Source organism: Marinobacter sediminum (assembly GCF_016820575.1).
Classification (GTDB): domain Bacteria; phylum Pseudomonadota; class Gammaproteobacteria; order Pseudomonadales; family Oleiphilaceae; genus Marinobacter; species Marinobacter sediminum.
This window is the reverse complement of sequence record NZ_JAEMQH010000002.1, coordinates 965,005-1,080,347: the sequence shown is the minus strand read 5'-3', so window position 1 is coordinate 1,080,347 and position 115,343 is coordinate 965,005. Positions and strand designations below refer to the sequence as shown.

95 protein-coding genes, 1 tRNA gene and 1 riboswitch (2 of these 97 only partly in view) are annotated in these 115,343 nt (G+C 55.4%); of the genes, 54 read left to right on the top strand and 42 right to left on the bottom strand.

Features of this window, described 5'->3' with window-relative positions:
* The 5 genes in view from gspK to gorA are tightly spaced (at most 29 nt apart) and all read left to right on the top strand, a layout consistent with a single transcriptional unit that may run on beyond the window.
* A protein-coding gene (gene gspK / locus FGO67_RS11715; protein WP_203300854.1) for a type II secretion system minor pseudopilin GspK crosses the window boundary here: on the top strand, positions 1 to 39 show its 3' end. It extends 972 nt beyond the left edge of the window; only the last 39 of its 1,011 coding nucleotides appear in the window; its start codon lies beyond the left edge, outside the window; the stop codon is at positions 37 to 39.
* Between the two features lie 2 nt (positions 40 to 41).
* On the top strand, positions 42 to 1,346 hold the full coding sequence (gspL, locus tag FGO67_RS11710) for a type II secretion system protein GspL (protein ID WP_203300853.1): 1,305 nt from the start codon (positions 42 to 44) through the stop codon (positions 1,344 to 1,346).
* Between the two features lie 4 nt (positions 1,347 to 1,350).
* Positions 1,351 to 1,878, top strand: coding sequence for a type II secretion system protein GspM (gene gspM, locus FGO67_RS11705; RefSeq protein WP_203300852.1), 528 nt, complete (start codon positions 1,351 to 1,353; stop codon positions 1,876 to 1,878).
* A 29-nt stretch (positions 1,879 to 1,907) separates the two neighbouring features.
* On the top strand, positions 1,908 to 2,591 hold the full coding sequence (locus tag FGO67_RS11700; RefSeq protein ID WP_203300851.1) for a GNAT family N-acetyltransferase: 684 nt from the start codon (positions 1,908 to 1,910) through the stop codon (positions 2,589 to 2,591).
* Between the two features lie 25 nt (positions 2,592 to 2,616).
* The gene (gorA, locus tag FGO67_RS11695) at positions 2,617 to 3,978 is read left to right on the top strand and encodes a glutathione-disulfide reductase (RefSeq protein ID WP_203300850.1); all 1,362 of its coding nucleotides are present in this window, start codon (positions 2,617 to 2,619) and stop codon (positions 3,976 to 3,978) included.
* Between the two features lie 53 nt (positions 3,979 to 4,031).
* Here gorA and FGO67_RS11690 read toward each other — a convergent pair whose 3' ends face one another.
* The 3 genes from FGO67_RS11690 to FGO67_RS11680 all read right to left on the bottom strand — a co-directional run bounded on the left by FGO67_RS11690 (position 4,032) and on the right by FGO67_RS11680 (position 9,026).
* Complete coding sequence (locus FGO67_RS11690; RefSeq protein ID WP_203300849.1) at positions 4,032 to 5,975, bottom strand: response regulator; 1,944 nt, start codon at positions 5,973 to 5,975, stop codon at positions 4,032 to 4,034.
* Positions 5,968 to 6,900, bottom strand: a complete 933-nt coding sequence (locus tag FGO67_RS11685; protein ID WP_238942436.1) for an ABC transporter substrate-binding protein — start codon at positions 6,898 to 6,900, stop codon at positions 5,968 to 5,970. The genes FGO67_RS11690 and FGO67_RS11685 overlap by 8 nt, the downstream gene beginning before the upstream one ends.
* Positions 6,901 to 6,977: 77 nt before the next feature.
* Complete coding sequence (locus tag FGO67_RS11680; protein WP_238942345.1) at positions 6,978 to 9,026, bottom strand: TonB-dependent receptor plug domain-containing protein; 2,049 nt, start codon at positions 9,024 to 9,026, stop codon at positions 6,978 to 6,980.
* Between the two features lie 224 nt (positions 9,027 to 9,250).
* Between FGO67_RS11680 and FGO67_RS11675 the strand changes: the two genes are divergently transcribed.
* Complete coding sequence (locus FGO67_RS11675) at positions 9,251 to 9,877, top strand: J domain-containing protein (RefSeq protein ID WP_203300847.1); 627 nt, start codon at positions 9,251 to 9,253, stop codon at positions 9,875 to 9,877.
* Here the strand turns inward: FGO67_RS11675 and FGO67_RS11670 are convergent.
* The 4 genes from FGO67_RS11670 to FGO67_RS11655 form a co-directional block, all read right to left on the bottom strand.
* Positions 9,874 to 10,869 carry a bile acid:sodium symporter family protein gene (locus FGO67_RS11670; RefSeq protein ID WP_203300846.1) on the bottom strand — a complete coding sequence of 332 codons (996 nt, stop codon included), beginning with the start codon at positions 10,867 to 10,869 and terminating at the stop codon, positions 9,874 to 9,876. The genes FGO67_RS11675 and FGO67_RS11670 overlap by 4 nt on opposite strands.
* Before the next feature lie 3 nt (positions 10,870 to 10,872).
* A complete protein-coding gene (locus FGO67_RS11665; protein ID WP_203300845.1) occupies positions 10,873 to 11,550 on the bottom strand; it encodes a FadR/GntR family transcriptional regulator in 678 nt (225 codons plus the stop codon).
* 103 nt (positions 11,551 to 11,653) lie between these two features.
* Positions 11,654 to 13,141, bottom strand: coding sequence for a flavin-containing monooxygenase (locus FGO67_RS11660; RefSeq protein WP_203300844.1), 1,488 nt, complete (start codon positions 13,139 to 13,141; stop codon positions 11,654 to 11,656).
* A 97-nt stretch (positions 13,142 to 13,238) separates the two neighbouring features.
* Positions 13,239 to 14,147, bottom strand: coding sequence for a LysR family transcriptional regulator (locus tag FGO67_RS11655; RefSeq protein WP_203300843.1), 909 nt, complete (start codon positions 14,145 to 14,147; stop codon positions 13,239 to 13,241).
* Between FGO67_RS11655 and FGO67_RS11650 the strand changes: the two genes are divergently transcribed.
* The gene (locus FGO67_RS11650; protein WP_238942435.1) at positions 14,146 to 15,861 is read left to right on the top strand and encodes an NADH-quinone oxidoreductase subunit L; all 1,716 of its coding nucleotides are present in this window, start codon (positions 14,146 to 14,148) and stop codon (positions 15,859 to 15,861) included. The genes FGO67_RS11655 and FGO67_RS11650 overlap by 2 nt on opposite strands.
* Positions 15,855 to 18,308: a DUF2309 domain-containing protein gene (locus FGO67_RS11645; protein WP_203300842.1), complete on the top strand. Its 2,454-nt coding sequence runs from the start codon at positions 15,855 to 15,857 to the stop codon at positions 18,306 to 18,308. The genes FGO67_RS11650 and FGO67_RS11645 overlap by 7 nt, the downstream gene beginning before the upstream one ends.
* Positions 18,309 to 18,343: 35 nt before the next feature.
* Here the strand turns inward: FGO67_RS11645 and FGO67_RS11640 are convergent, their stop codons facing one another.
* Entirely contained in the window at positions 18,344 to 18,619 is a 276-nt protein-coding gene (locus FGO67_RS11640; protein ID WP_203300841.1) for a YebG family protein, read from the bottom strand.
* A gap of 228 nt (positions 18,620 to 18,847) precedes the next feature.
* Between FGO67_RS11640 and FGO67_RS11635 the strand changes: the two genes are divergently transcribed.
* The gene (locus FGO67_RS11635) at positions 18,848 to 20,386 is read left to right on the top strand and encodes a CHASE domain-containing protein (protein WP_203300840.1); all 1,539 of its coding nucleotides are present in this window, start codon (positions 18,848 to 18,850) and stop codon (positions 20,384 to 20,386) included.
* Position 20,387: 1 nt separating this feature from the next.
* On the opposite strand, the gene FGO67_RS11630 is transcribed toward FGO67_RS11635, so the two are convergent.
* Positions 20,388 to 21,356: a beta-ketoacyl-ACP synthase III gene (locus tag FGO67_RS11630; RefSeq protein ID WP_203300839.1), complete on the bottom strand. Its 969-nt coding sequence runs from the start codon at positions 21,354 to 21,356 to the stop codon at positions 20,388 to 20,390.
* 162 nt (positions 21,357 to 21,518) lie between these two features.
* Here FGO67_RS11630 and FGO67_RS11625 point away from each other — a divergent pair, with 162 nt between their 5' ends.
* Together FGO67_RS11625 and FGO67_RS11620 are read left to right on the top strand one after the other, a co-directional pair.
* The gene (locus FGO67_RS11625) at positions 21,519 to 21,770 is read left to right on the top strand and encodes an HP1242/YdcH family protein (RefSeq protein WP_203300838.1); all 252 of its coding nucleotides are present in this window, start codon (positions 21,519 to 21,521) and stop codon (positions 21,768 to 21,770) included.
* Positions 21,771 to 21,969: 199 nt separating this feature from the next.
* Entirely contained in the window at positions 21,970 to 22,122 is a 153-nt protein-coding gene (locus FGO67_RS11620; RefSeq protein ID WP_169745954.1) for a hypothetical protein, read from the top strand.
* Positions 22,123 to 22,260: 138 nt separating this feature from the next.
* On the opposite strand, the gene FGO67_RS11615 is transcribed toward FGO67_RS11620, so the two are convergent.
* Positions 22,261 to 24,258: a methyl-accepting chemotaxis protein gene (locus FGO67_RS11615; protein WP_203300837.1), complete on the bottom strand. Its 1,998-nt coding sequence runs from the start codon at positions 24,256 to 24,258 to the stop codon at positions 22,261 to 22,263.
* A 128-nt stretch (positions 24,259 to 24,386) separates the two neighbouring features.
* Positions 24,387 to 25,313, bottom strand: coding sequence for a peptidoglycan-binding domain-containing protein (locus FGO67_RS11610; RefSeq protein ID WP_203300836.1), 927 nt, complete (start codon positions 25,311 to 25,313; stop codon positions 24,387 to 24,389).
* A gap of 246 nt (positions 25,314 to 25,559) precedes the next feature.
* On the opposite strand from FGO67_RS11610, the gene FGO67_RS11605 reads away from it, so the two are divergent.
* Positions 25,560 to 26,435 carry a bifunctional transcriptional activator/DNA repair enzyme AdaA gene (locus FGO67_RS11605; RefSeq protein WP_338039563.1) on the top strand — a complete coding sequence of 292 codons (876 nt, stop codon included), beginning with the start codon at positions 25,560 to 25,562 and terminating at the stop codon, positions 26,433 to 26,435.
* A 54-nt stretch (positions 26,436 to 26,489) separates the two neighbouring features.
* On the opposite strand, the gene FGO67_RS11600 is transcribed toward FGO67_RS11605, so the two are convergent.
* From FGO67_RS11600 to FGO67_RS11575, 6 genes are all read right to left on the bottom strand, one after another.
* Positions 26,490 to 27,455, bottom strand: coding sequence for an ABC transporter substrate-binding protein (locus tag FGO67_RS11600; RefSeq protein WP_203300834.1), 966 nt, complete (start codon positions 27,453 to 27,455; stop codon positions 26,490 to 26,492).
* Positions 27,456 to 27,688: 233 nt separating this feature from the next.
* Positions 27,689 to 29,533 (bottom strand): protein kinase domain-containing protein, encoded by a 1,845-nt coding sequence (locus FGO67_RS11595; RefSeq protein WP_203300833.1) that lies wholly within the window; start codon positions 29,531 to 29,533, stop codon positions 27,689 to 27,691.
* Between the two features lie 9 nt (positions 29,534 to 29,542).
* Positions 29,543 to 31,156 carry a dihydrolipoyllysine-residue acetyltransferase gene (locus FGO67_RS11590; RefSeq protein WP_203300832.1) on the bottom strand — a complete coding sequence of 538 codons (1,614 nt, stop codon included), beginning with the start codon at positions 31,154 to 31,156 and terminating at the stop codon, positions 29,543 to 29,545.
* Between the two features lie 26 nt (positions 31,157 to 31,182).
* Entirely contained in the window at positions 31,183 to 32,160 is a 978-nt protein-coding gene (locus tag FGO67_RS11585) for an alpha-ketoacid dehydrogenase subunit beta (RefSeq protein ID WP_203300831.1), read from the bottom strand.
* Between the two features lies 1 nt (position 32,161).
* A complete protein-coding gene (locus tag FGO67_RS11580; RefSeq protein WP_203300830.1) occupies positions 32,162 to 33,346 on the bottom strand; it encodes a thiamine pyrophosphate-dependent dehydrogenase E1 component subunit alpha in 1,185 nt (394 codons plus the stop codon).
* 175 nt (positions 33,347 to 33,521) lie between these two features.
* Positions 33,522 to 34,430, bottom strand: a complete 909-nt coding sequence (locus tag FGO67_RS11575; RefSeq protein WP_203301199.1) for a histone deacetylase family protein — start codon at positions 34,428 to 34,430, stop codon at positions 33,522 to 33,524.
* 195 nt (positions 34,431 to 34,625) lie between these two features.
* Between FGO67_RS11575 and FGO67_RS11570 the strand changes: the two genes are divergently transcribed.
* Together FGO67_RS11570 and FGO67_RS11565 are read left to right on the top strand one after the other, a co-directional pair.
* Positions 34,626 to 36,089: a malate:quinone oxidoreductase gene (locus FGO67_RS11570; RefSeq protein ID WP_203300829.1), complete on the top strand. Its 1,464-nt coding sequence runs from the start codon at positions 34,626 to 34,628 to the stop codon at positions 36,087 to 36,089.
* A gap of 153 nt (positions 36,090 to 36,242) precedes the next feature.
* Positions 36,243 to 36,641 carry a hypothetical protein gene (locus FGO67_RS11565; RefSeq protein WP_203300828.1) on the top strand — a complete coding sequence of 133 codons (399 nt, stop codon included), beginning with the start codon at positions 36,243 to 36,245 and terminating at the stop codon, positions 36,639 to 36,641.
* 4 nt (positions 36,642 to 36,645) lie between these two features.
* Here FGO67_RS11565 and FGO67_RS11560 read toward each other — a convergent pair whose 3' ends face one another.
* Positions 36,646 to 37,185, bottom strand: coding sequence for a hypothetical protein (locus FGO67_RS11560; protein ID WP_203300827.1), 540 nt, complete (start codon positions 37,183 to 37,185; stop codon positions 36,646 to 36,648).
* 194 nt (positions 37,186 to 37,379) lie between these two features.
* On the opposite strand from FGO67_RS11560, the gene FGO67_RS11555 reads away from it, so the two are divergent.
* The gene (locus FGO67_RS11555) at positions 37,380 to 38,579 is read left to right on the top strand and encodes a YbfB/YjiJ family MFS transporter (RefSeq protein WP_203300826.1); all 1,200 of its coding nucleotides are present in this window, start codon (positions 37,380 to 37,382) and stop codon (positions 38,577 to 38,579) included.
* Positions 38,580 to 38,756: 177 nt separating this feature from the next.
* Here the strand turns inward: FGO67_RS11555 and FGO67_RS11550 are convergent, their stop codons facing one another.
* On the bottom strand, positions 38,757 to 39,623 hold the full coding sequence (locus FGO67_RS11550) for a LysR family transcriptional regulator (RefSeq protein ID WP_203300825.1): 867 nt from the start codon (positions 39,621 to 39,623) through the stop codon (positions 38,757 to 38,759).
* Between the two features lie 173 nt (positions 39,624 to 39,796).
* Between FGO67_RS11550 and FGO67_RS11545 the strand changes: the two genes are divergently transcribed.
* Positions 39,797 to 40,897, top strand: a complete 1,101-nt coding sequence (locus FGO67_RS11545; RefSeq protein WP_203300824.1) for an alcohol dehydrogenase family protein — start codon at positions 39,797 to 39,799, stop codon at positions 40,895 to 40,897.
* Positions 40,898 to 41,004: 107 nt separating this feature from the next.
* Here FGO67_RS11545 and FGO67_RS11540 read toward each other — a convergent pair whose 3' ends face one another.
* Positions 41,005 to 42,327: a ferredoxin reductase family protein gene (locus FGO67_RS11540; RefSeq protein WP_203300823.1), complete on the bottom strand. Its 1,323-nt coding sequence runs from the start codon at positions 42,325 to 42,327 to the stop codon at positions 41,005 to 41,007.
* Positions 42,328 to 42,384: 57 nt separating this feature from the next.
* Here FGO67_RS11540 and FGO67_RS17295 point away from each other — a divergent pair, with 57 nt between their 5' ends.
* Positions 42,385 to 42,663, top strand: a complete 279-nt coding sequence (locus tag FGO67_RS17295) for a LysR substrate-binding domain-containing protein (protein ID WP_203300822.1) — start codon at positions 42,385 to 42,387, stop codon at positions 42,661 to 42,663.
* 52 nt (positions 42,664 to 42,715) lie between these two features.
* On the opposite strand, the gene FGO67_RS11530 is transcribed toward FGO67_RS17295, so the two are convergent.
* On the bottom strand, positions 42,716 to 42,967 hold the full coding sequence (locus FGO67_RS11530) for a hypothetical protein (RefSeq protein WP_203300821.1): 252 nt from the start codon (positions 42,965 to 42,967) through the stop codon (positions 42,716 to 42,718).
* Positions 42,968 to 43,383: 416 nt separating this feature from the next.
* Here FGO67_RS11530 and FGO67_RS11525 point away from each other — a divergent pair, with 416 nt between their 5' ends.
* From FGO67_RS11525 to FGO67_RS11460, 14 genes are all read left to right on the top strand, one after another.
* Entirely contained in the window at positions 43,384 to 43,749 is a 366-nt protein-coding gene (locus tag FGO67_RS11525; protein ID WP_203300820.1) for a lipid A-modifier LpxR family protein, read from the top strand.
* A gap of 231 nt (positions 43,750 to 43,980) precedes the next feature.
* Positions 43,981 to 44,304, top strand: coding sequence for a thioredoxin (trxA, locus tag FGO67_RS11520; protein ID WP_203300819.1), 324 nt, complete (start codon positions 43,981 to 43,983; stop codon positions 44,302 to 44,304).
* A gap of 121 nt (positions 44,305 to 44,425) precedes the next feature.
* Positions 44,426 to 45,373 carry a LysR family transcriptional regulator gene (locus FGO67_RS11515; protein WP_203300818.1) on the top strand — a complete coding sequence of 316 codons (948 nt, stop codon included), beginning with the start codon at positions 44,426 to 44,428 and terminating at the stop codon, positions 45,371 to 45,373.
* A gap of 14 nt (positions 45,374 to 45,387) precedes the next feature.
* Entirely contained in the window at positions 45,388 to 46,119 is a 732-nt protein-coding gene (locus FGO67_RS11510; RefSeq protein WP_203300817.1) for an AraC family transcriptional regulator, read from the top strand.
* 91 nt (positions 46,120 to 46,210) lie between these two features.
* Positions 46,211 to 47,158 (top strand): aromatic amino acid exporter YddG, encoded by a 948-nt coding sequence (gene yddG, locus FGO67_RS11505; RefSeq protein ID WP_238942344.1) that lies wholly within the window; start codon positions 46,211 to 46,213, stop codon positions 47,156 to 47,158.
* Between the two features lie 162 nt (positions 47,159 to 47,320).
* A complete protein-coding gene (locus FGO67_RS11500; protein WP_203300816.1) occupies positions 47,321 to 48,217 on the top strand; it encodes an AraC family transcriptional regulator in 897 nt (298 codons plus the stop codon).
* 356 nt (positions 48,218 to 48,573) lie between these two features.
* On the top strand, positions 48,574 to 49,896 hold the full coding sequence (locus FGO67_RS11495; RefSeq protein WP_203300815.1) for an ABC transporter substrate-binding protein: 1,323 nt from the start codon (positions 48,574 to 48,576) through the stop codon (positions 49,894 to 49,896).
* Positions 49,897 to 49,978: 82 nt separating this feature from the next.
* Positions 49,979 to 50,926 (top strand): carbohydrate ABC transporter permease, encoded by a 948-nt coding sequence (locus tag FGO67_RS11490; protein ID WP_238942343.1) that lies wholly within the window; start codon positions 49,979 to 49,981, stop codon positions 50,924 to 50,926.
* A gap of 17 nt (positions 50,927 to 50,943) precedes the next feature.
* Positions 50,944 to 51,777: a carbohydrate ABC transporter permease gene (locus FGO67_RS11485; protein WP_138441288.1), complete on the top strand. Its 834-nt coding sequence runs from the start codon at positions 50,944 to 50,946 to the stop codon at positions 51,775 to 51,777.
* Between the two features lie 12 nt (positions 51,778 to 51,789).
* The gene (locus FGO67_RS11480; RefSeq protein WP_203300814.1) at positions 51,790 to 52,893 is read left to right on the top strand and encodes an ABC transporter ATP-binding protein; all 1,104 of its coding nucleotides are present in this window, start codon (positions 51,790 to 51,792) and stop codon (positions 52,891 to 52,893) included.
* Positions 52,894 to 52,899: 6 nt separating this feature from the next.
* Positions 52,900 to 54,375, top strand: coding sequence for a mannitol dehydrogenase family protein (locus FGO67_RS11475; RefSeq protein ID WP_203300813.1), 1,476 nt, complete (start codon positions 52,900 to 52,902; stop codon positions 54,373 to 54,375).
* A 19-nt stretch (positions 54,376 to 54,394) separates the two neighbouring features.
* A complete protein-coding gene (gene pgi / locus FGO67_RS11470; RefSeq protein ID WP_203300812.1) occupies positions 54,395 to 56,044 on the top strand; it encodes a glucose-6-phosphate isomerase in 1,650 nt (549 codons plus the stop codon).
* Positions 56,041 to 57,033: a carbohydrate kinase family protein gene (locus FGO67_RS11465; RefSeq protein ID WP_238942342.1), complete on the top strand. Its 993-nt coding sequence runs from the start codon at positions 56,041 to 56,043 to the stop codon at positions 57,031 to 57,033. Before pgi ends, FGO67_RS11465 begins: the two co-directional genes overlap by 4 nt.
* Before the next feature lie 73 nt (positions 57,034 to 57,106).
* The gene (locus FGO67_RS11460; protein ID WP_238942341.1) at positions 57,107 to 58,408 is read left to right on the top strand and encodes an MFS transporter; all 1,302 of its coding nucleotides are present in this window, start codon (positions 57,107 to 57,109) and stop codon (positions 58,406 to 58,408) included.
* Positions 58,409 to 58,429: 21 nt separating this feature from the next.
* Here the strand turns inward: FGO67_RS11460 and FGO67_RS17290 are convergent, their stop codons facing one another.
* The 6 genes from FGO67_RS17290 to FGO67_RS11430 form a co-directional block, all read right to left on the bottom strand.
* Positions 58,430 to 58,696 (bottom strand): CsbD family protein, encoded by a 267-nt coding sequence (locus FGO67_RS17290; RefSeq protein WP_203300811.1) that lies wholly within the window; start codon positions 58,694 to 58,696, stop codon positions 58,430 to 58,432.
* 308 nt (positions 58,697 to 59,004) lie between these two features.
* Positions 59,005 to 67,503, bottom strand: a complete 8,499-nt coding sequence (locus FGO67_RS11450; RefSeq protein WP_203300810.1) for a glycoside hydrolase family 94 protein — start codon at positions 67,501 to 67,503, stop codon at positions 59,005 to 59,007.
* Positions 67,503 to 68,468 (bottom strand): universal stress protein, encoded by a 966-nt coding sequence (locus tag FGO67_RS11445; protein ID WP_203300809.1) that lies wholly within the window; start codon positions 68,466 to 68,468, stop codon positions 67,503 to 67,505. The genes FGO67_RS11450 and FGO67_RS11445 overlap by 1 nt, the downstream gene beginning before the upstream one ends.
* 328 nt (positions 68,469 to 68,796) lie before the next feature.
* Positions 68,797 to 69,630, bottom strand: coding sequence for a LysR family transcriptional regulator (locus FGO67_RS11440; protein WP_203300808.1), 834 nt, complete (start codon positions 69,628 to 69,630; stop codon positions 68,797 to 68,799).
* Between the two features lie 524 nt (positions 69,631 to 70,154).
* A complete protein-coding gene (locus tag FGO67_RS11435; protein WP_238942340.1) occupies positions 70,155 to 71,381 on the bottom strand; it encodes a tyrosine-type recombinase/integrase in 1,227 nt (408 codons plus the stop codon).
* A gap of 921 nt (positions 71,382 to 72,302) precedes the next feature.
* Positions 72,303 to 74,228: a methyl-accepting chemotaxis protein gene (locus FGO67_RS11430; RefSeq protein WP_203300806.1), complete on the bottom strand. Its 1,926-nt coding sequence runs from the start codon at positions 74,226 to 74,228 to the stop codon at positions 72,303 to 72,305.
* Positions 74,229 to 74,477: 249 nt separating this feature from the next.
* On the opposite strand from FGO67_RS11430, the gene FGO67_RS11425 reads away from it, so the two are divergent.
* The 4 genes from FGO67_RS11425 (at position 74,478) to FGO67_RS11410 (ending at position 80,197) form a co-directional block, all read left to right on the top strand.
* Positions 74,478 to 74,702, top strand: a complete 225-nt coding sequence (locus FGO67_RS11425; RefSeq protein ID WP_041338465.1) for a hypothetical protein — start codon at positions 74,478 to 74,480, stop codon at positions 74,700 to 74,702.
* Positions 74,703 to 75,045: 343 nt separating this feature from the next.
* Positions 75,046 to 77,694, top strand: a complete 2,649-nt coding sequence (locus tag FGO67_RS11420) for a mechanosensitive ion channel domain-containing protein (protein ID WP_238942339.1) — start codon at positions 75,046 to 75,048, stop codon at positions 77,692 to 77,694.
* Between the two features lie 84 nt (positions 77,695 to 77,778).
* A complete protein-coding gene (locus FGO67_RS11415; protein ID WP_338039561.1) occupies positions 77,779 to 78,525 on the top strand; it encodes a CLCA_X family protein in 747 nt (248 codons plus the stop codon).
* A gap of 112 nt (positions 78,526 to 78,637) precedes the next feature.
* Complete coding sequence (locus FGO67_RS11410) at positions 78,638 to 80,197, top strand: patatin-like phospholipase family protein (protein ID WP_203300804.1); 1,560 nt, start codon at positions 78,638 to 78,640, stop codon at positions 80,195 to 80,197.
* On the opposite strand, the gene FGO67_RS11405 is transcribed toward FGO67_RS11410, so the two are convergent.
* Genes FGO67_RS11405 through FGO67_RS11395 form a run of 3 tightly spaced genes read right to left on the bottom strand, consistent with a single transcriptional unit; the run spans position 80,194 to position 81,922 of the window.
* Positions 80,194 to 80,784: an ATP-dependent zinc protease family protein gene (locus FGO67_RS11405; RefSeq protein WP_203300803.1), complete on the bottom strand. Its 591-nt coding sequence runs from the start codon at positions 80,782 to 80,784 to the stop codon at positions 80,194 to 80,196. The genes FGO67_RS11410 and FGO67_RS11405 overlap by 4 nt on opposite strands.
* On the bottom strand, positions 80,781 to 81,356 hold the full coding sequence (locus FGO67_RS11400) for an acyl carrier protein phosphodiesterase (RefSeq protein WP_203300802.1): 576 nt from the start codon (positions 81,354 to 81,356) through the stop codon (positions 80,781 to 80,783). Before FGO67_RS11400 ends, FGO67_RS11405 begins: the two co-directional genes overlap by 4 nt.
* Positions 81,357 to 81,379: 23 nt before the next feature.
* Complete coding sequence (locus FGO67_RS11395) at positions 81,380 to 81,922, bottom strand: porin family protein (RefSeq protein ID WP_203300801.1); 543 nt, start codon at positions 81,920 to 81,922, stop codon at positions 81,380 to 81,382.
* 249 nt (positions 81,923 to 82,171) lie between these two features.
* On the opposite strand from FGO67_RS11395, the gene FGO67_RS11390 reads away from it, so the two are divergent.
* Both FGO67_RS11390 and glgA read left to right on the top strand, forming a co-directional pair.
* Positions 82,172 to 83,584: a TrkH family potassium uptake protein gene (locus FGO67_RS11390; RefSeq protein WP_203301194.1), complete on the top strand. Its 1,413-nt coding sequence runs from the start codon at positions 82,172 to 82,174 to the stop codon at positions 83,582 to 83,584.
* 102 nt (positions 83,585 to 83,686) lie between these two features.
* Positions 83,687 to 85,177, top strand: coding sequence for a glycogen synthase GlgA (gene glgA, locus FGO67_RS11385; protein WP_203300800.1), 1,491 nt, complete (start codon positions 83,687 to 83,689; stop codon positions 85,175 to 85,177).
* Positions 85,178 to 85,193: 16 nt separating this feature from the next.
* Here the strand turns inward: glgA and FGO67_RS11380 are convergent, their stop codons facing one another.
* The gene (locus FGO67_RS11380) at positions 85,194 to 85,853 is read right to left on the bottom strand and encodes an alpha/beta hydrolase (RefSeq protein ID WP_203300799.1); all 660 of its coding nucleotides are present in this window, start codon (positions 85,851 to 85,853) and stop codon (positions 85,194 to 85,196) included.
* Positions 85,854 to 85,891: 38 nt separating this feature from the next.
* Positions 85,892 to 87,085 (bottom strand): lysophospholipid acyltransferase family protein, encoded by a 1,194-nt coding sequence (locus tag FGO67_RS11375; protein ID WP_203301193.1) that lies wholly within the window; start codon positions 87,083 to 87,085, stop codon positions 85,892 to 85,894.
* 218 nt (positions 87,086 to 87,303) lie between these two features.
* On the opposite strand from FGO67_RS11375, the gene recQ reads away from it, so the two are divergent.
* Positions 87,304 to 89,172 carry a DNA helicase RecQ gene (recQ, locus tag FGO67_RS11370; protein WP_203300798.1) on the top strand — a complete coding sequence of 623 codons (1,869 nt, stop codon included), beginning with the start codon at positions 87,304 to 87,306 and terminating at the stop codon, positions 89,170 to 89,172.
* A 40-nt stretch (positions 89,173 to 89,212) separates the two neighbouring features.
* Here recQ and FGO67_RS11365 read toward each other — a convergent pair whose 3' ends face one another.
* Positions 89,213 to 89,770 carry a YiiD C-terminal domain-containing protein gene (locus FGO67_RS11365; protein WP_203300797.1) on the bottom strand — a complete coding sequence of 186 codons (558 nt, stop codon included), beginning with the start codon at positions 89,768 to 89,770 and terminating at the stop codon, positions 89,213 to 89,215.
* A 59-nt stretch (positions 89,771 to 89,829) separates the two neighbouring features.
* Positions 89,830 to 91,623 (bottom strand): methyl-accepting chemotaxis protein, encoded by a 1,794-nt coding sequence (locus tag FGO67_RS11360; protein ID WP_238942338.1) that lies wholly within the window; start codon positions 91,621 to 91,623, stop codon positions 89,830 to 89,832.
* 287 nt (positions 91,624 to 91,910) lie between these two features.
* Between FGO67_RS11360 and FGO67_RS11355 the strand changes: the two genes are divergently transcribed.
* The 4 genes from FGO67_RS11355 (at position 91,911) to selD (ending at position 96,991) form a co-directional block, all read left to right on the top strand.
* Positions 91,911 to 93,431 (top strand): GNAT family N-acetyltransferase, encoded by a 1,521-nt coding sequence (locus FGO67_RS11355; RefSeq protein ID WP_203300795.1) that lies wholly within the window; start codon positions 91,911 to 91,913, stop codon positions 93,429 to 93,431.
* A 168-nt stretch (positions 93,432 to 93,599) separates the two neighbouring features.
* Complete coding sequence (locus tag FGO67_RS11350) at positions 93,600 to 93,998, top strand: hypothetical protein (protein WP_203300794.1); 399 nt, start codon at positions 93,600 to 93,602, stop codon at positions 93,996 to 93,998.
* Positions 93,999 to 94,040: 42 nt separating this feature from the next.
* A complete protein-coding gene (locus FGO67_RS11345) occupies positions 94,041 to 94,715 on the top strand; it encodes a helix-hairpin-helix domain-containing protein (RefSeq protein ID WP_203300793.1) in 675 nt (224 codons plus the stop codon).
* Positions 94,715 to 96,991, top strand: coding sequence for a selenide, water dikinase SelD (gene selD / locus FGO67_RS11340; protein WP_203300792.1), 2,277 nt, complete (start codon positions 94,715 to 94,717; stop codon positions 96,989 to 96,991). Before FGO67_RS11345 ends, selD begins: the two co-directional genes overlap by 1 nt.
* Before the next feature lie 24 nt (positions 96,992 to 97,015).
* On the opposite strand, the gene senB is transcribed toward selD, so the two are convergent.
* A complete protein-coding gene (senB, locus tag FGO67_RS11335) occupies positions 97,016 to 97,999 on the bottom strand; it encodes a selenoneine biosynthesis selenosugar synthase SenB (RefSeq protein WP_203300791.1) in 984 nt (327 codons plus the stop codon).
* A 184-nt stretch (positions 98,000 to 98,183) separates the two neighbouring features.
* On the opposite strand from senB, the gene FGO67_RS11330 reads away from it, so the two are divergent.
* From FGO67_RS11330 to FGO67_RS11320, 3 genes are read left to right on the top strand one after another with little or no spacing between them, the layout of a single operon-like run.
* Complete coding sequence (locus tag FGO67_RS11330) at positions 98,184 to 99,053, top strand: putative selenate ABC transporter substrate-binding protein (RefSeq protein ID WP_238942337.1); 870 nt, start codon at positions 98,184 to 98,186, stop codon at positions 99,051 to 99,053.
* Positions 99,053 to 99,703 (top strand): ATP-binding cassette domain-containing protein, encoded by a 651-nt coding sequence (locus FGO67_RS11325; protein ID WP_203300790.1) that lies wholly within the window; start codon positions 99,053 to 99,055, stop codon positions 99,701 to 99,703. The genes FGO67_RS11330 and FGO67_RS11325 overlap by 1 nt, the downstream gene beginning before the upstream one ends.
* An 8-nt stretch (positions 99,704 to 99,711) precedes the next feature.
* The gene (locus tag FGO67_RS11320; RefSeq protein ID WP_203300789.1) at positions 99,712 to 101,178 is read left to right on the top strand and encodes a PhnE/PtxC family ABC transporter permease; all 1,467 of its coding nucleotides are present in this window, start codon (positions 99,712 to 99,714) and stop codon (positions 101,176 to 101,178) included.
* A gap of 86 nt (positions 101,179 to 101,264) precedes the next feature.
* Here the strand turns inward: FGO67_RS11320 and FGO67_RS11315 are convergent, their stop codons facing one another.
* Positions 101,265 to 101,921 carry a PEP-CTERM sorting domain-containing protein gene (locus tag FGO67_RS11315; RefSeq protein WP_203300788.1) on the bottom strand — a complete coding sequence of 219 codons (657 nt, stop codon included), beginning with the start codon at positions 101,919 to 101,921 and terminating at the stop codon, positions 101,265 to 101,267.
* Positions 101,922 to 101,951: 30 nt separating this feature from the next.
* Positions 101,952 to 102,026, bottom strand: a riboswitch (cyclic di-GMP riboswitch).
* Between the two features lie 348 nt (positions 102,027 to 102,374).
* Here FGO67_RS11315 and FGO67_RS11310 point away from each other — a divergent pair.
* A complete protein-coding gene (locus FGO67_RS11310) occupies positions 102,375 to 102,944 on the top strand; it encodes a hypothetical protein (protein ID WP_203300787.1) in 570 nt (189 codons plus the stop codon).
* Here the strand turns inward: FGO67_RS11310 and FGO67_RS11305 are convergent.
* Together FGO67_RS11305 and FGO67_RS11300 are read right to left on the bottom strand one after the other, a co-directional pair.
* Complete coding sequence (locus FGO67_RS11305) at positions 102,937 to 103,317, bottom strand: hypothetical protein (RefSeq protein WP_338039560.1); 381 nt, start codon at positions 103,315 to 103,317, stop codon at positions 102,937 to 102,939. The two genes, FGO67_RS11310 and FGO67_RS11305, sit on opposite strands and share 8 nt — an antisense overlap.
* A 25-nt stretch (positions 103,318 to 103,342) precedes the next feature.
* Positions 103,343 to 103,798: a hypothetical protein gene (locus FGO67_RS11300; protein WP_203300786.1), complete on the bottom strand. Its 456-nt coding sequence runs from the start codon at positions 103,796 to 103,798 to the stop codon at positions 103,343 to 103,345.
* Positions 103,799 to 103,929: 131 nt separating this feature from the next.
* Here FGO67_RS11300 and FGO67_RS11295 point away from each other — a divergent pair, with 131 nt between their 5' ends.
* The 3 genes from FGO67_RS11295 to FGO67_RS11285 are packed head-to-tail and all read left to right on the top strand — an operon-like array spanning position 103,930 to position 106,141.
* Complete coding sequence (locus FGO67_RS11295) at positions 103,930 to 104,850, top strand: ATP-binding cassette domain-containing protein (protein WP_203300785.1); 921 nt, start codon at positions 103,930 to 103,932, stop codon at positions 104,848 to 104,850.
* A 26-nt stretch (positions 104,851 to 104,876) separates the two neighbouring features.
* Positions 104,877 to 105,638 (top strand): ABC transporter permease, encoded by a 762-nt coding sequence (locus tag FGO67_RS11290; protein WP_203300784.1) that lies wholly within the window; start codon positions 104,877 to 104,879, stop codon positions 105,636 to 105,638.
* Positions 105,639 to 105,646: 8 nt separating this feature from the next.
* Positions 105,647 to 106,141, top strand: a complete 495-nt coding sequence (locus FGO67_RS11285; protein ID WP_203300783.1) for a DUF192 domain-containing protein — start codon at positions 105,647 to 105,649, stop codon at positions 106,139 to 106,141.
* 28 nt (positions 106,142 to 106,169) lie between these two features.
* On the opposite strand, the gene FGO67_RS11280 is transcribed toward FGO67_RS11285, so the two are convergent.
* A complete protein-coding gene (locus FGO67_RS11280; protein WP_203300782.1) occupies positions 106,170 to 106,961 on the bottom strand; it encodes an enoyl-CoA hydratase in 792 nt (263 codons plus the stop codon).
* A gap of 176 nt (positions 106,962 to 107,137) precedes the next feature.
* Between FGO67_RS11280 and FGO67_RS11275 the strand changes: the two genes are divergently transcribed.
* Complete coding sequence (locus FGO67_RS11275; protein WP_203300781.1) at positions 107,138 to 107,281, top strand: hypothetical protein; 144 nt, start codon at positions 107,138 to 107,140, stop codon at positions 107,279 to 107,281.
* Positions 107,282 to 107,323: 42 nt separating this feature from the next.
* Positions 107,324 to 108,196 (top strand): DMT family transporter, encoded by an 873-nt coding sequence (locus FGO67_RS11270; RefSeq protein ID WP_203300780.1) that lies wholly within the window; start codon positions 107,324 to 107,326, stop codon positions 108,194 to 108,196.
* A gap of 3 nt (positions 108,197 to 108,199) precedes the next feature.
* Here the strand turns inward: FGO67_RS11270 and FGO67_RS11265 are convergent, their stop codons facing one another.
* The 3 genes from FGO67_RS11265 to FGO67_RS11255 all read right to left on the bottom strand — a co-directional run bounded on the left by FGO67_RS11265 (position 108,200) and on the right by FGO67_RS11255 (position 111,148).
* Positions 108,200 to 110,170, bottom strand: a complete 1,971-nt coding sequence (locus FGO67_RS11265; RefSeq protein ID WP_203300779.1) for a bifunctional diguanylate cyclase/phosphodiesterase — start codon at positions 110,168 to 110,170, stop codon at positions 108,200 to 108,202.
* Between the two features lie 182 nt (positions 110,171 to 110,352).
* A tRNA-Leu gene (locus FGO67_RS11260) sits at positions 110,353 to 110,439 on the bottom strand.
* Between the two features lie 79 nt (positions 110,440 to 110,518).
* Positions 110,519 to 111,148 carry a class I SAM-dependent methyltransferase gene (locus FGO67_RS11255; protein ID WP_203301190.1) on the bottom strand — a complete coding sequence of 210 codons (630 nt, stop codon included), beginning with the start codon at positions 111,146 to 111,148 and terminating at the stop codon, positions 110,519 to 110,521.
* 180 nt (positions 111,149 to 111,328) lie between these two features.
* On the opposite strand from FGO67_RS11255, the gene FGO67_RS11250 reads away from it, so the two are divergent.
* The 3 genes in view from FGO67_RS11250 to cydD are tightly spaced (at most 2 nt apart) and all read left to right on the top strand, a layout consistent with a single transcriptional unit that may run on beyond the window.
* Positions 111,329 to 112,762, top strand: a complete 1,434-nt coding sequence (locus FGO67_RS11250) for a cytochrome ubiquinol oxidase subunit I (RefSeq protein WP_203300778.1) — start codon at positions 111,329 to 111,331, stop codon at positions 112,760 to 112,762.
* A gap of 2 nt (positions 112,763 to 112,764) precedes the next feature.
* Positions 112,765 to 113,766 carry a cytochrome d ubiquinol oxidase subunit II gene (gene cydB, locus FGO67_RS11245; protein WP_203301189.1) on the top strand — a complete coding sequence of 334 codons (1,002 nt, stop codon included), beginning with the start codon at positions 112,765 to 112,767 and terminating at the stop codon, positions 113,764 to 113,766.
* A protein-coding gene (gene cydD, locus FGO67_RS11240; protein WP_338039559.1) for a thiol reductant ABC exporter subunit CydD crosses the window boundary here: on the top strand, positions 113,767 to 115,343 show its 5' portion. Its footprint extends 151 nt past the window's final position; the window shows 1,577 of its 1,728 coding nt (coding positions 1-1,577); the start codon lies at positions 113,767 to 113,769; its stop codon lies off the right edge, out of view.

Here is a 115,343-nt window from a genome sequence, read left to right as displayed (position 1 = left end):
CGAATTACCAAAGAGCCGTTCACCATTTCAGAAGGATAGCCATGTCTTATCGCCTATACGTGCGGCCAGTGCCACCACTGGCCGACCCCGCGCAGAACCCTGAGGCGTTCTCGTATAACTGGGTGCTGCATGATGCAAGCGGCGATACCCAGGCGCGTGGCACCGGGGATACCCAGCGGGAAATTGAGCAAACACTGGGTCAAAATGCCCTCGACAACGTCTTGCTGATCGGGCTGATTCCCGGCGATGAGGCCTTGTTTTGCCTGGCGGACATTCCGGCCAAGCAAAGCCGGTACATTCAGCAGGCGTTGCCCTACGCCGTGGAAGAGCAGATTGCCCAGGACATTGATTCGGTGCACCTGGCCCTCGGCCGGCATACCGACGATGGCTATCGCGTTGCTGCCATTGATGACGAGCGGATGCGGCATTGGGTCGGCCTGTTCAGCGATTGGGAGCACGTTCGCCTGGACGCAATCTACCCGGACGCGGCCTTGCTGCCGGTCACGGAAGGCGGCTGGTCTGTTTGTCTGGATGGCGAAATCGCGCTCATGGTCAGTGATCGTGGTGAGTGGCTGAGCATGCACTCCGCCAATCTGGGCATGTTCGCTCACACGCTTGCCGTCCCGCCGTCTGAGGAAGTCGTCGCAGAAATGCCGGTTACTCTTTATGCCACCGAGCAGGAGTTCGATACCCACCAGACCATTGTGAGCGAGCTCAAGGCGCCAGGGCGGTTGCAGGTGCGTCGCGAAACTCTTGAGCTGATGCCGCTGGAATTACTGGCTCATGCTCATCACCACCACCTGTCACACCCGATAAATCTCTGCCAGAGCCGGTTTTCCAACCGGTCGGACACCGCTAGCCCCTTCAAGCCCTGGAAGCCCCTGATTGCCGTCGCGGCGGTCTGGTTCGGCGTTCAGATTGCGCTGGAAGTAGGTATGGGGATGTATCACGAGCGCAAAGCCAGTGATTTGCAGGAACGGGCAATGGCGATCTACCAGGAAGCGTTTCCTGGTGATCGGCGCACCCATGCGGGCAATGTTCGCCGGGTTATTGAAGGCCAGCTGCGAGTCGCGGGCTCCGATGGCCCGGATCTGGATTTTATCACGCTGATGAAATACACCGGTCAGGAGTACGCGGAGCTTCCGGGAGGACAGTCGGTCACCTTTAATTCGGTGAATTTCAGCCAGTCTCGGGGCGAACTGGTGGTGGATGTCCGGGCGGACAGTTACGACCGCCTGAGTGCGCTACGCAATGGGTTAGCCAATCAGGGGCTTGAAGCCCAAATCGGTTCGGTGGTTAATGAGTCCAGTGGCGCCCGTGGCCGACTGACGGTTTCAGGAGGTTAAGGCAATGTTTGAGAAACTTAAGGATCAACCCTCGGTTGGCAAACTGATTGCCCAGTACGACCAGCTGGCAAAGCGTGATCAGCAGGCATTGCTGGTGTTGATAGTGGCAGTCTTGGTTGGCCTGCTGTATTTCGCGATTTGGCGCCCGGCAACCACCTTCCATGATTCCGCGGTTGCTGACCGGGAAAACGCCGCTGAGCTTCTTGCCTGGATGCAGGCCAACGAAGCCACCATCAAACGCTTGGGCAGCGCTAATGGCGATGCTCCCCAGGGAGCCTCAGATCTGCCGGATGGCCGTGCACTCATGGCACTGGTAACCCGCTCTGCACGGGAATCCGGGTTGGCGCTTCAGCGCTTTGAACCGAGCGGTGAAAACGCAATCCGGGTCTGGCTTGAGGACGCTCCGTTTGCCGAGGTTGCGGCCTGGTTGGAGCAGCTGAAATCCGGCAATGGCGTAATCATTGATCAGGCGGCCATGGACCGGGCCGATGAACCAGGCCGGGTTTCTGTTCGTTTAACACTGACCATCTGATTGGGTAGTTCCGGCAGGAGAGTTTGAGAATGGCTAACGGTAGTGGTAATGGCAGTGGCAACAGCAGTCAATCAGAACCCGTGATTGTGCGCCTCGATGGCACCGCAACCAACGAGGCGCGCTCCATTCTGTATCATGCTTACCGGCAGGAACCCACGTTTCAATACCTGTTCGACCACCGGCGCCCAGGTTACGATCAGCGAGTTCGGGCCACCATTCGAGAACTGATTGATCTGTACTTCAATCTGGATCAGGAAGCCATAGGCGTGATGGTCGACGATACCCTGGTTGCGGTCGCGTTTATCGGCGATCCGGAATTGCGGATGAATCTGGCAGATCAATTCAGTTGGCGTATTCGTATGGTTCTGACAACCGGGTTTGCATCGACACGGCGATACCTCGATTACCACGAGAAAATCCGGAACATGCTGCCTCAGCCATTGGCGCATCAGTTGCCGCTGATGGGGGTGAACCCCAAATACCAGAACCGTGGCTATGGCCGCCTGCTTCTGAAAACCGTTGAAAAACTCTGCGCGGAAAATCCCCGCGGTAGTGGCTTGGTGCTTGATACCGGGAACAGCCGGTACTTGCCGTTTTACGAGTCCGAGGGGTTTCGCAGTCTTGGCAAAATTAGGCTCGGTGACTTCGAGGATCATGTTCTGTTCCGCGAGGTGCACCCTGAAAGCAAAGCAGCCTCTGAAGGCCGCCACTGAATTCGAATGACCTACAGGAGACACTGTGTCTGACAACCATGATTTTGATCTGATTGTAATTGGCGCCGGCTCAGGCGGGGTTCGCCTGGCAAGGATGTCGGCCCAGCGGGGTGCCCGCGTTGCTGTGATTGAATCACGGTATCTGGGCGGCACTTGCGTGAATGTGGGTTGTGTCCCGAAAAAACTGTTCGTGTATGGCGCCCATGTCCACGACGAGCTGGAAGACGCCGCCGGTTACGGTTGGAACGTGCCAACCTCAGACGTAACGTTTGACTGGCCAACACTGGTGGCCAACAAGAACACAGAAATCGAGCGGCTGAACGGTATTTATGGCCGCATGCTGCAGAACGCAGGCGTGACCATCATTGAGGGCACGGCGTCGTTCTCTGATGCCAATACAGTCGTGGTTGGCGATACCTCCTACACCGCAAAGCATGTGACGGTTGCGACAGGGAGCTGGCCTGTGGTGCCAGACATTCCCGGTAAGGAATGTGTGGTTACCTCTAATGAAATGTTCTACCTGCCGCAGTTGCCCAAGCGCGCCGTGATCTGGGGCGGTGGTTACATAGCCGTTGAGTTTGCGGGCATTCTGGCCGGTCTTGGCGTTGAGACAACCTTGCTGTATCGGGGAGACCTGTTCCTGCGGGGCTTTGATACCGACATTCGCAAATTCACCGAACAGGAGATGCGTAAAAAGGGCATTGATCTCCGGTTTGAGGTCAATATCGATTCGGTGGAGTCGGAAGGCAATCAATACCGGGTGCATCTGAACAATGGCGAGACCCTGCAGACCGGACTGGTGATGGCGGCAACCGGCCGGAAAGCGCTGGTGGAAGGGCTCGGATTAACCGAGCTGGGTGTGGAGCTGAGCGAATCCGGGCATGTGGTGGTCGATGATCATTTTCAGACCGCAGTACCCTCCATTACTGCATTGGGTGACGTGATTGGCACACCGCAGCTGACGCCGGTGGCGTTGGCCCAGGGGATGGTGCTGTCGCGCCGGTTGTTCGGTGATGGCCAGGGCGATATGGACTATTCGGCTATTCCGACGGCGGTGTTCTGCCAGCCAAACATCGGTACCGTCGGCTGGACGGAAGATGAAGCCCGTTCAGCGGGTCATACGCTGCGTATCTATCGTTCGGAATTCCGGCCGATGAAATATACCTTGAGTGGTCGCGACGAGCGTAGCTTGATGAAGCTCGTGGTTGATGACGAAACGGACAAAGTGTTGGGGGCTCACATGGTGGGACCGGATGCTGGCGAAATTACCCAGGGCCTGGCAGTGGCTATCAAGGCCGGTGCTACCAAGGCTCAGTTCGACTCAACCCTGGGCATTCATCCGACGTCTGCAGAGGAATTTGTGACCATGAGAGAAGCTGTGGTCTGAAAGCTGCAAGCGCCCAGGGAAGGGCGCTCATCCTCTACGTTTTTACATCGCCTTCAGTCCTTGACCCAGCGACCCAGTACCTTTCGTAGATTTTCCTTCCGTACCGGTTTGGCTACGTAGTCGTTCATGCCGCTCTCCAGGCAACTTTTGTCAGTGCCCGGCAATACGTCTGCGGTGAGCGCAATAATGGGAATACCCGACCGCCCACTGCTCCGTTCCCACTCGCGAATGCGACGGGTAGTTTCGTAGCCGTCCATCTCCGGCATATGGCAGTCCATCATGATGACGTCGTAGCCCCTATGATTATTGCGGATCAGGTTGAGGGCATCTTTTCCGTTGTCGGCCGAATCGGCCTGGTAACCCAGCTTGGTTAACATGGCTTTTGCTACGCGCTGGTTAACGGGGTTGTCTTCAACAACCAGTGCGTGTGCTAAACCAGATCGCCGTTCTCTGGTTGGCTGACTGTCGTGGGGTGGGGCGTCGGCAGTGGCTGCCAGCTCGAACGGCAGCTCAAACCGGAAAGATGAACCCCTGCCAAGATCTGTATCAACCTTGATGTGGCCGCCCATCAGCTCCACCAGCCGCTGGATCAGGGCCAGCCCGAGGCCGGTTCCGCCATGGCTCCGGTCGTCGCCGTGCTGCAGCTGTTCAAAGGAGTTGAAAATATCCGGCAGCCGGTCAATAGGAATGCCAGAGCCCGAGTCACTCACTGCGAAGTTGAGGATGATGCAGTTATCCTCAAGCCCAAAACAGCCTGCCTGTATGAAGATGGCTCCGTCGTTGGTGAACTTGATAGCGTTATCGATCAAACCGGCAATGATTTGGCGCAGTCTGGGTCCATCGCCGTTCACCAGGGGTTTTTTGGGCCAATCACCATAGAAGTTGGTGCTGAGGGACAATCCCCGCTCCTCCGCGACCTGGCGGTAGGTAGCTGTGCAGTTTCGGATCAGATCCTGAAGATCGAACTCTTGATGGGAAAGCTTTAGCGTGCCGCTTTCCATGCGGGAGAAGTCAAGGATGTCACTGATAACCGTCAGGAGATCCTCGGTGGATTGACGCGCGGTGGTCAGGTAATCCCGCTGACGGGGTGTCAGGGAATCCTCCTGCACCAGATCGATCATACCCAGTACGCCATTGAGCGGCGTGCGGAGTTCATGGCTCATGGTTGCCAGGAATTCCGACTTCGCTTGATTGGCTAATTCCGCTTTCTGGCGCGCGCTCTCTGAGGCAGCCAGGGTTTGCTCCCGGGAAGTCTCGAGGTTTGCCAAGTGGGTTGCCAGTTCATTTAGTTGTCGCTCAATGTCAACAACTTCCTGTGCGCTACTCCTATTGCCGGTAGGGCCTTTGGTGTAGTCCCGGTTGCTCAAGCGTGAAATCCGGCCAGATAGCTGTCGAACCGGATAGAGTATGGTGTTCAGATGGTGCTGAATGATCAGCATCGTAAACAGTAAGAGCGAGGCGCCCACCGCCAGCGAGGTCCAGACAATGTCTCTTTGCCGGTCCGCTAACAAATCCCGGTTGACCCCAACGTGAACCGTGCCAACTCGTAACGCACTTGCCCTGAGCCCGGATTCCGGCGTGAACCATTCGGTCGTTCGCCCGGAATCCAGGTCCAACGGTTGTTGCAAAATTTCCGTGTCAAAAACGTCGTAACTGCCAGGATTAATCGGGATGCTGGTTGAATCGGTTGCGACAAACCCGATCGGGTCACCCGAGACATTGGTCACCTCAATCCAGTCTGCCTTGCTCCGTTTCAGTGCCTGGGATAAAACCTGCTCCAGGGCCTGACTATTGCCCGAAACCACAGCGTACTCCAGAACCGGGCCCAAACTGTCCGCAAACATCTGACTGCTGTCGGACAACTGCTGTCGGGCATCCTGCAATCGAGCCGAGGTGAAAAACGCGATCAACACTATAAACATGACGATCGCAGGAAGGGCGCCGAGTAGCAGGAGCTTGCGATATAGGGTCGGCCGGGTCATCTCTGGACTATTCATCCTGTGGCCCCCTATTTCCGGTGAGTTCCTGTTCTATGGTCTGGCTCAAGAATGCTCGCTCAGGAAGCGGGATATTCATTGAGCGAGCAACCTGATCGTTAACCTCAACGCGATAGATTTGCGGGTACGATGGGGCGGGCAATTCGCCTGCAGCAAAATATTGTTCAATCATATTGGCGCCCAGAGCCGCCATTTCCGCAAAGGGCGCGTAGCTTGAGGCCAACGAACCCGCCTTTACATACGCCTGACTTGGGCCAATAACGATCTTGTTACGTCGATAGGCGGTCAGCAGGATGTGTTTGATGGTGCGGGGGTTATAGATGGCTTCGTCAGGCGCTGCAAGCAGGAAGTCACCGTAGCGAAGTGCTCTTACCAATGATGGGATCAGTTCGTCTTCATTGTCGACGATGAAAACCCGTGCTCGCATCCCGTGGGCGGGAAGTTCGTCAATCAAGGGTTCGTAAAGTTCTACCGTCGCGGTAGTGGCCAGGATTGCCACAGTGTTGGCCTGCGGCAATATCGCCTTTCCGGTCAGGGCTTGGCGAAGCAGTGGAACGTCGTAGAGGACGCTGGAAATTTGCCCCGGGTTTCTGACTGCAAAAACATCGATGAACGAATGGTTCACCAGCATGGCCAAAATGGGTATCGAACGGTTGGCCTGGCGCACCCGGGAAAACGCGGCAGGGCCGATGGAGATAACGGGGGTGTTCTTGATCATTGGGAACTGATCGTCTGAGATCGGGGTAAGGGTGATATCACTCCTTAATTGGTCGACGAGTAACGACCGAATATGCTGATCAAGAGCGGTACTTCCAGATCCGGCTAGATATACGAGGCGGCCGGGCGGTTCCTGGCCGTGTGCCGAAACCACCAGAATAAGGCCTAAAAAGGTACACACGGCCCGCCTGTATGTATAGCGGGTCATGTGCAGCAAGCTTCGCCATCTGAATCTGCTGTGTGGTGTCATACCATCCTGGTTTACATACTTTCCTTGGTCAATGTTCAGAAGCGAATCCCGGCCTCAACGAAATACTGATTGGGTTCATCAATGATGTTGTCAGGGCTCATCCACGGTTCCATATTGATGTAGTGCTGCATAGTGAATGCTAGTTCATAGCTGAAATCAGGCTGGTCTATCCGGCGGGCGAGTCGGAAGTCTGCGCGCTTAAACCGGGTTCCTCGCACCTCGTGTGCAAGATAAAAGGCTGCGGACGACGTCAGAGACCACGGCAGCTCCTGGATCCACGCCACGCTCCCTGAATGACGAGCGGAAAGTCGTCCCATAAGGGCTACGGCTCTTGATTGGGTGCTGGGTGGCAGCTTGTCGGGATCGCCTGTATAGCGACTGTCCTGGTCGAGATAGGCGTAGGTGGCGCGCAGCAGGGTGCCTGAGAACTCCAGTGAACCTTCGAGCTCGACACCTTCCTGATCCACTGCGACGTTGTTGTCGATGTACCAGTCCTCTTCGTTGATCACTCCGCTGATCATATCTCGAAGATAGTCATTGAAATACCTTACTTCAACGCTCATCAGGGCCGAGTCCAGATGGTACTGCCCGAAATAACTGATCTCGCGAGAGGTAATGGTTTCCTCTTCCAATTCTTCGCCAAACGTAGAGGTAGTTTGGTCTACCAGGTCTTTTACCTCGAAACGGGTGCCCTCCAAGGCCTCGAAGGGGGGCTGCACATTGCGTGGTCGGTAGGACCAATCCGGATCTTGCTCAAAGGCATCCGGTGTTCTCACGGCGCGGGAGAACACAAAGCGAATGGCGTGGTTGTCATTGATGATGAAATTGGTGGCCACCCTCGGCGAAAAATAACCTTCATCGGTTGTGGTGGTTGTCTCCCAGTTGCCGCCGGCGTTAAACGTGACCCAATCGAAGGGCGAGTACTCGGCGTTGGCGAATACCCGGCTCTGATAGTTGTTGCCGCGGCCGTTGAAGTAAGTCTCTGAGTCATAAGCGTCTTTGCGATAGCCAAGTCCAGACACCAGTTTGAATTCGGGGTTGAAAATGATGGTGTTCTGTAACTCGAATTCCAGGCGAGACTCTTCCGCATCCTCATTGAAGTCGGCCACAAAGGGGCCTTGATCGGTCGGGAACGGCGCTCCCGGGGGCAGCAGCTGGATAAACTCGTCGGCAGGCACTGAGACCGACCATCGCTGACGTCGACGCTGATTCTGGTACGTGGCTTGGAGGTGGTAGAAGTGGTTGTCAGAAATGGCGCCATTGAAACGGGTTTGCAGATAGTAGGTGTCGAGAATGATGTCTGGATTGGTGGTTGCTTCCAGTTTCCCCGATTTTTCACTGTCTTCTTCGTTTACACCGTCGACCACGCCAGCCCGAAAATCGACTGAGTGGATGTTGTCGATGGCCAGCACGCTGTCGAAGTTGACGTTGTTGATGTCGAAGCCGTCGTGGAATTCCTCTTTTTCGTCATCCTTCTGCCGGTCGAATCCGTCAGATTTTCGTTTCTCATAGGATAGGCGCCAGCTGCCACCTTCAGTGCTGTCACCGACTGAGGTAAAGGTGCGCAGGTGGCCCCGAGAGCCTATCGAGGTGTATGCCTCAGCGCCCGCGGTGTCGTATGGGGAGCGCGTTATAATGTTTATGCTGCCGAGAAAGGCATTGATGCCATAGGCAGCAGCATTCGGGCCACGGCTAACCTCGATTCGCTCAATGTTTTCCAGTGCAACTGGCATTGCAATCCAGTCAACGTCAGATAGGCTTGCGCGGTAGGCCGTTCGGCCGTCAATCTGAACCTGAAGCCGTCGTTGTTCGTACTGAGAGGTGCCGTGGTAGCTGGTTACCTGATTGTTGCTACCGTACTCGCCGACCACCATGCCGGGTACAAGTCGGAACACTTCCACCAGATTCATGATGCCAAGGTCACGAATCATGTCGCCGGTAATAATGGTGGTGGTGCCCGGTACTTTGAGCTTCGATTGGCGCAGGCGAGTCGTTGTCAGCACCTCCGGGATCTGCGATTGCTCACCTTCCTCGGTCAGGAATTGCGGGTACACCTCGGGTTCTTCAGTCTGTCCCCAGGCCAAGGCAGGTAGGCTTAAAGACAGAAAAAGCGTGCAATGAGCGGCGCTTACAGCCAAGAATAACTTTTTTGGTGACGTTGTTGTCGAACTGGTCATGGGTGAGGATCTATACTCTGCCAAGCCAAAGAGCGGGCACACCGCGATCATGTTTTGATCTATCGTAAGGGACTACACACGGTTTGTCTCTCAAAAATGTAATGAATCTGAGAGCTGGGAGCTGCAGCTTTATGAATTGCTGGGAAGTACTGGGAATTGAGCCGACGGAAGACCGCCAACGAATACAGCTGGCCTACGAGCAGCAGCTGAAATTTGCCTCAGGCGAGGAAGCTGAAAAACTGAACCGTGCGTTTCGGGAAGCCACCGGAGGCGCGCCGAAGCCTGAGGCGCCGCAAGCCTCGGTAAGCGATCAGGCACCGGATTCCGAGCGCGCTCTCGATGCCAACGAGGGCCAGATTGTTCGCGAGGTTGTGATACAGATCAACGCCCTGCTGAATGATTCAGGACGAAGTCGGGATGCGGGGATCTGGAAGGCCATTCTCTGTGAACCACCCGCAGACCGGGCGCCAGTGCGCCGCGAAATTGCTCGTCAACTTGAGCCGCAGGTTCGCCCTATGGCTGAAAATGGCAGCTTACCGGCACCGGTGGCTCAGTTTCTGGGTGACTGGTTTGAATGGGCCAGTCTGCAGGACATTGTCGCGCAAGCGGAAGAGCCGAAAGCCGGAAGTGCAGAGAGGGAAGCCGAGGAAGCAGATCAGCCCCCTCAACTGGTTAACTTCTGGCCGGCGGTCATCGGCTGGATTGTTGGTCTGGCGATTCTTGCCAGTCTGTTTGGTGGCATGGGTGGAGGAGGTTAATCCTCTACGGTACCCGTCAGCGAATCCATTTTGGCCCGGTATCGCTGGGCCAGAATAGCCCCAAGTATCACCTGAATCTGGTTGTAGCACATGATCGGAAGAACGATCATTCCAAAGCCCGGATGGCCTGAGAAAAGCACTTTCGCCATCGGCAAACCAGAAGCCAGACTCTTCTTAGACCCGCAAAACACAACCGCCGCCTCATCCTGCAGACTGAAACCGAAATAGCGGACCAGCAACCGCGCAATAATCATGAACAGAGTCAGCAGCGCGACGCACAGAACAATGGTCAGGATGATCGCTTTCGCCGGCAGGTTCTGCCAAAGACCACTTTCCACGGAATGTGAAAACGCCGAATAGACAATCAGCCAGATCACGCATTTGTCGTAACGCGCCATCAACCCCTCATTGCGACCCAGAAAGCCACCCAGCCAGGGTCGCAGGGCATGGCCTACTGCGAAGGGTAGAAGCAGTTGCAGCATGATGTCCTTGAGTGCTTCAGCAATGGAGAAATCACTGGCGCCCGAGGTGCTCACCAATAGCAACAGCAGGAATGGCGTTAGCATCATCCCGAATACATTGGAGGCCGCGGCACTGCAGATGGCAGCAGGCACATTGCCCCGGGCCAGTGCGGTATAGGCAATAGAAGACGACACCGCCGAGGGCAGTACGCCCAGGTAAAGGAAGCCCAGCCCCAAATCTTTCGGCATCCAGGACGGTGCCAGGTCACTCAGGCCGTTGATCGGCAGAACCACAAGCGGGAAAAACACAAAGGTCATCGCGGTAATGAGAATGTGTAACCGCCAGTGTGTGGCGCCCGCAATGATTTGCTCACGTGACAGCGCGGCACCGTGGAAGAAGAAGAGTAGGGCAACCGCGATGGTTCCGGCCGTTGCCAGCGCCTCACCGATGTCACCCGTAGCAGGCAGCACCGAGGCAAGAACGATGGCGCCAAGCAACAGCAGGGTAAAGGTGTCGATCTTGAATTTCATGAATCAGGATTCCCGGTCTTGCAGAGCCTGAAGGCTGGGTTGAAGTAGGGCTCTGGCCAGTTGTTCCGCTTTTACTGAGTCCCGGCGACGAACGGCGGCCAGCAACAGTTCGTGGTCTTCCTGGGAGGGCTCAGGCAAATCGGCTTCGGTTTCCGTGCGCTCGATGGTTTCCCGGATGCCATGGGAAAAGTAATCGTAGAGCTCAGAAAGGGCGGAGTTATGGGATGCCGCCACCAGGCCATGGTGAAACGCTTGATCGTGTCGAACCCTGTCCGCCACCGATGCGCCCGCTTTGGCGCGGGCATCCAGTGCTTCTTCCATCACGCGCAAGTCTCGATCGGTCCGTCGCGTAGCTGCGAGTTTGGCGGCTTCGGTCTCGAGCATCAGGCGCACCTCCAACTGGTCGGCGAGGTGGGTCCTGCTGATTTTTCTCAGGGTTTCGCCTGCGTCGCGGGTAGAGCGAACGTAGGTGCCATCACCCTGGCGTGTCTCCAGTATTCCCACATGAACCAGAACCCGCACCGCTTCACGCACGGTGTTTCTGCTTACGCCCAGCGCTTCGGAGAGTTCGGACTCCACGGGCAGCTTGCTGCCAAGGGGCCAGTGTTCGGATTCGATGGCTTGCCTGAGGCTTTCGATGGCGGTATCAACCAGGGAGCCTTTGCGTATCTTTTCGAGCATGTGTCAATCATCCTATAACCAATAAACCAATCATCCTATGAATTATAGTCGGCTGCAAGCCGCCGTCAGTGCTGAATCAGGAGACTGAGATCAGTAGGTGCGCTCAGGCGTTCCGGGGCGGGTCAATAAACTGATAATCGGCGGTGTCCACGCGGCGGGTGGCCAGCCGGTAGGTGAAGGTGAACCCAGGCCAGTTCACCGTATTCTTACCGTTGGCATCCAGATACCAGGATGAGCAGCCAGAGCTCCAGACGCTGTGCTCCAAGCCTTCCTGAACGACTGACGAAAATCGTTCTTGCCGATCCTCGCGCACATCCATGGCCGAACCGGGGTATTTTTTCAGGGCCTCGAGGGCGTCCAGCACGTAGCGAATCTGGGATTCCAGCATGAACACGATGGAGTTGTGGGCAAGGTTGGTATTCGGGCCATAGAGCATGAACAGGTTAGGAAAGCCGCTCACGGTAATGCCTTTGAAGGCCGACGCGCCGGCTTCCCAGGCCTTGTTGAGGCTCATGCCGGCGCGACCGGAGATTTCCATCGGGGCCAGAAAATCCGAAGCCTTGAATCCGGTGCCGCAAACAATCGCATCGACCGGGTAGTGCTGACCGTCGCGGGTGACGACACCGTCAGTATCAATGTGATCGATAGCGTCGGTCACCAGTCTGACATTGGCCTGGTTGATGGCTGGATACCAATCATTGGAAATCAGGATACGCTTGCAGCCGATCTGGTAATCCGGAATCACGTGTTTCAGTTTTTCCTGATTGGTCACATGGTTTCTGGCCTCACGACGGGCCTGGCGGGCGAAGATTCCCAGCAAACCCTTGAACTTGGTAACGGCCAGGGCCCGGCTTTCGTTCTTCCAATAGATCAGATAACGGTAGAGGCGATCCCAGGCCGGTACGGCACGGAACAGTGATTGCTCCCACGGTCGGAACGGCCGGTCCGGTTTGGGAAGCACCCAGGGGGCCGAACGTTGAAACAGATTCAGGGATTTCACTGTTTTCGCCAGTTCCGGGACAAACTGGATGGCACTGGCGCCGGTGCCAATCACCGCGACGCGTTTGTTGGCAAAGTCGTAACTGTGGTCCCAGCGGGCGGAATGAAACAGCTTTCCTGTAAACCGCTCCATGCCTGCAATTTGGGGCCAGGCGGGCTGATTCAGTTGACCGGTGGCGGTGATCATCACATTGGCCGTCAGTTCCTCGCCATTGGCTAACGTAACCTTCCATTGATTGCGGGCATCATCGAAACGGGCCTTGCTGACCGGGCAGCTGAAACGGATGTGGTTCGACAATGCGTATTTTTCAACGCAATGCTCCATGTACCCAAGGATTTCATGCTGGAGTCCGAATTTGCGGGTCCAGTCGTGTTTAGGCTCAAACGAGTAGGAGTAGAAGTGGGACTGAACATCGCAGGCGGCGCCCGGATAGGTATTATCTCGCCAGGTGCCTCCTACACTTGAGCCTTTTTCAAGCACCGTGAAAGAATCGATCCCCGCTTTTTTGAGCTTAATGGCCATTCCCAGCCCGCCAAAACCGGCACCAATGATAATAATGGACGGGTACGACGCGGTATTGGATCTGGTCATGCAAGGGGCTCGATACGTTTATTGTTTGAGGTGTTTGACCTCGAGTATACGGGGCTGCCCAGGTCGATTGGATGACATCTTTCACCACATTCGCTAGTCAGAATGACCAATTTGCCGAGCTGGTCAGCAACTCTTCTGCGGGCTGAGACAGAAGACGGGTCAGAAGCGGTGGCTCAAACTGTCGTCGAATACTGACCGCATAGAACTCCTCGAACACACCGGGCAATGCGCCATAGTCGTGAAGGGCGCCGGACTTCAATTCATCCCTGACCACGACAGGTGGCAAGACGGCAATGTGGTGAGTGTCTCTCGCCAGAAGCCGCATCATCGCCATGTCGTCTACCTCCGCAACAATGCGAGGGCTAAGCTTGTGATAATCACAGAGCTGGTCAAAGGCATGGCGAATGTTATTCTCCCGGCCCGGCACGATCAGGCTCCGGTTGGCCAGCAGGTCTGAAAAAGATCCTCTGCTGGCTTTATCAGGGCGACCAATCAGGCTTACTGGCTGTCGGGCGATGCGTCGCGAGCGCCAGGGGTTTTCTTCATCCCCTTGTACGGGTTGATTCGACAACAGCAAATCCAGGCGGTGTGCGGACAGCCTGCGAAGCAGGTCCTCGAGAGTGCCGCTCTGAAGGATGAGCTCCAGGTCTTCCCGACCCAGTAAGGGTCGGAGAAACCCCTCCTGAAAATTTCGCGACAGGGTGGCTACAGCGCCTATTTTAAGGCTTTCCCGATTCGTTTGTGCGCCCGAGCGGAACAGCTCGGTCAACTCCTCGCCTTGCCTGAAGATCTCTTCTGCATACTCAAATGCCACGCGCCCGGCTTCAGAAAGCTTCAGCCTTCGTCTCTCCCGAATAAACAGGTCGTAACCGAGACTGTCTTCCAACTTCCGAATTTGACCAGAGAGAGCGGACTGAGACACGTGTAAGGATTCGGCTGCGCGAGTGAGGTGGCCCGTTTTCGCGACCGTCCAGAAGTAGAAAAGGTGGTGGTAATTGAGTCGCATGCAAGGGGCCTCAAAGGTGTTCTTCATAAGAGAACGATTCAATCGTTATAAACCATTTTTTATATCAATTCATCCCCGGCAAAGTACATCGCATACTTGTGGGGAGGCGTTTATGCAGGAATATCTTACTTTTTTGTCCATACCGGCCTTGCTGGTTTGGCTGATTTTGCCGGTTGCTTTATTGCTATTAGCGGCGTTCAGCGGCTGGACGAGCAGTTCGTCAAAACAGGACCATTGCTGGCGGATAGCATCCCGCCTTTTTGAAGCGTCGATGGTGTCGACTGTAATGGTAGGCATGCTGTTGTTGTTGGGCGCAGGAATGCCTGAGCTGGGTCGCCAGTTTGGTCTGTATCCGGATGGGCTCGCGGTCTGGATGGCGCTGCTGGTTGCCTTCATTGGATGGGTCATCCTGAGATACGCCGATAATTACCTTCGGGGCGATCCAGTGCGGACTCGGTTCTTGCCATGGTTTCTGACTACACTGGCCAGCGTGCTGTTATTGCTCTTCACCGATAACCTTCTGGTCCTGGCGGGTGCCTGGGTGGGCGTCAGCCTGGCTTTGCACCATTTGCTGACACTCTATGGGCATCGTCCGGAGGCGCGGCTGGCGGCTCTCCAGAAATGTATCATCAGCCGGGTGGGGGACTTTTGCGTAATCAGTGCGGTGCTGTTGCTGTACCGGCACTACGGTACCTTCCATCTTCCGGAAATGCTTCAGATGGCGGGTAATGGGGCTTACGGCACCTTCGCATTGGATGCGGCCAGTGTTCTGTTTGCGGTTGCCGCCATTCTAAAGTGCGCGCAAATTCCCTTTCACGGCTGGCTGTTGCGGGTTATGGAAGCGCCTACTCCGGTTTCAGCATTGCTGCACGCGGGGGTCATCAACCTGGGAGGGTTCCTCTGGCTTCGGCTTTTCCCGGTGTTTGAGGGTTTTACCGCCGGGCATCTCCTGTTGCTGACTATCGGTGGGCTTACGGCCGTTGTTGCGGTTCTGGCGATGATGAGCCAGTCCTCTGTGAAGCACGCGCTGGCATGGTCAACTTCGGCTCAAATGGGCTTTATGCTTTTTGAAATTGGTATGGGCGCTTATACCCTCGCATTTCTGCACCTGCTGGCACACTCCCTTTATAAAGCTCATTCGTTTTTGGCATCGGGTCGCACGGTGGCTGCCTCGAGTGTCATGCCAATCCGGAATGCCAGTACACCGCTGCGCCTGAGTTGGGCGTTAACTGCAGGAAGTGTGGCGGCTGTGGTTTTATGGGGTATTCCAAGTCTTGCTGGCAATAACCCTGTTCTGGGCGGTGTTCTGGTTCTGGCGATCAGCGGTGCGGTAGCTGGAATTCCTTCCGGAACCCCAATCGGCAACAGGCTCCTGCTCAGTTCTCTGGCCCTGGCGTTGTTGCCCATCTACGCCGCACTGCATTGGCTGGTGGATCCAGTCCTTCTCCAACCAATGCAGTTCCAATTGCCGTTCAGCGCCCTGGTAATCGGCACGCTGGTGTTACTCACCCTTTTGCTGCTCTCCTCAGTGATTGCGTTCAGTCCTGAAGGCCGTGTCACCACGTTGCTCAGAATCCATGTCAGCCATGGATTCTATCTTATGCTGCCGTTTGATCGCCTGACGGCTCGGCTCTCCCGCCGCATCCGGGACCAACATACCGATACTTTGCCATCAAAAAGCGGTTTGGCTTCACTGGGAGAAAAGTCATGTTGAACACAGCCTTGTCCGGTAAGAGAGCAGAGTTTGCTGGGTGGCCTCGCCCCCCCGAGGCACTCCCGTCTTGCTCAGTGGTTCCGCCCAGTTGGCCGTTGAATCGTTGGATTGCGGTAAACCTATGGTGGGGTGTCAGGCACCTTCCGGCGGAGCAGGCCAGCCAAATACCCGGCGTTCTCTCAAAGACCTCATTGCTCATGCCCCTGGCTTTCTATCGGAATGCCTGGCGAGGTGGGCGTATCAAAGAGGAGGATCTTAGTGCGGCTATCGAAGAGCTGGGAAGTTATTTGCAGGTTGAACAGCTGTTCCTGGCATTGGATAAAGACGAGGCAGGCGTAAGTCAGGCTACTCCGTTAATGCTAAGCCAGATCTCCTCGGCTGGTGGCGTGCCAGCCATCCAAACGATTCGAGAGCAGGTGGCGCGGGCATGCGGATTGTTTTTTGACCAGCGACAGTCACAGGGTTTTTTACGAGACACGCCGCATTCGTTGTTTCAGAGCTGGCTGGAGCAGTCCATCCACGACCTAACTCTTGATCACAAAGTCGGCATTAAACGTGCTCGAAAAAAATTAAAGTCGATTCCTAAGAACCACCTGCAAGCATATGCCTGGGCGCATAAAACTCTTGCTCTTTCAGGCTCGGACGTTGATCAACTCGCGTCCAGATTGGTGTTCGAATTGGTGGGCTGGGCATCCTGGTGCCGAGGTGTGGACTGGAGAGAAGGTCTTGAAGGACGAGAAAGCAGCATGGCTGGCGAGCTCTTAGCCGTACTTCTGGTTTGGGAGGCCATCGCAGTGGAGGGCGCAAGCACAGACCAGCGCTACAAATGGCAGCGGGCGTGGAGCCGGTTCCGTAGCCATGCTCCTGTTACCGGCTCAGGGGAGTCGCTCCACGATGCGGCATGGGTTTGGCACCGGGCGTTTGAGTACGGCTACAAGCGCCAGCTGGTTGAATCTCTGTTTCACAGTGCCCGGGGCGCCGAGCCTGCAGCGCGTCATTCCAAACCTGCTGCGATTCAGGCGGTGTTCTGTATCGATGTCCGCTCAGAATTGATGCGACGTCGTCTTGAGGAGTGTTCTGCGAATATTGAAACCATAGGCTTTGCCGGGTTCTTTGGCATGCCCATTATGCACCAGACGCTCGCGCCTAGAGACAGTGAAGTCAGACTGCCTGGCTTGTTGGCTCCGGCCTACCGACTGTTGGATTCCACCGGCAGTCCGGAGCAGGATCTGAGACTCCGCAGAGCCGCAGATTCCCGCGAAACTATCCGGCAGTCGGTTCGAAGAGCCAAGTACAGCAGTTTCTCGAGTTTCACTTTGGTGGAGAGTACCGGGCTGGCCTGGGCATGGAAGCTCCTCCGCGACAGCCTGAACCAAACCGAAAAAAAGGAGCCGAGTTATACGCCGACCAATCGTCGCCTATACCACCGCCATGATGGCGATCCGGTTTCTGATAGCGAGCGGGTCAGCCTGGCTGAAAAAATGCTCCGGGGGATGTCGAAGACTAAGGACTTCCCGTCGTTATTGGTGTTCGTGGGCCACGGCAGCGAAAGTGACAACAATCCGCATCAGTCGAGCCTGGCTTGTGGTGCATGCGGAGGGCAGAACGGTGGGTTGAACGCCAGTGTGGCCGCTGAGTTGATTAACGATCCGGTCATTCGTGCTGGCCTGGTTGGAAGAGGGATTCGTATTCCGGATTTCACCATTGCCGTTGCCGCTGAGCATTGTACGGTAACTGACCGGGTCACAATCCTGCAGAGGGATTGGATCCCGAATGCCTATCTGGATGCTGTGGTTCGGTTGGAGCAGAGCTTTGAAGAAGCGGGCCGTCGCACCCGCCGAGAACGTGCAACCGCGCTTGGGCTCAATGGCCTTAATGACGAAACTTTGCTGGATGCGATGGTGAAAAAAACATCAAGCTGGTCTGAAATCCGGCCTGAATGGGGGCTCGCCAACAATGCGGCAATCATTTTCGCAAAGCGGTCTTGCACTCGAGGTATTGATCTCCAGGGCAGGGTTTTCCTGCACGACTACGATCCGGTTTTGGATGACGATGGCACGGTACTCGAGGCATTGATGACAGCACCGATGATTGTTGCCAACTGGATTAACCTGCAGTATCTGGGATCAGTCTCGGCTCCAGATACCTTCGGAGCAGGTAACAAGTTGCTGCATTCAGTGGTCGGCGGAAACCTGGGAGTCGTCGAGGGTAATAACCCTGACTTGCGCCTGGGCTTGTCATTTCAATCGGTCCATGACGGCAAAAAGTGGCGGCACGAGCCTATCCGGCTTCATGTGGTCATTGATGCCCCGGCGGAACGAATAGAGCGGGTTTTGAAACAGCAGACTGAGGTCAGGCAATTGGTCGAGAATCGATGGCTTTGGCTGTTTCGGTGGGGAGATGGAGGGTTGGAGCACTACCGGAATGGTAACTGGAACGTCAGTTGAATAGGGCAGCCAGGCTGCCCATCTGACATTCGATCTTACGCCTGAAATTCTGCGTTCAGCAGCTCCGGCTTTTTCAGGGCCTTTTGGAACAAATCCCGCTCTTCAGCGATGGCCATGGCACATTGCTCTGCCTGGTCGTCGCTTAAACCTTCAACCTTTCGGCTTAGAAATACCTGTATTTCTTCCGCCAGCTCCAGAATTTTATCCCGAGCATCGGCATCGGCTTTAGACGTAAAGAGCATGGTGTCAGGATGTTTAAGCGCCATATCAAGGCCGTCCCTCTCGGAAAAATAGACTGCTTGTACCGCCATGGTCACTCCTCGCAGTGAATGCGTTATACTGTATAAAAAGACAGTATAACGGAAGTGGGCCGGTCGCGACAATAAAGTTTCCGGCTGCACCTGCTATTTATCAGTTACAAAAATTCACATCCCGTTCTAGAGTTAAAACGTAGAGTGCACCGTTAGATTTCTGGTTGGGCGGGGGCCCCGGAGACTTATGATTTTGGCGCGTGTTGTGTTCAATAAAGTGAAGCTGCGATGACCAAATCGAGCAAGTTGTGGTGGGCTGTAGTTGCTCTTATTGCGGGGGTCGGCCTCAGCCTTGTATTGGGTCGCACTTTGTATACGGAAGAAACCCGCGCTATTAACAAAGAGTTCGAGGCCGACATCGCCCAGTTGTCGGCGGTGTTTGAGCGCGAAGTCCTCCTCAATCTTGAGATACTCAATGCACTCAAGGATGCAGTAGCCGTCCTTCCGGAGATGACGTCCCAGCGCTTTTCAGTGCTCACGCGAAGAATACTTGAGCGCTCGCCTACGATTCAGGCCTTTGCCTGGGCGCCACTGGTTCTGCACGACGATGTGCCCGCATTTACGCTTCGCCAGCGCGATGAATTTGTGAACTTTGTGATCATGGAAGCCTCTGAAACCGGCCTTCGGCAGGCACAGGAGCGGCCCTGGTACGTTCCGGTCCAGTACATTGAACCCTTGTCCGAAAATCGTTCCGCCCTGGGTTTTGACCTTGCCAGTGAAACCTTACGTTTGGCGGCGCTGCTAGCGGCCAAGGATTCGGGCAAGATTGCTGCCACTGCAGGTATTCGCCTGGTACAGGAACCGGATAATCAGAAAGGTTTCCTGGTGTTTGCACCGCTTTACCGGGCACCAGCCGACATTCGCGCGCTTAATGACGGCGTGCAGCACTATGGATTTATTAACGGTGTCTTCCGGGTTGGCGAGCTGGTTGACCAGGCGATCGGTGAGGAACTGCATGAGGACATCCTGTTTGAAGTCTATGATCGTTCGGGCTCAGATAGTGTGTTGCTTTTCAGTAGTGGAAATTCCTCGGACCAAAACTGGCATTCTGAGGGTCGGTACGAATCACCGGTGTTTGATATCGCCGGTCGCCAGTGGGTAGTAGAGGCCGTGCCGTCCATCAACTTTTACCAAAGTAGGCGAGGTGCCTTTCCATTTTTCGTCAGCTCGGTGGGTATCGTGCTATCGGGGCTGGTCTTCGGGTATGTCCTGCTGAGCGATCGCAAGAACACTGAACTTCGCGAGGCCAAGGCGAAGCTGGAGAGAATTTCCCTTACCGATTCTTTGACCGGGCTTGCTAACCGTCGCCATTTTGATGCTTATCTGGAGCGGGAATATCGCCGAGCCGTAAGGCAGGGAACGGCGCTGACGCTGGTGATGCTGGATATCGACCAGTTCAAGGAATACAACGATCACTACGGACACCCGGCCGGTGATGCCTGTTTGAAACAGGTGGCGGATGCGTTAGGTGAGGTGGTGCATCGGCCGGCGGATCTGGCGGCGCGTTACGGTGGGGAAGAGTTTGCCCTTGTGCTACCAGATACCGCTGACGGTACCGAGGTTGCCGAATCTTGCCGCCAGGTAATTGAAGCTCTCAGCATTCCACACGAGGCGTCGACAGTTGCGGATGTGGTGACCATCAGCGTGGGCATCGCTGTGTTAACCCCCGAGACGTGGCACCAGAACCTGACCGACCTGCTGCATCGCGCCGATGAGGCGCTGTACGAGGCCAAGGAGTCAGGTCGAAACCAGGTGTGCCGGGCGTAACTCAGTAGCGCAGCAGTGCAGAACCCCAGGTAAAGCCGCCGCCAAAGGCTTCCAGAAGCAGGACCTCATTGCGCTGGATGCGACCATCCCGAACCGCAACGTCGAGTGCCAGCGGAATGGAGGCGGCCGAGGTGTTGCCGTGTTCGTTCACGGTAACCACCACTCGATCCATTGGCATATTCAGTTTCTTGGCCGTTGCCGAGATGATCCTGAGATTGGCCTGATGGGGCACCAGCCAGTCTACGTCAGATTTCTGCATCTGATTGGCGTTAAGGGTTTCGTCGACGATCTTCCCGAGGGTATTGACGGCTACCTTGAAGACTTCGTTGCCTTTCATTTCCACAAAGGCCTTACCGGCTTTGACCTGGTCGTAACCGTCGGCAATGCCGCAGGGCACATGGAGCAGGTCTTCGTAATGACCGTCGGCGTGGATATGGGTGGAGAGAATGCCGGTTTCCTCATTGGCCTCCAGAACCACCGCACCAGCGCCATCGCCGAACAGCACGCAGGTTCCCCGGTCTTCCCAGTTGATAATGCGGGAAAACACTTCCGCGCCAATCACCAGGGCTTTTTTACTGCTTCCGCTCTTGATGAACTTTTCCGCGGTAGCCAACGCATAGACAAAACCACTGCATACCGCCTGGATGTCAAAGGCAGGGCAGCCACGGATGCCGAGGCGAGCCTGCAGGATGCAAGCGCAGCTGGGAAAAATTTTGTCGGGCGTTGAGGTCGCAAATACGATCAGATCAATATCGCCAGGTTCAATGCCGGCGGCTTCAATTGCGCGACGGGCGGCAGGCTCGGCCAGATCAACGGTGGTCTGGCCCTCCACGGCAATGTGTCGACGTTCAATGCCAGTGCGCTCCCGAATCCATTGGTCGGTGGTATCGACCATCTTTTCGAGGTCCTGATTAGTAACGATATTCTCAGGCAGGTAAGAACCAGTGCCGGCAATTCGTGCAAACGTCATTCGTGCGTGTCCCGAGCTATGCTGTGTTTCGTAAACCCATGCTATACCCACCAAGCACAGAGCGTTATTAGCGATTTGTCAAAGGCCCCCCGAAAATGGCAGCCTCAGCTATTATAAAGAAGCCACCGAACCAAACTCAGAGTCGGAGAGGAGAGCACCGTTATGGGAATTTCCAGTCACGAGCTTCACGAAGAGTTTCCTCAGTACAGCGATCTGATCGATCAGTTGAAAACCAACGACCCCAAGTTCGGGGACAAGTTCAAGCAGTACTCAGAGCTGGACCAGGAAATAGAGGGGCTGGAAAGGCGTGATGCGCCAATTGGAGATGACAAACTTCATCGTTTAAAGCAAAAACGGGCACACCTTAAAGACCAGATTTATCAGACTCTGGTTCAGAATGGACACGCCTCCTGAGGAACACTCACGAACACTGCAAGGCCGGGCCATTACAGGCCCGGTTTTTATTTCGTCAAATACGTTAAACCGGCCGTAAAACGGCTCTGATAGGTGTTTCCAAGTATTCAGGCTGTAATGTCAAGTCATTAGAATAGGTGCTTATTCAAATAGGGTTTTGAACGCCGAAACTCATGACTACTGAAACTGGAGATACGATATGAAAAGAGCTGCATCTTTCTACAAAGGCTGGCGTATGAAGCGCAACTTCGTGCACCTGGTGATGACCACTGATCGTCGCCTGCTGAATGACGTTGGTTTCTCACCTGACGTGGTTCACCAAAAGCTGAACACACCTTTCTGGAAGTTTTAATCGCTGGCAGTCGCGCCCGGGGTTTAGGTGGGCTTGGGGCAGAGGCCTCAGTCAGCCCCGGGCGCTGTTAAGATCGTCAGATGAGACCTTCGTCAGTCGATTTTACTTTCTTTACTTCAACCGAAATACCTTTCCTCATCAGACCTTGAATCGACGAACCAAGTCGGTCAGATCTTCAGCCATATCTGCCAGTGATTTGCTGGACTCATTTACTTGCCCAATGTCATCTGCAAGCTTATCAATTGCACCACTACTAGCCTCAACGTTCTGCGTCATTTCCGCTGCTGTTGCGCGCTGTTGCTCGGTAGCACTGGCAATTTGTGTTGTCATTTCCACGATGCGCTGAACAGCTGACAGGATGTCCGATAGCGCTTTACCAGATTGGCCGGCCTCGTCTGTCGCTTCACCCGCCATTTGCTTAGCTCTACTCATGTCCACGACAGCCCCTGCCGCGCCTTGCTGAATATTGGACACAATTCGCTCGATATCAACGGTGGAGTCTTGGACCCGTTTGGCGAGCCCCCGGACTTCATCGGCTACAACCGCAAAGCCGCGGCCCGCTTCTCCAGCACGAGCAGCTTCAATAGCGGCGTTCAGTGCCAGCAGATTGGTTTGTTCTGCAATGTTTTGAATCACTTCCAGAACGCTTCCGATTTCTCCCGATTCATCTTCCAGCTTTTGAATGCGCTTGGAAGCCTCTTCCACCTGGCTCGCCAGATTAGATACGGCGTTGATGGCAGTAGTAACGGTTTCTTGTCCCGTTTCAGCCAATGAAGCCGCCTCGCGTGCAGACTCATCCGTGTCGCTCGTATTTGATGCAATTTCTTCGGAGGTAGACACCATTTCCTGCATGGCGGCTGATACCTGAGTGATTTGGTCCCTTTGTTGTTCAGAGTTGGCTGTCGTTCTTTCGGTGATGCCCGATAGAGATTCGGACTCGGTCGTTAGCTGACGCGAAGATTTAACGATCTTGGAAATAGTGTCTTCAAGTGTTTCAAGGAACGAGTTTACAGCGTTGATGAAATCTCCAACCTCGTCCGGACGACCTCTGCTTAGGCGGGTGGAAAGGTCACCCTTGTTATTGCCGATGTCTGTCAGGTATCCGAGGATTTCCTGGCGTGCGCGCTTCACACTTGAGCCCATCAAACGGCTCATCAATACTGCGACGATCAGCCCAAGCACGACCGACACTGAAAATGCGGAGACAGTGAACTGCAGAGCCTTATCCGTCTCAGCATCAGCATCGTCTGCTACCATTTCCAGCGAACCAAAAACACTGTGCTCAAGGTCCCGTGCCATTGCGGCGATTTCTGGTCCGAGTGTATCCAGCTGCTGGGTCTTGACCTGAATCACTGTTGCCTGTTGGACCAATAATCTCTCAACAGAAGACTGATACTCCTCCAGTTCAGATACGGCGGTGTCGAAATAACCCCTAACGAAATCTGGAACATCGGAGGCGTCGATCAAACCTAATGCATCCTGGAGATCCTCGATAGCATAGCCCAGTGCTTTTCGCGAAGACTCGTCACCGTCTGCAAAGTAACGCTGCGCAGCCATGCGCATTAACAATGCGTCGCCCAAGAGCTGTTCAAGCACGGCCCTTAGGCGGCTCTCCGGGTCTCGGTTGGCCACGCCATCAAGTGCTCGTCGTAACGCACTCGAGGCGTTTGGACCATGAACATCCAGCTCATCCTTGATAATTGAAAGCACCTGCTTTTTCGCTGGAACCAGCTCATTTTTAAAGGCTGAGGCGTACTGCTTCATGGCAGCATCAATGTCATCAACAAGCTGTGCACGCTCCGGGTTCTGAATATCTTCCTGAGCTGCCGCCATCCGCGCGTCAAATTCAGTTTCGAGTTCCGCAAAAGACGAGAGGAGGGCCTCGTTGCCAGTAGAGTAGTAGTCGAACACTCGCAGTCTCATGCGGTAAAGATTAATCAATGCCTCCGTCGCTGTAGCGGTATCGGGTGCAAGGTCCCTCGCTACAGTGTTCATGCGCTCATCAAGTATTTGAAATTCCCGAACGCAATAAAACGTGACGAAGGCAAACAACAGCAGAATGAACACAGGGGCAATAAGGAGTTTTCCAGGTACACCCAGTTTTCGCTCAACAGTTTCCAGGGTAGAGGCAGCCATCTTTTTACCTTCTAGTTGTTCTAGTGATTGCTAACTTAACGGCCGATTAGAACCAAACTGAAGAAGATAGGCCAGATAAATCTTTGGCCTTTAGTGCTGCCTTCTTGGGCAAAGCCACCCGAGGCGCGTTAAACCATCCAACCGAACAGAAAATGGAACAGGCTGCCGAAGATATTCCGGTCATTATCTGGCTTAGCGGGTTGTTCTTTCTGCGTGGCCTCAGCGGTTGCCGTTTCCGGCGCCTCGGCCTTCGGAGCTTGTGCAATCGGTTCGTCTACTTTCGTGTCTTCCGGTTTTTTGGAAACAGTGGCCTCGTTCGGCAATTGCTTCATCCAAGCGACGGTCTCAGCGCTGGTCGGCTCCGCAGTTTCGGGAGCAGGGGACTTCACCTTTGCGAGATCGGTGCTGGGCGCAGGCTTTTCGACGGTCTGAGGCGCCGGTTGTGCCTTGGGTACTGGGGAGGACTCTGTGACTAGTTTGGCTGGCGGGGTGACGCTGGTTTGAGAGGCAACTTGGGGAGTCGCTTCCGGAGTAGCGGGATCTATCTGTTTGGTAGGCCGGCTCTGGGGTTGAACCTGTGGCTTCGGCTGCTGGTCGGCAACGGGCGTTGGGGCTGGCTCCGGCTCCGGCACTATGTCCTTCACCGAGAACGCAGGCTTGGGTTGGAGACGGTGCCGAGGTTTAGCCTCGGGCTTTGTCTGGGTTTCAGAGATACCCAGGGCGGCCAGGGCGGCGGTTTTGCTGGCGACAAGATTGCCTGACACTGCCCGACCTGAGCTGTTCGAAACCCCAAGTGCGGAAAGAGTCTCTGCGTCCAGAATTCCGGAGGCTTTCAGTGCGCCATTGCGAGCCTGGTAATCGCGAACGCCCTGTTGCAGGGCTTTGTCCATCCAGCCATCGGCCCGGCCAATGTCGTAGCCGGCGCCGTAAAGAGCGTTCTCGGCCGCAAAAATGACATTAACGCTGTCGACCTGGGCCTGGGCGTGGGAAGAGACGGCGAGGGCAGCGGACAAAAACAGGCCCTTGCTGACGGTGCTGAGTTTGGCGGAATCCATACGGGTACCCTCCCTGGTTGTGATGGGGTTGTGCGAATTGGTTGAGTATCAAACAGATTTGCTCTGTATTCCGTGCACCACCACACAGTGTGCCAACAACGGCGACGGGTTCGTCCTTTGGGCTTCGGTAAAGTTGGGCAAGAATCGGATGGAATCGGATTATGAAACCGGTTGTTATGGTTGTATCGTTTTGGGAATGAGGATGGGGGCAAGCCAATGCCAAACGAAACAACAATGCGGAAGACAGTGTCTGAACCCGACACCGATAAACGGCGTCTCCAGATGTTCGACTTGGCGCGATCCATCGAAGAGCGAGCCGATGAACCGCTGACGCTGGCAAGCCTGGCTCAAGAAGTGGGGCTGTCTCCGTCGCGCCTGCAAAAGGTGTTTAAGGACGTTCTCGGAGTGTCGCCCAAGGCTTATCAAAACGCCGCCCGAATGCGCCATTTCAAGCAATCGCTCAGGCAGGGCAGCGGCGTAACGGATGCGATTTTTGAATCTGGCTATGGCTCTGTAAGCCGGGTGTATGGCGAGGGCAAACGCAGCATGGGCATGACGCCAACTGCGTACCGGGCAGGTGCCGAGGGCGAGCGCATCAGCTATGCCTATCGGAACACCTCACTGGGCCTGGTGATGATGGCGGCCACCAACGAGGGCGTGTGCTTTGTCCAGTTTGACGATACCGCTGAGTCACTGCTCGAAGCGCTCCAACGAGAATTTCCAAGAGCAAATCTGAGTGTTTCCTCGGCCCAAGACGCCCCGGAGCTGGATCAGTGGATTGAAGCGCTAGATTGCCACATTGATAACGCGGCGCCGAAACCTGACATCCCGCTCGATATTCGTGGTACCGCGTTTCAGATCAAGGTCTGGAACTTCCTGCAGTCCATTCCTGAGGGCTCGGTGCTTAGCTACAGCGATGTTGCAAAGGGCATTGGAAAACCCAAGGCTACCCGCGCCGTGGGAACGGCTTGCGGCAAGAATCGGATTGGCTTGCTGATTCCGTGTCATCGGGTGCTTAGGGGCGATGGTCAGCTCGGGGGCTACCGCTGGGGGCTTGAGCGTAAACAGGCGTTACTGGCAATGGAGAGCCAACGAACTCCCCAGCCGGCTGATCAGACTTGATAAAAGCCACTCTGTGATGAGTGGCTACCAATCTATAGGAGCAGGGTGGTTAGCCTAATCCACAAAATTGGACTGGCTGGAAATTAGCGAGGAAAGCTCTAGGTTCCAGTGTGCCATTCCGCTGCGGCTGTAAACGTAATGACCGCTCAGGGATTTCATTTGCGGAATGCGGTCTGGCTTCATCCCATTCAGGATCATCGACGCCAGGCGCGCTGCGGTTAGCCCCTCCTGATGAGCAGATACGGTGAAGCCGCCTATGCCTGCCTGCTCACCCACAAAGATGTCCCAGAATGAGAAGATCGGCACCTGGGCGCGGTTGTAGGCCTCGGTCATGATGTCTTTCGGCGGCGCGTAGTTATCGTTTCCGTCGCGGATGGTGTGATGGGTGCCGACCACAATCGCGTCATACTGGTAATGGGCGTTAAACACTGATTCCAGCCAGGTTTGTTTGTCATTGGTCAAGACAATATCGAGCCGCGACCCGTAGAGGGTAGGCTGGCGTTCATCCCCGAAATACTCGTTCACCGCATTTCGCATGGTTGGTGAATCGTCCATCAATACCAGAAAACGTTCGTTCTTCTGCAGTACCTTGCGAAGGTGTCGAATGCTCTCGGCGAAAAACGGCCGTTCCAGAATACCTGTGACCAGCGGGTGGTTGAGCGCGGGGTGTTGGTCCGGGCCGCCGTTGACGCCCAGGAACACAACAGGAATCTGCTGGCCCACCAAATGCTCAGCCATCAGTGAGAAGGCGTTGTCGTCGCCGAGAATGGCAACATCAGGCCGAATGCTGGCAACGGCCTGCTGAATCTCAGCCGCTTTCTGAGGCCATTCCGATTTTTTCAGCCGCTTGGTGTCCAATTCCAGGACGTGAATGTCGTGCTTTGTTCCTAATACCGATTTAACAGCGGCAACGTAGTCGGCATCCCATTTGTAGCCGCCGTGATAGCTTTCTATCACGACCACGGTTTTGCCAAAACACATCGGGCTGAACAGCAAAAAGGCCAGGAGGAGTAGTCGCATGCAATGTTCCTTGTTGTTATTAAAACGTGCCTGGAATTATTAAAATTCCAATAGTTGCGACTAAAACCTATTCAAAAACTGCACCATATCTTTACGTGTATGATTTATAAGTGATTGTCAGTGTACGGGGGCAAACTTGTCCTGAAATCTGGATACAGATGTCCGGCTTTACGTACAGGTTTTGTCCGTCATTCAGGACAGTTGTAGGGCTGGCCGGTCATTCAGGCAATCGGTTAAGAAGTAACGCTGGTGGATCTGGGATTCCGGGGGTAATAACTCTCCGGTAAGCGCTCAATGTGAGGGAAAAACCGGGTGTCTTTGTAGGGCATTTTCATGAAGCCAGACACGCCCAGCCCGGAAATCTCCTCCACCGCTGAGAGGATCTCATTCAGCAGCCGGCTGAACTCCGGCTCCTGCTCTGGGTCGAGCAGCCGGTAATGGCTGTGAATCTTCAGGTGCTTGGGAAGAGCCTCAAAGATGATCATCCCGGTGTGGTGAATTCTGTTCAGCGCTTCCAACGCCCGGATGATGGTCTCTGGCAGCACTAGAAACTCTTCAGGATCGGGACCGTCCTCGAAGTAGGAGTGAACGCGGGTTTCGTCTTCCACCTCCGGTGCCGCACTGACCTCGTAATGCAGGTTCATACCGGGAGTTACCAGAAACGGCTGGTCCGGTTCGGCGCGATCAATGTGGAGGGTGTTCCGGGCGTTAAACAGGCAACTCTTGAAGATACCTTTGCGATAGATCGCCTGGGCCAGATAGACCATGTTGTTGACCGCACGGACAAAGGCAGCCTTCAAGCTCGGATCGTGCAGATTCAGCGAGGTATCGATGTATACACCATCAGTTTCCCAGCGCACCGCGAGGCCACCTTCGACCGGGTATCGGCCCAACCTGCTGACTGAAGCGAGAAAGGCCTTTTCAGTTTCGCCCATGCCCTGCATGAAGTTCTTGTAGTAGCGATCCAGCTGCACGTCGTTAACGTCGTTCAGAGTTTCGGGCGCGCCTTCCTCACGCAAGAAGGATTTCCGGGAGCTGTAGACAACGGTGTCGATTTCCTGCTCAGAAGCTCGTACCCACACCGGAACCAGCGGCGCGACCGGCTTGGCTGGCAGGTCGATCATTACCGTACGTGCCATTCTCGGCATTTCATTCAGGTAGTAATCACCGGCCTTGCGGCGGGTTTCCGGATCCGGTGACAGCATGCCGTCCAACATGCGGGCAAATTCCATCGGCAGCCCCAGCGACGATGCCGGAATAGCCTGGTGGCCGAAACGGCAGGACTGGCCCGAGGCCAGGGCGTACAGAGTGCCGGCTGCGCCTTGTTCATCAAAGCGCGGTGACGAGAGCCCTCCGCTCAATTGTTCCGAACCGATGAAATAGACATCGCCCAGCCGGGCGTTGGTTTGTTGAAGGTTATCGGACATCAGCTCCATTACATTGGCGGTGATGAACTGCTGGTTGGCATCCAGTTGGGCGAACACCGACGACCCCCAGTCGATCAGGGCAATGTTCTCGGTGCTGGCGTCGAAGACCAGGTTCGAAGGTTTAATGTCACCGTGCACGATGGGGCGTCCGGCAGGGCCGGACTCACGCCGCAGGTTGCGCAGTATGTCCGCAAGCTGGTCGGCAATTCGTACAATGAGCCGAGGTTTCAGTCGGCCCTCACGCAGGGAGACTTCTTCAAGATTGAGGCCGGCGGCCCGTTCCATTACCAGAATGGGCTGATTGTGGGCGCGTTGGAAGGAGATCAACCTTGGCACCCGCGGGTGCCGAACTTGCTCGAGGATGTAGGCTTCATCTTCCAGCCGATCCTGCAGGTGCTGGGGCAGGTTGATGCGGGTGAACTTGAAGACGTGCTCCAGGTCGCTTGCGCCTTTCAGGCTCAGGCGGCCTGCGAACACGAAGCCATAGGCACCTTTGCCGATCATCTCGATGTCGTGGTACCCAAGCTGGCGGAGCTGGGCGGCGCATAGCGCCACCCAGTCCTTGAGCTTTTTGGCGTCGTCATGACTGAGCAGGTAAACAGATTGCTCTTCGGGTATGTAGAACTGCTGGATCTGTTTTGCCTGCGTCATGATTGCCCGTTAGCCCATATGCAGCAGCATCGACTGCGGCGATTCCAGGTAGCTTTTCCATCGATTGCAGAAGCGGGCAATGGTGCCGCCATCAATAATGCGATGGTCGCCTGCCCAGCTTACCGTCAAGATAGCCCGTTCCACGACCTGGCCGTTGGCGTCGAAGCGTGGCAGCTTCTGGGTACGGCCAAGGGCAACGATGGCCACTTCCGGCGCATTTATAATAGGCGAGGCATAGGTGCCGCCCAGCGCGCCAATGTTGGAAATGCTGATTGTGCCTCCTTTGAGATCTTCCTGGCTGACACGGCCAGAGCGGGCGGCCTCGGTCAGGCGTGCCACTTCGTCAGCAACGCCGAGCAGGGTCAGGCTTTCAACGCTTTTGACGTTGGGCACTATCAGTCCAGACTTACCGTCTACCGCCATGCCGATGTTGCACTGAGACAGGTAGTGAATCTCGGTACAGTCGTCGTTGACTCGGCTATTGAGCACCGGGAAGTCCTGCACCGCCAGAGCCATGGACTTCATGAAAAATGGCATAAGGGTCAGGCGAGAGCCCCTGGCTTCGGCCTCCACTTTCAGTTTCTCACGCAGCGCCAGCAGGTCGGTGACGTCGATGTCCTCACTGTAGATGAAATGAGGGATCGTGCTCGCCGAAGTAACCATCTTGCGAGCCATGGCCGCTTTCATGCCTTTGATCGGCTCAACACGGACTTCCTGCTCGCCCGCCGCACGTCGGCGTCCATCACTGGCTTGCGTCGGCTTGGCTTCAGCAGAGGTTGCCTGGCTTGAAGGCTGCGCAGCCGGTTTTTCAAGATGAGCCAGCACATCGGCCTTCAGCACGCGGCCGTCTTTGCCGGAACCATTGATGTCGGCCAGATTCAGGCTGTGTTCCCGGACCAGTCGACGAACCGCCGGGCTGGCCGGAATTCGTTGTCGATTCTTTGCCGCCGCCGGTTGCGCAGCGGCTGGCGCTGCATCCTGGGCAGGAGCCTGGCTGGGCTTGGCTTTCGATTCGACCGGCTCGTCACGTTCGCGCGGGATAAAGGCGAACAGAGGCGAGTGCACCTGCGCCATTTCCTGCTGCTGATGGTAAAGCTTAGTGACCCGGCCGGCCTTGGGTGCGGTGATTTCAACCATCGCCTTGTCGGTCATTACGTCGACCACGGGCTGGTCTTCTTCGATTTCGTCACCCTCGGCAACGCGCCATTCAACCACTTCACACTCAACAATGCCTTCGCCAATATCCGGTAGAATAAAGTCTTCGGTGGCATCGTCGCCCTGATCGGGGGCTGAAACGGTTTTCGGGGCTGGCGTAGGCGGCTGCTCGCCAGACGGTTGCGGTTCTTTAGCGTCCGAAGTGGCCTGCGCGGTGCTATCGCCGGAATCATCTTCGCCAACCAGCTCGAACAGCGGCGCATGAACCTTCGCGATGTCGCCTTCCCTATGATAGAGGCGAGTTACGCGGCCCTTATAGGGCGCGGGGATTTCCACCAGGGCCTTGTCGGTCATGACCTCGGCCACCGGCTGATCTTCTTCGATCAGATCGCCTTCACTGACCAGCCATTTGACCAGTTCACATTCCACGATACCTTCGCCGATATCGGGCAGTATAAAATCACTCATGGTTACTCTCCTGTCCTGATATCAGCCTAGAAATCGACGCTCGCCCTGATGGCCTCATAGACCTTCAGGTGATTGGGCAGGTGCTCTTTTTCCAGCACCAGCGGGAACGGTGTGTCGATCCCGGTAACCCGTGCAATCGGAGACTCCAGATACAGGAAGCAACGGTCCTGAATGGTGGCGGCGATTTCACCGGCGAAACCGCCGGTCAGGGGAGCTTCGTGAGTAACTACCAGGCGTCCGGTTTTGAATACCGAGTTGGCAACGGTTTCCACGTCCCAGGGCAGGATGGTTCTCAGGTCGATAACCTCGCAGGAAATGCCTTCTTTCTCGGCCATTTCCACGGCTTTTTCGATCACTTCCATCTGGGCGCCCCAGCCCAGCAGGGTAATGTCCGAGCCTTCCTTGATGACTTCGGCTTCACCCAGTGGGAGCCGGTAGTCCTCGTCGGGCACTTCGCCAACGGACGCGCGATAGAGGCGCTTGGGCTCGAAGAATAGGGTGGGGTTAGGATCATGAATCGCGCCCAGCAACAGGCCCTTGGCCTGATGAGGGTTGCGCGGCACCACAATCTTCAGACCGGGTGTGTGAGCGAAATAGGCTTCCGGTGACTGCGAGTGGTAAAGGCCACCGGCGATACCGCCGCCATAGGGTGCTCGAATGGTCAGGCCACCTACATTAAACAAGTTGCCAGAGCGGTAACGAAACTTGGCGGATTCGTTAACGATCTGGTCGAACGCCGGAAAGATGTAGTCCGCAAACTGAATCTCCGCCACCGGGACCGAACCTTGCGCGGCCAGGCCGTTGGCAAAGCCGATGATCCCCTGTTCCACCAGTGGGGTGTTGAAGCACCGTGCCTTGCCGTATTTCTGTTGCAGGTTGCTGGTGGCTCGGAATACCCCACCAAAAACACCGACGTCTTCACCGAAGCACAATACCTTTTCGTTTTCGGCCATGGCCGTGTCCAGGGCACTGTTAATGGCCTGGAGCATATTCATCTTAGACATCTCAGGCCCCTCCCTTCGCATGCTCAGCACTCTTTGGATACTCATCCGGATACTTGCAGATGTGCGCTTTTACCTTTTCGAACTGTTCTGCCAGGTGCGGCGGAACTTCGTCGTAAACATCGGTAACCAGCGTATCGAGTGCGGGAGGTGGCCGCTTCTGGGCGCGCTTCATGGTTTCAAGCACTTCGCGGCGCATGTTTTCCTGGAGTTGCTTTTCGTCGTCTTCGCTCCACCATTTGAGGCTTTCCAGCCACAAACGCATGCGCAGGATCGGATCTTTTTCGCGCCAGACGGCTTCTTCGTCTTTGCTGCGATAGCCCGAGGGATCGTCGGAGGAGGAGTGGGCCGCCAGGCGATAGCTCATGGCTTCGATCAGCACGGGGCGATTGTGCTCCACCGCCAGTTTTCGTGCTTCCTGGGTGGCCTGGTACATGGCCAGAATGTCGTTACCGTCCACCCGGATCACGTCCATCTTGTAGCCGTAGGCCCGGGGCGCAACACCATCGGCCGCGAACTGTTCAGCGGCGGGCGTTGAAATGGCGTAGCCGTTGTTGCGGCACAGGAAGATCACGGGCACGCGGTGAACCGCGGCCATGTTCAGGGCGGCGTGAAAGTCACCTTCGGAGGCAGCGCCTTCGCCGAAGTAGGTGATGGTGCAATGACCTTCGCCCGCCATTTTCTGGCCGTACGCGTAGCCTGTGGCCTGAGGAATCTGAGTGGCCAGGGGCGATGAAATAGTCATGTAGTTGAGTTTTTCGGAACCGTAATGGACAGGCATCTGGCGGCCCTTGCCATAGTCCAGCTCGTTGCCGAACAACTGGTTCATAAACTCGTCGATGGAGAAGCCGCGATAGGCGAGGGCGCCCTGTTCCCGGTATTGCGCCATGATCATGTCACCATCATCTAGCGCAGCGGTGCTGCCGATAACAGCGGCTTCTTCACCGGTGCACTGCATGTAAAAGCTCAAACGCCCCTGGCGCTGAGCGGCAAGCATGCGCTCGTCGAGAATCCGCGTGGTGACCATGGCCCGGTAGATACGCAGGGCCTTCTCTTTATCTAGATCAGGAGCCTTGGCACTCTTGTAGAGTGAACCGTCCTGTTTCAGAAGCTTGAAGGTGGGAATCCGGAATTCCGCACCATCGGTAAATACTGGGGAATATACAACTTTGGATTTTGTTGTTGTCATAATCCTCTTCCTGGGGTGATGGCCTGAGGAACAAAACACTCCTTGTGGGAGTGTAGTTAAAGTCTCGAAAGACAGCCTGACGGGATCCGGTGAGATCTGTGTCAGGATCGGAACACCTTTACCTTAACGTAAACTTCCGAATTGGGGTAGACCTGTGACGGGATTTTAAGAACTTCTAGCGGCCGAAAACTCGTTGGGCTTCTTCAATTACAATGGCATGGCGGCGGGCCAGGGTGTCCCGGTCATCGTCGTAGCCACCGCCAATCACTGTCGCGACGGGAATTTGTGCTTTTTTGAGCTCACTCAGCACCAGGTTGTCCCGTCGCCGTATGCCGGATTCGGTGATGCGCAGCTGGCCGAGCGGATCACCGTCGAACACGTCGACACCGGCGTCATAGAGCACGATGTTGGGTTGGACTTGTTCAATAGCCGTCAGCAGTGTTGATCGAACGGTATCGAGATAGGCTTCATCTTGCGTACCTGCAGGCAGCTCTACGTCCCAGTCACTCTGTTGCTTGGTGAATGGGAAATTCTGTTTGCAGTGAATCGAGCATGTGAAGGCTCGGGGTTCATTCCGCAAAAGTGCGGCGGTGCCATCGCCCTGGTGGACGTCGCAGTCAAACACCAGAACTTGCAGACCTCCGTTCTGGCGTGCCAGCACGTTTGCGGCAATGGCCAGGTCATTCAGAATGCAAAAGCCGGAGGCGTAGTCGTGATGGGCGTGGTGGGTACCACCGGCCAGATGGCAGGCAATGCCATGCTGCAGGGCAAGCTGTGCGGTGAGCACGGTACCGGAGGGTGCCAGAAAGGTCCGCTTTACCAGCCCCTCGCTCCAGGGTAGGTTCATTTGCCGACGCTCTTTGTCGGACTGAGTGTTGCGATAAAAGCGCTGGAGGTACTCGGAGCAGTGGGTTTGTGTCAGCCATTGCTGGCGGCAGGGGCCTGGGCGATAGCAATTGCCCGGTGTCAGGATATTCTGGCCACGCAGGTAGGCAGCCAATCGCGCAAACTTCTCCATGGGGAAGCGATGGCGGGACGGAAACGGGAAACTGTAGTCTGGGTGGTACACCAAAGGGATGGTCATGGTGGTCAATTTTTTCTCACTTCGATCACTACAGTTCTACGCCCGGTTCTCGAAGTGGTTTGGTTGCTGTCGAGGTATCAGCCATATCAGGTTCCCTGAGAATGGCCGAAGCATGGTACCTTCGGGTATTAGCACTTTCTAGCACGGCTCCTTCGTGGAGCAAACTTAAAAAAATCAGGCGGATGGATAAAGTTTATGAACGTGATCATCATCGGCGCGGGGATTATGGGCACCACTCTCGCCACGCTGGCGAAAGAGCTGGCTCCCGAGCTGGACGTGACCATTCTGGAGCGATTGGATCGTGCCGGGGCGGGTAACTCTTGGGTATTCAACAACGCCGGTACCGGGCACGAAGCCAACTGCGAGCTTAACTACACCCCCGTAGACGAAGAGGTCATTTCCGTTGAGAAGGCTTTAAAAATCCACGCGCAGTTCAATATAGCCAAGCAGTTCTGGGCGCATTTGGTTGAAAAGGGCGCCATCAAAGATCCCAAGAGCTTCATCAACCGCACCAAGCACTGCACCATTGTGTCTGAGTCGTCCATTGAAGAGCTGAGGCTGCGGTTCAAGGAAATGTCAGCTCACCATTTCTTCGAGAACATGCAGTTCTCCGAAGATTTCGACGAGATCAAGAGCTGGATCCCGTACCTGATGGAGGAGCGTCCTCGCCACGAGAAGATGGCGGCCACGGTGATTGAAACCGGTACCGACGTGAATTTCGGCGCCCTGACTGAGCAGATGGCCGCCCACGCGGTGCAGGAGCTTGGCGTAAAAATTGAGTACGGCACCCATGTGAAACGCGTGCACCGCAGCCCCACTGGGCGCTGGCTGATCGAAGCTGAACAGAACGGAACGGAAATTCAGCATCGCGCCGACGTACTGTTTGTCGGCGCAGGCGGTGGCGCCTTCCCGCTGTTGAAGAAAAGCCACCTGCCTTTCCGGAGCCGTTTTACCGGTTTTCCGGTCGGCGGGCGGTTCCTGCAGGCGCCAATCAGCGCAGAGCAGGCCGAACAATACCGGGCTAAAACCTATGGCAAAGCCGCGGTTGGCGCGCCACCGATGTCAGTGCCCCATTTGGATTTACGGGTAGCGGATGGCCAGCATTACCTACTGTTTGGGCCTTTTGCCTCTTTCAAACCTGTGTTGGAAAAGGGGCGCGGGTTCTTTGATTACCTCAAGTCCATGCGGCTGCATGACATCCCCGGCCTGTTAAACGTTGCCTTGGAACACTTCCCGCTGGTTAAGTATCTGGTCTCAGAGACCTTCAAAGGCGAGAAGAGCATGTTCGAGGAGCTGGAGCGCTTCGCTCCTGGCATGAGCAAGAAGTTTAACTGGAAAGCCATAGAGGCCGGCCAGCGTGTGCAGATCATCAAAGACGGTGATCTGCAGATGGGCACGGAGATCCTGGTATCCAGTGACAAAACCTACGGCACGTTGCTGGGCGCTTCGCCTGGTGCATCGGTTTCCCCTGAGGTAATGTTGCGCTGTCTGGAGCAGCTCTTGCCTTCGATTTTTACCAAGGACGAAGCCCAGGAAAAGAGGAAAGAAATTTTTCCCGAGGATGACCTGGACACGCTGATTAATAACCCGGAGCGCTACCGGGCCATTCGTGATTCGGCAAATAGCAAGTTGGGGATAGGCCAGCCTGCCACTCCGTAAGATCGTTCCCAAGGGCGGCTAACCGGTCGCCCTTGTTTTGTTCCTTTTTGCCGCTGAGCTCTGAAACAGATCCGCATCTGGGGAGGCCGGTTGTTCGGATCAAGCGTATATTTAACCCTGGCCCTTAGGTCGCTACCAGAGAGTCACAACACCATGATCGTATGGGAAGGGAATAGCTTAGTCGTCACTCTTTTCAAAACCTGGGCAACGACCAGCGTCAGCGATTATTTCCTCGCCTATAGATCCATGGTGAACCACCATCCGGCCGGTGATTGGGTCAAAATCATCGACTTTACTGACTATGCAAAAACCTCCGACCTTCTGGGGCTGCTGTACGCCGAAGACTTGAAGCAGATCCGAAAGGACATCGCCGAGTGGTCGGTGAAGCGGGGAATGATTCGGCAGGTGATTATCCTGGCCCCAGACATTCCCGATGACGTGATCGACCAGTTGATTGAGATCTACGATAACAAGGGAGCCCCTGCCGAGACGGTTACCTCCCGGCAGGGGGCCGATGCGAGGGCTGAAGAGGTATTGAAGGGGCATGACTGAATAATCAGAAGAGCGATAGATGCCCAATGATCACGCGGGCTACGTCATCAGGGGATCGCTCGGAATTATCGATCTGAAGAGCGTTCATGTGCTCAATGGGCAAGAACTGCCACTCCGACAACAACTCAGAAAGCTGGCCCTGGCAGGAGATCTTATGGCTTTGCAGGCGCTCTACCGACACTGCGCGGCTGAAAAGCACGTCATGCCTCGGGAGTAACTGAACCGGGTATACCTCAATGCCCTCAGACTGAAAGAAATCCAGGTATCGAGCAATTTCCTCCTCATCTTCCTCCGCACAGGTCATGAATGTCATCACCATGCGCGCGACCCCAAGTTCATTGGCCTTGGAGAGCGCCTGGCGTCTGATGGAGTTGGTGAAGTCGTGGAAGTCCTTTTCACCGAAGCCATCATAAATCGCCATGCTCAGATCAACCGCAAGGTGGTTATGAAAGAGCTTGAAGCCGTGATTGCTCTGCAAGGCTTTAGCAACGGTCAATTTACCTGCGGCTGGTGGCCCATGAAGCCAGACTAATTTCATGGTCATTGATACTCCTCTAAATGCAGGCCAAGACTTGGCTGAGCCTGAGCGACGCTGGGAATTTCTCAAGTCCTAGAGCGAGATTCTTCACTTCTGATTGCAGCATTAGACTTTAGTTAGCATCCAAATAATCCAGTTCCTATATGTTATTCCTTAGGATAGGCTTTGAACAGTTTCCATCTTTTCGTCCTGAGGTGCCCATGAATGACTCAGCCCAACGTTACAAGGTTCTGACCGCAGGAGTAATGAACCTGATTCTGGTGATGGGCATTTCGCGGTTTGCCTACACGCCGTTGTTGCCGGCCATGTTGGAGAACACAGAGCTGGGAGCGGCTGAAGGCGGCTGGTTGGCCGCGATTAACTATCTGGGTTACCTGTGTGGCGCATTAATCGCCTCGATGATCAGTGACCTGGCATTGAAGGATCGGCTATATCGGATAGGCCTGTTCTTTGCCGTGGTTACCACAGCGGGTATGGGGCTCACTGAAAACTTCTGGCTTTTGTCGTTCCTGCGCTTTCTGGCCGGTTTAAGCTGTGCCGCCGGTATGCTTATCGGCTCCGGGTTGGTGCTGAATTGGCTGATGCGGAATAACCACCGTAGTGAGTTGGGCATTCAGTTCAGTGGCGTTGGCCTGGGCATGGTTTTGTGTGCCGCTGCCGTTGAGTTGATGAACACAGTTTTTGATTGGCGCGAGCAATGGCTGGTGTTGACCGCGATTGGTGCCATTCTTTTGATTCCTGCTTTGGGTTGGTTGCCGCGACCGGTGCCGGTGCCCGTCGGGTTGAATCAGAAATCCATGGAGGACTCGCCACCCAGCGCCGCCTTTATGAGACTGTTCGCCGTTGCCTATTTCTGTGCCGGCGTTGGTTACGTGGTCAGCGCGACCTTCATTGTTGCGCTGGTTGATGAACTGCCCGGGCTGGAAGGTAAGGGCGTCTGGGCCTTTCTTGTGATGGGGCTGGCTGCAGCGCCAAGCGCCATACTCTGGGATCTTATCGCGCGCCGGGTAGGCAATCTGAATGCGATGATTGTCGCGAGTTTACTGCAAGCTGTAGGCATTCTGTTGCCTATCATTGAACCCAATCTTGTCTTAACGGTGTTGGGCGCCATCTTGTTCGGCGGCACCTTTGTGGGCATTGTTTGCCTCGTGCTCACCATGGCAGGCCGCTTCTATCCCTCCAGACCCGCCAAATTCATGGGGAAGATGACCATCTTTTATGGGATTGCCCAGATTATTGCTCCGGCGATCACCGGGCTTCTGCGTGAGTACAACGGAGATTACTCGGCGGGGCTCTATACAGCCGCTGGAGCAATGGTGCTTGGGGCTCTGCTACTGATCATGGCGAAGAGCCGGGAAACTGCCACTGAACAGCAGCGCTTGAAAATTTGTGAACATTAAGGTGAGTGATCACTCAAAACTATCTAAAGTGTCTTGTCCAGCGCAAAATTAAGCCATTCGAGTTCTCTGGCGGGGGCGTATCAATGGGCTCCAAAGGTCACGACGGTGGTGGCGTGCGCGTGTTCGATTCCAATGCGATCATTTGGTCAGAAGGCCAAGCCCTAGCCATTGATGGTGTTAAGGCTGGCGTAAGACTTTCGCCGCCTCGAGGATGCAGTCCTCCAATGGACCCAGAAACGTCTTGCACAATGTTCCCGCCTCGATCAGATTCATAGTGAGTAGGCGCTGGTTCGGCAGGCTGTCCATGCGCAAGGGCCGTACCCGCTCTGAGGAAATTGAAGACTCTGGCAGCAGAGCCACCGCTAGGCCGCTCTCTACCGTTGCATACAGATTGGCCATGTCTGGGCTTGTAACCACCGGATGGTAATCCAGGCCAGAGTGTTTCAGATCCAACTGGGCCAGATCCCGCAGGGCACAATCGCTTTGCAGCAACGCCACGGGCAGGGAGCCCTGTTGCTCAAGGGGCATTCCTGTTGGCGCGAACCAGCATAGCCTTTCTGACCACAGGCTCTTTTCACCTGGAAATTGGGCTTCGCCGGTCACAATCGCAAGGTCCAGATCGCCGGTGTTCACCAGCTCCCGAAGTTTGCGGCTGCGGCCGCAGGTGATGCGTGGAACCAGCTCTGGGAAGGAATCCCGCATGCGCGGCAGGAAATGATCCAAAAAGGTCTGAGCGTAATCGGTCGGAATTCCGAAGTGCACCGGGCCACGTAAGGGCTCTGCGCTGAGAGCGCTGAGGGTCTCGTTGTTCAATCGCAGCAGCCGATTGATGTAGGCCAGGAGCGTTTTCCCTGAATCGGTTAGTTCGATGCCCTGATTGCTTCGCTCTAGCAGCCGTTGCCCCAGCTGTTCTTCGAGGCGCTTGATCTGCATGCTCACAGCTGCCTGCGAACGGTAGAGCCGGGTAGCAGCTTCTTTGAAGCCGCCCATTTCAACGACAACCGAGAAGGTGTTCAGCAACTCGAGGTTTAGCAAGGGCTTCATGGCGGGTTCCAGAGTAAGGGGGCAGGTAAGCTAATGCACTAGCTCATGATTCAAATATTCTGAATCACGGTATCACATTAATTCGTTTGAATGAATTATTGGGCGTTCTTATGATGTCAGCCTGACATTCCGCACCAGCGGGCTTTTGCAAACCGACGAGTGAGGGCAGCAGCATGAAACAGAACGATCTTCCTGAGGTTATGGCGGGCATGGTGCTCACAGGTCATGGCGGTCTGGACAAACTCGAGTACCGGGACAATCTTGCGGTGCCAAAGGCCGGTGCAGACGAGGTGTTGATCGAAGTGGGTGCCAGTGCAATCAATAATACCGACATAAACACCCGCACTGGCTGGTACTCTAAAGGCGTGACGACGGGAACGGATCAGGGTGCCGCAGCCGGCTTTGTGTCCGCTAACGAGGAAGACGGCGGTTGGTCTGGACAGCCCCTGGAGTTTCCGCGTATTCAGGGTGCCGATGTTTGTGGGCGCATTGTAGCGGTAGGTGAGGGCGTGGATTCGGGCCGGATTGGTGAGCGGGTACTGGTGCGCCCCATGCAACAGGCGCCCGATAATCCCTCTTCCTACAATCTCATTACCTTCGGTTCCGAGTGTAATGGCGGCTACGCCGAATACGCCGTCGCGCGCTCAAGCGAAGTGTTTTCAGTAAACAGTGATCTGACTGACGCTGAACTGGCTTCGTTCCCCTGTGCCTATTCCACGGCGGAGGGCATGCTGGACAGAGGCGGTTTGAAAGCAGGTGAACGGATTCTGATTACCGGTGCTTCCGGCGGTGTCGGATCGGCTGCGGTGCAATTGGCCAAGCGCCGTGGCGCTGAGGTCATCGCAGTGTGCGGGGAAGCCAAGTTTGATGAGGTTCGTGAGCTGGGGGCGGATAAGGTGATCCCCAGAGGTCAATCTCTGCTTGAAACGCTTGAGAAGGACAGCATTGACGTGGTGGCGGATTTGGTTGCTGGCCCGCAGTGGCCGGAGCTGCTGGAGGTGCTGAGCCGAGGCGGGCGTTACGTGGTATCCGGTGCGATCGCCGGTCCCATCGTGGAGCTGGACGTGCGCACTTTGTACCTGAAGGACCTGAGCTTTTTTGGGTCTACCTGGCAGCCGAAGCATGTATTCGAGAACCTGATCGGCTACATCGAGCGGAATGAAATTCGCCCGGTGGTAGCAAAAACCTACGCGTTGCGTGATGTGGTTCAGGCTCAGGAGGACTTCATGGCCAAGCGCTTTTCGGGAAAGCTGGCTATTAAGGTGAAGACTTAGGTTCTCGCTAGCGCAATACGAAAACCAGAAGCATTAAGCAAAGTGCGATGTTGAGGGCCCATATCATCCATAAACCCCGTCGCCGCGTGCTCAGGCGCTTGATTGGATTAGTCATAGCTGAACCGCTCCGACAGGATACGATGAGAGGGCGTGCCCCTCTCAGTCAGGTGATCTTCAACGATATCCATCATGATTGCCGGCCCGCACATCACAAAGACCCATTCGCTGAACTCTTTCTCCGTAAATACGCGGTCTATTAGCGCCGCATCTACGAAGCCTGTTTCTCCGTGCCAGGTTTCTGGCGGTTCCTGAAGAACGTAGAAGACGTCCTCCGTATCCAACTCCTCACGATAGGCAATCTGATCGATTATCCGATTTCCATAGATCACCTTTACCTCGCGTGAATCGCCGGTCAGGCGCATTTGCCTGAGTATGCCCAGCAGCGGGGCGAGGCCAACGCCCCCTGCGATGAGCGCGACCCCAGGTTCAGTGCGACCTTCGAGAGAAAGATTGCCATAGGGGCCATCAAGATAGGCGACGGTTCCAGTTTTTATCTGGCGGATTGTTCGTGTGAAGTCGCCAAGTTCTTTGATCATGAACGACAGTTCCGGTCCGGCCGCCGGCGCTGAGCAAATGGAGAACGGGTTTTCTTTCAGCGAGAATGGGCTGTTTCCCACGTTGAGCCAGACGAACTGCCCGGCTTTATAATCCAACCCACTATGACCGTTTGGTTTTACGGTCACTTCCCACTGCTTGGGTGTCAATCGGGCTACCGAGGTCACCCGCCAGGGGCGGGCCTTTTGAAGTAAGGGAACCAGGATGTAAACACAAAGCAGTGACCCAACAGCCAGTCCAGTCATTGCCAGCCACACCCAGCTCATCACGGGCTGCGATCCGTATCGCCCTGCATTCACGGTGTGGTGCAACAGAAGAACCGCGATCAAGAGCGCGCCGATCCCATGCAAAAGGCGCCACGTCTCGTATCTAAAGTTTAATTGAGCGCGCCCGATTGCCAGCAGCACAAGGCTTGGAAGGAGCAGGTAGGCGGCAATGCCTGTCGACAGAGCGGAAAAATCAGTCGTAATCGTCAATACATGCGTGGGGTCCCATGGGCGTGGACCACCTGAGGGCGTGCCCTGGTAAAGAAACGGGTGCAGCAGAGCAAAGACCAGAGCCGTGCGGGCCATGATCTGGTGAAGCCGCATGGTTACATCCAGGCCTACGCCATTTGAAATGGCTTTAAAACGGCCGGACAAGATGAATTCCATGAGGACCATCGAGAAGGCAAGAATGCCCATGCCGGATGCCAGTTCCTGTTGGAATTGGCGCGGAGGCCCACCAACCCACCAGGACAAGGCCAAAGGCAATGTGACAACGACAAGGTAACCGACGATCAAAAAGAGCGGTTTCATCCGTTCAGTCTGTTTCACTTCTTACGATCGTGCAATTCAGTTTTTCGGAGCAATAAGCTCTTTATCGATGACGGTTTGAGCTACAAGATAGCGACCATGGAGGGCGCAGGGATTGCCATACATGCTCTGTGGAGCGTTCATAGGGAACTCGCCGAAGGCACCCTGATTCAGGTTCTGCCAGATTACCAGATGGATGCAGAGCCAGCGCTCTGGCTGGTGTATCCCAAGTCCAATGTGTTGACGGCGAAGGTTCGGGTATTCATTGATTTTCTGCTGGAACGAATTGGCAGCAGACCGCCATGGATGGAGGTCAGAATGGAAAGCAGGGCGGTTAAGCCGGGTAAAGCGGAGTAATCGGAAAAACGCACCGTCCCTGGTGCCAAGACGCACATGAACTATTCAAAACTTAGCCGTGGCTTTCGGACTTAACTTCACCACGAATAACAATCTGACCGCTGTAGGGTGCTGGCTCTGCGTCGTCCTTTTTGGCATTCTCAGAGCGAACTTCGCCGCGAATGACCACTTGGCCACTGTAAGGCGCGGGCTGAGCAGTTTCTGCGCTCGGTTCGTCAGATTTGCGGTCTGCCAGAGTTGCATGGGCAGGAAGGGCCGCTACGGCGATTAGTGAGGCGAGGGTTACCAGAGCAAATTTACGCATAACATCTTCTCCTGAGTTCAAGTTGGTTAATGCTTCAATCGATACCGACCAGGTGGTCGCTATCTGATGGAGTGAAGTATGCGGACTGCGGTGGGCCATGAATAATTCGGAATCAGTATGGGTGATATCACGCCAGGTTATGATTTTGGGTGCCTGATCCTCGTCTGGATCATTTTTGAACTGCTGATTTTCCCAAGGGAGAATGTTAAAACATCATTAAAACAGTTGTGTATAGGAGACTCCTAGAAATTTTCTCATAAGTGACAAAAACCGATCATACTCTGAAGAACTTTTAAACTACGTATGCATCACGAATAGTGATACTCCAAATACGAACTTCTTATTAGTCCTCACCGCCTTGCCTCCCAAGAATAGCCGCCAACTCGATCAACGATCTCGAAGTACTGGAGTTGGCCATGCGTTACCTTTCACTCGCCTTTGCACTCGGTTTTACCGCCGTCTCAACCACCGGCCTTTCAGCCGGTCCGGACTCTGTGAACGCTTTGTCTACGGACAACGATCTGTTTGCTCCAACTCAAACAGACCGGGACTACACCGCCGGCGTGGCGATTACCTATGCTTCGAACTCTCCAGAGTTTGGCAACAATGTGTATTCGCGCCTGGCCGGAACTATCGATCATGGTTTGCTGGGCCGCTTTACTGCATTTCCCGACATAGCTGTGAGTACGTCCCAGGAGTTTGGCGTTTATGGCTTTACGCCCGAGGAAATTTCCGCCTGGCGGATTGATTATGGTGACCGTCCATACCCACACGCTCTCTAACGGTGTGGAGCTGAGCTATGTGCTTCGGGTTCAGAGCTCGGAGACCAAAAGTGGTACGGGAGATCGCACCTTGGCTTGGGGGGGGGCTGGTGCTCAGTAAACGACTGAGCAATCGTTAATGCGGCGGCGGTCATCATCTGAGGAAATGCCATGTATACGTCTGAACAATTGGTTTTAATCCGGACCAGACTTCATGGTTAGGGCAAGTCGCAAATTGAAAGGAGTAACAACATGACAAACATTATTGATGTAAACGACAGCAATTTTGAGACGGCTGTTAGCCAAAACGGCAAGCCGGTGTTGGTGGATTTCTGGGCACCCTGGTGTGGCCCGTGCAAAACCGTGGGGCCGATCGTTGAGGAGATCGCCGATGAGTTTGGCGAGGAATTGGTTGTAGCCAAGGTGAACGTGGACGACAGTCCCGAAACGGCTGCCCGCATGGGGATCCGAAGCATCCCGACGCTGGCATTGTTCCGAGACGGTGGTGTTATCGCCCGGCAAACTGGCGCTGGCAGCCTGGGGCAATTGCGAACCTTCGTTAAAGGCAATATCTGACAAACCAAGCCGCTTGAACGCCCTGTCACTTCGACAGGGCGTTTTTGCGATTCAGTTGCGCCCTAGGTAATTGCTGGGCAGACTTATTGGCGACAGCCGTCCTCATCCAGGAAGCCACCCGATGAAAACGCAGGAGCTGCAACTCCTCTATATTTTTGATGCCATTATGACTGAGCGCTCGGTTACCCGAGCGGCAGAGCGGCTTGCCATGACACAGCCGGCGGTGTCGAACGCGATTTCTCGGATGCGCCAGATCTGGAACGACCCCTTGTTCGTCCGAAAAGGGCGCAATATTGAGCCCACCTCTTACGCGCTGAGCCTTTGGGACCAGGTTGGCAACCCGATGTACGCTCTAACCAACGCGGTGAGTGCTACCCAGTTCGATCCGGCCAGTTCCAAAAGGAAGTTCAGGATTGCTGCGACCGATGTCATTGTGGAAATGATCTGGCGGCCGCTCATAGAGTTACTTGAGCGAGAAGCGCCGGGCGTTGACCTGCACGCGGTTCCGTACACCCCAGATGGCAGCTATGACGATCTGAGAGAGGCGCATGTTGATCTGGCGGTTGGTGTGTTGAACCAGCATGACCATAGCCTGCGCAGTACCTGGTTGTTCGAGGGTGGGTACGTTCTAGCCATGCGCGAAGACCATCCGCTGGCGGGCAGGCCCATCACCATGGAAGAGTTCCTGTCCGCGCGCCATTTACTGGTGTCCATGTCAGGCGATGCTCATGGCTTCGTAGACAGTTACCTGGATCAAAAGGGGCAGAGTCGCCGAATTGCTACCACGGTTAACCATTTTTCCATTGTGCCGCAGATATTGAGAGACACGAATCTAATCGCGGCGGTACCGGAGCTGATCAGTCAGGATTGTGGTTTTGTAAATGGGCTTTGGATGGGTGAGTTGCCGTTCGAGATTGATCCCACCAGTCTTTACCTGATCTGGCACGCCCGTCATGATCGCGACCCCGGCATTATCTGGATGCGTGAACTTCTGGAGCGACTTCTTCGGGATCGTTGGCATGACATCATGGCGAATTCGCCCTGTGGTCGGCACCTGAAAGCGGTCTAACTCGGACGTAAAAAATGTCGAATGTCCGAACGAACCTCCAACTAAAAAGTTATGGTGATCAGGGCCAGAAACATGCCCATGATCACCATCAACTGGTGTTGCCGTTAGTGGGTACCCTGTCGCTGTCGGTCGACAGTAAAGCGGGGGAAGTGAGCGGTGGCAAAGCCGCGATCATCGCCGCTGGGCACGATCACGATTTCGCAGCAACGAATGCCAATCGGTTCGTGGTCGCTGACATTCCCTCAGCGCTGGCGCCGATGCTGGACAAGCTGCCTTGTTTTGTCCAGTTGGACGCCGGACTCGAACACTACGTGCAATTCCTGCATTCGCAGTTGGAGCAGGGCGATGAGTCCTCCCAAACGCAGCACCAGATGCTGCTGCTGTTGATTCAGTTACTACAGGAACGGTTTGGCGACACACTGAGACTGGACCGCCGGGTGGAAACCGCCAAGCGGTTCATCGACGAGAACTACCACCAGAAAATTACGGTTAGTCAGCTAGCCTCCATTTCACACCTGAGCCCGCGGCAGCTTAACGAGCTGTTCAAGCATCAGGTCGGACTGACTCCGCATCATTACCTCACCGAGCTCCGCATGCAGGCATCCTGGCAATTGCTGGAACGTGGTGACCTGTCGATCCAGAGCATCGCTGATGCCGTCGGCTACAGTTCGTTGTCGGCCTTCAGCGATCGCTTTGCCCAGCATTTTGGGCACTCCCCGAGTTACTTCCGCAGACTTTCGAAATAACCCTTCCGAATTCCGAAAGCCCACTACAGGCAGCAAACCCTAAGCTCTCTTGCTTCGAGTTCTACCAATGGTATCCAAGGGAGAGACAATAATGACGACAGCAACAGCCACCTGGATTGGCTCAATATCGGTGCTTCTGTGGGGCACTTTGGCCTTACTGACCAAGCTGACTGGCGGCCATATTCCGGAATTCCAGCTCATGGCAATGACTTTCAGCATCGCGTTTTTCTTGATGGCGGTGCGGTGGTTGCGGGCAGGGCACATGGGTATTCGATTCGCTCGCCAGTCGGTATTTGCGTGGTGCATTGGTGTGGTTGGTCTTTTCGGGTATCACTTCGCCTATTTCAAGGCAATGACCCTTGCTCCAGCTGTCGAGGTGAGCCTATTGGCCTATCTCTGGCCCCTGTTCATCGTGCTGTTTTCAGCCTTCCTGCCGGGCGAATCCTTACGCGCCCAGCACATCGCAGGAGCGGTAATGGCGTTAGTCGGGTGCTGGTTATTGATCGGCCGCAACAGCAGCGGATTCAGCGTCGAGAATGTGGATGGCTATCTGGTCGCATTTGCCTGCGCACTAATCTGGTCCTCCTATTCGGTGCTGAGTCGCCTGGTTAAATCCGTACCCACAGATGCCGTCGGCTGGTTTTGTGGGGTAACAGCCGTGTTGGCGTGGGTCTGTCATCTGCTGTGGGAGCAGACAGTCTGGCCAGATAGCTGGAGCCAGTGGGTTGGGGTGATTGGTCTGGGGCTTGGCCCGGTGGGTATCGCGTTCTTTACCTGGGACTACGGTGTAAAGCACGGCAATATTCAGCTACTCGGTACTTTGGCCTACAGTGCACCACTGATTTCCGTCGTGCTGTTGGTTTTGGCCGGCTTTGGTGAAGCCACCAACGCCGTAATCGCTGCGAGCGTGTTGATAGTTGTTGGTTCATTGGTCGCGGGAAGAGCTGGTCGAGGGGGCGAGGTGCCAAACCATGACTCTCTGGATCAGCAGAGCAAAGTCACGGCTAGTGATAAAATTAATAAGTGCCCGGGCTCATAGATCCCTGTTTCAGTATGGGAGAGCTGCGTGCGCGGTGCTTTCTTCGGGCACAAAAAAGGCGGTCACCAGGACCGCCTTTTCTTTCAAGCAATGAGCTCCAGATTTATAACCCAGGCGAATACGGTACACTGCAGAAAGCGGAAATATCGGAAGGAAGGTTGAATGGGCGCGGAGAAGCAACGCATCAAACCCGAATTTGAATGGGTTGATCAGCGCGGGGATGAGTCGATCCGCTACCTGGATCACGGCTACCCGCACCCGTTGGTGCGCTGGCACTACCACGAAGAATACGAACTCCACCTGATCACCGAAACGTCCGGCAAGGTCTTTGTCGGGGATTACATTGGTAACTTCTCACCCAACAGCCTGATTCTGGTTGGACCAAACCTTCCTCATAATTGGATCAGTCACATTGAGAAAGGGGAGAGGGTGGCACTGCGTGACCGGGTGATCAATTTCTCCCATGACCTGATTAATGCCTGCGATGCGGTGTTCCCTGAAACCCGTGCCTTGGGGCCATTTTGGGAACGGGCGGCTTATGGCATTGAGTTTTTGGACGCCGCTCAGATACCGAAAGCCGTGTCGTTGTTTGAAGAGGTGGCTGAATCCACCGGGTTCAGACGTTTGACCCGCTTCTGGTCGCTGATTGAACTCCTGGCGGCCATGAGTGACTACCGCGTATTGTCCTCCTCAACCTATCTGCCCATTACCGACGAAAAAATCCTCAACCGTCTGAATCAGGCCCTGGATCTCATTTTCGAGCACTACCACACCGGTATTTCCCTTGAGGAAGTCGCGGCCCATGTGAACGTGAGCCCCACTTACTTCTCGAAGTTCTTCAAGAAGGCCACGGGGCATCGATTCATTGAGTTCATCAACAGCCTTCGCATCAACAAAGCCTGCGAGCACCTTGCTCACAGCGATGAACCCATCACCGAAATCTGTTTTCTGGTGGGCTTCAATAACATCGCCAATTTCAACCGCCGCTTTTACGACGTGAAGAAGATGACGCCATCGGAATATCGAAAAACCTCCCTGGACGCCCTGTACCAGAGCTGAGCTCTGGTTCTCTCCTGCCTGTTTATTGGTCAGTTGGCCCTTCCTGAATAATACTTTCTGGTGATAGTTGTTTCGCTAATTTTCGGGGCGTATCTCCCTGAAAACCCCCAGTGGGGCGCGGCTTGGGCCCTAAAAAGGTGCGGCACTAAGAGTGAACAGGGTCACTGGACAGCAAAAAAGTATAGAAAAATGACAAGGTACGTATTTGTTCGGTTTTCACATAGAGCGTGTAATTGACCCATGCGATTGGCCGTGCCCAAACGTGGTGCGCGCGGCGGGTCTACAGTAAAAAAAACAGCTCCACGAAGTCAGAGCATTTTGATCGACCTACTCCAAAAACAAACAGAGGTTCGAGCATGAACAACAATCGATATCTTTCCGCGGTTATGGCGGTTGGCATGACCGCTGTTGCGTCCTCCGCAATGGCTGCTACCAAAGTCACCATTGGCACGGTGAACAATGGCGACATGGTTCGCATGCAGGGCCTCTCTGAGGAATTCGAAAAGCTTTATCCGCACATCGACCTGGACTGGGTAGTGCTTGAGGAAAATGTCCTGCGGCAGCGTCTGACTACCGATATCGCAACAGACGGCGGCCAATTCGATGTCATGACCATCGGCATGTACGAAGCCCCGATTTGGGGTGAAAAGGGTTGGCTGACGCCGATGAAGGATTTGCCGGCCGACTATGATATGGCGGATATTTTCCCATCAGTCCTTGGGGGCCTGTCCCACAATGACACGCTTTATGCGCTGCCGTTCTACGCCGAAAGCTCAATGACCTTCTACCGCAAGGATCTGTTTGAGGCCAACGGCCTGAGCATGCCTGACCAGCCCTCCTGGGATCAGATGAAGTCCTTTGCCGAGCAACTCCATAAGCCGGAAGAAGACCAGTACGGTATCTGCCTGCGCGGTAAGGCAGGGTGGGGCGAAAACATGGCTCTGATCACCACCATGGCTAATGCGTTTGGTGCTCGCTGGTTTGACGAAAACTGGAAGCCTGAATTCACCGGGCCTGAGTGGCAGAACGCCATCAGCTTCTACGTTGATCTGCTCGGTAACTACGGCCCTCCCGGAGCCAGCTCCAACGGTTTCAACGAAAACCTGGCGCTGTTCAACAGTGGCAAATGTGCCATGTGGGTGGACGCTACGGTGGCCGGTGCTTTCCTGACCGACGAGACGCAAAGTAGGGTGGCTGACCAGATCGGCTTTGCCCTGGCGCCCCAGCAGGTAACCTCTAAAGGTTCAGGTTGGTTGTGGTCCTGGGCCCTGGCAGTTCCGGTGAGTTCGGATGCCAAAGAAGCGGCAAAGACCTTTATCACCTGGGCAACCTCGCGGGCATACAGCCAGCTGGTTGAAGAAACCTATGGCATTGCCAATGTGCCGCCCGGCACACGGACCTCTACCTACAACAACGCTGAATACCTGGAAGCTGCCCCATTTGCGACCCGCACACTGGAAGCAATCGGAAACGCTGACCCCAACGATTCTACGTTGAATCCTTCCCCCTATGTGGGCGTTCAGTTTGCGGCTATCCCTGAGTTCCAGTCGATCGCAACCCAGGTCGGCAAGCTGATCTCGGGTGCCTTGGCAGGGTCGATGTCGGTCGATCACGCCCTGAAGGCAGCGCAATCGATCACCCTTCGTGAGATGACTCGCGCCCGCTATTACTCCAACTGAATACCCGGCCAAGACGAAACAACAATGACCTGCTGCAGGGTCCGCTTCGGCGGAGCCTGCTTGGGGTCACCGGAGAACCGATATGAAGACAACCGCTCTGAATGCAGGTCCCGTGAGCTCCGCCGCGGAACCCGAAAAGGACAGCCGCAAGGGAGAGAGTAAAAAGACCTCCCGCATCAATCGTTTTATGGTGTCGCCGTCGGTGCTCGTCCTGGCGCTGTGGATGGTGATCCCGCTGTCGATGACCATCTACTTTTCCCTGATTCGCTATAACCTGCTGTACCCCGGCGATAACGAATTTGTGGGGCTGGAAAACTTCCAATTCTTTGTCACCGATTTCGGTTTTATGGCCGGGATGAGTAACACACTGCTACTTGTTGGCGCCGTGCTGCTGATCACGGTGGTTCTGGGTGTGCTCATTTCGCTGCTGATTAACCAGGCGTTCTGGGGGCAGGGCATCGTCCGGATACTCCTGATATCACCGTTCTTTATCATGCCGACAGTGAACGCGCTGATCTGGAAAAACCTGCTGCTGCACCCGGTTTCAGGGGTCTTTGCCGCCATCTGGAAGTTCTTCGGCGCTACGCCAATCGACTGGTTTTCCGAGTTTCCGCTGTTCTCGATCATCATGATCGTGTCCTGGCAGTGGCTGCCGTTTGCCATCCTGCTGCTGATGACCGCATTGCAGTCACTGGATCAGGAACAACAAGAAGCGGCACGCCTGGACGGCGCCGGTCCGTGGGCGCTGTTCTTCCATCTCACCTTGCCGCACCTTGCTCGTCCGATCGCGGTTGTGGTGATGATTGAAACCATCTTCCTGCTGTCGATCTTTGCCGAGATCTTCACCACCACGGGCGGTGGCCCAGGTTATGAGACCACCAACCTTGCATACCTCATCTACAGCCAGGCGTTGCTGCAGTTCGATGTCGGACTGGCCTCAGCCGGTGGCCTGATCGCCGTTGTGCTGGCCAACATCGCCGCCTTCTTCCTGGTGCGGCTGATCGGCAAAAGCCTGACAGAAAAACAATGATTCCCGGAGGTTACAAAATGCTTAGCCTGAAACAACGACGTAGCCTTAACACTCTGCTTATGGGGGTGTTGGCGTGGGGTGTGGCCTTGGCCATTTTCTTCCCGATTTTCTGGATGCTGCTGACCAGCTTTAAAACAGAGATCGATGCCTTCGCCACACCGCCGCAATTGTTCTTCTCGCCGACCCTCGAGAATTACACGCTGGTTAACGAACGCAGTGACTATCTGCACTTTGCCTGGAATTCGGTGGTGGTGTCTTTCGGATCCACGATCATCGGAATGATGCTCGCCGTACCCGCTGCCTATTCCATGGCCTTTTTTGAGACCAAGCGTACCAAAGGGACACTGCTGTGGATGCTGTCCACCAAAATGCTGCCGCCGGTTGGCGTGCTGGTGCCGATTTACCTGCTGTTCAAGGACACCGGGTTGCTCGATACCAAAACCGGACTGGTCATCATCTACACGTTGATCAACCTGCCGATCATGATCTGGATGGCCTACACCTATTTCAAAGAGATACCCAAAGAAGTACTTGAGGCTGCTCGAATGGATGGCTCCACGCTGTTCCAGGAGATCTGGCGAGTACTGCTGCCCATGAGCAAAGGCGGTCTGGCCGCGACGGTGCTGCTGTCACTGATTCTCAGTTGGAACGAGGCGTTCTGGTCACTCAACCTCACGGCCTCGGAAGCGGCGCCGTTGACGGCCCTGATCGCATCTTATTCAAGCCCTGAAGGCTTGTTCTGGGCCAAGTTGTCAGCCGTATCGACCCTGGCCTGTGCCCCCATTCTTATCTTTGGCTGGATCAGCCAGAAACAGCTGGTTCGCGGCTTGTCCTTTGGCGCCGTCAAATAACGGAGATTTCCCATGGCTAACTTAACAATAAAGAACCTCAAGAAATCCTTCGGGGATATCGAAATTCTCAAGGGCATCGACCTTGAGATCAAAGACAACGAATTCGTCGTGTTTGTCGGGCCGTCAGGCTGTGGCAAGTCCACACTGCTGCGGTCCATTGCCGGGCTGGAGGACGTCACCAGCGGCCACATTATGCTGGACCACAAAGAAATCACCGATCTGGCCCCGGCCAAACGGGATCTGGCCATGGTGTTCCAGAGCTACGCCTTGTACCCCCATATGTCCGTGCGCAAAAACATGTCGTTTGCACTGGAGCTGGCGAAAGAAAACAAGGAGGTGATCAGCACCAAGGTATCCGAGGCTGCCCGAATTCTGGAACTGGAGCCTCTGCTGGAGCGCAAGCCGAAAGAACTGTCCGGTGGTCAGCGCCAGCGGGTGGCCATTGGCCGCGCCATCGTGCGCCAGCCCAAGGTTTTCCTGTTCGATGAGCCGCTGTCCAACCTGGATGCGGCCCTGCGGGTGCAGATGCGTCTGGAGCTGGCGCGCCTTCACCACGACCTGAACGCCACCATGATTTACGTTACCCACGATCAGGTTGAAGCCATGACTCTGGCTGACAAGGTTGTGGTACTGAACCAGGGCCGGATAGAGCAGGTGGGTACGCCCCTGGAGCTGTATCGCAACCCCGCAAACCGCTTTGTTGCAGGCTTCCTCGGCATGCCCAAGATGAGCTTTCTGCCGGGCAACGTAACCGCAATCGACGCCTCCAGCGTGACGGTTGAGCTGACTTCAGGTGCCTCTGTGACTTTGCCCGCGGCCAGTGAACACCTGCGTAAGGGCAGTGCTGTCACCGTTGGCGTTCGTCCGGAGAATATTGATGTGGTCGAACCGAGCGAAAGTTCACTGACTGGATACATGGACATTGCCGAGAGCTTGGGCAGCGATACCTATTGCTATGTGAAGACTGATGGCCAGGAGACGTTGACGGTCCGTATGCCGGGCAATTTTGCCTGTAACTACGGTGATCGCATCGGTTTACGCCTGCACGTGGATGAGTGCCATTTGTTCGATGAACAGGGCAACGCCGTTCAGAAACCCAGCCGAATGGCAGCGTGACCTCCTATGAAATTGAATAACTCCACATTGGACCAATTGAGTTCAGAGGTGTCCGTGCCTGCCTATGACCGGAGCAACCTCCGGCACGGCATCGTTCACATCGGCGTAGGCGGATTCCACCGTGCCCATGAAGCGGTCTACACCCACCAGCTGTTGCAGGCCGGTGGCAGTTCGGACTGGTCGATCTGTGGTGTGGGACTGCGTGAAGGCGATCGAGCCATGCAACAGGTGTTATCCAAGCAGGACCATCTCTACACCCTGATCGAACTGGGCGCCGACAACACCAACGCACTGAGCGTGATTGGCTCCATCACGGATTTCCTGTTTGCGCCTGAGGAGCAGGACGCCGTGATCGAAAAACTCGCGAGCCCGCAGGTGAAAATTGTCTCACTGACCATCACTGAGGGTGGTTACAACGTTGATGACAATACCGGTCGCTTTAACGCAAGCCATCCGGACATCCTGCACGACCTGGAACATCCCCAGCAGCCACGAACCGTGTTCGGTTACCTGGCCGAAGCGCTGGACCGGCGCCGGGCGCGCAATCTGCCACCGTTCACGGTGATGTCCTGCGACAATCTGCCCGAGAATGGCCACGTTGCGCGCTCAGCCTTGCTGGCTTTTGCCAACCTCAGGAATGCTGAGCTGGCAAGCTGGATTGATGCCAAGGTGAGCTTTCCAAGCAGCATGGTTGACCGCATTACCCCGGGAACCAGCGACAAACATCGTCAGTGGCTGACCGAGCATTATGACCTTGAAGACGGTTGGCCAGTGATCTGCGAGCCCTTTTACCAATGGGTGCTCGAGGACGATTTCTGCAACGGTCGCCCGGAGTGGGAAAAGGTGGGCGTGCAGTTCACGGATAACGTAGCACCGTACGAACGCATGAAAATCCGCCTGCTGAATGCCAGCCACTCTGCTATGGCGTATCTCGGGTATCTGGCCGGTTACCGCTACACCCACGAGGTGATGGCCGATGAGCGGTTCAGTCACTTTATCCGAAGCTTTATGGATAACGACGTAACGCCGATCCTAGGCGACATCTCCGGTATCGATATTCCCGCCTATAAGCAGACCCTGATCGAGCGCTTCTCCAATCCTCAAATGGGCGACCAGTTGGCTCGCCTTTGTATGGACGGCTCCAGCAAGATCCCCAAGTTCCTGGTGCCGACGGTGCAGACGTTGGTGAACGAAGGCCGACCGCTGTCACGCGTGGCTATGATCATCGCCAGCTGGGCGCTTTATCTCCGAGGTCAGGATGAGCAGGGCCAGCACCACGAGATTAACGATCCGATGGCCGCGCGGCTGAAATCCGTGGTTGAAGACCGGGCCAACCTGACCCCGGAATTCCTGGGAATGGCGGATATTTTCGGGACCACGCTCGCCAGCTCCAGTGACTTTGAAGAAGCCTTTGATGCGGCACTCGACAAGCTGGAAACCAACGGTGTGTTTGCGGGCCTTCAGTCACTTCAAGACGCCTGAAGTATTAGGGAGCACAGATATGAACGCACTGGACACATCCATGTGCTGGAGCAAGCTTGAACAACTCGCTAGTGAGACCGGGAACGATCGGATCGCGGATTATTTCAAAGCCGATCCGGATCGTTTCGATAAGATGAGTCTGCGTGTGGGCGAGCTGTTTCTGGACTACTCCAAGAACAAAATTTCGCCGAAGGTGATGGACGCTCTACAAGAAATGGCCAAACACTCGCCGCTGCAGCGGCGCCGGGAACAGATGTTTTCCGGGGAGGCCATCAACGTCACCGAGCAGCGTCCGGTTCTGCACATCGCCTTGCGAAACCTTGGTGACAAGCCGATTATCGTCAACGGCCGCGACGTAATGCCGGATGTCCGGGCCAGCCTGGAAAAGCTCAAATCCTTCACCGACCAGGTCAGGAACGGGCAATGGCTGGGTTACACCGGCAAGCGCATCCGCGACGTCGTGAATATCGGCATCGGCGGCTCGGACCTTGGGCCCAGCATGGTGTGCCGGGCGCTGCTTGATTATCAGCACCCGGACCTCAGCGTTCACTTCATTTCCAACGTCGACGGCCGGCACCTGAAGAAGGTGCTGAAACGGCTGGACCCGGAAACCACGCTGTTTGTTGTGTCGACCAAGACCTTCTCTACCCAGGAAACCCTATTGAACGCCAACAGCGCCAAGCGCTGGTTCCAGGAGCAGACCAATAGCACCTCAGCCGACATGGGCCAGCACTTTGTGGCGGTTTCGACCAACATCCAGGCGGCAACGGAATTTGGCATCCGCGAGGACAGCATCTTCGAATTTTGGGACTGGGTGGGTGGCCGCTATTCACTCTGGTCCAGCATTGGCTTGCCCATTGCGCTGAGCATCGGGTACGACGCCTTTGTCGAGCTCCTCGACGGCGCCTTCACCATGGACCAGCACTTCCTGAATGCGCCATTGGAGGCCAACATGCCGGTCCTTCTGGCCCTTATCGGCATCTGGAATATTAATTTCCTGGGTGCCGAAACCCAGGCGATCATCCCTTACGACCAGGCCTTGCACCAGCTGCCGGCATTCCTTCAGCAGCTGGATATGGAGAGCAATGGCAAGTCCGTGGACATTGATGGCAACCCGGTCAGCCACGCTACCGGCCCCATCGTGTGGGGGCAAACCGGATCCAACGGCCAGCATGCCTTTTTCCAGCTGCTGCACCAGGGCACCCGGTTCGTTCCCATCGACTTCATTGCGTCACTGAAAGCCGATGAAGAAACCAAAGAACATCACTTTGCCTTACTGACCAATATGCTGGCCCAGGCCAATGCGTTCATGAATGGCGACACCCAAGACAACCAGTACGCCAGTTGTCCCGGCAATCGCCCAAGCAATGTGCTGTTGCTGGACGAACTGAGCCCCCGGAATCTGGGCGCCTTGATCGCACTCTATGAACATAAGGTTTTCGTGCAGGGTGCCGTCTGGAACATCAACTCATTCGACCAGTGGGGCGTGCAGCTCGGCAAGCGGCTAGCCAATGACATCAGCCGTGATATTGACGGCAAGAGCAATGAGTACGATCCATCAACCCAGGGTCTGATGGCGATCGTTAATCAGCATCTCGCTGCGAGCACAGCATCGCCAAACTCCGCGACCAATGCGGGCTTAATGGCTGAGGAGAGTGGCACCCAATGATTAAAGTCATTTCGTTTGGTGAACTTTTGGTAGACATGTTGTCGAGCCGGGTAAACGATGCCCAGGACGGGCAGGGTGATGGATCGGAGAACGAGCGCTTCACCAAATACCCGGGAGGTGCGCCAGCCAATGTGGCCGCAGCAATTGGGAAACTCGGTGGGAACAGTTATTTTGCCGGTAAAGTCGGCGCCGACATGTTTGGTGATTTTCTGGCTCAATCGCTTGAGGCCATGAAGGTACGCACGGACTATCTGCTGCAAACCAAAGAGGCGAAAACCGCCCTGGCGTTTGTATCGCTGGATAAAGACGGCGAACGAAGCTTTGAGTTCTATCGCGGGCCTTCCGCGGACTTGCTGTTCGGCCCCCACGAGTTTCAGCAGGAATGGTTTGAGGAACGTGGCATTTTCCATTTCTGCTCCAACACGCTGACTGAGCCAGGCATCCTCGAAGCTACTCTGGCCGGTCTGGAAACTGCGCGAGCGGCCGGCTGGCTTGTCAGCTTCGACATGAACCTTAGGCACAATCTCTGGCCGGAAGGCGCCGACCCGTTTGAATCGGTGTGGGCGTGTGTCGAACAAGCGGACCTGGTGAAGTTATCCGCCGAAGAGCTCGCCTTCCTGTGCCGGCACACCGACGAAGCCCAGGTGTTAAAGCAGATATTAAACGCCGGTGCTTCGCTGGTGCTGATCACCGATGGCGGAAAACCACTGCGTTACCACACCGCTTATCACAGCGGTTCGATCCAGCCACCCAATGTCCAGATGGTCGATAGCACTGCCGCCGGGGACGCGTTCGTTGGTGGTTTGCTGTATCGCCTATCTGAGCTGGATATGTCGGTAGCAGGCCTGGAAGGGCTGGGTACCGATCAGCAGCGGCTGGAAAGCATTCTGACCTTTGCCAGTGCCTGCGGCGCCCACGCCGTAACCCACGCCGGGGCGTTTACCTCGTTGCCTGGCATTGAAGATGTGGAGGCCTTTCTTAGTTATTGAGCTGCTTTATAAGGCAAAATCAGCTAGAAAGTGACAAGATCACCTAGCACGATGGATAAGCAAAGGCAGCTAAATGAATGTCGTTAAAAGTGGCGAAGGCAAAGCGCTGGATGGATCCTCCCCGGGCACATACGACCGATTGATCAACCCGGTCCTCATTGCTGGCTGCATCATCATTCTGGTGAGTTTCGCAGTGCGCGCTTCCTTTGGCTTGTTCCAGCTGCCGATTGCACTGGAGTTCGCCTGGCCCAGGGAATCGTTTTCTCTCGCTATCGCCATTCAGAACCTGTTCTGGGGAATCGGTCAGCCGATTTTCGGCGCGTTCGCCGAGCGCTATGGTGATCGCAAAGCCATTCTCACCGGCGGTGTGGTGTACGTGGTGGGCCTGGTGTTGTCGGCCTTTGCCATCACGCCGGGCCAGCATCAGTTGCTGGAAATATTGGTTGGTTTCGGGATCGCGGGTACCGGCTTTGGCGTTATTCTGGCCGTGGTCGGACGTGCGGCCTCCGACAAAAACCGGTCTATGGCACTGGGCATTGCCACTGCCGCCGGTTCTGCGGGTCAAATCGTCGGGCCGCCGGTGGCGCAAGCGCTGTTGAGCCAGATGCCCTGGCAATCGGTGTTTATCATCTTTGCTGGGTTTGTTCTGGTGTCCATGTTGGCTCTGATGCTGATGCGCGCTCCGAAACCGACCCAGTCGACCGTGGCAGAAGAGCCCATGGGCGTGGTACTCAAGCGCGCGCTTAAGGATCCCACTTTTTGGTTCATCTTCATCGGCTTCTTCTCCTGTGGCTACCAACTGGCCTTCATCACCGCGCACTTCCCAGCCTTTATCACCGAAATGTGTGGCCCTATTGGGACCGACAGTCTGCTCTATGTACTGGGCGTGACATCCGCATCGGGACTTGGCGCCATTTCCATAGCACTCATAGGTTTATTCAACATCGGTGGAACGCTGCTTGCGGGGTGGCTGGGGCACAAATACTCGAGAAAGTATCTGCTGGCGACAATCTACTTATTGCGAACTCTGGTATCCGCGGCCTTCATCATGGCGCCGATCACCCCGGAAACAGTTGTCCTGTTCTCGGTTTCGATGGGATCACTCTGGCTGGCAACCGTGCCACTGACTTCCGGATTGGTAGCTCATATCTACGGCCTGAAATACATGGGAACACTTTACGGCGTGGTGTTTTTCTCGCACCAGCTGGGTGGCTTCCTGGGCGTATGGCTGGGCGGTGCCTTGTACGATCTCTACAACGATTACACGCTGGTCTGGTGGGTCGGTGTGGGAGTCGGGGCGTTGTCGGCGTTGATACATCTACCCATTAAGGAGCTCACTTGGTCGCAAAGAACCAAGCTGGCGGTGTCTGCCTGAGGAAGGGGCCTGGCGTTAAAATCAAGCGAGAGCAAAAGGGATGGTGGCCGATGGCACGGAAGGTACCATCGGCCTGGCATCAAGATGGAATGACGGTTGTTTAGTGAGTTTGTCCCACTCTTTCTCCGCTTCGTCTTTCTCGACGTCGTACTTTTCCTGAAGCTTTCCAACAAAATGGTCTTTCTTTCCTGCGATTTGATCGACTTCGTCGTCCGTCAATTTACCCCAGCTTTCGCGCACTTTACCTTTAAGCTGTCTCCATTTGCCTTCCATAATATCGTTGTTCATAGCCTTCCTCCTTGTTGCCATGAAGATCGCTCCGTTGATTCAGGATCCAGATCTTAGGCTTTTCGTAGATTGGAACTGACTTTTCGAAGTAATGCCTAGGTGCTCTGTTAAAGCGATATTACTTCGTTAATTACGGTCACATACCTACCTGGTGGCGACAAGGTAGCCGGCAGTTACAATTAGTTCATGGGATTGATGGAGAATCTGGCCTAAGAGTAGGGCGATAAAGTGGCTCAGATCAGTCCAGCTGAGCATGACCTCCTCGAGGAACAGCTAAGGCTGATGAACGTGCCGATCGGAGCAAGCCATTAAATTTCTATAGTAATGTCATGGGTTTTACCGTCATCAGTGAGCGCTAAGTAGCTTGGCTCCTTTGCAACTGATGAGGCCTCTGATTCTCTCTTAACGGTTATCCGATAGATCGTTTGACCATAGCGGTACCGCAAGGTGTAGCCCGGCCAATGGGGTGGTAGGCAGGGTTTAATTTGAAGCTGGTTGCCAACCCGGCGGATACCGAGAACGCCCTCGAGGATAAACCGGTACAACCAGCCGGCAGATCCCGTATACCAGGTCCAGCCGCCGCGCCCGATGTGAGGTGGTTCGCCATATATGTCCGCCGCCAACACATAGGGCTCTACCTGGTACTGGGCAATGCGCTTTTCGGAATTCCCGTGTTTCACTGGATTCAGGCAATCCAGAACGGCGCTCGCTCTTGTTGCATCTCCCATGGCCGCAAACGCCATACCTGTCCAACAGGCGGCATGGGTGTATTGCCCCCCGTTTTCCCTGACTCCAGGCGGATAGGCCGCGATGTATCCGGGGTCGGGCTGGCCCTCGCCTCGGCCTCTGAAGGCCGGTGTAAACAGCAACACCTGACCGGGGTCGGGGCGCACCAGTTTCTTCCAGACAGCGTTCATTGCCTTTATTGTGCGGTCAGTATCCGCTGCCCCCGAGAGAACGGCCCAGGACTGGGGTATGGAGTCAATCTCGCAGGCTGGCTGGCCTGCAGAGCCCATCGGTGTGCCATCGTCATAATAGGCGCGGCGGTACCAGCTGCCATCCCAGGCACTCTGATGAAGCTTGTCAGCAAGATTGTCCGCGCGAGTCGCGAGTTTTTCGGCCGTTGCCTGATCGCCTCGTGCCGTTGCAACGTGACTGAACCGTTGCAGTGTCATAATCAGGAACCACCCCATCCATACGCTTTCCCCCTGACCACCGAGACCAACCCGGTTCATCCCATCGTTCCAGTCACCACCGCCAATGAGCGGTATGCCGTGGGGCCCCAAACGATTGGCGCGTTCAAGAACACGGAGGCAGTGGTCGTAAACCGACGCCTTGTCGTCGGACACATCAAAATGGGCGTATCGTTCCGCTTCACCGTCGGCAAGCGGTTCCCCGGATAGCCAGGGAACCTTCTCATCCAGAACCTGAACGTCTCCGGTCAGCTCCAGATACTCACTGACAACCAGTGGTAACCAGACAAGGTCATCGGAGATTCGAGTTCTGACGCCGCGGGCATGGGGCGGGTGCCACCAGTGCAACACGTCGCCTTCGGGGAATTGACGGGCCGCTGCAGCGAGAATCTGGTTACGACAGACCTCCGGCCGGGTATGCAGCAGGGCCATGGAATCCTGTAACTGATCTCGGAAGCCAAAGGCACCACTGGACTGATAAAGACCACTGCGGCCGAACAGCCGACAGGCAAGTGTCTGGTAGACAAGCCACTGGTTAAAAATGAAGTCGACGCTCTCATCCGGGCTATCCAGGGTCACCGCGTCAAGGGTTTCCCGCCAATAGCTTTGGCTTGCCTGCCAGGCGGTGTCGAACATTGCGGGTTGTTGATAGCGGTTGATCAGATCAACGGCAGTTTCAAAATTCTGTCCGGCGCCGAGGAAGAACACGGCGGTGTGTTCGCCGTTGGCGGGCAGCTCAACGTGTATCTGGAGCGCAGCGCAGGGATCTCGCCCTGGTTCAACGCGGTTGTTCAGGCCCACCCGTTTCAAGGCCGCCGGATTAGCCAGGCTGCCGGGGCGACCAATGAACTCAGTCCGATCGGTGGTGTAGCCGTGAACTGCGTGGTCTGTTGCCAGAAAGGCAATCTGATCTGGCCAGTCAGGGTTGTACGGGTTGGCTGTGATCAGGGCGCGCTGTTCTGGCAAAAATGCCGGCTGCAAATAAGCACTGGTATCCTCGCGGCGTGTTCCCAGAATCCATTCGGCGTAATACGTCAGCGTGACTCGCCGAATCCTGTTTGAGCGATTACGAAGAACCAGACGCACCACTTTTACCGGATCTTCGGGGGGCACGAAAACGGTCATTTCCGATTGAACGCCGTGTCGGACATGTTCGAAGCAAGAGTAACCAGCACCGTGTCTCGTCCGGTACTCAGATTCATGGGGCACCGGTTTAGCCGTGGCAGACCAGAGCGCACCCGTTTCTTCGTCGCGCAGGTAGAGACACTCGGATGGCTCATCGAGCACCGGGTCGTTACGCCAGCTTGTCAGGCGATTTTCTCCGCTGTTCTGGAACCAACTGTAGCCGCCCCCGGCCTCCGAGACGATGGTGCCGAAGATCGGGTTGGCGATCACATTGATCCAGGGTGCCGGGGTGGGGCAGCTGTGGCTAACATTGATCACATACTCCCGGCCATCTGCGGAGAAGCCACCGTGCCCGTTGAAGCAGCGCAGGTCCTCGATGGGCGCAAGCTTTTGTTCCTCAAACGGCATCGTACTGGAGGGTCTGACATGCAATTTGGGCAGAGGGGATTCACGCTGCTCGAGCAGCTGCAGCGCGTGTGCAAGGGATGACCCAGAAGCATCCAGGACCAGCTTCGCCGCGGTTTCCAGCAGCACCACCTCTTCCGTGCCAAGCGAATCAGCCGTCAAGGGGAAAATGGCACCACGACCACCAACAAAGGGCTCAACGTTGTGTTTCGCCAATAGCCTTCGAATGGTGTCCTGTGTCGTGCCCTCATAACCGCTGTCGCCAATGTTGAGCAGCACCAGGTCCACTTTGAAATTGCGTCTACGCCAGAAGGTATGTGCTTTTAGTAAAAGGTGTGCTGTATCGACATCGGCCTCACGTCCCACCTTAACCAGAATTATCGGGAAATCCCCTGAGATTCCGACGCCCCAGAGGTTGGCCTGTTGCAAACGATTTGCCGAAAGCACGGCCACAGGTGCCCTGAGTTTTGGTGGCGAACAGATCAGCGCAGAGGTGAGGGCAATGACCTTGCGGAATTCGTCGTTGCTCAATTGGTTTCGCCACAGATCCTGACAGGCCTGACCTTCGCCTTCTTCGAAGGTTCGTTGAACGCGTGGCCAGAAAGCAAAGCGTGCGGCTGAGGCCAGAACATCCTCACGCGAATCGCCAACGAATCTCAGAAATGCCAGTTGGACTGAAGCCCCCGGTTCCAGAATCACATCCGTTTGCAGCGCCGCCACCGGATCGAGCGTGTAGCCCAGTGAACCTGAGAGCCCCTCGCTGGACTCCAGTGCTGCGGGATGCGCATAGGAGCCACCGCGGCCGATGAATTTAGCGCGGTCGGTTTCAATGGCAGTGGGTGTGATGACGCCTGAAATACCGATCAGGCATTCGCCCACGACGGGCGCCTTAGCCCCGGGATCACGGGTGCGACGCTCGAAAATCAGCAGAGATTGGTCGGCCAGGAATTCGGAATGTACGAACAGGTTGCCAAAGGCCGGGTGCTGACTATCTGCCCTCGGATCTGCGAGAACCATTTCGGCGTAGCTGGTCAGTCTGAGATTGCGGGATTTATCGCCATGGTTGGTCAATGAAATGCGACGTAACTCGACGTCATGCCAGGGCGAGACAGTGACCTCAAGGGTCTGGACCAGATTCTGGTCCTGCCGTTTGTATTCAACGCAGTGACTGAAGAAACGAACGTATTCGCGCACGCCTCTTCTGCTCATAGGAGCCCGTGAAATGGACCAAAGATCCCTGCTATCGCGATCCTGCAAATATATCCAATTGCCCCAGCGCTGCTCGGTGGCATCGGGCCGCCAGCGGGTGATGGCATCGGACTTCCAGCTGGTTCCCCCAGCACCCCAGCTGGATGCGAGGACGCTCAGGCGGCCGTTGGACAATAAATGCACCCGTGGGGTTGGGCTGTCCAGGGGAACGTCCCATGGAGTGATCGGCGCTGCCTGTAGACCGCCGGACGGCGGTGCCTGTTCTTCGCTGTAGGTGGGGTATTCCACCTCCACGTCCAGCGAAATTCGTTCCTGTAAGAAAAGCTCGCTGGCTTGCACTCTGGGATCACTGGAGAACCGCGAAACTGCGTTCTTGGTATCCAAGGCAATCCCCAAACTGATCAGGGACATGCCATGATGGTGTGCCATGTAACTCCGCACAATGCTGTAAGTGGAGCCGACCTCCATGCGACGCTCGGTGAAGTCCAACGCTTCGAAAAAGCCATATCGACCCAGCATGCCCATTTTTTCGAGCCGCTTGAGGTTATCGAAGGCGGCCTGTGGCCGCCAGTGCAGGGCGAGGAATGTCGCGTAAGGCGTGATTACCCAATCTTCCGCACCCTTGTTGCTCCGGAGTGACAATTCGGGCGCGCCAAACGCGTGGTAGGCATAGTTCTGTGCACCGTCCAGAAGACTGTAGCCGGACTCTGAGATGCCCCAGGGCCGGTCGTGGTTGCTGGCGTAACGGATTTGATGGTCAATGGCGATCCGGCCACTTTGGCCAAGCAGGGTCGTTGCCGGTTCGCGCATCATCAACTGGGGCATCAAATACTCGAACATAGTGCCGCTCCAGGAGAGCAGGAGGGCTTGTCCGTTCTCCAGAGTCAGAGGGCGGCCCAGATGAATCCAGTGATCTGCTGCCACCTCACCCTTGGCAATAGCAAGGAAACTCGCCAGTCGTGCCTCCGACGCCAGCAGGTCGTAGGCATTCTCATCCAGCTTCCCCTGATCCACGTCGTAACCAATTCTGAAGACCTTTTTTTCCTTGTCGTACAAAAAAGTCATGTCGGTGCTTTCAAACCATAGCTCGCAGGTTTCTGCCAGTTCCGTAGCGGATTTGATAAGTGCCTCGGCTGCTTTCGCTGCCGCTCGAATTTGAGCGGTTACGGTTGTAAGCCACTGTCGCGCAACTTCGGGAAGGTCATTCTTCCCGTTAGCCGGCATCAATTCGGCCAACTCTGGTTCCATCTGTTTGGGCATTGAGGCAAGTTCAGCAAAAGACATGGGCTGAACCAGCGAGTTAATCAGTGAGTCCCAGCATTGTTTTTTGGCTGAAGACAGTTCACTGGTTGCGAATTTCGGTCGGGTTTCAAGCCTCGACCACCAGGGCAAGAACTGCTCCCGGCTCTGCTTCATTCGCTTCATGTGGTGATGTGAACGTTCAAGCCAGAGCCGCATATCGGCAAGGGTTTCCGGAGGCAGGGATTTTGGCTCCCTCTGCAGTCTCTGGACGGCCGGGTCCACCTGCCGGTTCAGGTGACGTTCCAGTTTTTCAATCAGGTCTGGCCATTGTTCCGGACGTCGGGCTGCGCCCATGACAAGCTGCCGGAGGTCGACCAGCTCCTTTGCCAGCCGCTTGCGAGGCTCGGTTGAGGGATATTCCTCCAGGGAATCTTCGAGGACTCCAATGGTGTCGAGCAGTCCCTCGAAGTGACCGAAACGCCAAACTTTATCTTTGGCAATACCCAGGAGCCCTTGCTTAAGGGTCAGAAACGACCCAAGGAGGTTGCCGCTGTCGACAGTAGAAACGTAAGCCGGTGGAAGTGTGGTTAGGTGCTGGGTGTCACACCAGTTATGGATGTGGCCGCGAAAACGGGGCATTTTACCTAGTGTCCGCAAGGTGTTCCGTGAACGTATGGTCAGTTCCTGCGCATCGATATACCCCATGTCATAGGCCGTCAGATTACTGACCAGCAGTAACCCAATGTTGGTCGGAGACGTGCGGTGGGCAATGACGCCTTTGGGGTCCTCCTGAAAATGGTCTGGTGGTAGCCAGTGATCTTCCGGCCCAACGAAACGTTCGAAAAAGTACCAGGTGCGGCGTGCCAAGCGTCTGAGATGTGTTCTGTCCTCTGACCGTATCTTTTCAACGGGGGGCGTGCGATCTTGTTTGGCCAGATAGGCCAGTTGCGGCGACACCAACCATAAGAGCAGTACCGGAGCAGCGAAGAGAAGTAGGGAGGTCGTTGAAAAGGCAAGCGCTGCCGCAGTTACAATCGCAGCGAGCGGGCCTACCCCCATCGCTCGCCAATAATGGTGCGGTAAAGAACAGTTGGCGCGCCCGGCTTCAAGTGCGGCCGGCGACCATTCCAGCAAGTGCCGGTGACTCACATTCGTGCGGTACAACGACCGAACTATCGCATCTGTTGTTATTGCCGCCTCCTGCGGCAGAAAGGCAACCGCCAGAACCCAGCGCTTCAAATCTCCTTTCAGGTTACGTACGTGCTCGGATGAGCGTCTTCTGCGGATGGTGGCATGAGCCAGTCCCACAACACCGGTCAGAGTCGGAACCAGAAGCGTAATTAACGCCAACGTAGTCCAGTGGAGCGGCGATCCGGGCAAGGCAAACCAGCCAAGAAAGAGAAGCAGTAGCAACCAGGGCGCCAGGAGGCTGCGCAAAAGGTTGTGGGCGAGTTGCCAACGATGAAGGCCATTGAGCCGGTTGGGTTGTTTCTCGCCACTTTCGGAGGGAACCTTGGGCAACAACCACGGCACGAGTTGCCAATCCCCTCGAATCCACCGATGCAGCCTTCGACTAAAAGAGAGGTACTCGGGGGGATATTCCTCATACATCACAATGTCGCTAACCAGCGCCGTACGGCCATGAATCCCCTCAAAGAGATCGTGACTGAGTACTGCCTCTTCCGGTACGGCATTGCGGAGGCTGGCGACGAAAGCCTCTACGTGATAGAGGCCTTTGCCGGTAAAAATACCCTCGCCAAACAGATCCTGATAGGCCTCAGAGACGGCCAGCGTATAGAGATCCAGACCGCGGTCGCCGGAAAAGATCCGTGTGAATATATTGCGAGTAGCGGTGATTGGGTTGATCTCAACCCGTGGCTGCAGAATGCTGAAGCCAGACAGGACTTCGCCGGTTTGTTCGTCCCAGACTGGCTGATTGAGGGGGTGGGCGATGGTACCTACCAGCCGCTGAGCGCCTCCGACCGGCAGCAAGGTGTCTGCGTCCAGCGTGATCACATAACGGGCCTGTCGCAACCACTCAATGTCACCCGCTGTGTGTGTGAAAGATCCCAGTTCGCCGGTGAGCAGATAATGATTGAATTCCTTGAGTTTGCCCCGCTTTCGTTCCCACTCCATCCAGACTGCCTCGTGCGGGTTAAAACACCGAGCTCGATGCATCCAGAAAAAAGGTGCGTGTCCGTCGTGGTCATACCGTCTGTTCAGTTCAACGATACCTGCATCGAGGCAGGTCAAAAGATGTTGGTCCTTCAGTGTGGTCGCTTCGGTGGCATCAAAAAGTCCAGTCAGCAACCCAAAACGAAGCTGTTGGTCGGGGTTTGCCAGATAGTGTTTCTCGAGATGGGCCAGGGAAGTCTTGATGTCACGTTCTTGCCCAATGAGCAGTGCCATGCAAACAGCGGTTTTGTGGTCTTGTTGAATGCCCCGTCTAAAATCCATTTTGGGCAGGACTCTTGGTGGAATCCATAATGTTATCAGCCAGTTTAGTAGCACTGATGCCAAAACCAGAGCAGGCACTATGACCACCAGCATAACCGTAATGGAGTGCAGCAGATTTCCGGTATACAAAGAGTAGAGCGTCGGGAGCGCAAACAGGACAGTTGCGAATATTCCCAAGACGGAGAAGTAGAGTGCCAGACGGTGACGCACAGCCCACCGCCGCAACCTCGTCCAAATCAACGGACGGACGGACACCTTTTCCTCAAGAATCCGATACCCTTCACCAATCAAGAAATACCCCACATGGCTCGCCGCGGGCGCGTTGCCATTCGGTTTTTTTCTGGCGTCATTGGCAAGCTCCAGCGCACAACGCGCCACTCCCAGTTCATCCAGCTGGCTGCGTCTCGCCAGCTGCTCCACGCGACTTCGATATCGGTCTCGGGTGGTAAAATCCATCTGCCGGTACGCACCGGCGGGATCCTGTCTCAGCAAGAGTTCAACTTGAGAGGTGCGCTCGAAGAAATTCTGCCAACTGGTACGTTGCAGGCGGTGCAAACTCTGGACACAGTCAGCGACCACATCACGACTGTCGATATCGACCATGCCGTCAAGCTCATGTCTGGACCTCAGCTCGACAATCCGCCGGTGAACCGTTTCCTGAATAAGTTTGATTGCCTGATAACGAAGAAATAGAGGGAAGGCCCAGAGCTCTGCGGTGTTTAGAGGGGCAGAGTCTCTCTGCTCCAGGACAAGCACTTCAAGAACGTTCTGGTCGAATTTCAGCTCGGAAAGGTCCAACACGACCCTTGCCATGTCCTGGACGCGCGGAAGACCCGTCGCCGGGCCCGATATCAATCGAGGCAAGTGGGCAACGAAGGCGGCCGACAAATCTCTGCGCAGCATGCGCAAAATTCGTCGAATCAGGTATTCATTATCGAGGTACCAGTCGATCCAGGGGCCAGCCGCAGACGGATTACTGCGCAGAGCCAGCAACTCTTTATGGGTTCGATCGAGCTGTTTGTCGAAACCACTTAAAGTGCTGGAAAGATCGTGGTGTGGCGCACGAGAGCCGGGACCAATCGCAGACCACTGGCTTTGCAGATCTCGCTTGCATGAGGCATCTGCGCCGGTGGCTTCCGAGTCCATCTGGCCTATCTGATCGGTCTCCGTTGTCATTAATGCCCCCAGGCTTCTGCGGCGGCTTTCTCGGCAAAGGTAGGTTCTATTTCTTCTGGCTCCAGATCCTGGAGTACCAACAAAGGAGTCTCGCCATAGACAAGGGCATTAAGGGGTAGCGCGCCCAGTGGCCAGTGATTGACGCAGTTCCGGCCGTGGGCGGCCATGATGACCAGGTCTGACTGGGCTTTTCGGGTCACTTCCCAAATTGTCGAAATCGGTGAGTCCGCAATCTTTACCTGGGTCTGGACGTGCAGGCTCTCGTTCTTGAGCCGGTCCCCGATACGGTCCAGGTAAGCTACGAGTCTTTCTTTGAATTCGGTCTGCAGCTCCAGCACCTTGCCGAGCCGGCTGTCATTTTTATCAATCTGATAGTGATGTCCCAGCGAGGGCACAACGGAGATAAGATCAACGGTGCTTTCATTGTGGCGTGACAAAAGCTCAACAATGGGCAGCACACACTCAGATCGACTGCTGCCATCCAGAGGGACCGTGATCCGGTTGTAGTGATATTCCTGCAGCGTTTGGCACTGATCGCTGAAGGCCCGCACCAGAAGGAACGATACGTGCGCCTGCAGGATCGATTTATGAGCGACGCTGCCCAGCATGTAATGGCTGATGCCACCAATGCCGTGGCTTGTCATGACGAGAAGCGTCTGCCCATCCTGGCGAACGAAGTTAATAATCTGATCAACGGTTTCGCCTTCAAGAATTCTGGTTTCCGGGTGCAAGCCAAGCGCACCCAGTTTGGAGGCCACCGAATCCAGGTAAGCTGCGGCTTCGGCTTGGACGGCGTCCAGAGCGATTGGGTCTGCCGGATATTGCCGGTGGGAGCCGTCCGCCTGTTGCATCACCCGGATCAGAACAAGCTGGATATCCAGCGCTCTGACCAGGTTAATGGCATGCGGTAGTGCCCATTCGGCCAGGCAGGAACCGTCCAGAGGAACGACAATACGTTGAAACATGGTTTACTCCCTTGCGCGGTAAGGAGATAACCGACACAGGGGAGATCAGACAGCACGCTTGATTGTCTTGAACACCTGTAAAACGCGGCGAGACTCCACTATAGAATAGTACGTTCTTGACGAACGCCTTAATTTTATAGCGCGGCAGCGGTTCAGGAGCCATGATGCAGGTCAAAATTCGATCAGTAGGGATAGGCCCAAATACTATAAGAACGGTGACGAAATGAACGGAAAGCTCTCCGATTGACCAGCTGGCTACACATGGCCGTCTTGGAGGGAGTTCGGAACAAAAAGCAGGGGGAAGGGTAAAGAGTGGGGCAGTTAAGCGCTAATTTTCAGCCGCAACTGCGCGGTGCAGCGATTCGACCACAGTGTCCAGCTTGGATGTCTCGGAAACACGCGGGTAAACCAGGTAGGCTGGATAGCTAAATTCCGGGGCATCTGCCACGCGTTCGAGCAATCCGCTATCCAAATAGGGTTGTGCCACTCGGGTCCTAAAATAGCCGCTACCTCCATTTCGCAGAAGATGCTGAATCGCAAGGGGGCCTAAGGTGAAATTCATGCGCGAGCGGGCCTTCTCCGGGTAGGCCGCATCATGCTGTTGCCGGAAATGAGGCCCCCAGTCGACATAGACGTACGGTCCTGATTTTTCCTTCGTTTTTACCAGTATTAACTTCTCTTCCAGCAGCTGCTCAATTTGCAGTCCAGGCCAGTAATTGGGTTGGTGCACCAGAGCGGCATCCATCACGCCCTGTTCCAAACATTCATGGAGCGTTTCGGGTTCGCTGACCTCAACTCGCAAAGCGAGATTGGGCGCATCGTCTTTCAGCGCGGACAGCCAATCCAACATCAAAGGATCCCAAAGGCTGGTTTCAGCGCCCAGTGTGATCACGCTGTCGGAGTCATCAGGGAGCGGTAGTTCGCGACGAGCCGCATCCCAGGTCTGAACAAGCTGGCTGGCCCGAGCTGCAAACCGCTCCCCATCCGGTGTTAGTTTGGCGCCACTTCGATTACGGATGAAGAGACGACATCCTAACTGACTTTCAAGGTTCTGAATTCGAGCGGTAACTGTCGTCTGGGTAATGTGCAACCTTTGCGCTGAAGCCATGAAACTGCCAGTGCGAACAATCTCCAGAAAAGTGCGTGCGAGTTCGATATCCACTTACGTCACCTGGCTTTTTAGTGTGTTTAAATTCAATGTTATCGATATTAAAACGCAAGACAATTCATTATTACAGATGAAAAAGTCAGTTCATACTGGACAGCCTCGAGACATATGGAAAAGCTCCACGACGGACAACCTCTCTGTGCATTTCGCGGTTGCCTAAATCCCGAGTTGCACGAGTCGGCAATACAGCCAGGCTGGAGCGCCGAAAACGTTGCAAGCTGTTTCTGTGATAGGTGAAGGTTGATGAATAGATTACTGACCGGTTCTAACTGGGGATTGATCATTTCGGTAGCAGCATTGGGCGCGTCTGTTCTTGTTGCGTATCTGTGGGGATCTACAATTTCTCTGGCAGGACAGGTACTCGCGCACCTTTCAATCCCAATATGGGCGGCTGGTATTAAGATTTTTTACGTCATGAGGATAACCGCTCTCAGGAAGCTAGATCTGGCTGCAGATTAGAGCTTTCTTTATTGTTGGATTTTTCCGGATCTGTAAGCCTTGAAGAGCACCGTCGCGCCTCAAACCAATCGCCTGCGACCCTCGGTACGTCTGCGTGCCTGCTCTGAATTGACGTACACAGACTCCGTAAATGTCGCATTCGCGTGGCCCAATTCTTCACTGATGTGCCGGATATCTGCACCGGCCTCAATGGCCTGGCTGGCGCCGGTATGCCGCAGGTAGTGGGTTTCCGTGCGGATGGCCAGCAACTGCTTTGCTTCGTCGACATAGCCCTCCTGCTGCATTCGATCGGCCGTGGCAACCAACGATTGCTCGTAAATGCGTTGCACCTGGCGTTTACCAATGGCATCGCCCTTGGCAGAGGGCAAAACGGGGGTAGATTCACCGGGAACGGGCAGGGGAGATGTGAGCCCGAGATATTGCCGCCAACGCTTCAGGTAACTCAGATAGGCATCGGGCAGCGTGACCTGACGGGTCTTATCGCCTTTGCCGAAGATGGAGTAAACCCAGTACGCCTCGCCATCCACGATCGTTCGCCTGAAATCACCGAAACTTGGAGTCCGAATCTGTCCTCGATCGACGAGCCTCGGGGCCAACTCACTGACTCTGAGGAAAAGGCTTTTCATCGTCACGATGACAAACAGATTCCGCTCGAATTTTGGGTTGGTGCTGGCCAATTGGGTGAGCGTTTCCAGCAGATAGGACCACTGCCAATCGGTGAGACGTCGCACTTCGGCATCAGAATCTTTATCGAGGCTTGGTCTGGCATTTCGATCCCGTTTGCGGACATCAAGCAGTGGATTCCGTTGCAAATAATCCTGCAACAGCAGGTACTTGAAGAAGGTTTGTAATGCGGTTCGACTGGCGTTGAGGCTGGCCTGAGCAACGGAGTAGGGGCCATTGGAGTCTTTCGAGCGCTGAGCCATTGGCCGCCAATCCGGGTTTTGGCGCCTCAGGTTACTGCTGTCGACAAAGGCCGGATAGATACCCCGAGACACCCAGGTGGTCGGCGGATTCTTCAAAAACGAAAAATAACTGCTGAGTAGGTCACCGTCCGACTGGGAAAGGTTGCGCTTTGCAATGTGCCAGGTGTAGTTGAGAAATCGTTGAATTTCGCTTCGGAAGCGGTTGTAGGTCCCTGAAACATCGCTGTATTTGACGAGAAACCGTTGAGCTACCTGAAAGTCCTCGCGATGAGAGAGCGGTAAGGCCATCAGACGCGCCTGCAAATCCGGGTAAAGCTCAAGATCTGACTGCTCGTGAATCAGTTCGGCAGTATCAAACAAAGGGAAACCTGGAAATCTGGCTTTGGAGCTCATTGGAAATGATCTTTGGCTGGAATGTGAAATTGCGGGGTGAGCCAAAATGTCCAATACTCCTAAATATTGGACATCGGCTATATCCTCGTAAAATCAGGATATTACCGGAATAACCTCGACGTGTAACTAACGTGGCCCTGGTTTCAATTAAACGACAGATAGAACGATTCCAGGCATTAGCTCAATGCCTATGTCAGCGCTTCGGGTCGGATAGTAAGATCAGAGCTCGTTGAAGCTCAGAGGTTGGCGGTTCGATTTGACCGCAATACACTGGGGATGAAGTTTCAGGATTTTCGTACGGCAGGATAAGAGCTGAAGGAGCAGCCCGGCTGAGAATCTCAACCGGGTGCGACGTTTTGCATCGAACTAATTACGAGCCAGCGAGCTGGTTGTCGTTTTGAGTCTCGACTGCCTGAGATTTGGCAAGTGCGAATCTCAGTGTAACGGCCAGAGTAAAGAATGCTGTCAGGCCGCCGAACAGGGTAATTACAGGAATAAGATTCATAGCTTGGTTAACCTCCATTGGTTCTTCCGTTCGGATCCACTTCTCAAAACTCAGAAGGACTGTCGTGTTGGAAGAACAGTTTTGTGCCTCTTGTTAAAGAATGAGGCCCGTTTCGATAGTGTGCTTATTATACGAAAGGATGGCTGCTCCACGCGTATGCAATAACCGTTACTATCGTCCTGATTAAGATCCTGCACTGCGCATAATGTATATTATGTTAAATATTGTATGGTGAAGCTAAGGGCTTATTGGATTCCTGTGAATGCCGCTCTCGCCCAGTAACTATGAATTATCTTCCGTTCGCTACCTTGGCGACCCGGCCAAGGTAGCGAACAATCATCAAGAGAACGCCGTATTGAGAACTGCTTGGTGCTTTTCCCAGGTCACGCTTTGTAATGCTGCAACTGGGCTTGAAGCTCATCGGCAAGCTGCTGCAGCGTTTCAGCTGCATCACTGGTAGCCGCAGAATTTTGGTGACTATTCGACGCCATCCTTCGAATGTGCTCGAGACGTTGATTGATGTCTTCAGACACCTGGCTCTGTTGCTCGGCGGCACTCGCCATTTCGATATTGGTGTCTCGAATGTTCCGTACACTGTCCCGTAAATTTTGAATGGCGACCCCAGTTTCTTTGATCATTTCGCTGGCTTCTGTTGCCAGCTCACTTCCTCTGTTGATGACGTCGGAAACACCTACGACACCGTCCTGAAGTTGATGGATTTGGTCTTGAATTTCCTTGATCGAAGCCTGAGTTCTGCTGGCCAGTTGCCGAACCTCATCAGACACCACGGCGAAGCCTCGGCCGTGCTCACCTGCCCGGGCCGCCTCAATGGCCGCGTTCAGGGCCAATAGATTGGTCTGCTCAGCAATGTTTTCGATCACAGACAGAATACTCCCAATATTCTCGGAGGCACTTTGCAATGAGGCGCTTGTTTTGACGGAGGTTTGGTTGTTATCGAGCTGGCGCTGAATTGTATGGGTGGTCTTATCGATCAGAGCCTGACCATCTTCCGCAAGCGAATCAGCATCTTTGGCAATGCTCTCAGCCCGGGCTGAGCTTTCGGCCACTGACTGCGCTGTTGCGGCCATTTCGTTCATTGCGGTGGCAACCTGCTCGGTCTCCTCCGTCTGCTGAGAGACAACCGATGCGCTATCGGAAGCGATTCCTTTGAGCTTTTCAGCTGACTGCAACAGGCTCTTTGACGAACCTTTCGTATCGGATATCGTTGCTTGAAGTCGATCCAGAAGGCTGTCAAAGCCGGCAGCCATGCGGCCCAGCTCGTTTTTGGAATCCCAGTTAAAGCGAACGGTAAGATCTCCCTCGCCTTCTGAAATCCCCTCGATTGTTGAAATCATTTGGTCAAGAGGTCTGGCCACCACAATCTGAGTGAGGAAACTCAGTGCAATAACGAGGATCAGACCGCCGATAGCAATGGCCAGCACCGCACTTCCTGTTTTCGCTGCAACCATGCCTGAGACTTCGCTGTCGGAATAGCCTGTAACGATTTCGTACCCCCAGGGTTCAAAATCGGCTCGATGCAAATGCCACTCTTCGCTTTCGTTTTCCAGAATGTTTTCAAGGGCCTCTGTTTTGATGTTATCGGAGTGCATGCGCAGGCGGCCGCGATCATCAATAAGAGCAGCAAATCCATTTTCCAAAAGTGCACTGCTGGTAATTGAGTCCACGAGCTCTGTCAGGTCAGCGGAATAACCAACGTACCAGATACCCATGATGTTTCCGGCCGAATTGCGAATCGGGCTGTAAGCGGTAAGGTAAGGATTGCCAAGGATATCCACCTGGCCAAAGAATGCCTCACCTCTGCTGATTGCCTTGCCTGCGCCACCATTCATGTTGAGCTTTGTTCCAATGGCGCGGGAGCCGTCGGACTTCTTCACATTGGTGGAGACCCGGATAAATTCTCCTCCATCACGGACAAACAGGGTGGCGGTGCCGCCCATGACCTGGGTCACGCTGTCGACCAGATCGAAATTGTTGTTGATCAACTCATCGCCCAGATACAGCGCTGGCGCGTCAGTGCCACCGACAGACTGGCGGCCCTCAATTCGGGGTGTACCCAGCCGATTGCCTCTCTCTGTCAACAAATTCAAAGAATTTTCGACGCGCTTGGACATCAAGTTGTCCGTCACCGTCAGCAGACTTTCAATCTCATCTGTTAGGTCATCCCGCTTTTCCAGAACCTCCGTCGTAATCGTCGTTTCGGAATCCATGGCAACCATAACGCTGGCCACAATGGTGATAACCAGAAGCAAAGCGGATACAGAGGCAATGAAAAGCTTACGGATAGACATCGGTATTCCCCGTTTTTTAATTGGTTTAAGTCTGACCCACTACTGAAGTATTCCCTACTTCATAGGCTCTTTGAATCCTTGACGGCTAGCAAAATCGTAACATTAGGTTTTTCCTAAAATGAGTGGCGAGCCGGATAAAACCGCTGACGCAGCGACTAGTCTGAAGTTGATAGCTCCGAGAAATCACGGATGGCAGGAGCCTAGAAGTTGCACTAGGGTTCGGTGCACATTTGAAAAAGGCAGAACACGATGAGCGAAAGAAAAGGACAATATTTTGGTGCCAAATGCTGGCAGCAAGGACTGAACGTCAACGAAACGATTGCCGAGGCGGCCAAAGAGATTGGCATTGATAAGTTGTCGAACGATCCGCGCACCTGGCCACCGTTCGTTCATGGTGCCGAAGAGGCTTGGCAGGACAAGAACCTGGCGCACCTGGATGAACAGGCAAGGCTGAGAGATCTGCAAAAAGCCTGATTATCAGAAAGCGGGGAAAGAAGTCTGCCTTCCTTCCCCGCTTTGCTCCCGCCGTTAACTAGCCTTCCAATGCCGCCCGCACGGGTGGTTTTCTGCCGCAAGAGTTCCCGAAGAAAGTCTCACATCGCGATCCCCCAGTTCGGGCCGAAGTTCACAACTGATAACGGCCACGGAACTTCATGGGGAGCGGGCATTACGTTTTGCCAATTTGGCCCCACTGCTGATTCCGCTAGACTGTAGAAAATCCGCCCGAGATTATCTCGCCAAGATGAAAAGCCCTTTTCTTCAGACCATCTTTTTCGCGCTAGTCCTTGTCACAGGGTCGAGCCATGCTGACACCACATTGGCCGCACTCGATGACTTGCTCCCGCCCGTACAGACCGAAACCGAACGATTCCCACCGGCGGAAGATGAAGACGCAAAGGCTGAGACCTCAGAAGACGAGGCAGAAGAAGAGCCGGAGCCGCAGCTCGAGCCGGTAAAACCTGAAATAGAAGCACCAGATGAACCTCTGAAAAGCACTCTGCCAACGCCAAAAACCGCCGATATTCAGCAACAGATTCAAAAACTGCGGGATGCGCTCGACGGCCGGCAACATGCCCTCAGCCTGAGTGAACAAAGGCTGGACTACGCCGAGTCGCTGTTGAATCGTCTGAATAACGAGTACGAAAGTTTTGAGCTCCGCCTGGAGCGCGCCGGACTGAATCTGACAGATGACTACGCGAATCTGCTGCGACAGCGGCTCGAGCGTTTGCGAGACCAGACCATAGCCGCCGGGCTCACCAAAGGTATCACCGCACAATTGTCGGCGGCGCGTGAAGAACAGTTGCGGCTGGAAGAGTTTGAAGCGGTGATTGAACCCGACGACGATGCCCGTGGAAGGCTCGCAGTGAAGCGTGCGCAGCTTCTTCGGCAATTACACAGCACGGTCACCAAGCATATTGAGGTGCTGAACGAGTACTACAACATTGTCATTCAGCTCCAGGACCGGCTTGAAGCCTATCAAACACTGCTCCAGCAAAGGCTGTTTTGGCTGCCCAGCACGGAAAGAGTCGATCTGACCATTTTCAGTGAGGTCTATCGCGGGCTTGCCTGGTTTGTCTCTGGCTTTAAATGGGAGTCTTTGAAGGAAGCTGTTTCTGTATCGATCGATGAGAACTGGCCCCTCATGAGCCTGCTAACCGCCCTACTGCTGATCATGGCGATCCGCCGCCGAGCGCTTCGTAAGGCGCTCGTCGACACCGGCTACCACGTTGGCAATGTGCGCCGGGATCGTTGGCAATTTACGTTTTCTGCGCTCATATACAGTTTGTTGCTGGCCTTGCCGGGTGTGATTACGCTGACCATCGGGCATTTGGCCCTGGAGGGCGGTAACCGGTTCTTGCACGCGCTTTCCCGTGGTCTTTCCAACGCGGCATTTGTGGCATTCCTTCTGCGGGGCATCTACACCGTGGCCTACAACAAGGGCTTGGGTGAGCGTCACTTCCAGTGGAAATCAAATACGCTGAGGGTGCTTCGTAAACAGATCCCGATGTTGCTGGCCGTGCTCATCCCGATCATTGTGGTGATGCCAACGATGACCACCACCAAGGGCGCCGCATTCAGCGACAGCCTGGGGCGACTGCTGTTTGCGATAGCGTCAATCGCCCTCGCTTTCTTTGCCCAGCGCTTTATGTCGGCGGTGCGCAAGGACCAGCCCAACCGAAAAATACTCAAGCTTCTTCATGGGTTCGCGGTCGCCATGCCGCTCATTCTGGCCTTCATTTCACTCTGGGGCTACCACTACACTGCAGTACGTTTTGAGGGGCTGATGTTCATCAGTCTGTGCTGGCTGGCGTGCGTCATCCTGCTGCATTACCTGGGTTTGCGCAGTCTTACCGTTCGGGAGCGCCGGATGACCCTCAAGCGCGTCATCGAGAACCGGGAAGCGGAGCGCAAGATCGCCGAAACCCGCGAAGCCGCGGAAACCTCAGGCGAAGGCGTGCCGATGAACTACGAAATGCCCCAGCGGGATATCGATGACATCAGCCAGCAAAGTGAAACCGTGCTGAAGATTTTCTCGCTGATTTTGGCCGCCGCCGGGCTTTGGGCGCTGTGGGACAACGTTTTTCCCGCACTGGGAATCTTCGATGAGATAACCCTATGGACGATCAGCACCGGGATTGAAGGTGAAAGCCCGGTTCCAATCAATCTCGGCGACCTGATGATTGCCCTGGCCATCGGCGTTGGCACGGTTCTGGCGGCCCGTAACCTGCCGGGCACTATGGAAGTGGTGTTCCTGAGCCGGCTAAACCTGGAGCCGGGTGTGGGTTACGCCATCACCACGCTGGCCACCTACACCATCGTCTTGATCGGCATTGCCGCCGCGCTTGCCGGGCTCGGCTTCCAATGGTCCAAACTGCAATGGTTGGTGGCCGCCCTGGGTGTTGGCCTCGGCTTTGGTCTGCAGGAGATTGTCGCCAACTTTGTTTCGGGGATTATTCTGCTGTTCGAGCGCCCGATCCGGGTTGGAGATACGGTCACCATTGGCGGCATTACCGGCACGGTTTCGCGCATTCGCATTCGGGCAACCACCCTGGTGGATTGGGATCGCAAAGAGCAGATCATTCCCAACAAAACCTTCGTCACCCAGGATTTAACCAACTGGACCTTGTCCGACCCCATCACCCGGGTGATCATTCGCGTGGGCGTTGCCTATGGCTCCGATGTCGATAAGGTTCAGGAGTTGCTGTACCAGGTAGCCGTCGAAAACGAACGGGTTGTTGAAGAGCCTGCACCGGCGGTGTTCTGCGTTGAGCTGGGTGACAGTAAAATCGATTTCGAGGTGCGCGTGTTTGTTCGGGATTTGTTGGATTTCATGCCGCTGTCCCATGAACTGCACTCGGCCATCACCCGCACACTGGAAGAAGCGGGCATCCAAATCCCCTTCCCGCAACGGGATATTCACATCCGAACGGAACCCGTGCGCAAGGAGACTGGCCAACCCGAGTAAAATCCGTTCCGACATCCATTGCAACGGCCCTGCCCCTTCTCTACCATACTGGCTATTCATACAGTATCTGGCCTGAGGTAGTTAGTGACCGTTTCATTTGTGCACATCCGACGCCGGTACGATTTCCGGAGCATTGAAATCGGGCGATGGGTTACCGAAGCAGAGCGTGACCGGGCCGCGGTGCGGTTTCATGATGCCCTGATTACCCTGATGAATACCCTTCATGTGCCTGAAGAAGTCATCTCGCTAAAAAGCTCGTTGGGCCTGCAATATGGCATTGGCGGTCAGCTTGGCGTGTGTGCCCACTACATTCCTGCCACCCGGCAATTGGCGCTGGCCAAGAACGCAGGCGCAGGTAGCCTGGCCCACGAATGGTTTCACGCCTTTGACCACTACATTGCCGGCAAAGTCTTTGTGCAGCCGAGTCGCCAGGCCTTTGCCAGCTCACTGTGGCTTGATAGCCAGGCCTATAAGTCACACTCACTCACCTCCCTGCTTTTCCGATGCTTTGAGGCCATTTTACTGAGCAAAGACGGCACCCAGCCGAGCGAGCTGTTCCGGTCATCGCAAAAAGTGGATAGAGAGCAGCAGGTTCTTTATTGGGCACGGCCAGAGGAAATGTGTGCCCGCGCCTTTGAAGCTTTCATTGAAGACAGCGCGCCCTATAACAGCTTTCTGGTCAGAGGCACCCGTTCGTCCCCGGAGGCCCAGCTTGGGCTGTATCCCGAAGGTGAGCAGCGTGATCAGGTCGCTCAGGCCTTCGGCGACTATTTCGCTCAGCTTGGCCGGGCACTGGGTAAGGCTTCATTAACTGGCAGTAGTAAACATTGAGGGCCATACTTCAAGAATCCGGAGGGACCGGGTAGACAACGCGAATCCTAAAAATACGACAATGCGTTGATCTAAATGTGAATTTCTCGGCATAGGACAACGGTATTAACCGATGATGTCCTTGAAGAAGCAGAACGGATTCAGCCTGCAGGAATTGCGACAGTGCTTACGAACCGCTACCAACTTTCAGGATTGGTACGGCGCTGCTTTGGCCCTCGATAACCTCTCTGGCGCGGAGGCCTGGCGCCAGAACGATGCTTCAGAGTTCTACGATTTCCTCGATATCCGGGCTCGCTATGAGCAACTGGTCACTCTCCTCAACGACAAGAATCACGAAGAACTGCTGTACGCCCTGAACGAAGGCATTCATGGCAACATGAGCGGCATCGGCCGCCCGATTCTCTACGACCGGGCGATGACAGGTACCAAATGCCTGATTGACGACTACGTCACAGCCATTGCCGATGCCCTCTGGGTGGTTGCCCGCTCGCCCTCGAACAAGATTTCACTGCAGGATAAAGTTGATTTCTTCCGCCGGGCTAGCCACTGCTACGGCCGCTCCGCACTCATGCTCAGTGGCGGTGCCGGCCTGATCTATTCCCACCATGGTGTCGTGCAAACGCTTATTGAGCAGGATCTGCTGCCGAACGTGATTTCGGGGGCCAGTGCCGGTGCCTGGGTGTCGGGGTTGTTGGCGATGTACACCAACGAAGAACTGAAATCAGGTGTCATCGGGGACTACCGCTACGATTTGCCAATACACTTGAATCCTTTGAGGGTACTGGCGGGCCTGGAACCCGGGGTTTCGCCGCTGTCGATTAAACAGTGCGCATTGGATGGCATCGACAACCAAATGACGTTCCAGGAAGCCTACGAGCACACTGGCCGTTACATCAATATCTCAATTGCGCCGGCTGAGAAACACCAGAATTCCCGTTTGATGAATGCTATTACCTCGCCAAACGTGTATATCCGCTCGGCCATGGATGCGTCTGGCAGTGTTCCGGGCGTGGTGCCACCGGTCACTCTGTATGCGCGCGGTGCCGATGGCAAACCCAAGCCCTATTTGCCTACTCGAAAATGGGTGGACGGCTCCTTTGCCGAGGACCTGCCGGCCAAGCGATTATCCCGGCTGTTTGGGGTCAATCACTACATCGTCAGTATGATTAATCCGGTGGCCGTGCCATTTGTAGACGATCCGAAGCTGCGTACACGCCGACGCATTCGAACCATGACCAATACCATGATGACCGATGTAGCAACGGATCTGCTCAGTGGCCTGGAGCACTACCTGACTCGGGTCGGCGTCTCACTCATCAGTCCGGCCATTTTGATGGCGCACGGCGTGCTGAATCAAAGCTATACGGGCGATGTGAATATTATCCTTGAGAAGAAGAACTTCCACTGGCGCAATGTGCTGTTCAGTTACCACGGGGAGGAGGAAATCGAAAATCTCGTGCTTGCGGGCAAGCGCAATACCTGGCCTAAACTGGCGATGATTCGTAATGCCACCCTGATAGGCCAGGAACTGGATTCCATCCTGGAATCGCTGGATCAGAAGGAATTCGGTGTGCGCCCCAGCGGTGGGAAGCGAAATGGCGGAGCGCGAAATAGTAGCGAGCAAAGCAAAGGAGAGCGTCGCAGGCTGACGCTCCCCTCCGTGCCCTGTTAGTCCACTTGGGCGGCAATTTCCTCAAGCGTGTTGTATTCACACTCGCGCTCAGCGATGAAGCTGTCGGCAGAGTCGATGAGGATGTTGTCATCGCGCATGAAGCGACGGCCCAGTAGCACAGGGTATTTGAAGTTGCCGCGGTCGGTCAGTGAAAACTGGGTTTCGTGCACGGTACCGGCAATGCAGAAGTTCATTTTCACCACGTACCGGCGCTGCGACGGCGCGCTCTTCCGCTTGATCAGCACGGTCCGATGTACCGGGCGCTCGAATTCCAGGATGACATCTTCGTGTTCAATAGTGCCCTCGCTGGGCTGGTCTTCATGGTCTCCCAGCGGCAGCTGGAACTTCACCCACTCTTCTTCGCCCTTTTTGAAACCTTCCACGTTCACTGCGTGCAGTGACGAGGTCTTGGCCCCTGTGTCCAGGCGGGCCTTTAGGCGCACGCTGGTGTCGTTCATGACCAACCATTCAACAAAGCCGAGGGTTTCCGGAACGGGTTTTTCCGAATCCTCAGAGGCTTTCGCGAATGCGGCGCCTGCCGGCAGAGCCAAGGAAAATGCGAGTGCCAGTGACGTTAAAAATTTCATTCAAAATCTCCTGCAAAGGACTGTAAATCGGGGAAAAAGCGAAGAAACCGTTTTTCCAGTTCAACATCATTTGCCCGGATTTCGTCAATCATCCCGGTGAACTTGTTGGCGAACCGAATGCGACCGGCAACGCGATCGAGGGCATAGCCAATACTCTCCAGATCTCGATATGCACCAAACCAGTCGTGCTCCACCATGCGTCGTGTCACCTGTGCCATTTTCTCCGGCATCAGGTGCTCATTACGTTGAAGTTCCTGGTAAATACCTTCGACAAAGATACCACGATCGGTCTGGCTAAAACGTTGCCAATGCCTTAACAGATAGTGATCGTACAGAATGTCGAGGGCTACGCCGGCGAACCGGCGCCGCTGCCTTGAAAAGATGGCCTTGCTGGCAAGAACCTCAGGGTGCTGGTCGGTAAAGCTATCCACCGCCCGGTGATGGCGGATGCCCTGCTGCACCGGAACGGGCAGCAGGGACACATCAATACCCCGGGTAAAATCGCCAAGAATACTGCCCACTCTGGCCTCGGGGGAATCCGGCGCGAGAAAAACATGGGCAAGGTGATTCAAGCAAGCTCCTGGCGATTATAGGATCAGAAGTTGAACTGAACGCCAACTCCGAGACCGTCTACGGTAACGTCATCGTCGTCATAGTAACGCATGTACTCAAGGTTGCCAGAGACATTGCGTGCGAACTCCATGTTCAGGCCGACACCGTAAGATACGTCGCTCTCGTCATCGGTAACGGTGTTGAATGGCCCTTCCGCCTCAACTTCAACACGGGTGAAGCCCAGCACCGCGTAAGGCGTTATTGGGGATTCGTTCGCGATGTTGAACGTGGCATAGCCACCGAAGAAGTTGTCGACGGAATAATCGATTCCGCGAACGCGATCGTCATCCACGCCAAATCCGCCGCGGGCTTCGAAGCCCAGAAACGGAGTGGCCATAACCCCGGCTTTGGCTGAGAGCGTACCCACGTCAGCGTCTTCGCCTCCGGCGTCGAGACTCATAAAGGTGTAGTTAAGGCCGGTGTAAACCCCACCTAACCCGGATTTGTACATATCTTGAGCGCTGGCTGCACTGGCGGCAAAAAGGCCTGAGGCCAGGACTACGGCAAGTGAACGTGAGTGTTTCATTGCTTGTTCTCCTTATCGAGCAAAGTGTGGCTCTTTTTAGAAGTTGCACCAATAACACGGGCAATACCAGAGCCAAGATCCCTATTTACCCCTTTTTTACAGTGATTTAATGCTCTGTTAATTCGCAACCTGTAAGTGCCGTTTTGTTGCGGAAGCGGGCACCCACAGGTATTCTGACGCCACTCTTGTTTCAGCTGGCCTGAGCATTCTTTGAGAAACCTCTATCCCGTAATATTCATCGTCAGTGTCATGTTTGTGCTTTTAAGCATTTTCATGACGTTACCGGTCATTTTTCTGGCAGGTTCTATTGCGCCTAATGCCTCGGCGTTTGCGGAATCGGCCAGCATTGTGTGTGGCCTTGGAATTTTTGGCATCGTTGCCACTTATCGGCAACCTCGGGATCTCAAGCCCCGGTACATGTTTGTCCTGACGGTTTCCAGTTGGTTCATCCTCACCCTTTGCTCTGCCTTGCCCTTTTATCTCAGTGGCAACAACATCTCCGCGCCGGATGCCGTTTTTGAGGCAACCTCCGGTATAACCACCACAGGGGCAACCGTGCTCAGCGGTCTGGATACCATGGACCGGGACTTGCTTTTGTGGCGCTCCATTCTTCAGTGGATCGGGGGTATCGGGATAATCGGAATGTTCGTTGCGGTTCTGCCGTTCCTGCGTGTTGGCGGTATGCGGCTCTTTGCCACCGAATCCTCTGAGTGGACCGATAAGGCCCTGCCCCGCATGAAGACCCTCAGCCGAGGGCTGCTGGTGGTTTACATTATCTTTTCCATTGTCGCGGTGCTGACCTACTGGGTCTCCGGGATGACCCTGTTTGATGCCTTCAATCATGGCCTGACCAGTATCGCCACCGGCGGTTTTTCCACCTCAGACATGTCCATGGGCAAGTTCAGTGACCTGATCTTGATGGAAGCAACCCTGTTCATGATTCTGGGCAGCCTGCCGTTTTTCCTGTTTGTTCGGGAGATGCACGGACAACATGGCGTGTTGTTTCGTGACCAGCAGGTGCGGTTTCTGCTGACGTTACTGCTGCTGATTCCGGCGGTGTTGACCCTTTACCGGTGGGCCGTGTCGCCGGTGCCCTTTGACCCACTGCACAACTACGCCTCTACTCTGTTCAACGTAACCTCGGTAGTAACCACCACCGGCTACGCCTCTGAGGATTACTCGGCCTGGGGTCCATTAGCCTTCGTGCTGTTCTTCTTCCTGATGTTCATCGGCGGCTGTTCGGGCTCAACCTCCGGTGGCATGAAGGTCTTCCGCTTCCAGCTCTCGATCATCATCCTAAGAGAGCAGTTGATGCGCTTGCTTCACCCTCGTGCGGTATTGACGCGGAACTACAACGGCCGGGCGGTCAGTGACGAAATCATCTCGTCCATGATCGCCTACAGCTTCATTTTCCTGCTTTCCCTACTGGTGATTACGGTGGCACTCGCCGCTATGCAGCTGGACTTCATCACCTCGTTGTCGGGTGCCTTGTCGTCGCTGACCAATGTCGGCCCAGGGCTAGGTGACATCATCGGTCCCTCTGGGAACTTTGGTCCCCTGCCAGACGGCGCCAAATGGTTACTCTCAGTCGGCATGCTGATGGGTCGCCTGGAAATCCTCAGTGTCATTATCGTACTGTCGCCCGCCTTCTGGCGCAGTTAGGGCTATTATTGAACAAGCACTGCCTTAACGGGTGCTGTCTAAGCGAGTACCGACGTTCAAAGCCCTACCGCCCTAGCGGGTGGTGAAGCTAAGGTCATTGCCATGACCCGTGTTCTGTTTGTCACCAGTGAGGTTCATCCGTTGGTCAGAACCGGCGGATTGGCCGATGTGTCCGCCAGTTTGCCAGAGGCGCTGGGCCATATTGGTTATGACGTCACTATACTGTTGCCGGGCTACCCTGCCGCCATGGAATTAACCCGTGACGCCGGGGCTCTTCACAAAGCGCGCTTGTGGGTCGACAGTTACGATGTAAACCTGTGGCAAACCCGCTTACCCGGCACCGCCGTTACCCTTTGGATCGTCGATTGCGCACAGCTTTTCAGGCGCCCCGGAAACCCCTACCAAAACGCAGAAGGACAGCCTTGGAAGGATAACGCACGTCGTTTCCAGTTGTTTGCCAAGGTAGGGGCCAAAATTGCACTTGGTAAGGCCGGGTTATCCTGGATCCCCGAGGTGGTGCACTGCAACGACTGGCAAAGCGCGCTGCTACCGGTCTACCTGGAGTTAAGTTCCGAGCGTCCCAGCACGGTATTTACCGTTCACAATCTGGCCAGCCAGGGCCTGTTCCCGCAAGACACCTTTCAAAACTTTGGTCTGCCCGAGAAATCCTGGAGCTACGATCTACTGGACCTCAAGGGGCAGCTTGCGTTCATCAAGGGCGGCCTGGTGTTCAGTGACCGCATCACGACCGTGAGTCCGGGTTACGCCGAGGAAATCCAGACCCCGGAATTCGGCTGTGGCCTGGAAGACCTGCTTTACCAACGTCGTCATGAATTAACCGGAATCCTGAATGGCATCGATACGCGTGCTTGGGATCCTGAAAACGACGCCCACCTTCCCCACCACTATGGTCCTGAGGACATCAAGAGCAAACGCCTGTGCCGCTTTCAGTTGCGACAGGAATTGGGGCTGGAACAGACTGATGCCGCACTGTTCTGCTTTGCAGGTCGAATGGTTAAAGGAAAGGGTCTGGACTGGCTTTCGGACGTGTTGCCGGCGCTGTTAAAGCGAGGCTGCCAGCTGGCCATGATAGGCGCCGGAACCGCTTCTCAGGCGTCGAGTTCTGAAGAAAGGAAATTTGAGGTTGCAATGGACCAGCATGCGCGGGACTGGCCTGGACAACTGTCAGTGACCATTGCTTACGATGAGGCCCTTGTTCACCGCGTGATTGCGGGCAGTGACTTGCTGCTCATGCCCTCACGATTCGAACCCTGCGGGTTGAACCAGCTTTACGGTCTGCGCTATGGCACCATTCCCATCGTGAATCGGGTCGGAGGGCTAAGAGACACCGTGTTCGATGTCTCCAACAACAGCGGTGAGATAGCCAACGGCTTCAGCTTTGACATTCCAGACGCCGCGGCTTTGCTCTCCACTATTGAACGGGCCCTGAAATATTATGAAAGCCGAAGAACCTGGCGCCGGATCCAGGAAAACGCCATGACAGGCGATTATTCCTGGAACCGCAGCGCCCGGCTATACAGCGATCTGTACCAAAATATCCTTGCCGAACGCCAGCATGCCATTTGGGGTTAGCCCGGTCTGGCGTGGCTCAGAGCGCGTGCTTCTGAATAAAGCGACCGATATCGACCACTTCTTCCAGACAAACGCTGTGTTCCATCGGGAAGGTCTGGTAGTCCGGGGCAAAGCCCATGGCTTTCAGGGCCTCCACGCTTTGTACCCCCAGTGATTCCGGCACCATGGGATCAAAGGTTCCGTGGTAGACAGAAATGGGTATCCCGGCATTGGCGCTCGACGGTTTCACCGTTTTGGCGGTGGCAAAGTAGGTCGACAGTGCCAGCACACCGGCCAGGCGGCTCGGGTAACTCAGGCCCAGCTCGTAAGCCACGGCGCCGCCCTGGGAGAAACCAGCGATAACGATTTTTTCAGACGGGATGCCGCGTTCGATCTCGCGATCCACCAATTTACCCACGGCATCGGCGGATGCCATCAGCTGCTCGGTATCCACCACGCGATCTATATCCATGGCCTTGATGTCGTACCAGGCGGGCATGCGCATGCCGCCGTTGATTGTCACCGGCAACTCGGGGGCGTGGGGAAAGATAAAACGCACAGCCGCGCCTTCAGGCAGGCCCAGCTCCGGTACTACCGGTTCGAAATCGTGCCCGCTCGCGCCCAGGCCGTGCAGCCAGATGACCGCAGCTGTCGGATTCGGAGCGGTTTCCAGTTCAATGTAATCAAGATCCTGCACTCAACACCTCGTTGACGTCGGTAAATAGATGATTCGGATTATTCCGGATTCGGTTCGTCTGAATTCGCTTCCAGTGCCGTCACTACCGGGTTGGCGTACATATCCAACAGGTACGGACGGATGGCCGGATCACAGGCGTCCAGGCGCCGGTCCATTTCGGCCTCGGCAGCTTCCATTTCCGCCGGTGACCAGGCTTCGGCCGTCACCACGGTATCGCTGACGGTGTCAGGGGTGACGTGCGCATCGGGATGTACACCACGGGCATGGTACGCGACCAGGTTAGAGGCATGCAGGTGGTAGTTAGCGTGCATTTCCCGATCAATCAACGCAGACATAGCCTTGGCGTCGTCCGGTGCGTTTTGAATGGGCTTGCCAAAGTGAACGTGCACATGGCCCTTGAATCCGGTTAGGCCCTTCATGATCTGATCGGTGTCCTCACCTTCGGCCTTGGTGTAATTGCCGGTGCGGGCGCGCGCTTCCAGCTCTCGGGCTTTGTCTTCGTCGCAGGGATCGTACTCATAGGCAATGGAGACAGGCACCACGTGTAGCCGGTTCATGGCCTCGGCAAAACTGAGCCCGCTCTTCTTGCGGCTCATGTAGAACATCTTGATGATGGCGGGATCGGTAAAATCGAGGCCGTCTTTGGCCCGGCCTTCCCGCTGGGCGATCCAGATGCTGTTGTTGGTATCAATGCTGTGGTTAATAAAGGCCGACAGCGTCAGATAAGCGTCCCGCATTTCCCGCGGGCTGGTCATGTTGCGACGAACCACAAAGCTCTTGTTCAGTCGCATCATCTCCGCAAATACGCGGTTGGCGAGCAGATTGTCACCAATTGCAATTCGGGTGGTGTGAAAACCGTTCTGGAACAGCAGATAGTTCACCACCATCGGGTCGAAGACGATATCCCGGTGGTTGGAGATGAACAGGTGCGCGCTGTTTTTGTCCAGGTGTTCCAGGCCACTGACGGTAACCCGTGATGTGGTGCCGTCCACCAATTCGCCAACATAGGAAGACAAGCTGGCTTGCAGATCATCAACCCGGTGGTATTGCCCAAAATGGTTTGCCAGCCAGCGGCGAATGAACACTCTGAGCACTGCCGGAGCCCAACGGGCGAGTGTCGGCGATTTGAACCGGCCGACCATGTCGAGAAATTCCTGATCGTTTACCAGGCGCTTAATGGCCGGGCCGGTCTCTTCGTCCGAATACGGACGGATGGCATCAAATTCCTGCATGGAAGCCCTGTTATTATCGGTGTCTGTCACAGAATTCCGCTAAACGGTGATTCAAAAACGCGGTATTGTAGCGTTTCTCAGGTTACTTTGCCTCCATCCCCCGCCATCGTGTTTCGCATCCTCGCCAATGAATCTGTTGGTGAATCTGGTATCATTCGCGCCCAAGCAAATTCCCTCTGCAATCTCTTCGGCAAACACGTCGATTAACCGGTTACCTTATGCATTTTGATCAGAACTTCGAAGAGCTCAGCACAGAGCGCCCGACGACCTCCCGCAGGGATCCCGAACAGGTGCTCCATGAGGTGTTCGGTTACGAGACGTTCCGGCCGTTGCAGGGCGACATCATTCGGGAAGTGGTCGATGGCCGTGATGCCCTGGTGCTGATGCCCACCGGGGGCGGTAAATCTCTGTGTTACCAGGTACCCGCTTTGGTTCGGCCCGGAACTGCCGTGGTGATCTCCCCGCTCATTGCCCTGATGCAGGATCAGGTCGCAGCGCTGAAAGAGTTGGGAGTGAAAGCGGCGTTCCTGAACTCCACCATGGACATGGAGCAGGCGCGTGCCACCGAATACGCGTTGGCAACGGGTGAACTCGATTTGCTGTATTGCGCGCCTGAGCGACTGATTCAGCCACGTACCATTGACCTGCTGCACGACGCATCGATCTCTCTGTTCGCCATCGACGAAGCTCACTGTGTGTCCCAGTGGGGGCATGATTTCAGGTCTGACTACCTCCAGCTGAGTATGCTGGCCAACGAATTCCCGACGGTTCCGCGCATCGCTCTGACTGCCACCGCCGACGAGCGAACTCGCAAGGAGATTGCCGAGCGGCTTTCCCTTACCGAAGCGCGGCACTTTGTAAGCGGGTTTGATCGCCCGAATATCCAGTACCGAATTGCGCCTAAAACAAACGCAAACAAGCAGTTGCTGGATTTTATTAAAGCAGAACATGATGGCGAATGCGGCATCGTCTACTGCATGTCTCGCAACAAGGTGGATGCAACGGCGCGCATGCTGGCCGACAAAGGTTATACGGCTCTGCCCTACCACGCGGGCCTGCCGTCCGAAACCCGGGCGCTGCATCAGGAACGATTCCTGCGTGAGGACGGTGTGATTATTGTGGCCACCATTGCGTTCGGGATGGGGATCGACAAGCCTGACGTTCGGTTTGTTGCTCACCTGGATTTGCCCAAGAGCCTCGAGGCCTACTATCAGGAAACCGGTCGTGCCGGCCGGGACGGCAAGCCCTCAACCGCGTGGATGGTCTATGGCCTTCAGGACGTCATCAAACTGCGCCAGATGCTGGAAGCGTCACAGGGCAACGATCAGTTCAAGCGGGTAGAACGGCAGAAACTCGACGCCATGCTTGGCCTGTGCGAAGTCACCCGGTGCCGGCGTGAGGTGTTACTGCGTTATTTCGGGGACACACAGGACGAGCCCTGCGGCAATTGTGATACCTGCCTGAATCCACCTGAAACCTGGGATGGAACCGTCGCGGTCCAGAAGGCGTTGTCCTGTGTTTTTCGGACTGGCCAGCGCTTCGGTGTCACCTACCTGATTGATGTGCTCCGGGGATCGGAAAACGAACGAATCCTGCAGTCGGGCCACCAGGCAGTGTCCACCTACGGGATTGGTACCGAGTTGTCAGTGAACGAGTGGAAGTCGGTATTCCGGCAACTGGTTGCCAACGGCTATTTGCGGGCGGACCCCGAGGGCTACGGCGCCCTGCAATTAACGGAGACCTGTCGCCCACTGCTTCAAGGCAAACAGCCGGTTGAGCTGCGCAAAGATCCGGTGGTTAAGAAAACCTCGTCGCGAGGCCAAGGCAGTCGCAGTGGTGCAGCTATACGTGAACAGATTACCGACCAAGCCGGCTGGGATGCCTTGCGGGCGTGTCGCAAGGAACTTGCCGACAAGCAGGGGGTTCCGCCCTATGTCATCTTCCACGACGCCACCCTGTTCGACATGCTGGAGCGCAAACCGCAATCCCTGGACGAGTTGGCCGAGGTAAGCGGCGTCGGCGCCGCCAAGCTGGAGAAGTACGGCGCCATTTTCCTCGAAACCCTTTCTGGTCTGGAGCGCTCGTAAGCGCTCCATTTACCGTTCCCAGTTAACAACTCCACAGGGCTTACTCGCCCTCAGCTTTGAAGCCCTGCTTTCGAACCCGGTAATGGGCGATTGAATTGGCAACGTGGTTGCCTTCTTGATCATGTAGCTGGCCTTCCAGGGTAAACTTGGCCCGGCCGGTGGCGTCCGCGTCCGCCAGAATGCCCTCGACCATTTCCGGTGTCAGTGAGAACTCCACGGTGACGTCCGAGTTTGCCGGCTGCAGAAACTGCAGGGTCATCTCCTTGAGGATCGGCGTGTACGAAGGCCCAAGGTCAAACAATGTCAGCACGCCACCGGGTATTTCCGCGACCAGGAAATAGGCGCCGGCATACAAACTGCCAAAGTGATTCTTGTTGCCCTTCAGGCGAATTCGGGCCTTAACGTAGCCCGGCCGCAACTCCTCCACGCTGAATCGATTGCGGGTAGCAAACGGAATCGACAGGCCGATGATGCGGTTTACCGCGGCATAGCCACCGGTCTTGCGCAGCCACGCCAAAGGGTTTGCCAGGGTGGCGTTGGAATCTGAATGCGCAACCCATTGCCCGGTTGCGCCGATGATCGTGTCAATAAGTGCCATGTTCATGCTCTATTAGGGGAGATTGCCTGATCTTCGCACAATTGGCCCCCGGGTGCCCGTTACACCCGGAATCGTGACGCATTCTGGTTCAGCGTGCGACCAATGCTTTCAATCTGCCCACTGTAAACGTCGTTTTCGCTAGCCGCCGCGGCCGCTTCCTGACCCTGGTCGGCGATGCGCGTGATGGACGAATTCAGCTCCTCGGTCACTGAAGTCTGCTCTTCCGATGCCGTCGCGATCTGCGAGGTCATCTGGTTGATGGAGGTGATAGCCTCGGCAATGCGATTCAGCGACTCCATGGCATCCTGGGCTTTTTCCATGCTGACATTCGAGACTGCCGTGGAGGCATTCATCACGGTGACCGCATTGTTGGCACCCTTTTGCAGGCGCTCGATCATGCTGTTGATTTCTTCAGTGCTCGACTGGGTTCGCTGAGCCAGATTCCGTACCTCATCGGCGACCACGGCAAAGCCTCGCCCTGCCTCACCGGCACGCGCTGCTTCAATGGCTGCGTTTAGTGCCAGCAGATTGGTTTGCTCGGCAATGCCCTGAATCACTTCCAGTACCGAGGTAATCGATGACACATCTTCGCCCAGGGCATTGATGACCTCAGCGGCGGAATTTACCTCTTTGGACAGCTTTTGTACGGCATCCCGCGACGCAGCTACGGTTTCAAGCGAAGCGCGACTGTCGTTGTCGGCAGTATTAGCGGCATCGGCAGTTTGTTGCGCATTCTGTGCGATTTCACCCGCTGCAGCGGACATCTCATTAATGGCGGTGGCAACCATGTCAATTTCCGACTGTTGCTGCTCAACGCTGGATCGGCTGGTACTGGCGGTGTCGCGCAGGGACTGCACGTTATCATCGAGCTCGTCGCTGCCTCTCTGAACATCGCGAACGACGCTCTGGATGTTTTCGACAAAGCGGTTAAAGCTCTCCGCCAACTGGCCAAATTCATCGCGGGCGCTGGCGTCCAGTCTTTGGGTAAGATCGGCATCACCGGCACCAATGTCCGCCATCGCGGTGTTAAGGCGCCGCACAGGCGCCATCAGGACCTTGATGCCAAGGTGCAACAGGACAAGGGAGATCAAAAGACCGATGAAGGCCATTATCAACCCGGTCAGACGAGCACTTTGAACCGGCGCACTGATCAGGTCCTGATTGACGAAGGTACCCAGGTACCAATCAACGCCTCGAGCATCCTCAATGGCGTGAAAGCTGGCCTCCCAGGAGGCCGCGTTGTTCTGGAATTCGTGGACGCTGCCGTCAAGGTTTGGCGCCTCGCCAATCAGCGACTTAATGTTTTTGCCAATCAACGCCTGGTCGGGGTGAAACAGAACAACACCGTTGGCGCTGATCAGAGCCGCGTATCCGGCGTCTGCTAGAGTAATATTGTCCAGGATGTTCTGAATTGCGCTTAGTCCAATGTCAGCTCCGACGACACCTTCATAGGTTCCACGTTTTACGGGAGCAGACGCCGAAATAATCATCCCCGTGCCAGCGGCATCGACGAAAGGATCTGTGAATGAGGCCCTGCCCAGCCTGGTGGCCTTCTGATACCAGGGTCGGCTCCTTGGATCGAAGTCGGCGGGGAGGCTAGCGTCTGCTGCTTCGGACTGCATCATCATGCCCCCATCCGAACGGCCAACGTAAACTGCGGAAAATCCGCCACCGGCTGTCATGGTCTGGAATACGGTGCGAGCCTGTTCGTCGGAGTCTAGCTTTACAAGGGAGTCGGCAACGGATTCGGTCATCCGCAAGCGCGTATTGAGCCATTCAGCAATGCTCGGCGTACTTTGCGCAACAGCGTCGTGGATAACTGCATCAACATAAGTTGTGGTGGTTTCGCGCAAACGGAGGTCGTTTGACAACGTAAAAGCGGCCATTACGAGCACAAGGAGAACGCCGAAAGCGATTAGCAGCTTTTGACCGAAAGTGAGATTCACAGTGAGATCCTTAGGATGAGTCGTTGGGGCTAAAAAACGGAAGCGAGGATACGCATTTGCACGCTATATATCTGTTAAAAGTTGTTTCGGCCGGCTATGCGAACTCTTTTACAGCATCTGATAGACTTTCGTTGGTTTGCTGCTCATTTAGCGGCATGTTAACTGCTACTTATAACTGGCGGGAGCCGATCTGAATGGCCCACGAAGAACTGCACCTCAATCTCCGAAACCTGACGCTTGAAGACTATGACCAGCTCCAGGTTCTGATGGATCGTATCTACGATGACATTGGCGGGGCCTGGCCCAAAGAAACCATCAAGGCACTGGTGGAGCAGTTTCCAGATGGCCAGATCTGCATTGAGGACAATGGCCAGTTGATTGCGGTTGCGCTGACCGTGTGCGTGAAATACGAGCGTTTCAGCAACCCGCATACCTACGACGACCTGATCCTTCGGAACGAAAAGATCTGGCACAACGCCAACGGTGACTCCCTGTACGGCCTGGATGTGTTCATTCATCCGGAATTCCGCGGGTACCGTCTCGGTCGTCGTCTCTATGAGGCTCGCAAAGAGCTGTGCCGGTCTATGAACCTGCGCGCCATTCTTGCGGGCGGTCGCATACCGAGTTATTACAAGTATGCGGACCAGTATACGCCGGCTGAATACATCCAGCGTGTCGACCGGAAAGAGATCTACGACCCGATTCTGAGCTTCCAGCTGTCCAACGATTTCCAGGTCACGCGGCTGATGCACAAATACCTGCCCGAGGATGAGAAATCCCTGGGCTACGCCACGCTGCTGGAATGGCGGAACATCCTGTACACGCCGCCTTCGTCAGTTCTGAACGTTAAGAAGACACAGGTTCGACTGGGCGCGGTTCAGTGGCAGATGCGTGAATTTACATCGGTCGAAGAGGTGCTCAAGCAGGTTGAGTACTTCGTGGACGCACTCTCAGATTACAAAAGCGACTTTGCCCTGTTCCCGGAATTCTTCAACGCGCCGCTCATGGGACTGACCGATCAGATGGACCAGACCCGGGCCATCCGCTTCCTGGCCGGGTTCACCGAGCAGTTCCGTGATGAGATGTCCGAGATGGCAGTCAGCTACAACATCAACATCATCACCGGCTCTATGCCACTGCTGGAAAATGACCGGGTCTACAACGTTTCTTACCTGTGCCATCGTGATGGCCGAGTGGATGAGCAGCGCAAAATCCACATCACCCCGCATGAGCGCCGGGACTGGGTTATCGAAGGCGGCAGCGACTTCGAAGTGTTTGATACCGACGCAGGCCGCGTTGCGATTATGATCTGCTACGACATTGAGTTCCCGGAGCTGGGTCGGATTGCCTCAAGTGAGGACGTCGACATCATCATGGTGCCGTTCTGGACCGACACCAAGAACGGTTACCTGCGGGTACGACACTGTGCCCAGGCCCGGGCCATTGAGAACGAATGCTACGTCGTGATCACCGGCAGCGTGGGCAATTTGCCAAAAGTTGAAAACCTCGACGTCCAATACGCGCAATCGTCCGTATTCTCGCCCTCTGATTTTGCGTTTCCCCATGATGCGGTGATGGCGGAAACAACGCCAAACACCGAAATGATCATGTTCTCGGACATGGACCTGGAAAAGCTCAAACTGGTTCGAAATGAGGGCTCAGTAACCAACCTGAAGGATCGTCGGGTTGACATGTACGACCTGAAAAAGAAGTAATAGGCTTGGGTCCAGGCAGTTAAAAGTTCAATAACTGCCTCAAACCCTTTTCGTAGGACACTGATAGCGTTGCTAAACTGCCATTCAGTGGCTATCGTTTAATCAATATCAAGCTGCCTTAGGGAAGGCAGGCTAAGGCCGATACGGAAATCACTCGAGACCATGTTAATGACTGAAGCACTACCGGACCTTATCGCACAGTTTCGAATCAGGCAGGGCCTGTTTCGTAAGGAGTTGGTCGAAGCCGCTCTTTATGAGCTGGATGCGTACGGGTGCGTGATGAAAACCGACAAAATGTTCAATCCGGGCGACACCATCGTTTTGGATTTGGTGATGGATATGCCTTTCGACAAGCTTCGTGCGGAGGGTGTGACCGGCCTGGTGACTGAGCGCAGGAAGCACTGCAGCAACTTCTACTATTCAATTGATTTTGTTGAGTTCGATTCAGATAACGACTCTCCCCTAGCGGAGAAACTGCGGCGAATTCGGGAAGTTCTCTCGAAAAAACAGTCTCTGAAGTCGAGGCGTTCGCCCGGGTCCATTTCCGGTTTCCGGCAAATGGCCTAATCCCCGTTGTTCGTAATGCCCTCATCCTCAAGGAGACATTTCATGGCAAAGAAGGCCAAACCCAGCGTTGACAAAATTGTCAAAAAGGTGAACCAGGAGTTCGAAAAAACGTCCTCTCAGATCGAGGGGCTGGTTAATGATGCGTTGAAGCAGTTTGATAGCCTGCAGCAACAAGTTCAGGAGCCGGTACGGAAGCTTCTCAAAGAGGTCGACGAGCTTCGCGATCGCGAGATGAAGCGTTTCAACGAAGAATTTGAGCGGCGTCTGAACGAATTCCACGAGCTGCAAAACAGTATTCTGGAGCGTCTTGGTGTCGCCTCTAAAGACGCTGCCGAAGACGTCAAGAAACAGGCTGAGCAGGCCAAGAAACAAGCCAAGTCCGCGACCAGTAAAGCGACCTCCGCGGCGAAGAAGGCTCCGGCATCCAAGTCGGCGGCTAAGAAGCCCGCAGCGAAGAAAGCAGCTGCTAAAAAAACTGCCGCCAAGAAACCTGCAGCAAAGAAGCCTGCGGCTAAGGCAGCCAAGCCGGTAAACAAGAGTGACCTCACGTTGGTGAAAGGCATTGGCCCGGCGACCGCGAAGAAGATGAAGGACGCAGGTATTACCTCCATCGATCAGATTGCTAACCCCTCCGCCGCCGATCAGGAAAAACTGAAGGCTTTCTCCAGCGTCAAAGGATTTGACCAGTTCAGTACCGAAGCTAAGAAAATCATCTGATGCGCACGCCTGACCAGCCTGTATTACGGGATATTGTCCTGATTGGCGGCGGGCACAGCCACGTCGGGGTACTAAAACGGTTCGCTATGAACCCGGTACCCGGCGTGCGCCTGACCCTCATCTGCCGTGACACCCACACACCCTACTCCGGCATGTTGCCCGGCTACATTGCCGGACATTACAGCTACGACGATGTCCATATCGATCTCAGCAAGCTTGCGGAATTCGCAGGTGCTCGATTCTATCGGGCTGAAGCGATCGGCATTGATCGAGAGAACAAGCGGGTGCTGTGCCGTGGGCGGCCAGATGTTCCGTATGATCTTCTTTCGATCAACATTGGCTCCTCCCCCCGGGTAAACGAGGTGGAAGGTGCTTCGGAGCATGCCGTTCCGGTTAAACCCATCACTGGCTTCAATAACCGCTGGCTTGCCCTGCTCTCACGAATTGAAAATCACGAAGGCCCGCTCACTGTTGGCGTGGTGGGCGCCGGCGCCGGCGGTGTGGAGTTAACGCTGGCCATGCAGTTCCGACTAACCCGTGAACTCAAGCAACGGGGCAAGGATCCGGACCAGCTCCATTTTCACCTGTTTGATGCTGCTGACCAGATCCTGCCCACGCACAACGCCAAAGTGCGAGCCGTGTTTGAGAAAACCCTGGCTGGACGCAATGTAAAGGTTCACCTCGGTTCGCCGGTGCAAAAAGTTCAGGAAGGCTTGCTGCAAACTGAATCCGGCGAGTCGTTGCAGGTTGATGAAGTTTTGTGGGTTACCCGGGCCGGTGGGCCTGAGTGGCTTAAGGACACCGGCCTCGCTCTGGACGACGGTCTGTTTATCCGGGTACGGGATACTCTTCAGGCTGAAAACGACGACAGCATTTTTGCCGCCGGCGATATAGCCAATGTTCTCAATCACCCGCGCGAAAAGGCTGGCGTGTTTGCGGTTCGTCAGGGTCCGCCCCTGGCCGACAACCTAAAGCGGCTAGCGCTCGGCAAGGCGCCCAAGGATTTCCAGCCCCAGAAAAACTGGCTGGCGCTGATCAGCACCGGCGACAAGTACGCCATCGCCTCCCGGGGCAATTTCGAGGTGGATGGCGCAGCGGTCTGGCGCTGGAAAGACTGGATCGATCGTCGCTTCATGAAGAAGTTCAACGATCTGCCAGAGATGGAAGAAAACGCCAAACTACCCGATACCGCTGCGGCCCAGAATCCGGAAGAAGCGTCGCAGGCCATTTCGGCCGTTGCCATGCGCTGCGGAGGCTGTGGCGCCAAGGTCGGCAGTACGGTTCTTTCCCGCGCTCTTGGCGAGCTTCGCCCTATAGAGCGGGATGACATCATCATCGGGCTGCATTCTCCCGATGATGCTGCAGTGCTGGAGGTTCCGGCGGGTAAGGCTGTGGTCCATACGGTGGATTTCTTCCGGGCGTTTATTGACGACCCGTATGTGTTTGGCAAAGTTGCGGCCAACCACGCCCTGGGAGATGTGTTCGCCATGGGTGCAGAGGCTCAAAGTGCCACTGCCGTCGCTACCGTCCCTTACGGCATCGAGTCCAAGGTTGAAGACGTCGTTTACCAGATGATGTCTGGCGCCGTAGAGGTTCTGAACGAAGCAGGCTGCGCTCTGGTCGGTGGCCACACCGGCGAAGGCAAGGAACTGGCACTAGGCTTTGCGGTAAACGGCCTGATCGATCCGGACGAAGTCATGAGCAAAGGCGGCCTGCGTGCCGGTGACGTTTTGATTTTGACCAAACCGATTGGCACCGGAACTCTGTTCGCAGCTCACGCCAAATTGGCCGCCAGGGGGCGCTGGATTGATAGCGCCCTGAGCTCCATGATCCAGTCCAACAAAGCCGGTGCTGAGTGCCTCAGGCGTTATGGCTCAAGGGCCTGTACCGATGTGACTGGCTTCGGACTGCTCGGCCATCTGGTCGAGATGACCCGGCCATCTGGCGTTGATGCCGAACTGGATTTGTCTGCCATCCCGGTGCTACCGGGTGCTGAGGAAACCGCAGCCGCAGGCATTCTGAGTTCACTGCAGCCGGCAAACATCCGTTTGCGTCGCGGTATCCGTGATCAGGAGAAGTGGATAAATCACCCGAGGTACCCGCTGATCTTTGATCCACAGACCGCCGGTGGTCTACTTGCCAGTGTTGCGGCGGATCAGGCTGAAGCGTGCGTGCGCGAGTTGAAAGCACTGGGCTACCCGCACACGGCCATCATCGGTCGGGTTACAGCCCAGGACATGCAGGGCGCCATCGAACCTATCTCACTCAAGGATTGATCGATTGGGTGTGAACCCCGCAGCCTAGCCCTTCAGATTGGAGCGGCGCTGGAGAGCCATTTCCAGTGCCCGCTCCAACGAACGTTGTTCGTTTTCCGGTGTAAACAGAGGAGCAAGTTCATTCACCTGCTCTGTCAGACACTTCAGGAATTCCGGATCAGATTCTGATTTCTGCAGCAGCTTGGCCAGGGCCACGTGGTCACGGGCCGGGTAATAACCTTGGTAGTCGTTGCCCAGCAACCCCCGATTACCGGGGATATTAGACGCTATAATCGGCAGCCCTGCGCAGCAGGCTTCGGACACCGCGTTCGCACCGCCCTCCATCACCGAACTCATCACCATCAACTGGCACTGCGCCATCAGCTCTTGGGTGCTGGGCTTGTCCAGTTCACCGAGCCACTTGAAGCGTGGGTTCGCGGCCACCTCCTGTTCTGCTAACGCTTGCCATTCTGCATTGTGAGGCTTGCCTGCGTTGAGAATGCGCACTCTGGATTCGTCCGGCAGCAAACGCGCAGCCATCGCCGCCCGAAGCGAATCTTTCTCTTCACGCAGATGGCCAATCACGCATACATCGAAGGTTTCGGTCGCAGCCGCTTTGTTGGTGGCGGGCGGGATCTCATTGGCGGATTGGTAGAGGGTCAGTAGTTTGCCGGCGAACTCCTCAGGGATGTCCTCCGAAACCAGCGCATGCAAACCAATCAGCACATCGGCCGCAGCCATGGATGCCCGGGTAGGAAGCGGATACTCCTGTTGATGCCGGTAGATGTCCGTTCCGGTCAGCACCAGAATTAGCGGCGTTTCCGGCCAGCATTTGCGAAAGGCCTGAATGGCATCGTGGCTGCGCCAGGCGTGTAACGCGATGAACAGGTCGCAGGGGGCGCCGTCGTACTCCGTGACAACACGGACTCGATGCCCGGTATTTTCTAATAGTGATGCCCAGCGATCCGCTGTTGCCCGGTTGCCAGCCCGTGAACCTGACGGCGCAGGCGTGATCAGAGTGATGTGCATGGCGGCTGAATTCCTGCTGGTTTGCTGGCGACGATATTTTTCCCCGTCAGGCTGCACTTTTTCTTGACTGCAATCGTATAGCTGTTCCGAGACGTAGTAAATCACGGTATGCTGATGAAGCCAGTATTTTCGGCAGCTTACAACCCAAAAGAACGAACCATCCCCGGAAAGAAAGGACCCTCAAATGGCTCTGAATATGATTCGGAAATTCGCCGCCGCAAGTGTCGTGTTTTTCGCTTGTTCGGCCGCTGTTTCAGCCGAGACTCTCGTGTTCACCGCGATTCCTGACGAAGATGAAACCAAGCTTGTTGAGCGCTTCCGTGGTATCGCAGATTACTTGTCGGAGAACCTGGACGTTGATGTTCGCTACATCCCGGTGAAATCCTACGCCGCAGCAGTGTCTGCATTCCGCAACAATCAAGTGCAGCTGGCCTGGTTTGGCGGCCTGTCTGGTGTTCAGGCGCGCTCGCTGGTACCCGGCTCAGAAGCGATCGCCCAGGGTGTTGAAGACCAGGCGTTTTATTCTCACATCATTGCCCATAAAAGCACTGGCCTGGACGAAGCTGAAGAGCTTCCGGAAGCATTGCGCGGCAAAACCTTCACGTTTGGCTCGAAAGGTTCTACCTCCGGCCGCCTGATCCCCGAATACTACATCCGCGAAGCCTTCAACGAAGCGCCGGAAGACGTGTTCTCACGGGTTGGCTTCAGCGGTAACCATACCCGCACCCTGCGCCTGGTCGAGGCAGGCACTTATGACGTGGGCGCCATCAACTTTTCGGTCTGGGACAAAGAGACCAAAGACGGCAACGTGGACACCGATGCGGTCAAAGTCATCTGGACGACACCCAGCTACCCCAATTACCAGTGGAGCATTCGCGGTGACGCGGACGAGCGGTTTGGTGAAGGCTTTACCGATCGCGTTCAGCAGGCACTGTTGAACATGAAGGATGAAGAGCTGCTTAACAGCTTCCCGCGTTCTGGCTTTATCCCCGTTTCCAATGACGCTTATAAGCCGATTGAAGTGGTAGGAAAGCAGATCGGAATCATCGATTAATGTCCGGATTTGATCTGTCTGGCCTAACGGCCTCGTTTGGAGGGGAGCGGGTTATTGGCCCGCTTTCCCTCCAAGTAAAGGAAGGAGAGCGAGTTGCGCTGGTCGGTAAGAGCGGCGCTGGCAAGTCGACCTTAATCAGCCTGATTCATCAGCAGGTCGGCCGTACGTCTTCACTGGTTCCGCAAGACCTTGGATTGGTAAATGCGCTGTCCGTGTTCCACAACGTGTATATGGGACAACTTGATGCCCACCCTACCTGGTACAACACCCTTACGCTGATCCGCCCGTTCTCCAAAGACTCGGCTGCCGTGCGCGAGCTGCTCAAAGATCTTTCCATGCCGGAAAAAATCTGGGTGCCGACCGCGTCCCTGTCCGGCGGTCAACGGCAAAGGGTCGCTATCGCCAGAGCGGTATTTCGCAAAGCAGACATGTTGTTGGCGGATGAGCCTGTGTCAGCACTGGATGGACCCATGTCTCACCTGGTAATGAAACTGATGAGCAAGCGATTTCCCACCAGTGTTGTGGCTTTGCACGATGTTGAGTTAGCGCTCCAATATTGTACCCGCATCGTTGGTATTCAGGACGGTCAGATCGCTCTTGATGAATACAGCGAGCGACTGAGCCCCGCTGACATCACTCCACTGTACTGACGCCTGCCATGTTCTCCTCACCCACAGTTCGAGTCAGTTTTCTGTTTGTTGCCATTGCCCTGGTCGCGCTGCTGTTTGCCGACATTGCGATCACGGCCGCTAACCCCTGGAAAGACCTGGGCCGTTTTTTCATGGGCATTGTCACTCCGGACTTCTTCAGTTCCGAGGGGGTTGCCGTGGCTTTGTTGCGCACAGTGGCTTTCGCCTTCGTGGGTGTGGCGTTGGGCAGTCTGTGCGGCTTCGTTCTGTCATTGGTGTATCGCAACCCGGTAGTGCGCACGTTCTGCGCGTTTATCCGCGCCATCCATGAGCTTTTCTGGGCTCTGATATTCCTGCAATTTTTTGGCTTTCACCCGCTCACCGGTGTATTGGCCATCGCGATCCCTTACGCGGGTATTTTTGCCAAGGTTTATTCAGAGATATTTGAAGAGGCGGACCCGTCCCCAGGCCGCCTTCTGCCGCCAGGAACCGGCGTGGTTTCTGCCTTCCTGTACACCCGAATTCCGGATTGCTGGGTTCAGCTGAGAACCTACACCGCCTATCGGCTGGAGTGCGGTTTGCGGTCCAGCGCGATCCTCGGTTTTGTCGGGCTACCCACCCTGGGCTTCTTCCTGGAATCGGCGTTTTCCCAGGGCCATTACTCCGAAGCCGGGGCCATGCTGATTCTGTTCTATGTACTGATCGCGACTATGCCGCTTTGGGTGAAGCCCAAGCTGCTTCCGGTCTACATCCTCGGCGCACCCTTTTTTCTCGGTGAGGGTTTGCCCATCGTCTGGGGCAATGTCGAGCGATTCTTTACCCAGGATATCATCCCGTCACCCTTGCGGAACGGCGATGGAGTTGGTGGCCTGGTGCCGTGGCTGGGGGATGTGATGGCGAACGAGGCCCTGCCTGGCATCTGGAACACCCTGGTGCTGACCCAGATTGCCCTGGTAGCGACGGGATTGATCGCCCTGCTGACCTTCCCGCTGATATCCAATCACTTTGGCGGTCCGGTGCGACGCACTGGTGGCCACGTGTTTCTGGTCATTGCACGCTCTACCCCAGAGTACATTCTCGCGTACATTCTATTGCAGCTTTGGGGGCCATCAATGTTGCCCGCGGTAATCGCCCTGGCCCTGCATAATGGCGGTATCATCGGGCATTTGATCGGACGGCAATCCAGCGCAATACAACTGCGCCCAGACGCCATAACTGGCTTCAACCGATACACCTACGAGCTGGTACCCCGGGTGTACCGCGCGTTTTTGGCCTTCCTGTTCTATCGCTGGGAAATCATCATGCGGGAAACCGCAATTTTGGGAATTCTTGGAATCTACACCCTTGGCTTCTATGTTGACAGCGCCATTCAGAATATCCAGTTCGACCGCGCCATGGTGCTAATCGTTATTACTGCGCTGCTGAACATCGGTGTGGATATTTTGGGCCGCTTCATAAGGCGGAAGCTGGCACTTCAGACCATGCCAACCTGTTAGGGCTTCTATCCCATTGGGCGAGGGGCAGTTGACAAGACAAAAAAAGCCGGGCATTGCCCGGCTTTCTTCACACAAACAGGGATACGTTACTCTTTTTTTCGTCTCCGCAGCACGCCGAAGCCCACCAAACCCAATCCTAAAAGAGCCAGTGTCGACGGTTCAGCCACAGAAATTTCAAACTGCTGATAGATGCCATGGGAACCTTCCAGCACCAGGGTATTGGTCGAGGCGTAGCCATCGCCAATGAAAATCCCGGTGGACGCCACGCCCGGATCTGCCAGTGTCGGAGCAAGCCCGGAATAGATACTGGAACCCAGTGCAAACTGGAGCAACTCTGTATGGCCTGTCAGCGTGAAGTTGAATCCGTCGACACCCCCGCTGTCGTTAGTAGCAGCCTCCCAGGTAATGAAGTCGGAGGTCCCGAAACTCATGCTACTGAGGGTGTCCACGTGAGCACCAGAGGTTTCGAAGCCGAACTCCTCGACTGTACCAAGCATCGAATTTCCGAATTGGAGGTGTCCGAACCACTCTACCGTGCTGTCCGAATCGATGACTCCCGGAGCTGTCCAGCGAACAAACCAGTCACGCGTATTGTGCAGGTCATTCCAGATGTAGTAGCCGGCTCCGTGGCTCAGCGCCAGATCACCGTTGGCTGTTGTGGTGCCATGGTATTGAGGTGTTGCAAGAGCGGCGCCTGCTACTGCTGCAAACACGAAACCAAGTGCCGTTTTGAATAGTTTCATCGACCTTCTCCGGGAGGCTTAGAACTCGCTCGGCGCAGCCCGGCTGTCTCCTGGAGACCCGCAGCTTTCCGTCCCACTCTCGCGAATGGTTTGGCTACACGTTTACAGTTTGCGAGAAGCATGCCAGAGAACGTAGGGATCTGATATTTAATGACTTCTGAAAGTTTGCGACTGGCAACTGTAAAAATAATCGACGCATATCTGTAAATCTGAAGTTACATCCCTCGCAACGCTCATTTCCTGTAAAAGGAACTGACACCGGCCCGCACTGACAGCAGGACTTGCGCAAGCTTTGGCCTCCTCTGACACCGCCAAATCGCTGCCAGTGGGACTCCAATCACAAATCGAAGACAACCCGGAGGTTTTGGCGCATTCTGCCAATCTGTTAGCTCTGACGCCCGATTACATTCCGTTACAATCCGCCTATCTTCTTAATGCTTGGATTCGGATGTTATGACAGACGGGCTGATTTTGGTGACGCAGGTTGGGCTGGTGGCGCTGGTGCTATTGATGGCCTTTCGAATGGTGGCGTTGATTCGCTCAGCACCGGTGGATGGATTGCAGGGCAACCACATGAAGACGCCAGGAATTACTGGCCGGACGGATGCAGGCATGATGCCACCGGTTTCAGCGCCTGATCGAACGGAACTGTTTACCCAGCTTCATATTCTCGCTGGCCTGCAAGAAAGGGACTGCAGGACCCGTGGTCTCGACCTGGCCGACTCCCCTGCCGCCGTTCGAGCCTATGCTGCTAACTGGCTTTACGGGGCAGCCTGTGCACTTTGCGAGCACTCAGTTCGGCATTCTGACTCCCTTGCTGGCATCGTGGCTCACATCGCCAGCCGAAAGACAGGCCTGAGGCAATCACAGGCGCTTCAGGCCATCGCAACATTAACGAACAGTAGCGCCGGTCTGGCGTGCTTTCGGGAAGGTCTCGATGGGGCCAAGTTCTGGACGCAGCATCACTATGTGGCGTCGCAACACAGTCTTTATGAAGCGGTTACCGCCAATTCGTTTATTTGATTGCGGCAGGCTTGGAGGCCCCTTCCAATGTCCATTGAGTGCCAAGCTGGGTGAGCTCCGGGGTATCCGGTGAGTGTACGGGCGTTCCAGCGATTGCAGGTTTGGTAAAAGCGCCCTCTTCGGTGGGCTTCATGGTTTCAACATCCACCGAGCGCACCAGGTAAACGCCATCTCCGGAAACAACGCGAGCGCGATGGGTTAGGCCGAACACAAACCGGCAGTAGTCCAGTTTCAATTGAATGAGATCCTGCTCTGCTTTGCGAATTTTCCGCAGCAATACTTTCTGGACACTATCTCCGTAATCCATGGCGTCTTCCCTGATGTTGGCGACAAGATTACTGGAGTCTACACCTTCGTGGGGGCTTGTCAGCAATGCAGGGTTCAGGTTTTGCGGTCTTTCACAGAGTGTGTGCCTGAAACACCATGTGGAAGGGAGCAGTATCGATACTGGTCTGCCCTCGCTGGAGAATCAGGCGCCAGCGCATATCACTTCCGGTGCTGCACAGAGGGGCGCTGAAGCGCGCGACGTAACGACCGCCACCCTGGCGGCGAAGTGGAACCGGGTATTCCCCCATGTACATGGAATCGCCCTGCAGAACCGCAAGCAGTCGGTCTGGGGCTTCCACCCCGGTCACGGTCAACTCGTAGTCCGCTTCCTGATCCGTCAGCTGCTTTAATTGCACGTGCCAGTTGCCATCAAGATCGGACCAGGAGCAAGCACTGGAGTCCAGATCACACTCGGTTTTGGCACCGGTGCCGGCTTCTGGCTCAACCGTCCTCAACAGACGAGGCCCAAAAACCGCTGCAATTAACAGCGTCAGCATCAATCCCACCACCAGAACCGCTCGTAACATACCCGTACCTCATCTGCAGACAGCGGCATTATGGAGCTTATCCGTTGTCAGGCAAAGCTTTCTAAACCTGCGTCAGTCATGAGAAAATATCGCGCTTCTATTTCTGGCCCATTTCAAGACAGGACACGCCCGTGCAACCGGACATTTCCGTACAGCACCTCAGCAAGGTTTATGGCGACGGCTTCCAGGCGCTGAAAGACATTAATCTGGAAATCAAACGGGGTGAAATCTTCGCCCTTCTCGGCCCGAATGGAGCTGGCAAGACCACCCTCATCAGCATCATCTGTGGTATCACCAACCTCTCTGAAGGCAAGGTTGAAGCTGCCGGACATGACATTGTGCGCCAGTACCGCAAGGCTCGTCAGTCGATTGGTCTGGTGCCTCAGGAACTGAACACCGACTCGTTCGAGACGGTCTGGAATGCCGTTTCATTCAGCCGTGGCCTGTTTGGCAAAGCACCGAACCCCGAGCACATCGAGAAAGTGTTGAAAGACCTATCCCTGTGGGACAAACGCAATAACCGGATCATGTCACTGTCCGGCGGCATGAAACGGCGAGTGATGATTGCCAAGGCCCTGTCCCACGAGCCTCAAATCCTTTTTCTCGATGAGCCCACCGCAGGTGTCGATGTTGAGCTGCGTCGCGACATGTGGGAGATGGTTCGAAAGCTCCGGGAAAACGGCGTCACCATCATTCTTACCACCCACTACATCGAAGAAGCGGAAGAGATGGCGGACCGGATCGGGGTGATTCGTGAGGGCCAGATCATCCTGGTGGAAGAGAAAGACCAGTTGATGAGCAAGCTTGGCAAGAAGGAATTGCGTCTGCAGCTGCAGAGCAAGCTCGACAAGATGCCGGGTGAACTGACTCTGGAGCCCATCGAGCTGTCCGAAGACGGCTACGAGCTGATCTACACCTTTGACTCTCAGCAAGAGCAAGCCGGCGTGGCCCGGTTGCTTCGTACCCTGGGCGATCTGGGCATCGACTACCGCGATCTACAGACGCGAGAGAGCTCCCTGGAAGAGATTTTCGTTGGCCTGGTACACGAATAAGGCCAGCGGCCCCACTGGAGAAAGGCATGAATTTTTACGGCGTTCGCGCAATCTATAATTTTGAAATGGCCCGCATGAAACGCACGGTGATGCAAAGCGTGCTGTCCCCGGTAATCTCGACCTGCCTCTATTTTGTGGTGTTCGGTTCCGCCATCGGATCGCGCATGGGCGATATCGACAACATCAGCTACGGCGCTTACATCATTCCCGGTCTGGTAATGTTGTCACTGCTAATGCAGAGCATTTCCAATGCATCCTTTGGGATCTACATGCCCAAATTCTCGGGCACAATCTACGAGGTGCTGTCGGCACCGGTTTCCTACGTTGAGGTAGTGCTGGGCTACGTGGGCGCTGCCGCGACCAAGTCCGTTATCCTCGGTTTGATCATTCTTGCCACCGCTCGATTGTTTGTCGACTACGAGGTACTGCATCCGTTCTGGATGGTTGCCTTCCTGGTACTGACGTCGGTCACCTTCAGCCTGTTTGGCTTCATCATCGGCATCTGGGCGGACGGTTTTGAGAAGCTGCAGATAGTACCCATGATGATTGTCACGCCGCTGGTCTTCCTGGGCGGCACTTTCTACTCCATCGACATGCTGCCGTCGATCTGGCAAACCGTCAGCCTGTTCAACCCGGTGGTCTATTTGATCAGCGGCTTCCGCTGGGCGTTTTATGGGGTTTCAGACGTGCACATCGGCATCAGTGTCGGCATGACTCTGGTGTTCCTCACCGCTTGCATGCTGGCCGTCTGGTACATCTTTAAAACCGGTTACCGGCTACGTTCGTGAGGGGCTCAATGCGACCACTGTTGGTGGCAATCGCCTGCACCGGCATCCTGACCAGTGCGTGTGCCGCTGACACGTCCGTTCCCCAGCCCAGGCTGCCAGAAGTGGTTGCCTGCTTTATGACGGATAACGGACCCGTGCCGGTGACTCTGGAGGTAGCACGGGAATTCAGCCAGCGACAATCGGGGCTGATGGGGCGCGAATCACTGAAAGAAAATGAAGGCATGCTGTTCCAGTATCCGAATCTACAGAGCCCTGATCGCGGCTTCTGGATGTACAAAACCCAGCTTGATCTGGATATCGCCTACCTGGATGAACAGGACCAGATTGCCAGTATTCGCCAGATGGCGCCGTGCGTGACGGGCAGCGCAAGCAGCTGTCCCTCCTACCCCGCTGGCGTGGCCTTCCAATCAGCTGTGGAAATGAACCAGGATTTCTTTTCAGACCACGGTATCGAGGTGGGCGACCGGCTGATGACTGGAACAGAGCACTGCTCCAATCCCTAACCGCCCTGCCCGCACCTTTTAGCCGCCTTTAATCTTTGCTCCACTGCGGATTGCGTTTTTCCAGAAACGCACAGATACCTTCACGGGCATCACTGGCCTGCATGTTCTCCGCCATCACCTGAGATGTAAATTCGTAGGCGTCGGCCAGTGGCAGCTCGAGTTGCCGGTAAAAAGCTTCTTTGCCCACTTTTACCGCCTGACCGGATTTGTCGGCAATAGTCCGGGCCATGCGATACACGGTCTCATCCAGCACCTGCTCATCCACCACCCGGTTAACCAGGCCGATGGTTTCCGCGCGGGCGGCGCCAATCATCTCGCCGGTTAGCAACATTTCCATGGCGTGCTTGCGGCTGACATTGCGTGACAGCGCGACCATGGGCGTGGAACAGAACAAACCGATGTTGACGCCTGGAGTGGCGAACCGTGCCGTGTCGGCGGCCACAGCAAGGTCACAACTGGCAACCAGTTGGCAGCCCGCAGCGGTGGCTACACCAGCAACCCGGGCAATCACCGGTTTCGGGAGATTGACGATCTGCTGCATCACCTTGCTGCACAGCTTGAACAGGGCCAGCTGAAAGTCATGATCATCGAATCGATCCTGAATCTCAGTAAGATCATGCCCGGCACAAAACACACTGCCATGAGCAGCCAGTACCACTACACGGGTTTCTGCATCTTCGGCCACCTGTTCCAGCGCTGTCGACAATTCCTCAAGCATGGCCATCGACAGGCTGTTGCGTCGCTGCGGCTGATCCAGGGTGAGCGTGGTGATCCCATTCTCACTGTAGTAGTGCAGCAAGGGTTCCTCTGCAGACAGCATAGCGGCTTCTCCCGGTTGGATTCTGAAGATATTCATTAGAACCTTCAGTATTAACCAGGCCTCTCACACTGTCGAAACGACTTTTGTAGGACGTTCAGGAATTTGTTGGGGCTTGTGATCCGTAGCTCAGGCCTAAAGGTAAGTGGCAGTGGGTCGCGCATTAAAAGGAGAGACTGATGTTGAAGTCGACGATTTTTAAGGCCATTGTCGCGGTAGCCATTATTGGCGGTGGCTTGCTGGTGATCTATCAGGATCAACCGGCTCCGCCTACCGGCGATATAAACCGGATTGAACCGGTGCCCAAGCAGGACAGTCCGTAACCAACTGACGGTCCCAACTGCTCGTTTAAAGGGAAGTAACCATTGCACACCACACGCATCAAAGGACTGGCCATCGCGGCGCTTGGGGTTCTGTTTATTACACCAGACGCCCTGCTGGTAAAAATTACCTCTGTGGATCCGGTGGTGTTTTTGTTCTGGCGGGGCCTGTTACTTGCCCTCAGCTTCCTGATTATCAACTCGGTACGTTACCGGTCACAGCTGGTCCCGGAAATGAAGCGGTGCGGCTGGAAGGGCTGGTTCTGCGCCTGTGCCTTCGCAGTCAGCACCCTGGGCTTCGTGGTCGGGATGAAAAACACCGCTGCCGGCAATGTGCTGATCATCCTCAACACCGCACCGGTGATTGCGGCCCTCATCGCCTGGCTGATCTGGAAAGAAACCCTGCCACGGCGAACCTGGGTCATTATCGTGGTGTGCGTAACCGGCGCATCCATCATGGCCATTGGCGAGTGGGGCCGAGGCGAACCGTTGGGATTGGTTATGGCGGTTGTGGCGGCCATTGGCATCGCTGCCAATTTGAACGTCGCCCGCTCCAAACCGGATGCCGACATGAGCGTGATGCTGATGTTCGGAGCCCTTGTGTTGGCAGCATTGGCTGCAGTGGCCGGTGGCGCCAAGCTGCCATCATTGCGGGACAGCTTATTTATCGCCCTGCTCTGCCTGTTTTTCCTGCCAATCGCCGCCACACTGATTCAGATCGGTCCACGCTACATACCAGCGGCGGAAGTAAGCATGATGCTGCTGCTGGAAACCGTAATCGGTGCCTTTTTGGTCTGGCTGGTATTGGACGAAGTGCCCACCAGGCTCAGCCTGTTCGGCGGGGTGATCGTGTTCTCGGCTCTGGTTGCCCATGGCTGGATAGAGGTTCGCCGCTATCGAAGGGCCAGTCTTCGGTGAGAACTACGTTGGACTTACAGTCAGTAGTTGCGACTCGTTAACCTCGGACTGGGTCGTGCGACGTTCCAGCCAACTCAAAAGATCTGGGAATGCCAACGGACGAGAGAACAGATAGCCCTGAACCGCGTCGCACTGATTCAGCGCCAGCCAGTCCAGCTGATCCTTACGCTCGACGCCCTCAGCGACCAGTTTCAAGCCAAGAGTTTTTGCCATCAGTATCACCGACGAAACAAACGCGGCGTGCTTGGTGTTCACCGGAATTTCGTCAAGAAAAGATTTATCCAGTTTCACCGTGTCGGCATTCAGTTGAGTCAGGTAGCTGAGTGACGAGTAGCCGGTTCCGAAATCGTCCAGAGCCACACCAAAGCCAAGCCGTTCGATGTCCCGGAGCATCATCTTCACCTCAACACTCTCAAGCATCAACGCGCTCTCGGTAATCTCAAGGTCGATTCGACGCTGAGTGCCTTTCAGCTGTTGCGCGATCTCTTCAAGCAGGTCGATCAGCTTGGGGTCTGCAAACTGCTTTACCGAGACATTGACGGCGATGGAGAACGCCTCAGGCAGCATCGGATTCTGTACCAGAAGCGCGGCCTCTCTCAGCACCCAGCGCCCCACCGCCATGATGTCGCCAGTGGATTCGGCAATGGGAATGAAATCGGCCGGGTTGACGATGCCCATGGTGGGGCTTTGCCAACGGATGAGGGCTTCGGCGCTGCTGACAGCGCCAGTCTCTATTTCCACTTTGGGTTGCAGAAACACCGTAAATTCATTGGATTTAATGGCATGTTGAAGTTGCGAGCGAATGCCCATCCAACGGTTGAACCGATCTGACATCGAAGCGTCATAGCGTGCAAACGAGTTGCCCGGATTTTTGGAGGCTTCGCGCATGGCAGAAACCGCCTTGCTGATCACCGCGGATTCATCATGCTCGTCGCCGCACAGCGAGGTAGCGCCGATAGATACCGTCAAGTACAGCTGCTTGGTTCCGGAGAAATAGGGATGATTAAAGGCCTGAAACAGGTCTCCGATGGTGCCCTCCTCCGCCTCGACATCCTGTTCCGGCGTCAATATCAGGTACTCGCCCAAACCAACGTGGGCAACGGTCAAAGCACCACTCCCGGGATTCTCGATTCGCCTGGCGACCACCTTTACCAAGCGGTCGACGATGGCTTTGGTATGGGTTGAGTACATCTGCTCCAGGTCATCAACTTTGAGCGACAACAACGTGTAGCCGGTGCCACCCGAGAGACGGGCCTTGCGCATATGGCACACCATGCCCTCAAGGTTCAGCATCCCGGTGACGGTATCCTGGTATTTTTCCCGCTTCATCTTCTGAATAGTCGACACACTGGTCGAGAGCCGGCGCTTGTCATCAACCGACGACACCAGATTCTTGGCCATAACCATTTGCTTGTAAGTCGACATCACACTGGCCACCAGAAGCATTACCAGCAGCGAGGTTTCATGATTCATGCCGGGCTCCAGACTCTTCTGAATCAGGAGTGCGCTGGCACTACCAAGCACCAGGATTGGGTGCAGGATGGCCGCGGGCAAACAGTAGGCCAGCACTGGCATGGGCACCGAAACTATGGCAAACAGGATCATAAACAGCGCCACTTCCTGCCAGAATCCAAGCGACTCCAGGCAGATGAAGGTGAACACTCCCCACATCACTCCATAGCTTGCGAACGCCCAGATAAAGTTTCGGGTCCAGACTGCGTAGGTATCGGCGTTGGGCTTTCGCCGGGGCAAGAACAGGGCCAGATAGGAAGCGGCATAAAGCGCAATGAACGTGATCGCCCAGATCGTGAGTGCGCCCTTGTTTTCGGCGGTTTGGAACAGAGTTGCGCAGGTGACTGCAGCCAAGATGCCGACCAGCGGAATCTCCCGTCCTCGCTTGAACAGCTGTTCCGCTAACTCAAGCCGAAAATACTCCGCGCGCGTGGAAACAAAGAGTGCTTTGAATTGAGCCATTCACATTCCTTCCCGGGCCAATCGGCATGCGCACGAAGTGTACGTATAAATCCTCACGTAAGTCCGCAGCAATTGGTTCCATGTTTCTGGAATTTAGGAGGAAATGACTTTCAAGGTGCGAGTTTAGAGAAAGTAAGAGCGAAGTTATTCGACGAGGGCAAGCGAGCAATTCGGGCAAAGCATGGTGCTCCGGGCCGGAATCGAACCGGCACGACCGTGAGGTCGAGAGATTTTAAGTCTCTTGTGTCTACCAATTTCACCACCGGAGCATCGGAGGGCAATCAGACGGGCCGAATTGTATAAGGGCCGGTTCGGTAACGCAATTCCGATTCCAGGCGCCCTCACCTGTCAGGATTCGGCGGGCTTAGTGGCCCGGCCTTTATAAATGTATCCCGCGATCCTGGGTGTCTTAGGTACGTAGAGGTTTTCCAGCTCGGTGATCTCGAAGCCAGCGCTGCGAATAAGGTCAGCAATGTGGCGATTCAGGTGGCAGCCGCCCGCGATTTTGCGCCAACCTGGTGTAATCCGGTGTTGCCACTTCTGGGTGCTGGCGTCTGGCGATTCACCGTGCTCAAGGAACAGCAGTATGCCCCCAGGTTTTAGCACGCGTTTCATTTGCTGAAGTGCTGCGCTCCAATCGGGAATGGTGCACAGCGTAAAGGTCAGCAGCACGGTATCCACACTCTCGTCGGGCAAGGGAATCTTTTCGCCCGGCAGATCGAGCCATTTCACCTCAACGGGCGAGCGCTCAAGATTGCCGGAGGCCTTGCGGCGCATCCCCTCTGATGGCTCCAGGCCATAAACCAGTTCCACCAAATCCGGCTTGTAGAATTGAAGGTTTATACCTGACCCCATGCCCACCTCCAGTACAACACCGCGGGCTCTGGGCACTACCTGTTGCCGAAGTTTCATCACCTGGCCCACAGAGCAGGCGCGGTCGATCAGGTGGGGCAAGATGCGTTCTTCGTAAAAGCTCATGGAGTTACCATCGTTGTCGTCGATAATATGGGTGGAAATGCGCCCTATCGAATTTGCCCAGGTTTTTAGTAGCATGGTAACCATCTGCCGGTAATAACAACAGACAATAGGCGCCAAGGCAGCGGCTGCGAGAGTTCTTGCTCTCGTTTATTGAGATGTGCGAGTTACCGGAGGGTTCCAATGGAACTAGATCCTCTTCTTCTTTCGCGAATCCAGTTCGCGTTTGTGGTGTCTTTTCACGCCATTTTCCCGGTGTTTACCATTGGACTGGCCTCGTTTATCGCCGTTCTGGAAGGACTGGCGTTCAAAACCGGTGATGGCGTCTGGGCTAAACTGTCGGCCTTCTGGACCACGGTGTTTGCGGTAGTCTTCGGCATGGGCGTGGTGTCTGGCATTGTCATGTCGTTTCAGTTCGGTACTAACTGGAGCAACTTTGCCCAGGCCTCCGCGAACTTTCTCGGGCCAGTACTCAGTTACGAGGTCATCACAGCCTTCTTCCTGGAAGCAGCCTTCCTGGGCATTCTCCTGTTCGGGCGCGACAAGGTTCCGGCCGGTGTGCATCTGCTAGCGGCGGTGATGGTGGCCACGGGTACTTTCATCTCATCGTTTTGGATTCTATCAGCCAACAGTTGGATGCACACACCCGCGGGTTACGAGCTCAGGGAGGGCGTTTTTCATGTGACGTCCTGGAGTGAGGCGATTTTTAATCCGTCCTTCCCCTATCGATTCCTACACATGGCCCTCGCCTCCTTTCTAACCGGGAGCTTTGTGGTGGCTGGCGTCAGTGCCTGGTATCTGTTGCGCGGGCGCGAGGTTGAGGCCAATCGAAAAGCGCTTTCGATGTGCCTGTGGTTACTCTTGTTCATTGCCCCGGCCCAAGCCGTAGTCGGCGATTTCCATGGCCTGAACACCCTGGAACACCAGCCCACAAAAGTGGCAGCGATGGAGGGCAATTGGGAGACATCGAAAAATGTTCCGCTGCTCCTGTTTGCCATTCCCGATCAGGACAGCCAGAGCAATCTTTTCGAGATTGGCGTGCCTGGTCTCGCCAGCCTGATCCTTACCCACGAATGGGATGGAGAGGTTCCCGGCCTGAATGAGACGCCGGTTGCGGAGCAGCCACCGGTTGCCATTGTGTTCTGGGCGTTTCGGGTGATGGTGGGCCTCGGCATGCTGATGATCCTTTTTGCGGTAACTGGCCTGATCCTCCGTGCAGGCGGCCGCTACTGGCGCAGTACTTGGTTCCTCAACGGTCTGCGGTTTATGAGTTTTACTCCATTTCTCGCGGTCCTGGCTGGCTGGATTGTCACCGAAACCGGGCGCGCGCCCTGGCTGGTGTACGAGGTGATGACTCACGCCGAATCGCTCACGCCGTCCCTTACCGGCGGAATGGCCCTATTCACCTTGCTTGGCTACATGCTGGTATATGCCCTGGTCTTCTCGGCGGGGATCTATTACCTGCTTCGGGTGCTCTACGTGGGCATGGAAGAAAGCCACGATGACGGTGAGTACGAAGCCGAGCGTCCAAGCCGGCCCTTCTCTGCGGCCCACGTTCCCTTTGAATATGACCAGCACAGCCACCCTGGCAACCCGGAATCTCAGGAGGGTCACTGATGATGGAACTCTTCGATCTGCCCCTGATCTGGGCGTTTATTATTGGTTTCGGCATCATCATGTATGTGCTGATGGACGGCTTCGATCTTGGCGTGGGCATCCTGTTTCCGTTCGCACCAGACGAGGAGGCGCGGGATGTCATGATGAATACAGTTGCACCGGTCTGGGATGGCAACGAGACCTGGCTGGTGCTGGGTGGCACTGGCCTGCTGGCCGCCTTCCCGCTGGTCTACACGATTTTCCTGCCCGCGCTTTACATCGGCGTGTTTCTGCTGGTCGCCGGCCTGATTTTCCGGGGCGTGGCGTTTGAGTTCCGGTTCAAGGCCCGAACCTCCCGGTACCTCTGGAACTGGGCCTTTGCCGGCGGCTCGACGGTTGCGTCTTTCGCCCAGGGCGCAGTTGTAGGTGCCTATATCCAGGGCTTTGAAACCGCAAACGGTGTATATGTAGGCGGTGCCCTGGATTGGTTAACGCCGTTCTCAATGCTTACCGGCTTTGGCATGCTCGCCGGCTACGCCCTGCTCGGCGCCACCTGGCTGATTATGAAAACCGAAGGCGAGCTACAGGCCTGGGCCTATCGCCTTACCTTACCGTTGCTAGCCGCGGTTCTGGCGGTGTTTGGTGTTATCAGCATCTGGACACCATTCGTTGATGAGCTGGTTCGGGACCGCTGGTTTAACAACCTCAGCGTGATCTGGGTATTGCCGGTGCTCACCCTGTTGTGCGCCTTCCAAATCTACCGTTCAGTAAGAAACCGATTCGAAGGTATGCCCTTCGTAGCGACCATGGGGCTGTTCATCACCACCTATCTGGGGCTTATAGTCAGCCGATGGCCATACGTTGTTCCGCCTGATTACACCCTGTGGCAGGCGTCCTCCGCCTACGAATCCCAGCTTTTCCTGTTGCTGGGCCTGCTGTTTGTAATCCCGATTGTGCTGGTCTATACCGCATGGACGTATTGGGTTTTTCGCGGCAAGGTTCGTGCAGGCGAGGGCTACCATTAAGTGGCAGAAACAGCCGATCCAAACTCTTCAGTGGCTGAAGAATCTGCTTCAGCCTCGGATCAGCGCCAGGTAAAGCAATGGTTGGCAGAGCTCGGTAAGAGCAACCGCCGGTGGATGTACGGTGCCGTAGTGGCGGGGGTGGTCACCGGCATTGCTACCCTGGTGCAAATGGCCATGTTCGCCCTGATTGTGCATCGGGGCGTTGGTGAGGCTGTGCCGGTCTCAGAGCTTTCTCCCCTATTTCTCGTGCTCGTGGCCGCCGTGCTTGTTCGCGCCCTCGGCCAGGGAATGCAAACCCGCATGGCTGCCCGGTGTAGTGAGCATGTCCGGTGCGATGCCCGGCGGCAGATTCACCAGCACTGGAACGCCGCTGGCCCAGTCGCCCTGAGCCATTTCTCCGCGGGCGCCTTGACCCGGGAATGGCTGGATCACGTTGAGGCTCTGCACGGTTATTACGCCCGGTTCCTGCCCCAGCTGGTACTCGCCTTAATTATTCCCAGTCTCATACTGATCCTGACATTTACCCTGGATTGGATCGCAGGCCTGCTCCTGCTGTTGTCCGCACCACTCATTCCACTGTTCATGGCACTCGTAGGGATGGGCGCGGAGAGGCTCAACCAGCAGCACTTCCAGACGATCAGCCGGCTCTCCGGGCAGTTCTTGGATAAGGTCCGCGGGCTCACCACACTGCAACTGTTTGGCCAGACCGACACCGCCGCCTCATTGCTCGCCACCCGCTCAGATGCCTATCGACGCATCACCATGAAGACCCTCCGAATTGCCTTCCTGTCGTCCGCGGTTCTGGAATTCTTTGCCTCGATGGCGATAGCGGTGATCGCGATCTACGTTGGCTTTGGCTTGCTGGGGTACATCACCTTTGGACCCGCAAACGAATTGACCCTGTTTTCCGGGCTGCTGATTCTGCTGCTGGCGCCAGAATTCTTCCAGCCATTGCGAAGCCTTTCCCAGCACTATCACGACCGGGCCTCCGCTCTGGGGGCTGGTGCCGAGATTCTGGCCCGAATGAACGATCTTGAACGCGATTCTCCGCGCTGTGGTAACGATATCCAGTACGAGGATAAGGTTGAGGACAGCGTTCGTCTGGGCGCGGTGGGCCTATCCTACCAACAGGCCAAGCCGGTCTTTTCGGATGTATCACTGACGTTTGAGAAAGGTGATTGCATCGCACTTACTGGTCCGTCCGGAGGTGGCAAAAGCAGCCTGCTTCATTTGTTGGCCGGGTTCGTGATGCCAGATGGCGGATCGATTTCGGTATTCGGCAAACCACCAGGTTCCTTTAGTTTTGGCTGGCTTGGGCAAACCGGCTTCCTGGTTCAGGGCTCCTGGGCCGATAACCTTCGCCTGACCCGTCCCGACGCTTCCGACATCGCCATCGAAGCAGCCCTCTCCAATGCGGGCCTAAGGCCACTACTGGACAGCCGTGATGCAGGCATTTACAGCCAGGTCTCGGAAGACGGCCAAGGCCTGTCCGGTGGGCAGGCACGGCGGTTAAGCCTGGCCCGCATCTTTGTGGCGGATTACGACCTGATCCTGCTGGACGAGCCAACTGCGGGCCT

Coding starts and splice junctions, on each gene's coding strand:
- gspL (WP_203300853.1), top strand. CDS start 42: ATGTCTTATCGCCTATACGTGCGGCCAGTGCCACCACTGGCCGACCCC.
- gspM (WP_203300852.1), top strand. CDS start 1,351: ATGTTTGAGAAACTTAAGGATCAACCCTCGGTTGGCAAACTGATTGCC.
- FGO67_RS11700 (WP_203300851.1), top strand. CDS start 1,908: ATGGCTAACGGTAGTGGTAATGGCAGTGGCAACAGCAGTCAATCAGAA.
- FGO67_RS11690 (WP_203300849.1), bottom strand. CDS start 5,975: ATGAATAGTCCAGAGATGACCCGGCCGACCCTATATCGCAAGCTCCTG.
- FGO67_RS11685 (WP_238942436.1), bottom strand. CDS start 6,900: ATGACCCGCTATACATACAGGCGGGCCGTGTGTACCTTTTTAGGCCTT.
- FGO67_RS11675 (WP_203300847.1), top strand. CDS start 9,251: ATGAATTGCTGGGAAGTACTGGGAATTGAGCCGACGGAAGACCGCCAA.
- FGO67_RS11670 (WP_203300846.1), bottom strand. CDS start 10,869: ATGAAATTCAAGATCGACACCTTTACCCTGCTGTTGCTTGGCGCCATC.
- FGO67_RS11665 (WP_203300845.1), bottom strand. CDS start 11,550: ATGCTCGAAAAGATACGCAAAGGCTCCCTGGTTGATACCGCCATCGAA.
- FGO67_RS11660 (WP_203300844.1), bottom strand. CDS start 13,141: ATGACCAGATCCAATACCGCGTCGTACCCGTCCATTATTATCATTGGT.
- FGO67_RS11650 (WP_238942435.1), top strand. CDS start 14,146: ATGCAAGGGGCCTCAAAGGTGTTCTTCATAAGAGAACGATTCAATCGT.
- FGO67_RS11655 (WP_203300843.1), bottom strand. CDS start 14,147: ATGCGACTCAATTACCACCACCTTTTCTACTTCTGGACGGTCGCGAAA.
- FGO67_RS11645 (WP_203300842.1), top strand. CDS start 15,855: ATGTTGAACACAGCCTTGTCCGGTAAGAGAGCAGAGTTTGCTGGGTGG.
- FGO67_RS11640 (WP_203300841.1), bottom strand. CDS start 18,619: ATGGCGGTACAAGCAGTCTATTTTTCCGAGAGGGACGGCCTTGATATG.
- FGO67_RS11635 (WP_203300840.1), top strand. CDS start 18,848: ATGACCAAATCGAGCAAGTTGTGGTGGGCTGTAGTTGCTCTTATTGCG.
- FGO67_RS11630 (WP_203300839.1), bottom strand. CDS start 21,356: ATGACGTTTGCACGAATTGCCGGCACTGGTTCTTACCTGCCTGAGAAT.
- FGO67_RS11625 (WP_203300838.1), top strand. CDS start 21,519: ATGGGAATTTCCAGTCACGAGCTTCACGAAGAGTTTCCTCAGTACAGC.
- FGO67_RS11620 (WP_169745954.1), top strand. CDS start 21,970: ATGAAAAGAGCTGCATCTTTCTACAAAGGCTGGCGTATGAAGCGCAAC.
- FGO67_RS11615 (WP_203300837.1), bottom strand. CDS start 24,258: ATGGCTGCCTCTACCCTGGAAACTGTTGAGCGAAAACTGGGTGTACCT.
- FGO67_RS11610 (WP_203300836.1), bottom strand. CDS start 25,313: ATGGATTCCGCCAAACTCAGCACCGTCAGCAAGGGCCTGTTTTTGTCC.
- FGO67_RS11600 (WP_203300834.1), bottom strand. CDS start 27,455: ATGCGACTACTCCTCCTGGCCTTTTTGCTGTTCAGCCCGATGTGTTTT.
- FGO67_RS11595 (WP_203300833.1), bottom strand. CDS start 29,533: ATGACGCAGGCAAAACAGATCCAGCAGTTCTACATACCCGAAGAGCAA.
- FGO67_RS11590 (WP_203300832.1), bottom strand. CDS start 31,156: ATGAGTGATTTTATACTGCCCGATATCGGCGAAGGTATCGTGGAATGT.
- FGO67_RS11585 (WP_203300831.1), bottom strand. CDS start 32,160: ATGTCTAAGATGAATATGCTCCAGGCCATTAACAGTGCCCTGGACACG.
- FGO67_RS11580 (WP_203300830.1), bottom strand. CDS start 33,346: ATGACAACAACAAAATCCAAAGTTGTATATTCCCCAGTATTTACCGAT.
- FGO67_RS11575 (WP_203301199.1), bottom strand. CDS start 34,430: ATGACCATCCCTTTGGTGTACCACCCAGACTACAGTTTCCCGTTTCCG.
- FGO67_RS11570 (WP_203300829.1), top strand. CDS start 34,626: ATGAACGTGATCATCATCGGCGCGGGGATTATGGGCACCACTCTCGCC.
- FGO67_RS11565 (WP_203300828.1), top strand. CDS start 36,243: ATGATCGTATGGGAAGGGAATAGCTTAGTCGTCACTCTTTTCAAAACC.
- FGO67_RS11560 (WP_203300827.1), bottom strand. CDS start 37,185: ATGACCATGAAATTAGTCTGGCTTCATGGGCCACCAGCCGCAGGTAAA.
- FGO67_RS11555 (WP_203300826.1), top strand. CDS start 37,380: ATGAATGACTCAGCCCAACGTTACAAGGTTCTGACCGCAGGAGTAATG.
- FGO67_RS11550 (WP_203300825.1), bottom strand. CDS start 39,623: ATGAAGCCCTTGCTAAACCTCGAGTTGCTGAACACCTTCTCGGTTGTC.
- FGO67_RS11545 (WP_203300824.1), top strand. CDS start 39,797: ATGAAACAGAACGATCTTCCTGAGGTTATGGCGGGCATGGTGCTCACA.
- FGO67_RS11530 (WP_203300821.1), bottom strand. CDS start 42,967: ATGCGTAAATTTGCTCTGGTAACCCTCGCCTCACTAATCGCCGTAGCG.
- FGO67_RS11525 (WP_203300820.1), top strand. CDS start 43,384: ATGCGTTACCTTTCACTCGCCTTTGCACTCGGTTTTACCGCCGTCTCA.
- trxA (WP_203300819.1), top strand. CDS start 43,981: ATGACAAACATTATTGATGTAAACGACAGCAATTTTGAGACGGCTGTT.
- FGO67_RS11515 (WP_203300818.1), top strand. CDS start 44,426: ATGAAAACGCAGGAGCTGCAACTCCTCTATATTTTTGATGCCATTATG.
- FGO67_RS11510 (WP_203300817.1), top strand. CDS start 45,388: ATGTCGAATGTCCGAACGAACCTCCAACTAAAAAGTTATGGTGATCAG.
- yddG (WP_238942344.1), top strand. CDS start 46,211: ATGACGACAGCAACAGCCACCTGGATTGGCTCAATATCGGTGCTTCTG.
- FGO67_RS11500 (WP_203300816.1), top strand. CDS start 47,321: ATGGGCGCGGAGAAGCAACGCATCAAACCCGAATTTGAATGGGTTGAT.
- FGO67_RS11495 (WP_203300815.1), top strand. CDS start 48,574: ATGAACAACAATCGATATCTTTCCGCGGTTATGGCGGTTGGCATGACC.
- FGO67_RS11490 (WP_238942343.1), top strand. CDS start 49,979: ATGAAGACAACCGCTCTGAATGCAGGTCCCGTGAGCTCCGCCGCGGAA.
- FGO67_RS11485 (WP_138441288.1), top strand. CDS start 50,944: ATGCTTAGCCTGAAACAACGACGTAGCCTTAACACTCTGCTTATGGGG.
- FGO67_RS11480 (WP_203300814.1), top strand. CDS start 51,790: ATGGCTAACTTAACAATAAAGAACCTCAAGAAATCCTTCGGGGATATC.
- FGO67_RS11475 (WP_203300813.1), top strand. CDS start 52,900: ATGAAATTGAATAACTCCACATTGGACCAATTGAGTTCAGAGGTGTCC.
- pgi (WP_203300812.1), top strand. CDS start 54,395: ATGAACGCACTGGACACATCCATGTGCTGGAGCAAGCTTGAACAACTC.
- FGO67_RS11465 (WP_238942342.1), top strand. CDS start 56,041: ATGATTAAAGTCATTTCGTTTGGTGAACTTTTGGTAGACATGTTGTCG.
- FGO67_RS11460 (WP_238942341.1), top strand. CDS start 57,107: ATGAATGTCGTTAAAAGTGGCGAAGGCAAAGCGCTGGATGGATCCTCC.
- FGO67_RS17290 (WP_203300811.1), bottom strand. CDS start 58,696: ATGAACAACGATATTATGGAAGGCAAATGGAGACAGCTTAAAGGTAAA.
- FGO67_RS11450 (WP_203300810.1), bottom strand. CDS start 67,503: ATGACAACGGAGACCGATCAGATAGGCCAGATGGACTCGGAAGCCACC.
- FGO67_RS11445 (WP_203300809.1), bottom strand. CDS start 68,468: ATGTTTCAACGTATTGTCGTTCCTCTGGACGGTTCCTGCCTGGCCGAA.
- FGO67_RS11430 (WP_203300806.1), bottom strand. CDS start 74,228: ATGTCTATCCGTAAGCTTTTCATTGCCTCTGTATCCGCTTTGCTTCTG.
- FGO67_RS11425 (WP_041338465.1), top strand. CDS start 74,478: ATGAGCGAAAGAAAAGGACAATATTTTGGTGCCAAATGCTGGCAGCAA.
- FGO67_RS11410 (WP_203300804.1), top strand. CDS start 78,638: ATGATGTCCTTGAAGAAGCAGAACGGATTCAGCCTGCAGGAATTGCGA.
- FGO67_RS11405 (WP_203300803.1), bottom strand. CDS start 80,784: ATGAAATTTTTAACGTCACTGGCACTCGCATTTTCCTTGGCTCTGCCG.
- FGO67_RS11395 (WP_203300801.1), bottom strand. CDS start 81,922: ATGAAACACTCACGTTCACTTGCCGTAGTCCTGGCCTCAGGCCTTTTT.
- FGO67_RS11390 (WP_203301194.1), top strand. CDS start 82,172: ATGTTTGTGCTTTTAAGCATTTTCATGACGTTACCGGTCATTTTTCTG.
- glgA (WP_203300800.1), top strand. CDS start 83,687: ATGACCCGTGTTCTGTTTGTCACCAGTGAGGTTCATCCGTTGGTCAGA.
- FGO67_RS11375 (WP_203301193.1), bottom strand. CDS start 87,085: ATGCAGGAATTTGATGCCATCCGTCCGTATTCGGACGAAGAGACCGGC.
- recQ (WP_203300798.1), top strand. CDS start 87,304: ATGCATTTTGATCAGAACTTCGAAGAGCTCAGCACAGAGCGCCCGACG.
- FGO67_RS11365 (WP_203300797.1), bottom strand. CDS start 89,770: ATGGCACTTATTGACACGATCATCGGCGCAACCGGGCAATGGGTTGCG.
- FGO67_RS11355 (WP_203300795.1), top strand. CDS start 91,911: ATGGCCCACGAAGAACTGCACCTCAATCTCCGAAACCTGACGCTTGAA.
- FGO67_RS11350 (WP_203300794.1), top strand. CDS start 93,600: ATGACTGAAGCACTACCGGACCTTATCGCACAGTTTCGAATCAGGCAG.
- FGO67_RS11345 (WP_203300793.1), top strand. CDS start 94,041: ATGGCAAAGAAGGCCAAACCCAGCGTTGACAAAATTGTCAAAAAGGTG.
- selD (WP_203300792.1), top strand. CDS start 94,715: ATGCGCACGCCTGACCAGCCTGTATTACGGGATATTGTCCTGATTGGC.
- senB (WP_203300791.1), bottom strand. CDS start 97,999: ATGCACATCACTCTGATCACGCCTGCGCCGTCAGGTTCACGGGCTGGC.
- FGO67_RS11330 (WP_238942337.1), top strand. CDS start 98,184: ATGGCTCTGAATATGATTCGGAAATTCGCCGCCGCAAGTGTCGTGTTT.
- FGO67_RS11325 (WP_203300790.1), top strand. CDS start 99,053: ATGTCCGGATTTGATCTGTCTGGCCTAACGGCCTCGTTTGGAGGGGAG.
- FGO67_RS11320 (WP_203300789.1), top strand. CDS start 99,712: ATGTTCTCCTCACCCACAGTTCGAGTCAGTTTTCTGTTTGTTGCCATT.
- FGO67_RS11315 (WP_203300788.1), bottom strand. CDS start 101,921: ATGAAACTATTCAAAACGGCACTTGGTTTCGTGTTTGCAGCAGTAGCA.
- FGO67_RS11310 (WP_203300787.1), top strand. CDS start 102,375: ATGACAGACGGGCTGATTTTGGTGACGCAGGTTGGGCTGGTGGCGCTG.
- FGO67_RS11300 (WP_203300786.1), bottom strand. CDS start 103,798: ATGTTACGAGCGGTTCTGGTGGTGGGATTGATGCTGACGCTGTTAATT.
- FGO67_RS11290 (WP_203300784.1), top strand. CDS start 104,877: ATGAATTTTTACGGCGTTCGCGCAATCTATAATTTTGAAATGGCCCGC.
- FGO67_RS11285 (WP_203300783.1), top strand. CDS start 105,647: ATGCGACCACTGTTGGTGGCAATCGCCTGCACCGGCATCCTGACCAGT.
- FGO67_RS11280 (WP_203300782.1), bottom strand. CDS start 106,961: ATGCTGTCTGCAGAGGAACCCTTGCTGCACTACTACAGTGAGAATGGG.
- FGO67_RS11275 (WP_203300781.1), top strand. CDS start 107,138: ATGTTGAAGTCGACGATTTTTAAGGCCATTGTCGCGGTAGCCATTATT.
- FGO67_RS11265 (WP_203300779.1), bottom strand. CDS start 110,170: ATGGCTCAATTCAAAGCACTCTTTGTTTCCACGCGCGCGGAGTATTTT.
- FGO67_RS11255 (WP_203301190.1), bottom strand. CDS start 111,148: ATGAGCTTTTACGAAGAACGCATCTTGCCCCACCTGATCGACCGCGCC.
- FGO67_RS11250 (WP_203300778.1), top strand. CDS start 111,329: ATGGAACTAGATCCTCTTCTTCTTTCGCGAATCCAGTTCGCGTTTGTG.
- cydB (WP_203301189.1), top strand. CDS start 112,765: ATGGAACTCTTCGATCTGCCCCTGATCTGGGCGTTTATTATTGGTTTC.